This window comes from Streptomyces sp. NPDC001668, assembly GCF_042893155.1.
Classification (GTDB): Bacteria; Actinomycetota; Actinomycetes; order Streptomycetales; family Streptomycetaceae; genus Streptomyces.
Genome location: NZ_JBIAUQ010000017.1, coordinates 7,076 through 116,533, shown reverse-complemented (window position 1 = coordinate 116,533; position 109,458 = coordinate 7,076). Strand labels below are relative to the sequence as shown.

Here is a 109,458-nt window from a genome sequence, read left to right as displayed (position 1 = left end):
GAGACCCTGCAGACCAAGGTCGGCGAGTTCATCAGCAGCCTCGACGGTGACCTGAAGAAGCTCGGCACCACGATCGACGCGGACCTGAAGAAGCTCGGCGAGTCCGCCCAGGACTTCGCCCTGCGCGGTGTCGGCGTCGCCGCCGAGTACGCCGTCAAGGCCCGTGAGACCTACGAGAAGGTCGCCGAGCACGGCGAGCAGGCCGTCAAGACCTGGCGTGGCGAGGCCGCCGAGGAGATCGAGGAGCTGGCGATCGCCGTCGAGCCGAACGCCGAGCCGGGCGAGGTCAAGACGCCGGCGCCCGCGACCCCGGTCGCGAAGCCGGTCACGCCCGCCGCGGCCGCCGCCCCGGCCCCGGCGAAGAAGACGGCCCCCGCCGCCAAGAAGGCCACGCCGCGCAAGACCACCCCGGCGAAGAAGACCCCGCCCGCCAAGTAAGGCACCGCGGGACACCGCACGACTCAGGGCCGGGCACTTACCGAGTGCCCGGCCCGTTGTGCGGGTAGCGACCGTGGGGGAACGGGAACGGGTACGGTGACCGCGTGGTCGCGGAACCGCGAAACCGCGAAATGACGAGCCGAGTCGGGTGGTGGACGTTGTGCTGATGCAGGGGTTCGCAGGCTTCATGTGGCTGCTGAGCATGGCCCTGATCGTTTTCAGCGGTTTCGCGCTGTTCGACGCAGCCATCCGCCGTGAGGACGCCTACCGCGCGGCCGACAAGAAGACCAAGCCGTTCTGGCTGATCATCCTCGGGCTCGCCTTCGTGGTGAACCTGATCTTCAACATCCTGTCGTTCCTGCCGATCATCGGTCTCGTCGCGACGATCGTCTACATGGTCGACGTACGCCCGGCGATCCGCGCCCTCCCGGGCGGCGGCCGCAGCGGCCGGGGCAGGGGTTCGAGCAGCGACGGCCCGTACGGCCCGTACAACGGCGGCCGCTAGGCGACGCGCGGCTCCGCCACGATCGCGGCGGAGGTCACGCCTCCCGGTCGAGCAGCAGTACCGCCACGTCGTCCGCCAGCTCGCCGCCGTTGAGTGAGCGCACCTCGTTCACCGCGGCCCGCAGCAGCGCCTCGCCGCGCAGCCCCTCGGACAGCTGGCGACGGATCATGGACACCATCCCGTCCTGCCCCAGCCGTTCCCCGCCCTCGCCGACGCGCCCCTCGATGAGCCCGTCGGTGTAGAGCATCAGGCTCCATTCGGCACCCAGCTCCACCTGCATCCGCGGCCACCGGGCCCCCGGCAGCATGCCAAGGGCGGGTCCGTTGTTGTCGTACGGCAGCAGCCGCGGGGGCCGTCCCGGCCGGGCCACCAGCGGGGACGGATGCCCGGCGAGACACAGGCCCGCCCGCCGCCCGTCCGGCGCGATGTCCACCGTGCACAGGGTCGCGAAGATCTCGTCGTCCGAGCGTTCGTGCTCCAGCACCTCCTGCAACGTGCCGAGCAGCTCGTCCCCGCACAGCCCCGCCAGGGTCAGCGCGCGCCAGGCGATCCGCAGCTCCACGCCGAGCGCCGCCTCGTCCGGGCCGTGCCCGCAGACGTCGCCGATCATCGCGTGCACGGTCCCGTCGGGAGTCCGTACGACGTCGTAGAAGTCACCGCCGAGCAGCGCACGCGACCGGCCCGGCCGGTACCGCGCGGCGAACCGCAGCGAGGACCCCTCCAGCAGCGGTGTGGGCAGCAGCCCGCGCTCCAGACGCCGGTTCTCCTGCGCCCGCACGCGCCCCTCGGCGAGCCTGCGCTCCGCGGTGTCGGAACGTTTCCGTTCGACCGCGTACCGGATCGCCCGGCTCAGCAGCCGTCCGTCCAGCTCGTCCCGGAAGAGATAGTCCTGGGCTCCCACCCGCACCGCCTCCGCACCGCGCTCGGCGTCTCCGGACGCGGTGAGCGCGAGGACGGCGTGCCGGGGCGCGAGCTCCAGGACATGACGGAGTACGGCGAGCTCGTCGTCGTCATCGAGGCGGCCGGGCGCGGGCAGCGCGAGGTCGAGCAGGATGCAGTGCACGTCGTCGGTGAGCAGCCGCTCCGCCTCGGTGAGGTTGCGGGCGGTGCGGACGCGGATCGGCTTGCCGGCCGAGTCCAGGAGTTCGGGGACGACCGTGGACCCGCCGGGATCGTCCTCGATCACCAGCAGGCTCAGTTGGGTGGCGGCGTTGTTGTCGACCGTGGCTTCCTTGCGCGGGGCTGCTTCCTTGGAGGGTTCGTCCTGGGGTACGGCCGGCGCCTGACCACTCTCCACGGCCGGGATCGCTCGCTGCCGCGGTATGGGTACGGGCATGGTCTCGGATTCCTTCCCTCCCCCCGAGGGCATGGCGGAGCGAGGGGTCTCGATCCACCGACGGGGACCATAGCGGGTGCCGGGCCGGGAAAGGAATGGCGTGAGACACGCTGCTTGGCCGGTGGCCACTGTCATATGCCGCGTTATCCACCGCAGTTGGACAGGTGGGGGGTGCCGCGAGGATGACGAACGTCACGTTCGCGGCAGGTTTGCGGGGCCGTCAGGCGTGCCCCGCGTCACATGACCCAGGTCTCACTCCCGGCCGCCAGGTGACGCTCACGCGTCCGGCCGGACCACCCCGAGGATCGGCATCGTGCCGGCCCCCGCGATCGTCACCGTCCGCCCGGGGCGCGGGGCGTGCACGATCGCGCCGTCGCCGAGGTACATCGCCACATGGCTGGCGTCGTCGAAGTAGATGATGAGGTCGCCGGGCCGCATGTCCTTGACGTCGATGTGCTTGAGCTGCTTCCACTGCTCCTGCGAGGTGCGCGGAATGGGCTTGCCGGCGTCGGCCCAGGCCTGCGAGGTCAGCCCGGAGCAGTCGTAGGAGTCGGGGCCCTCGGCGCCCCATTCGTACGGTTTGCCGATCTGGTTCGTCGCGTACTCGACGGCGGTCTTCCCGGCCGCGCTCGCCTTGCCGTTGATCTCGTCGAGGATGCCGGAGTCCAGCCAGGCGGTCTGGGCCTGGTGGGCGGCCTGTTCCTCCAGTTCGGCGAGGCGCTTCTTCTCCTTCTCCTCCAGCCGGGATTCGAGCTTCTCGGCCGCCGCGATCTGCTGTTCGACCTTCTTCTTGGCCGCCGCCTTCGCCTTGCGGTTCGCCTCCAGCTTGGTCCACTGGGCGGAGGCGTCGTCGGCGTACTGCTTCAAGTCCTGCTGGGTCCGGGTCAGTTCGGCGATCAGCGCCTTGGTGGCACGCTGGCCCTGGAGGACGCGGCCGGTGCCGTCCAGGAACTCCTGCGGGTTGTCGCTCAGCATCAGCTGGGCCTCGTCCGGCAGGCCGTTGGTGCGGTACTGGGCGGCGGCCGCGGCGCCCGCGCGGGCCTTCAGCTCCGCCAGCCTCTCTTGGCCCTTGACGATCTTCTGGGCCAGCGCGACGATCTGCGCCGACTGCTGCTCGGCCTTCTCCTCGGCGGCGTTGTAGGCGTCGGTGGCGACGGCCGCGTCGTGGTAGAGGGTGTCGAGCTGTTTGCGTACGGCTTCGATGTCCTTGTTGGTGACGGGGGTCGGCGAGGCCGTGGGGGTGGGTGTCGGACTGGGGGCGGCGAAGGCGGCGCCGGGTGCCGCCAGCACGGCTACCGCGCCGATCACGGTCACGGCCGTGGCGATCAGACCGCGCTTGCCCGTCCCCATACCTGTGCCCCCAAAGCTGATTAACCGTCAGTAACTTACGGTGCTCGGGGGATCGTGCCACGTCAGGGCCGAAAACGACAGAGGCAGGCCTGCCCTGTGAACCCCTTCGCGACCGGCACTTCCGGTGCCTCCCCCTCTCCCCGCCTCCCGAAGACGATCTCCCCGCCTATGTGACGAACGACTCACGGAGATCGTTCCCTGGGGGTTCGCTTTGCGGGGCGGGTGGGTTGCCGGGGGCGGGGGAGTGGAAGGTCGGTGGCGGGTGCGCTCTCGCGGCGCAGCAGAGTTCAGGCGGGCCGCAAGCGCTGGGGTGTACCGGCGTTCAGGCGGGCCGCAAGCGCTGGGGTGTACCGGAGTCCAGAAGCGGCAACCGAGTTCACCCCGCAAGCGCGGCTCCACGCTTACGGCGCACCGGAGTTCACACCAGGCCGCATCCCGCGCGGCACGGGGCCGCACCGGGGTCAGGCCATCCCGCCCTGCTCCGGTGCGGGTCGTACCGGAGTCGGACCGTTTTGGGCGCTACCTCGCGTGACGCGGAGCCCGCCGGGTCAGGCCATCCTGGCCTCCACCTCGCGTGGCGCAGAGTCCCGCCGGGTCAGACCGTCCCGCCCCCACCTCACTCCACCTGGGCCGCACCGAACCCTCCCCGCTCCCACTCCACCTCACCCAGCGCAGGCTGCCCCACCGGAACCCCGCCCTCCCACCTCCCCCCTAGCCCAGACCCCCACCGGAGTCAGACCACCCCCGCCCCCACCCCCCGCGGCGCCAACGCCCCCCACCCCACCGTCACTTCCCCCTGACGCCACCGCGACGGCCCGTCCAGGACCGGCCAGTCGGTCGTGAGGGTCCGTACCGTTCGGATCCACCGCTGGCGGGCGCCGTAGGACGCGTAGGGCGCGGCCGCCGCCCACGCGCGGTCGAAGTCGCGCAAGAAGGAGTGCACCGGCTCGCCCGGGACGTTGCGGTGGATCAGTGCCTTAGGCAGTCGCTCGGCGAGGTCGGAGGGTCGTTCCAGGGAGCCAAGCCGGGTCGCGAAGGTCACCGTCCGCGGGCCCTCGGGTCCGAGCGCGACCCACACATGCCGGCGCCCGATCTCGTCGCAGGTCCCCTCGACGAGCAGTCCGCCACGGGATCCTCCCGAGGCCGGTGCCAGCCGGGCGCACAGCCGCTCCCACACGGCGGCCACCTCGGCCTCGTCGTACTGGCGCAGCACGTTGGCCGCCCGGATGAGCTGCGGCCGCTGGGGGAGCGGGATCTCGAACCCGCCGTGCCGGAAGACCAGCCCGTCCCGTTCGTACGGCTTCGCCGCCGCCACCCGCGCCGGTTCGATCTCGACGCCGACCACGCGTGTGCGTGGAGCGGTCTCACGGAGCCGGGCGAGCAGTTCGACGGCGGTCCAGGGCGCGGCCCCGTACCCGAGGTCGACGGCGACCGGATCGGCGGCGCGGCGCAGCTCGGCGCCCTGTGTGGCGGCGATCCAGCGGTCCATGCGGCGCAGCCGGTTGGGGTTGGTCGTCCCGCGCGTGACCGTGCCCACAGGGCGGGAGGCGGCGCGGGATGTCATGCCTACGAGGGTATGCGGCGCTCACGACACCGAGGGGGCATGCCCACGACCCCTCGCCCCACCCCCACCACCACCACCATCCCCCCACGCACCACACCCTCGAACGGTTGAGCGACCCCCGGTAATACCTCGGCAAAAACCGCCCCGCCCGGAATGGGAACGCCGTCCTCCGGTGTTGCCTCCCTCGGAGGGTCCCCCACACCCTCCGTCCGGCATGCCCGCTGCAAGGAGGAACGCCACGTGAGCCAGTACGTCAGCAGGCTCCAGCGTCGCTCCCAGGCCACCTCCCACCGGCTGCGCCTGCACCGCCGCCCCCGCCGCGTCGCCATGCTCTCCGTGCACACCTCACCGCTCCACCAGCCCGGCACCGGCGACGCGGGCGGCATGAACGTCTACATCGTGGAGCTCGCCCAGCGCCTCGCCGCGATCAACGTCGAGGTCGAGATCTTCACGCGGGCCACGACGGGCGGCCTCCCGCCCACCGTCGAGATGGCCCCCGGCGTCCTGGTCCGCCACATCGACGCGGGCCCCTACGAGGGCCTCAACAAGGAGGACCTGCCCGCCCAGCTGTGCGCCTTCACGCATGGTGTGATGCAGGCCTGGGCCGGTCACCGCCCCGGCCACTACGACCTGGTCCACTCGCACTACTGGCTCTCCGGCCATGTCGGCTGGCTCGCCGCCCAGCGCTGGGGCACCCCCCTCGTGCACGCCATGCACACCATGGCCAAGGTCAAGAACGCCAACCTCGCCGACGGCGACACCCCTGAGCCCGCCGCCCGCGTCATCGGCGAGACCCAGATCGTCGCCGCCGCGGACCGTCTCATCGCGAACACCGCCGAGGAGCGCGAGGAACTCGTCCACCACTACGCCGCCGACCCCGCCAAGGTCGCCGTCGTCCACCCCGGCGTGAACCTCGAGCGCTTCCGCCCGGCGGACGGCCGAGCGGCGGCCCGCGCCCGCCTCGGCCTCCCCCAGGACGCCCTGATCCCCCTCTTCGCGGGCCGCATCCAGCCCCTGAAGGCCCCGGACATCCTCCTGCGAGCCGTGGCGGTCCTGCTCGACCAGCGTCCCGACCTGCGCTCCCGCATCCTCGTCCCGGTCGTCGGGGGCCTCAGCGGCAGCGGGCTCGCCAAGCCGGAGGGTCTGCAGAAGCTCGCCTCCCGGCTCGGCATCGCGGACGTCGTACGGTTCCACCCGCCCGTCGGCCAGGAACAGCTCGCCGAGTGGTTCCGGGCCGCGTCCGTGCTGGTCATGCCCTCCTACAGCGAGTCCTTCGGCCTGGTCGCCATAGAGGCCCAGGCGGCCGGCACCCCGGTGCTCGCGGCGGCGGTCGGCGGGCTGCCGGTGGCCGTGGCCGACGAACGCACCGGGTTCCTCGTACGCGGACACGATCCGGCCGCCTACGCGCGCGTGCTGCGCGACTTCGCCGACGACCCGACGCTCACGCCCCGCATGGGCGAGGCGGCCGCACGACACGCCCAGTCCTTCGGCTGGGACACCGCGGCCGCGGCCACGGCGGACGTGTATGTGGCCGCGGCGCAGTCGTACCGGCGTCACGTACGCTCCCACCATGGCTGAGGCAGAGAAGGCAGCGGCAGAGAAGGCAGCGCAGGTCATCGAGGGCGTCCTCAAGGACGCCGAGGTCGAGTGGGAGAGCCCCGCACCCGGCAACTACGTCGTGCAGCTCCCCGGCACCCGCAAACTCAAGACGACCGTCTCACTCCTCGTCGGCCGCCACTCGCTCTCCCTGAACGCCTTCGTCATCCGCCACCCCGACGAGAACGAACCCGGCGTCCACCGCTGGCTCCTGGAGCGCAACCTCAAGCTGTACGGCGTGAGTTACGCCGTCGACCGGCTCGGTGACATCTACGTCGCCGGCAAGCTCCCCCTCGCCGCGGTCACCGCCGAGGAGGTCGACCGCCTCCTCGGCCAGGTCCTGGAGGCCGCCGACGGCAGCTTCAACACCCTGCTGGAGCTGGGTTTCGCGAGCGCGATCCGCAAGGAGTACGAGTGGCGGGTGTCCCGGGGCGAGCCGACACGCAACCTGGACGCGTTCGCGCATCTGACCCAGCGCACGGAGGACCGACAGCGCGCGCAGGACTGACTCCGGGTCGTCTCCGTTGTCCTGCGCCCAGTTGGGCGTCAGCGAGCCGGAGGGCTCCCGACGCTGGTGCGATACCGCCCCGGCGTCACCCCCACCAGCCGTTTGAAGTGCCGGGTGAGATGGGCCTGGTCGTGGAAACCGGTGAGCGCGGCGACCTCGGCGGGACCCTGCCCCGCGAGCAGCAGACGCCGGGCCCGGTCGACCCGGCGGGAGGTGAGGTACTGGTGCGGCGCGATGCCGTAGGCGGCACTGAACGCCCGTACGAGATGCGCCGGATGCGCCTGTACGACCCCCGCGGCCGCCTCCAGCGACAGCCCCTCCACGACCCGCTCGTCGAGGAGTTCGCGCAGCCGGCGGGCGAGGGCGGGGTCCCGGCGCGCGGGGCCGTCGTACAGCCGCGGCCGTAGCAGGGTCCTGAGCCGGTCGCCGATGAGCGTCAGCCTGCTCTCCGCCTCGAACTCCTCGCCGGGCCTGGTCAGCGCCGTGTGCAACTGCCCCACCCGCCGCCGCAGTACGGGATCCCGCAGATCGGGACCGTCGACGGCGGGCCCGATCAGCTCGTCGCCGAGGTGGGTGTGGTCGAGGTAGAGAACCCGCTTGCGGAAGCCGTCGGGCGTGGCGGGCGAGCCGTTGTGCGGGACGTGCGGCGGCAGCAGGGACACGGTGTCGTCCGGGGTGCCGTGCTCGTGCCGGTCGAGGTCGTACCGTACGGCCCCGTCGTCCACGATGAGCAGTGTCCACGCCTCGTGCACATGCATCGGATAGGCGTACTCGGTGAAATGGGCGTGGAAGACCTCGGTGACGCCCGGGACGGTGGGACGCCACGCGGTGACGTTCTCCCGGGTGGCCATGCAAAGAACGTACAAGACGAGGCCGTACGACGCCCGCGAGTCTCGTCCCATGAGTACTGAACCCATCCGCTTCGACACCAAGATCGCCGTCCTGCTGCGCGAGGACCTGGAGACCTGGCAGCGCCTGAACGTCACCGCGTTCCTCGTCAGCGGCCTCGGCACCCAGGCCCCCGAGGTGGTCGGGGAGCCCTACGAGGACGCCGACGGCGTGCCCTACCTGCCGATGTTCCGCCAGCCGGTGCTGGTCTTCGAGGGCACCAAGGAGATGCTGAAGACGGCCCACGCGCGCGTGCTGTCCCGTTCCCTCCCGCGCGCGCTCTTCACCAGCGACCTTTTCGCGACCGGCAACGACCGCGACAACCGCGCGGCGGTACGGGCGGTCGCGACGGGGGAGCTGGACCTGGTGGGGCTCGCGGTGTACGGGCCGCGCAACGCCGTGGACAAGGTGCTCAAGGGCGCGCGGATGCATCCCTGACATCACGGTCGGCCGGGCCGGGAGGTCAGGCCGCCGGGTCAGGCGGGGCTGACCTCGGCGGCGGACGTCTCGGACTTCCCGGTGACGGCGACCTCGGTGGCCGTCTCCCCGGACAGGTGCCGCATCAGGACCGCGTACCCCACCGCCGCCACCGTCCCGACGACCGCGCACAGCCCCCACAGCCACTCCGCCCCGAACCGGTCGATGACGAAACCGGACATCAGGGGCGCCACGAGGGCGGCGACCGACCAGGACAGCGTGTACATGCCCTGGTAGCGGCCGCGGCCGTGGGTGGGGGACAGACGGACCACGAGCCCGGTCTGGGTGGGCGCGTTGATCATCTCGCCGAGGGTCCACACGCACACGGTGAGGGCGAACAGGCCGACAGACCCGGCGAAGGCGGTGAGCCCGAAGCCGTATCCCGCGAGCAGGGACGAGACGACGAGCAGCCGCTGCGGGTCCCGGTCCTGGATGAACCGGGTCACCGGGATCTGCAGCGCGACGATCAGGACGCCGTTGAGGGCGATGGCGAGGCCGTAGTCGGCGGGCGTGAACCCGGCCTCGCCCATCGCGACGGGCAGCCCGATCGAACCCTGCTGGAAGATCACGGCGACCAGGAAGGACAGTCCGACGACGCTCATGAACCGCCCGTCGCGCAGGACGGTGCCGAGGCGGACGTCGTCGGGGGTCTTCGTGTCCTGCGGTGCGGCGGGCCGGGACTCGGGCAGCTTGAGGAAGACGACGACCGCGCAGACGGCGGTCATCGCGGCCTCGATCAGGAAGCCCGCGAGGTAGCTGTACTCGGCGATGAACCCGGCGCCCATGGCGGAGACGGCGAAGCCGAGGTTGATGGCCCAGTAGTTGAGCGAGAAGGCCCGGACCCGGTCCTCGGGCCGCACGATGTCCGCCATCATCGCCTGCACGGCCGGCCGGGAGGCGTTGGAGGCCATGCCGACCAGGAACGCGACGGCGGCGATCGCGACGGGGTGGTGCATGAACCCGAGCAGTGCGACGGAGGCCGCGGTGGCGGACTGCGCGACAAGGAGCGTGGGCCGCCGTCCGAGCCGGTCGGTCATCACCCCCGCCCCGATCGACGACACGACCCCGCCCAGCCCGTGCAGCGAGGCGACGAGACCGGCGTAGGAGGCGGAGTAGCCGCGGTCGAGGGTGAGGTACAGGGCCATGAAGGTGGCGACGAAGGCACCCAGGCGGTTGACGAGGGTGCTGGTCCACAGCCACCAGAACTCGCGGGGCAGCCCGGAGACGGTCTCGCGGGTGGCGCGTCTCAGGGTGGCGAGCGGCATGGAAGGACCCCCGTTTGTGTAAGTGGCTCGGACAGCGAGCACAACTTACGAAGGGGTGGTGACGGCGTGCCACTCAATTAACAGATCCCGTCAACCGTCCGTCTGTCGAGCGGGCACTGCCCGTACCGAAGGCGTGGATTACGCTCATACGCATGGCCGACGCACCGTACAAGCTGATCCTCCTCCGCCACGGCGAGAGCGAATGGAACGCGAAGAACCTGTTCACCGGCTGGGTGGACGTCAATCTCAACGAGAAGGGCGAGAAGGAGGCAGTCCGCGGCGGTGAGCTGCTCAAGGACGCCGGCCTGCTCCCCGACGTGGTCCACACCTCCCTCCAGAAGCGCGCGATCCGCACCGCCCAGCTCGCCCTGGAGTCCGCGGACCGCCACTGGATCCCGGTCCACCGCTCCTGGCGCCTGAACGAGCGCCACTACGGCGCCCTCCAGGGCAAGGACAAGGCCCAGACCCTCGCGGAGTTCGGCGAGGAGCAGTTCATGCTCTGGCGCCGCTCCTACGACACCCCGCCCCCGCCCCTCGAGGACGGCACGGAGTTCTCCCAGTCGGACGACCCCCGCTATGCCTCCATCCCCCCGGAGCTGCGCCCCCGCACGGAGTGCCTGAAGGACGTCGTCGTCCGCATGCTCCCGTACTGGTACGACGGCATCGTCCCGGACCTCCTGGCCGGCCGCACGGTCCTGGTCGCGGCACACGGCAACAGCCTCCGCGCCCTGGTCAAGCACCTGGACGGCATCTCCGACGCCGACATCGCGGGCCTGAACATCCCGACGGGCATCCCGCTGGCGTACGAGCTGGACGCCGACTTCAAGCCGGTGACCCCGGGCGGCAAGTACCTCGACCCGGAGGCGGCCGCGGCGGCCATCGAGGCGGTCAAGAACCAGGGCAAGAAGAAGTAACGTTTGTGATCATGCCTCCCGCCTGCGCATACGGCGTCGGCGGGAGGCAGTCTCACGCCCGCGAGAGCCGGGCAGGGGGAGAGTCTTTGCCGGTGTCGCGCCACCAGCGGCGTGACGCCAGTGCGGCCAGAGCGGCGCCGGCGGTGTTGAGCAGTACGTCGTCCACGGACGACACCCGGTCCAGGTGCAGGACGTACTGCGCCGTCTCGACCAGGACCGAGCAACCGGCCCCGAGCGCGAGAACCCGCCGTACCGATGCCAGCGCCGCGAACCGCAGCGGGGCGAGGAACCCCAGCGCCGCGAACACCAGCAGGTTGCCGACGATCTGACCCGTGTCCATCGTGAGCAGGTCCCGCAGCGGCACCAGGTTCACGACCGCCCCGTCCTCGTCGCCCGGCAGCAGGATCAACCAGACGGGCGGCACTGTCCCGTAGACGATGCCGACCTCGGCGATCGACGTACGCCACGCCCTCGCCGCCCCGGCACCGCCGAGCCTGCGCCGGCGGGCCAGAGCCCACGCCGCCAGCACCGCCGACGGCAACGTGGCCACCGTGAGGAACACCACCCCGGTGAACGTCCCGGCCCAGTCGTGCCACCCCTCGAGCCGCACCCTGCCACCTCAGCTTCCCTCCGGTTGTCATCGGGTTGTCATCGGGCAGTCTCACCGGCGGCACCTATCGGCAGCGTATCGATCTGTCGGTGCCGACCCGTTGTCAGTGCCTGCTGGCAGGATCACGGGCATGACACCACTGCTTCTCACCGACATCGAACGGGCCGTTCGCGGCAGTTGGAGCGCCGAGACGTGCACGCCTGAGTTCCGGTCGCGCTGGGCGAAGGACAATCCGGCCCGGGACCAGTGCGGGGTGACCGCCATGGTGCTCAATGACCTGTTGGGAGGCGAGCTGATCCGCGGAGAGGTCCACGTCGACGGGGAGCGGGTGGACTACCACTGGTGGAACCGGCTGGGCATGGGCATCGAGATCGACCTCACCCGCGAGCAGTTCGGGCCGGAGGAGACCGTCACCGGAGGCATCGTGATTCCTCGCCCGCCCGTGACCGAGTGGCGCAGGCTCCGTGAGGAGTACGAGCTTCTCCGCGACCGTGTCTTGGAGAAGCTCGATCGGCCACAGACGCCGACTACTGCGGCCGAGTCTCGTCAACTGGCTTGAACGTGTACGGCTGTGGCCGACGCAGCCATCATCGACGCCCCGGGCCCGCAGCGCGTGCCGTGCCGACGCCCGCGGCGGAGTTCCTCGACGGCCTCGGCGGTCTCGCCGTCCGAGGGGAGGAAGACGGTCAACTGCTGCGCGTCATCGGGTAGTTCGAGTGTTTCCCGCAGCAGCCGGAGCTCGCACCCGGCCGGATGGCTGAGCCGCAGGACTCCGCGTTGCGGCACGACGTGCCGGTTCAGGCGCCGGGTCAGGTCGGCGCCGGCAAGGCGTGCGAGTTCCGTGGTGAACCACTCGGAGTTCTCCACGGAGGGGGCGAGCCACAGGTCGAATGCCTGCTCGTCGGCGACCTCGTCCCACTCGGCGAAGAAGGTACGGGCGCGTGGGTCGGCGAAGACGTAGCGGGTGAGGTTCGGGATCTCGGGGTCGAGCAGTCCGCTGCCGTGCGTCACCAACCGGTACGCGCAGGTGTGGGCGAGGATGTCACCCAGCCGGTTGGCACGGCGATGCCTGGTTCGAGGAGACGGAGTGTCTGTCGAACGGCGTCTCGCACATGCCGGGGTGGAGGTGCGGGCCGGGTGAACGGTCCAGGCCCGGCCCCAGCCGATAGTCGCGCAGCCCCGTCAAACCGACAGCGGCACCGCGTGCACCTCGTCCGCCCGGTGTCCCGCGCGTTCGTGGATGCGCTGGACCGCCTCCGCCGACGGGGCCTCCGAGAGGCAGTAGACGAGGCCGGACTCGGGGTCCGCCCAGGCGCGCTCGAAGTGCACGCCCTCTTCCTGCTCTATCGCGAGGTCGGCCTGGTGGGCCGCCATCAGCTGGTCGGCCGTGATGCCCTGCATCCCGCGGTGTACGTCCATGAACCGAGCCATGGCCTGCACCCTTCTGCCATCCCCGAGCCCGACGGTCACCGCCCCCCTCTCATGCTCCTCCTCCCCGCCCGTCCGGTCGACCCGGGACGACGAGGGGCCCCGGGATCACCCGGGGCCCCTCAATGCCGTACGAGATCCAGAAGTTACCGCGTCAGCCGCACTGGCACGGATTGCCCGACTGGCACCCGCACCCGCAGCCCGAGCCGCACCCGCACGCGCCGATGACCGTCAGGGTCCTGATCGCGGCGGGCTGCTCGGTCGGGCGTTCCTGTGTGGGGTCGGGCTGGGGAGTGCTGGGGGATTCGGCCATGGGTCCCTCCTCGAGGCGAGAGCCAGAACGTGCCGACCGCCGGACCGACTGTCGGATCGGGCCCTGTGCCCATTGGACGCCCGCCCCGCTGGGCGCATCAACGGCGCACAGAGGCTCGCGCAAGCCCCGAACAGACCGAAGGCGCCCCCGGCAGCGGCCGGTCAGGCCCCCTCCACCCCCGTCACCGGCTGGATGTCGCTCTGGAGATCGTCCGCGTGCTCACCCGTCACCAGGTACACCACCCGCTTGGCCACCGACACCGCGTGGTCGGCGAACCGCTCGTAGTAGCGGCCGAGGAGGGTGACGTCCACCGCCGTCTCGATGCCGTGCTTCCACTTGTCGTCCAGCAGGTGCTGGAAGAGCGTGCGGTGCAGCAGGTCCATCTCGTCGTCGTCCTGCTCCAGCTGGAGCGCGAGGTCGACGTCCTTGGTGATGATGACCTCCGCCGCCTTCGCCATCAGGCGCTGGGCGAGCTGGCCCATCTCCAGGATGGTCGCGTGCAGGTCGTGGGGGATCGCCTTCTCGGGGAAGCGCAGCCGGGCCAGCTTGGCCACGTGCTGGGCCAGGTCGCCCGAGCGCTCCAGGTCGGCCGACATGCGCAGGGAGGTGACGACGATACGGAGGTCCGTCGCCACCGGCTGCTGGCGGGCCAGCAGTGCTATCGCCCGGGCCTCCAGGTCGTGCTGGAGGTCGTCCACCTTCTGGTCGGCCTCGATCACGCTCTCGGCCAGCTTGAGGTCGGAGTCGAGGATGGCCGTCGTGGCGCGTCCGATCGCCGAGCCGACCAGGCGGGCCATCTCCACCAGACCGTCGCCGATCGAATCAAGTTCCTCGTGGTACGCGTCCCGCATTGTCGGTTCCCTCTCGTACGTCATTCCTGTGGGTTCCAGGGGCCAAAACCGGCCGTGAAACCGGTGCTGCGTACCCCACGCTCCCACGTTCGGGCCTGTACGCGTCCGTTTCGGCCCTCCCAAATGAACCAATACTGGCTCCAAGGTGAACTCTGGGCGACGAGTGTTCGAGCTGGTACTCGGACGGCTGTGGCCAGGACCGATCCCATGCCTAACCTGGAGGCATGGACGTGAACGCGGCGGTCGCCGCAGCGGCAGCGATCGCCGGTGTGCTCACCGGTGTCATCGCCATGCTGGCGTTCCGCTGGAGCGAGCGGGAGCAGAAACGCCCCACCCGCACCTCCCTGCACACCGACCCGGTGCTCCCGCCGGGCGTGGACACCGTCCTCTCCGTGCTCCGCTCCTCGGCCGTCGTCCTCGACGAGGCCGACGCCGTCGTCAAGGCCAGCTCCGCCGCGTACGCCCTCGGGCTGGTCCGCGGCGGCAAGCTCTCCGTGGAGCCCATGCTCCAGATGGCCCGGGACACCAGGAGGGACGGCGAGATACGCCAGGTCGAGCTGGACCTGCCCAGGCGGGGGACCGGACGGGGGGAGGCCCTCGCGGTCTCCGCGCGGGTCGCGCCCCTCGGGTCCCGGCTGGTGCTGCTCCTCGTGGAGGACCTCACCGAGGCCCGGCGGATCGAAGCGGTACGACGCGACTTCGTCGCGAACGTCAGCCATGAGCTCAAGACCCCGGTCGGCGCGCTCTCCCTCCTCTCCGAGGCCGTCATGGACGCCTCGGAGGACCCGGAGGCCGTGGAGCGTTTCGCCGGCCGGATGCAGATCGAGGCCACCCGCCTGACCAGCCTGGTCCAGGAGCTCATCGACCTCTCCCGGGTACAGAACGACGACCCGCTGGAGGACGCCGAACCCGTCCGCGTGGACGAACTGGTCGCCGAGGCCATCGACCGCTGCCGGCACCAGGCCGGCACCAAGCAGATCACCATGGCCGCGGCCGGCGCGGCCGAGCTCAAGGTGTGGGGCAACCGCGGCCAGCTCGCCGCCGCTCTCGGCAACCTCGTCGAGAACGCCGTCAACTACTCGCCCGCCCGCACCCGCGTCGGCATAGCCGCCCGCCGGGTGTCCGTCCCGGGCGGCGACCTGATCGAGGTCGCCGTCACCGACCAGGGCATCGGCATCTCCGACAAGGACAAGGAGCGCATCTTCGAGCGCTTCTACCGCGTCGACCCGGCCCGTTCCCGCCAGACCGGCGGCACGGGCCTCGGTCTCGCGATCGTCAAGCACGTGGCCGCCTCGCACGGCGGGGAGGTCACGGTGTGGAGCTCGGAGGGACAGGGCTCCACGTTCACCCTCAGGCTGCCGGAGGCGGGCGCGGCCCGCGACCGCGCGCTCCAGCACCCCGACCTCGACGACGAGGACGGGCATTCCACCACCGAGTCGGCTTCTTACGACCCGCTTCCCGCCCCGGAGGTCCTTCCGTGACCCGAGTGCTCGTCGTCGAGGACGAGGAGTCCTTCTCCGACGCCCTGTCGTACATGCTCCGCAAGGAGGGCTTCGAGGTCGCCATCGCGGCCACCGGCCCCGACGGACTCGACGAGTTCGATCGCAACGGCGCCGACCTCGTCCTCCTCGACCTGATGCTGCCGGGCCTGCCCGGCACCGAGGTCTGCCGCCAGCTGCGCGGCCGCTCCAACGTCCCCGTCATCATGGTGACCGCCAAGGACAGCGAGATCGACAAGGTCGTAGGGCTCGAAATAGGAGCCGACGACTACGTCACCAAGCCGTTCTCCTCGCGCGAGCTGGTCGCCCGCATCCGCGCGGTCCTGCGCCGCCGCGGGGAGCCCGAGGAGGTCACCCCGGCCGCCCTCGAAGCCGGTCCCGTCCGCATGGACGTCGACCGCCACGTCGTGACGGTCTCCGGCTCCAAGGTCGACCTCCCCCTCAAGGAGTTCGACCTCCTGGAGATGCTGCTGCGCAACGCCGGCCGCGTCCTGACCCGCATGCAGCTCATCGACCGGGTCTGGGGCGCCGACTACGTGGGCGACACCAAGACCCTCGACGTCCACGTCAAGCGCCTGCGCGCCAAGATCGAGCCCGACCCGGGCGCGCCGCGGTACCTGGTGACGGTCCGCGGTCTCGGCTACAAGTTCGAGCCCTAAACCAGGACACCTCACGCACGCCGAAGGGCGGGACCTCCTCGGAGGTCCCGCCCTTCGTGTCGTACGACGGTCACGACCGTCCCGTACGGCCGCTCAGTGGCTCGCGGCCGACTCGGTGGCCGTCGCGCTCGCGGAGGCCGCGCCGGTCGGCGTGGCGGAGCCGGTCGGGGTGGCCGCGCCGGTCGGGGTCGCGGAGCCGGTCGGCTTCGGCGAGGCCGCCGGGGCCGAGGGGACCGCGGTCGGACCCCACTTGGTGAAGTAGCTGTCGGCCGGGACGACGAAGGCGCGCAGGCTCACCTCGCCGGTCGTGCTGAAGGTGAACGTGACCTTCTGGGCGTTGCCGTTCTTGACGCCCGCGCCGAGCTCGTTCACCGCGGCGGAGGCGTTGCCCTTGCCGCCGATGACGACGGAACCGTGGGCCGGGACGGTCACCTCGCCCTTGCCCTTGGCGGGCTTGATCGTGGCGCTGCCGCCACCGTCGATGCTCACGGCCTCCAGCGTCTGGGCCTTGTCGCCGCCGTTGAAGACGGTGGCGGAGATCGCGGCGGGGCCCTTGGTCTCGCCGGAGGCCTCGGTGCTCGGCTGGGTGATCACCACGACGTTCTGGAGCTTGATGTCGCCCACGCGGATCTCCGCGTTGTCGGGCTTGACCTCCAGGGTCTGGGCGTTGTTGCCGGCCGCGCACGCGGAGAGCGAGGCGATCGAGAACGCGAGGGCGGAGGCGGCGAGGGCGCCGCGTCGAAGGCTGCTGCTCACGGCGGCGGCAACTCCTTGACTTGAGCGGGGCGGCCCGTAAAGCCGCGCTAAGTGTCTGTCAGCGGGCTTAGGTTACCGAGCCGTTCCCGCCGCTCCGCACCCGACCCTCCCCAAGAGGCGTGTCATCCCGGTTCACAAGTGACTCCTGAGTCACTTGCACCTCGCGCGCCGGCGCTCGTCCGTCATTCACATAAGAGGTTTCGGCATCCGGTGGCAAAAGTTCCGTGAAGGAATGCGCGACCGCCTCCGGAATTGATCACCACGTGATCCTCCGGCCCTGTGTGATCAATTCCGGATTCGGCGCCGAAGTGACTCCGGCCACCGAACGGAGTAGCGGAAGTCGCACACTTGGAACCGGACATTTGTGGACGTTAGCCCGCTCGGAGGAGCCTCCGGATGCGTGTAACGTACGCGTTTCACCTCGCCCGGAGAGCCGCTCCGACCTGCGAATTCCTTCTTCCGCTCGGCGTCCGCAGCACGTTCCTGTTGCTGTTGTCAAGCCCCGAGATATGCCCTGACCTGCGAAAACGCCATTCAGAACCCGCAGTTTCCGTGTTACCCTGGATAGCCACGGAAGGGGTACCTGTCACATGACGTTCAAGGTTGGCGACACCGTGGTCTATCCCCATCACGGGGCCGCGCTGATCGAGGCTATCGAAACTCGCCAGATCAAAGGCGTGGACAAGACCTACTTGGTGCTGAAGGTCGCCCAGGGTGACCTGACGGTACGTGTGCCAGCGGACAATGCGGAGTTCGTCGGCGTGCGTGATGTGGTCGGTCAGGACGGGCTGGACCGGGTCTTCGAGGTGCTGCGCGCGCCGTACGCCGAGGAGCCCACTAACTGGTCCCGTCGTTACAAGGCAAACCTGGAGAAGCTCGCCTCCGGCGATGTCATCAAGGTCGCGGAAGTCGTGCGTGACCTGTGGCGTCGTGAGCGCGAGCGTGGACTCTCCGCAGGTGAGAAGCGCATGCTCGCCAAGGCTCGGCAGATCCTGGTGAGTGAGCTCGCTCTCGCGGAGAACACGAACGAGGACAAGGCCGAGGCGCTGCTCGACGAGGTTCTCGCGTCCTGAGCGTCCCTGTGCAGGCACCTTGCCCGCCCAGCTCAGCACACAACGCTCAGCACACAACTGAGTCCTGAATAGAAGTGCCGCATTGAAATGCCGCGGTGCCCGATGACGCAACAGCTGTCGCCGGGCGCTGCGGCATGTCTGTCTCCGGAATCAAATGTTCTGATGCCGGGCCTGTCACGCCCTGCCCGTCACGCCCTGGAGTGCCGCGCGCATGTCCTCGCGCGTGTTCCGCTCGGAGAAAGATCCCCCGATACTTGGCGTGCCGGGCCCGGGCAGCAGGCTCGACCGGTGTCACGGAAGGGTCCGGTCAAGGCGTCGCGCCCGGCACGCTGTCTCCGTACCCACGTTGGCCGAGCACACAAACCTGACAGGAACCGATGTCTGACGTTTCGCGCCCGTCGCCCGCCGAAGCACGTGCGGAGGCCCGCACCGCGGTGGTGATTCCCGCCGCCGGAAGGGGCGTACGCCTTGGTCCAGGCGCCCCCAAAGCGCTTCGCGCGCTGAACGGCACCCCCATGCTGATCCACGCGGTCCGCGCGATGGCCGCCTCCCGTGCCGTCTCCCTGGTCGTCGTCGTGGCCCCGCCCGACGGCGCCGGCGAGGTCAAGTCACTCCTCGACGCGCACGCGCTGCCCGAGCGGACCGACTTCCTCGTCGTCCCGGGCGGCGACTCCCGCCAGGAGTCGGTCAGGCTCGGCCTGGACGCCCTGCCCGCCGACTTCGACATCGTCCTGGTCCACGACGCGGCCCGCCCGCTCGTCCCGGTCGACACCGTCGACGCGGTCATCGAGGCCGTACGCGAGGGCGCCCCCGCCGTCGTCCCGGCGTTGCCCCTCGCGGACACCGTGAAGGAGGTCGAGCCGGCGACCGCCCCCGGCGAGCCGGAACCGGTGGTGGCCACCCCGGTCCGCGCGCGCCTGCGTGCCGTACAGACACCGCAGGGCTTCGACCGGGCGACCCTGATCCACGCCCACGAGACGGTCACCGAGGACGTCACCGACGACGCGAGCATGGTCGAGCAGCTGGGGCACACCGTCGTGGTCGTGCCCGGTCACGAGGAGGCCTTCAAGGTGACCCGCCCGCTGGACCTGGTCCTCGCCGAGGCGGTCCTGGCCCGCAGGAGGCTCAACGATGGCTTCTGAGCAGCCCGTGCCCCTGCCGCAGGTCGGCATCGGCACCGACATCCACGCCTTCGAGGAGGGCCGCGACCTGTGGTGCGCCGGCCTGAAGTGGGAGGGCGAGGGCACCGGCCTGGCCGGCCACTCCGACGCGGACGTCGTCGCGCACGCCGCCTGCAACGCCCTCTTCTCCGCGGCCGGCCTCGGCGACCTCGGCCACCACTTCGGCACCGGACGCCCCGAGTGGTCGGGCGCGTCCGGCGTCACGCTGCTGACGGAGGCGGCCCGGATCGTGCGCGAGGCGGGCTTCCGGATCGGCAACATCGCCGTACAGGTGGTGGGTCCGCGCCCGAAGATCGGAAAGCGGCGGGACGAGGCCCAGAAGATCCTGTCCGAGGCAGCCGGAGCGCCGGTGTCGGTGTCGGGGGCGACCACGGACGGACTCGGGTTTCCCGGCCGGGACGAGGGCCTGATGGCGGTGGCGACCGCGCTGGTGGTCAGGACCGCGAGCTGACTGTTATCCACAACCCGTCGAAGGCACCACACAACGCCCACTACCCTGGACCCGTGACCATTCGCCTGTACGACACCAGCGCCCGGCAGATCCGTGACTTCGCCCCGCTCACAGCGGGCTGTGTCTCGATCTACCTCTGTGGCCCGACCGTGCAGGCGACCCCCCACATCGGCCACATCCGCTCCGGCCTGAACTTCGACATCATGCGCCGCTGGTTCGAGTACCGCGGCTACGACGTCACCTTCATCCGCAACGTCACGGACATCGACGACAAGATCATCGCCAAGGCCGCCGACCAGAACCGCCCGTGGTGGTCCATCGGCTACGACAACGAACGCGCGTTCAACGACGGTTTCACCGCCCTCGGCTGCCTCCCGCCCACATACGAACCCCGTGCCACCGGCCATGTCACCGAGATGGTCGAGATGATGCGCGGCCTCATCGAGCGCGGGCACGCGTACGAGGCCGACGGCAGCGTGTACTTCGACGTGCGCTCCTACCCCGGCTACCTGTCGCTGTCCAACCAGGACATCGACGACCTGCGCCAGCCCGACGAGGGCGTCTCCGGCAAGCGCGACCCCCGTGACTTCGCCCTGTGGAAGGCCACCAAGCCCGGCGAGCCCGACTGGGAGACCCCGTGGGGCCGCGGCCGCCCCGGCTGGCACCTGGAGTGCTCGGCGATGGCCCACAAGTACCTCGGCTCCGCCTTCGACATCCACGGCGGCGGCCTGGACCTGATCTTCCCGCACCACGAGAACGAGATCGCCCAGGCCAAGGCCTTCGGCGACGACTTCGCGCGGTACTGGGTGCACAACGCCTGGGTCACCATGAGCGGCGAGAAGATGTCCAAGTCGCTCGGCAACGGCGTCCTCGTCTCCGAGATGGTCAAGCAGTGGCGCCCCATCGTGCTGCGCTACTACCTCGGCACCCCGCACTACCGCTCGATGATCGAGTACAGCGAGGACGCCCTGCGCGAGTCCGAGTCCGCGTTCGCGCGGATCGAGGGCTTCGTGCAGCGGGTCGTGGAGAAGGCCGGTCCCGTCGAGCCCTCCGCCGAGGTGCCGCCCGCCTTCGCCGAGGCCATGGACGACGACTTCAGCGTGCCGCAGGCGCTCGCCGTCGTGCACACCACCGTCCGGCAGGGCAACAGCGCGCTCGCGGCCGACGACAAGGAAGCAGCCGTCGCCCGCCTCGCCGAGGTGCGCGCCATGCTCGGCGTCCTCGGCCTCGACCCGCTCGACCCGCACTGGGCCGGCGAGTCCGACCGGGGCGAGGACCTGCACGGCGTGGTCGACAGCCTCGTACGCCTGGTCCTCGACCAGCGGGAGGCGGCCCGCGCCCGCAAGGACTGGGCCACCGCGGACGCCATCCGCGACCAGCTGGGCCAGTCCGGGCTGACCATCGAGGACGGTCCGCAGGGACCGCGCTGGACGCTGGGTCCCCGCTAGCCCCATTTCTTGATCGATTGTGCCGCCCGGCCCTCCGGGCGGCACACTGCATAGACGTACGCATGTTTCACCGACGCAGAACAGGTAGGTCATGGCAGCCAACAACCGCCGCATGTCCGGCAAGAAGGGCGCGCAGGTCGGCAGTGGCGGCCAGCGGCGCAAGGGCCTGGAGGGCAGGGGGCCGACCCCGCCCGCCGAGATGCGCAAGGGCCACAAGAAGAACCGAGTCGCCAACGCCCAGGCACGGCAGGCCGTACGGCGCCCCGCGGCGCGCGGCCGCGGCGGCAAGGGCACCTCGGAGATGGTCGTCGGACGCAACCCCGTCGTCGAGGCGCTGCGCGAGGGCGTGCCCGCCGTGACGCTCTACGTCCAGCAGTTCATCGACAACGACGAGCGGGTCCGCGAGGCGCTCCAGCTCGTCGCCGACCGCGGCGGCGTCCACCTCATGGAGGCCCCCCGCCCCGAGCTCGACCGGATGACCAACGGGCTCAACCACCAGGGCCTGGTCCTCCAGGTCCCGCCGTACGAGTACGCGCACCCCGAGGACCTCGCCAACGCCGCCTACGACGAGGGTCAGGACCCCCTGATCGTCGCCCTCGACGGCGTGACCGACCCGCGCAACCTCGGTGCCGCCGTCCGCTCCGTCTCCGCCTTCGGCGGCCACGGCGTCCTCGTGCCCGAGCGGCGCGCGGCCGGCATGACCGCCGGTGCGTGGAAGTCGTCCGCCGGCACGGCCGCCCGCACCCCCGTCGCCCGCGCCACCAACCTGACGCGCGCCCTGGAGGCGTACAAGAAGCAGGGCATCGCGGTCGTCGGCCTCGCCGCCGACGGCGAGCACGAGATCGGTGACCTGGAAGCCCTCGGCGGCCCCGTCGTCATCGTCGTCGGCAGCGAGGGCAAGGGCCTGTCCCGGCTGGTCGGCGAGACCTGCGACTACCGGGTGCGGATCCCGATGCCGGGCGGCGCCGAGTCGCTGAACGCCGGTGTGGCGGCCGGGATCGTGCTGTACGAGGCGGCTCGCCGACGGGGCTGACCGCGCCGACGGGCACGCGCCGAATGTCTGAACGGTCGTTCGGCGCGGTCCCCCACACGGGGTGTTCCTCGCCCACCGGGCAACCTTGACGGGGTCCGGACAGATCCGGCGGGTCAAAGCAGTGTCCTAATCACACGTCACTCGGTTAGATGAGTGTGGACACCAGAACACCCCGCACACCCACGGGGGGCCGCTCGTCGGGATTCGATACCGGGTTCGATGACGCTCCCGCGCTGAGCATGGTGAAGGTGCCGAGCGATCCGGCGCAGATCATCGTCAACCACGCCAGCTTCCGCGTCCAGCTGGGCGCGTCGACGCGGCGCACCGCCCAATCCCAGCGGATCGCACGGCACTTGAGCGCCGCCGAGGAGACCGCGCGCATCGCGGCCGTCGGCACCACGGCGGTCAGAACCGGCGCCGCCCCCGCCGCCGGGCGCCGCAGGCCCGTCGTGTGGAGCGGCAGGTCCGCCCCCGACGACACCGGCGCCCACCGCCTGCTCCAGGCCGTGCGGGGCGGCAGCGTCGGCCATACCGACGCGCCCGCCGCCGACGCCGGAGCCACCCAGGTCATCCCCCGCATCGACGTCGACCACGGCTACCAGGGCGACTACGACGACGAGTTGGCCCAGACCATGGAGACCCCGGTCGTCGGCGCCCAGCGCACGCCCGGCGGCGACGGCACCCGACTCCTGCCCAGCATGCGCACGGTCGGCAGCGCGGACGACGAACCCGCCTACGCGGGCCAGGAGTTCGACGACGGCTTCGACGAGGCCCGCGCCGACCGCGCCACCAGGCGACAGGGCGACGAGGCCGCACGGCACGCCTACTACCCCGGCCGCCGTATGAACCTCGGCGTCGTCCTCCTCCCGCTCCGGATCTTCCTCGGCTTCATCTCCATCTACGCCGGCATGGGCAAGCTCTGCGACCCCGTCTACTTCGACGGCGGCAAACGCGGCTCCATGGTCAAGTGGCTCAACACCCTGCACCCGTGGGACGTGGCCGAACCACTGCGCCAGTTCGCCCTCCAGCACCCCGTCGGCTCCGGCCTCGTCATCGCCTTCCTCCAGGTCATCGTGGGCGTCCTCACGATCCTGGGCTGCTGGCAGCGCGTCGCCGCGGTCGTCGGCGCCGGCCTCTCCGCCGCGCTCCTCGTCACCGTCAGCTGGAAGAGCGTCCCCGCCTACGACACCCCCGACATCATCTACCTCGCCGCCTGGTCCCCGCTGATCATCGCCGGCGCCCCCGTCTACTCCATCGACGGCCGCCTCGCGGGCAACGCCTGGCGCCGCCTCGGACCCCACTCCGACATCTGGGAACTGCGCCGCTTCGTCCTGCGCCGCGGCGCCCTCATCACGGCCATCGTCACCGGCCTCACCCTCCTGATCGGCTCGGTCCTCGGCGGAGCCGTCCGGGACGCCGACCGGGTGATCGTCCCCGGCCCCGGCGAGGCCCCACGCAACGAACTGCCCGGCTCCCCGCTCCCGCAGGACTCCGCCAAGGCCCACAAGAAGCGCCCGTCGGCGTCCACGAAGCCCAGCCAGGGCGCCACCAGCGGCCCGTCCACCCACACCTCCGCCACCCCCGGCGCCACCCGCGACACCGGCACGGGCACCGGCGGCTCACCCAGCCAGACCCAGGGCACCACGGGACAGACCTCGCCCCAGCAGTCCTCCCCGGCCGAGCAGGCCCCCAGCACCACCTCCGGCCCCACCGGCGGCACGAGCACCTCCGGCGGCTCCACAGGCGGCTCCGGCACCGGAGGCTCTTCCTCCGGTCAACCGGGCCTGGTGGGCGGCCTGTTGGGGTAGGCGGGCCGGTGGGCGACGTACTGGGCGACCCCACCGGCTGAAGGACACCGCCCGCACAACGAGAAGGTCCCGCACAGAGAATGTGCGGGACCTTCTCGGCGTACGCCTCCAGCGACGTAGGCCTCCAACGACCGAGCGCCTCCAACGGCCGGCGGCCTCCAACGACCGAGCGGCCTCCAACGACCGGCGCCCTTCAACGACCGAGCGGCCTCCAACGACCGGCGCCCTTCAGCGACCGAGCGCCGCCAGCTCCTTCGCCGCCTCCGTCAGATCCTTCGCCGTGTCGATGGCCCGCCAGTACGCCCCCTGCGGAATCGGGAACCCGGCCAGCCGCAGCTCACGCGCCAGCGTGGGAAACGTCGTCCGCTCATGATCCCCCCGCTCCGGCAGCAGCTCGGCGAACGCGGGCGAGAACACGTACACACCGGCGTTGATCTCGAACGTCGACGGCGGCGCCTCGATGAAGTCCGTGATGTGACCGAACCCGTCGGTCTGCACCGCCCCCCACGGAATCCGCGGCCGCGCCAGCGCCAGCGTCGCCACCGCGTCGCGCTCGATGTGGAAGTCCGCCATGTCGCGCAGCGAGAACCGGGTCCAGATGTCACCGTTCGTCGCGTACCACGCCCGCTCCGGGTGCGGCAGACGCGCCGCCGCGTACTTCAGACCGCCGCCCCGGCCGAGCGGCTCCGTCTCGATGACGGTCTGGACGCGCACCGGCAGGTCGGCCGTCTTCAGCCAGTCCTGGAGCACCTCGGCGAGATGCCCACAGCTGATCACCACGTCCGTCACGCCTTCCTCGGCGAGCCAGACAAGCTGATGGCCGATGATCGGAGTCCCCGTACCGGGGATCTCGACCATCGGCTTGGGCCGGTCGTCGGTGTAGGGACGCAGCCGGGAGCCCTGGCCGCCGGCCAGGATCACGGCCTGGGTCGGACGGGACGCGGCGTTCTGATCGGTCATGACCGAAACTGTACGACGCGCCCCTTCCGGACCCAGGGCGGCATCCCGTCTCGCGAGGGTCAGCTGTGTGCCGCCGCCACACCCGTCGCGAAGGAGGTGTCGCAGACGGGGCGGGCGTACGACTGCGCGCGCGTGGGGCCGTACACACGGACCGCCGCGCGGCCCAGGGCCCGCGCGATGGACACGCAGTGCCTGGCGAGCGACGGACGCTCGTTCACGGCCTCCTGGAGGTGCGTGAGGGCGATGCCCGGGTTCTTCTCCTGGAGCTCGGTCAGCAGCCGCCCGCGCAGGACGTCCTGCGGGGCCAGGGGCGCGCTGCGCGGCTTGCTGTCCGAGACCGTCGCGTCCGAGGCGGTGAGCACCGAGGAGCTCGAGGGATCCCCCGACCAGTTGACTCGGGTGACCGCGAGGGTCCCGGAGAGCACCAGGACGACGGGCAGGACAAGGGCGAGGGAGCGGCCGATACGGCGGGCGGGGCCCCGGCCGCGTCGCGTCTGTTGGTAAGTGGAGTGCTTCACGCGTGTGAGGGTAGCGTGCGGTAATGATTTGGCGACATTTAGTCACCGGTTCGGGGGATGAGATGGTGCCGTTCATTGGGTAGGGCGTTGACGCACACTGCTCGAAATGACCGGTCTGCCGGGGTATTTGTCGACAACCTCCGCGGTTTTCCGAGCGCGAGGAGGGCCCCGCAGACGCGCTGCGGGGCCCTCTTCGTCAACCTGGGTGAATTGTCGCCGTTCGTCCTCAGTCGGAGAGGCGCTCGCCCGTCGAGGTCGAGAACACGTGGGTCTCGCCCGGACGCGGCACGACGTGCAGCGTGGCGCCCTTCTCCGGGACCGCGCGGCCGCTGACACGGACGACCAGGTCCTTCAGCTCGCCGTCGACCTTGGCGGAACCGTAGACGTAACCGTCGGCGCCGAGCTCCTCGACCACGTTCACGGAGACCGCGAGACCGGCCGGGGCGTCCTCGGTGTCCTTGGAGAGGGCCGAGGCGGCGGCGCCGTTGTGCTCGACGATGTCGAAGTGCTCGGGGCGGACGCCCACGGTCACCGTGGTGTCACCCTTGTCGGAGGCGGCCTTGAGGGCCTCGCGGTTGACGGGCACCACGCTGTTGCCGAACTTCACACCGCCGTCGGTGATCGGGACCTCGACGAGGTTCATCGCCGGGGAGCCGATGAAGCCGGCGACGAACAGGTTCGCCGGGCGGTCGTACATGTTGCGCGGGGAGTCGACCTGCTGGAGCAGACCGTCCTTGAGCACGGCCACGCGGTCGCCCATCGTCATGGCCTCGACCTGGTCGTGGGTGACGTAGACGGTGGTGATGCCGAGACGGCGCTGGAGCGAGGCGATCTGCGTACGCGTCGACACACGGAGCTTGGCGTCGAGGTTCGACAGCGGCTCGTCCATGAGGAAGACCTGGGGCTCACGCACGATGGCGCGGCCCATCGCGACACGCTGGCGCTGACCACCGGAGAGGGCCTTCGGCTTGCGGTCCAGGTACTCGGTGAGGTCGAGGATCTTCGCGGCCTCCTCGACCTTCTGCCGGATCTCCGCCTTGTTGATGCCGGCGATCTTGAGCGCGAAGCCCATGTTGTCGGCGACCGTCATGTGCGGGTACAGCGCGTAGTTCTGGAACACCATGGCGATGTCCCGGTCCTTCGGCGGCAGGTGCGTCACGTCGCGGTCACCGATGCGGATGGCGCCGCCGTTGACGTCCTCGAGCCCCGCCAGCATGCGGAGCGAGGTGGACTTGCCACAGCCGGACGGGCCGACCAGGACGAGGAACTCGCCGTCCTCGATGTGGATGTCGAGACCGTCGACGGCGGGCTTCGTGGAACCCGGGTAAATACGGGTCGCCTTGTCGAACGAAACAGTGGCCATGGCTCAGAGGCCCCCTTCTACCGGCAGGAACGTGCCGGACGATCCGTTGTAGGAAGGTGGTGGTGTAGTCCACGCAGGTGGACTGGGTCAGGACGGTACCCGGCGTTCACGCGTCTGTCAGTACCTGGAGGACTGTGAACTTCGCGGAAATTTTCGACGGGGCGCCCTGGTGACCTGGGTACACTGCACGGGCGCCTCCTTAGCTCAGCTGGCCAGAGCAACGCACTTGTAATGCGTAGGTCGTCGGTTCGAATCCGACAGGGGGCTCTCTGGAAGCCCAGGTCAGATCACGCCTGACCTGGGCTTTTGTCGTGGGTGGACGGATCCGTCGCCGGTAGTTCCACGCTCACGCGCAGGCCGCCCTCGGGGCGTGGGGTGAGGGTCAGGGTGCCGTCGTGGGCCTGGGTGATCGTCTTGACGATGGCGAGGCCCAGGCCGACGCCCGCGTGGTCGGTGTGGATGCGTTCGGTGCCGCGCCGGAAGGGTTCGGCGAGGGTCGAGATCAGTTCCGGGGCGAGCTGGTCGCCGGTGTTCTCGACGGTGAGGGTGACTGTCGTGGGGTGGGCGTCGGTGGTGACGCGGACCGTGCCCCGGTCGGGGAGGTTGTGGACGATCGCGTTGTGGACGAGGTTCGTGGTCAGTTGCAGCAGGAGTGCCTGGGAGCCGGTGGTCGGGGCGATGTCGCCGTGGGTCTCGAGGGTGACGCCGTTCTTCTCCGCGAGGGGGAGGAGGGTTTCGGTGGCTTCCTCCGCCAGCAGGGACAGGTCGACGGGCTCTCGGGTGAAGGACCGCTGTTCGGTGCGGCTGACCAGGAGCAGTGCCTCGGTGAGGTCGATGGCCCGGGTGTTGACGGTGTGGAGGCGGTCGAGGACTTCGCCGGTGTCCTGGCCGGGGTCGGTGCGGGCCACGTCGATGAGGGCTTTGGAGATGGCGAGCGGGGTGCGCAGTTCGTGGGAGGCGTTGGCCGCGAATCTGCGCTGTTCGGCGACGTGGGCTTCGAGGCGGGCGAGCATCGCGTCGAAGGCGTCGGCGAGTTCGCGGAACTCGTCCTTGCGGCCGGGCAGCCGGATCCGGTGGGAGAGGGAGCCGGTGGCGGCGGTGCGGGTGGCGTCCGTGATGCGGGTGAGGGGGGCGAGCATGCGGCCGGCGAGGATCCAGCCGCCCAGGAGGCCGAACACCAGCAGGAACGCCATGACCGCGGCGGCCGTGGGGGCGAAGCCCTTCAGGAACCAGGTGCCGGGGGTGGCTTGTAGCGCCCCTGATTCGTTGTATCCGAGCTGCCCGTTGCGCAGGAAGAACACCCCCACGGCGGCGATGGCCAGGACGCTGGCGAGCATGAGGAACCCGGCGTAGCTGAGGGCGAGTTTGAGGCGGACGCTCAGGCCGGGCGCTCTATCCACGGTCCGCTCCCTCGTTCACGGTCTCGTGTCCGGTCGGCGGCTGGGTGTCGATGCGGTATCCGACTCCGGCGACGGTGGCGATGATCCAGGGTTCGCCGAGTCGTTTGCGCAGGGCGGAGACGGTGATGCGTACGGCGTTGGTGAAGGGGTCGGCGTTCTCGTCCCAGGCGCGTTCCAGGAGTTCTTCGGCGCTGACGACTCCGCCGTCGGCGGCGACGAGGACTTCCAGTACGGCGAATTGTTTCCTGGTGAGGGCGACGTAGCGGCCGTCGCGGTAGACCTCTCTGCGGAACGGGTCGAGGCGCAGGCCGGCGATCTCGCGGACGGGGGGCCGTTTGTGCGGGCGTCGGCGGTCGAGTGCTCGGAGTCTGAGGGCGAGTTCGCGGAGTTCGAAGGGTTTGGTGAGGTAGTCGTCGGCGCCGAGTTCGAAGCCGGAGGCTTTGTCGTCGAGGCGGTCGGCGGCGGTGAGCATGAGGATGGGCATGCCGCTGCCGGAGGCGATGATGCGTTTGGCGATCTCGTCGCCGTTGGGTCCGGGGACGTCGCGGTCGAGGACGGCGATGTCGTAGGTGTTGATGCCCAGCAGTTCGAGGGCGGTGTCGCCGTCGCCCGCGATGTCGGCCGCGATCGCTTCCAGGCGCAGGCCGTCGCGGATGGCCTCCGCAAGGTAGAGCTCGTCCTCGACGATCAGCACACGCATGTCTTCGATGCTACGAGCGGGCGCATATCGCGGGCGTATCGAAATCCGCATACGTGCCGGCAACACCGCGCCGCCTTCACTGGCGGTGGATGTGTGCCGACCCGACTCAGGACCCGAGGACGACTCAGTGAGCAAGACAGTGACAACGGCTCGCGTGGACACGGCGGACATGGCGGACACCGGGCAGGAGGGGCCCGTCCGCCGGATCGTCCGGGCCGGCCTGCGCCCCGGCCCCTGGAAGCGTGGCCCGGTGCTTGCCGTGCTGGGGTTGCTGCTCGGGCTGTTCATGCTGCTGCACGCGCAGATCCCGGACTACGGCGGTCTCGGCAGCCTGGTGGAGACGTTCCTGCCGTGGTTCGGGCTGTTGGTGCCGGTGTTGCTGGCGGGGGCGCTCTGGCGCCGTTCCGCGTCCGCGGTGGTCGCGCTGTTGCTGCCGGTGACGGTGTGGCTGAGCCTGTTCGGGGGGCTGCTCGGCGACAAGTCCCGGTCGGGCGGTGATCTCGTCGTGGTCGGCCACAATGTCGGCGCCGGCAACTCCGACCCGGTCGGCACGGCTCGTGACCTGGCCGCCTCCGGGGCGGACGTGCTGGGGCTGGAGGAGATCACCCCGCAGGCGGTGCCGGTGTACGAGAAGGCGCTGGCGACGGCGTATCCGTACCACGTGGTGCTGGGCACGGTCGGGCTGTGGAGCAGGTTGCCGTTGTCGGACGCCCGGGTGGTCGACACCGCGCAGGACGCCGGGCCGCTGGGGGCCGCCAAGTCGGCCGCCGACACGCTGCCCTCCAACCGGGCGCTGCGTGCCACGGTGGCCACGGACGGGGGCCCGCTGGCGGTGTATGTGGCCCACCTGGGGTCCGTGCGGGTGATGCCCGGGACCGGGTTCTGGACGGAGAGCCGGGACCGCAACGCGGAGGCGCTCGCGAAGGCCGTCGCCGCCGAGCCGAGCGGGCGGGTGGTGCTGCTCGGTGATCTGAACGGCACCACGGACGACCGCGCGTTCGCCGGTCTCACCTCGCGTCTGAGCTCGGTCCAGGACGCGGCCGGTGACGGGTTCGGGTTCACCTGGCCTGCGGGGTTCCCGGTGGCGCGGATCGACCAGATCCTGGTGCGTGGAGTGGACCCGAGGAGTTCCTGGGTGCTTCCGGCGACCGGGAGCGACCACCGTCCGGTGGCGGCCGCGATCAGCTGGTGACCGGGGGCTTTATGGGTGGGGCGCGTTCTCCGGTTCGGTGTCCGGTGGTCCCGGCAGTGGCAGTTCCCGGATCGCCGGGTCCGTGACGCCGGACAGGAGGGCCTGTGCGAAGCGGTCCGCGCGCAGGACCTGGAAGGGGCGGGAGTGGTACGGCCGTGTCGTGGGGTCGAGCGGGTCCGTGAGGGCGAGCCGGTTGTGCAGGCCGGCGACGGTCTCGTAGGCGGTGGCGAGGTGGGTCTCGCGCTGGTGAGGGTCGGTGGCCGTGAGGGCGGCTGTGAGGACCGGGGTGAGGCGGTGGCCCGCCGGGGTGCGGGTGAAGGCGGTGCCGAGCCATTTGCCGTACGGCGGGTAGCGGCGGTCCATGAGGAGGCACAGGCGCATCAGGTGGCGGGTGAGGCGGGCGGCGACGACGGCGGCGCCGAGTTCGTCTCCGACCTCGCCGCAGCGGCCGACGAAGGCCTCTTCGTGGGCGATGCGTTGCCACTGGCAGGCCAGGACGTAGCGCCACAGGTCGTGCGGGTACCAGCGCAGGGCGGCGCGGACCGGGGTGAGGGTGTGGAGGCCGTCGTGGAAGACGGCGCCGGCGGTGACTTCGGCGAGGCGTTGGGTGGGGGCGGCGAGCCAGTCGGCCGGGGTGATCCCGGAGGTCGGGTCGAAGCCGAGGGTGTCGGTGAACCATGCGGGGACGTGGGTGATCTCGACGCGGTGGTGTACGGGGCCGTCGGTGGCGCGCATGACGCGGATGTCGCGGGTCTCGCCGGTGGGGGCGAAGTAGGTGGGGTAGCCGTGGAAGGTCTTCGGGAGGCGTTCGGCGAGGGCCTGTCGGATGCGGGCGGCGTGGCGGGGGACGTCCTGGGGGTGGAGGAAGAGCTGGAGGCGTGGGCCCCATTCGTGGTCGGCGGAGCGCGGGGTGTCGTGGCCGAGGACTTCGGAGCCGGGGCCGATGCGTGCGGCGGAGTACGGGATGCCGGGTGCGGTCTCCGCGAGGAGGGGGCCGACCGCTTCGGTGTGGAAGCGGCGGGCCAGTTCGAGGCCGGGGACGAAGGCGGGGGTGGTCACGCGGTGTCGGCGGCCTTCAGGAGGGCTTCGTCGGTGAGGCGGTACACCGTCCACTCGTCCTGCGGGCGGGCGCCGAGGGCCGCGTAGAAGTCGATGGCGGGGGTGTTCCAGTTGAGGACGGACCATTCGAGGCGCTGGTAGCCGCGTGCGACGCAGATGCGGGCGAGTTCGGTGAGCAGGGCCTTGCCGTGGCCGCCGCCGCGGGCGGTGGGGCGGACGTAGAGGTCCTCCAGGTAGATGCCGTGGACGCCGCGCCAGGTGGAGAAGTTGAGGAACCAGATCGCGTAGCCGACCACGGTGCCGGTGGTGTCGGTGGCCACGTGGGCGTGGGCGGCGGGGTGGGGGCCGAAGAGGGCTTCGTGGAGCTGTTCCTCGGTGGCCTTGGCTTCCTCCAGGGCCCTTTCGTAGTCGGCGAGTTCGCGGATCAGGGTGTGGATGGCGGGGATGTCGGCGGGGGTGGCGGGGCGGATCACGGCTGTCGGCTCCGGGGGGTGCGCAGGCGGTGGGCGATGTCGAGGTGGCGGGGTTCCAGGGGGCGGCCGTCCTCGATGTCCCAGAGGGCGTTCTGGAGGAGTCGTCCGAGGGTCCAGGCACGGGCGCGTGCGCGGTCCAGGCCGAGGACGTCGGTCATGGCGTCGAAGCGCCAGAGGACCTCGTCGGCGTCGTAGCGGTTGGCGAGGGCGGGCCAGAGTTCGAATCCGGGGTCCCCGGCGAGGGGTTTGGGGTCGATGGCGAGCCAGGGGGCGCGTTCGGAGGCGAGGACGTTCTCGTCGTGCAGGTCCCAGTGCAGGAGCCGGTCGCCGGGTTCGCCGGCGACCTCGCGTACGGCGGCCGCGCAGTCGGCGACGGTACGGCGGGTCTGCGGGTCGGGGATGCGGCGGAGGGCTTCGGGGGTCCGGTCCAGCATGGTGCGCGCGATGTCGCCGAGCCGGCGTGTCCCGGCGGGTGCGGGCCCCGCGGTGAGCCGGGCGAGGAGGCCGGCGATGACGAGGACCGCGTCCCGGGTGCCGGGCAGGGTGGACAGCATGCGGGTGGAGTCGAGGCGTTCCAGGAGCATGGTGTGGGTGACCGGGTCGTGGTCGAGGAGGCGGACCGCGCCGTCGCCGTCCCACTGGCGCAGGGCGACGGGTTCGCCGGCGCTCTCCTCGTCGAGGAGCTGGAGTTTGAGGACGGCCGGGGTGCCGGTGTCGACGCTGACGACCGGCAGGACGAGCGCGGTGACGCCGTGCATGGGGGAGCCGTCCGGTCTGAGCTGCCAGCGTTCCAGGAAGTCCTCGACCAGGGCGGGCAGTCCGGCGATGAACTCCCGTCCCCTGTCGCCGTTGTAAAGCTCCTGTGTCGCCGCCAGTTCCTCCGGGATGTCGATCACGTGCCGGACCCTACCGGCGTGGGTGAATCGCCTCATGCGAATTAACCGGGGTGTCCACAGGGTGCGGGTCTACGTCCGCAGAGCCCCCGGCACCTATGTGTGGCTGGCGGTCCTGTTCGTGACGACGGTGGCGTTGCACCACATGTCGCCGGAGTTCGAGGAGGAGTTCCTGCGGCAGCGCTCGACCAACATCCATGAGCTGTCGAGCAATCCGGTGCGGGTCCTGGTCTCCAGCGCCATGTGGATCGACAGCGGGCACTGGCTGCCGTACGTCGTCCTCTACTCCGTCTTCCACGCGCCGGCGGAGCGCTGGCTGGGGACCGCGCGCTGGCTGGCGGTGTGCGCGGCGGCGCATGTGCTGGCCACGCTGATCAGCGAGGGGGCGCTGCTGTGGGGGATCCGGCACGGGATGGCGCCGGCCTCGGCGGTCAACACGCTGGACATCGGGGTGAGTTACGCGCTGGCGGGGGTGATCGCGGTGCTGGTGTACCGGATTCCGGAACCCTGGCGGTACGTCTACGGGTTCGCGGTGCTCGTGGTGTACGCGGTGCCCCTGGTGACCGGGCGGACCTTCACCGATCTCGGGCACTTCGCCTCCGTGCTGATCGGATTCGGGTGCTACCCGCTGGTGAGAGTGCGGAATCCGAAGGAGACAGCGGGTGCGTCGGCGGGTTAACGTCCCAGGCCATGAGCAGCAGTGCCGTGAACGGCGGCGTCTCCTTCTGGTACGCGGACGACGGCTTTCCCGAGGCGCGGGAGCCGCTCGGCGGTGACGCCTCGGCGGACGTGGTGATCGTCGGCGGCGGGTACACGGGGCTGTGGACGGCGTACTACCTGAAGAAGGCGGTGCCCTTCCTGCGGATCACCGTGCTGGAGCAGAAGTTCTGCGGGTACGGCGCCTCGGGGCGCAACGGCGGCTGGCTGTACAACGGCGTCGCGGGCCGCGACCGGTACGCGAAGCTGCACGGCCACGAGGCCGCCGTACGCCTGCAGAAGGCCATGAACGACACCGTCGACGAGGTCGTCCGGGTGGTCGGTGAGGAGGGCTTCGACGCCGGGCTCCACAAGGGCGGCGTTCTCGAAGTCGCGCGTACGCCCGCGCAGTTGGCGCGGCTGCGGGCCTTCCACGAGCACGAGCTGTCGTACGGCGAGAAGGACCGTGAGCTGTACGGTGCCCGGGAGACGGCGGAGCGGGTCCGGGTCGCGGACGCGGTGGGGTCGTCGTGGACGCCGCACGGGGCGCGGGTGCACCCGGTGAAGCTGGTGAAGGGGCTCGCGGCGGCCGTCGAGGCGCTGGGCGTGGTCATCCACGAGCAGACGCCGGTGACGGAGATCCGGCCCAAGCACGCGATCACGCCGTACGGCACCGTCCGCGCGCCCTATGTGCTGCGCTGCACGGAGGGCTTCACGGCCGCGCTGAAGGGCCAGAAGCGGACCTGGCTGCCGATGAACTCCTCGATGATCGCCACCGAGCCGCTGACGGACGGGCAGTGGGCGGCGATCGGCTGGGAGGGGCGCCAGACGCTGGGGGACATGGCGCACGCGTACATGTACGCGCAGCGCACCGCCGACGGGCGGATCGCGCTGGGCGGGCGCGGGGTGCCGTACCGCTTCGGCTCGCGTACCGACAACGACGGGCGGACGCAGGCGGCGACGGTCGAGGCGCTGCGGGAGATCCTGGTGGGGTTCTTCCCGATGCTGGCCGGGACGCGGATCGCGCACGCCTGGTCGGGCGTCCTCGGCGTGCCGCGCGACTGGTGCGCGTCGGTGACGCTGGACCGTTCGACGGGCCTCGGCTGGGCGGGCGGCTACGTCGGCTCGGGCGTCGCCACCGCCAACCTGGCCGCCCGCACCCTGCGGGACCTGGTCCAGCAGGACTCCGGACAGGGCGGCCGGACCGAGCTGACCGAACTGCCGTGGGTCGGCCACAAGGTGCGCAGGTGGGAGCCGGAACCGCTGCGCTGGCTGGGCGTGCAGGGCATGTACGCCACGTACCGGACCGCGGACCGGCGGGAGTTCACGAGTCACAGCGCGGACTCGTCCCGGCTCGCGCGGTGGGCGGACCGGGTGGCCGGGAGGCACTGACCTGTCCTGGGTGCGTCAGGGCTCCAGGACCACCTTTCCGGTGGTGCCGCGGGTCTCCAGCGCCCGGTGCGCGGCGGCCGCCTCGGCGAGCGGGAAGCGCTGTACGGCGGGGACGAGGCGGCCCGCGGCGGCCTCGGCGAGGGCGCGCAGTTCGAGGGTGCGGATCGGATGGGGGCCGCCGGCCTTCCGCGCCATGACGGGTCCGAGGACCTGCTCGGAGACGCCCTCGACGAGGTACGGCTGTCCGTCGTGGATGCCCTCGCCGGACCAGCCGAAGACGAGGTGCCGGCCCTGGTCGCCGAGGAGGCCGACGGACTCGCGGGCGATCTCGCCACCTACGCCGTCGAGGACGACGGTGGCGGGCCGACCGCCGAGGAAGGCGCGGACCTTGTCCGGCCACGAGGGGTCCGTGTAGTCGACGGCGAGGTCGGCGCCGTTGGCCTGCACCTGTGCCGTCTTCGCCGGGCCGCCCGCGAGGCCGACGACGGTCGCCCCGGCGTTCTTCGCGTACTGCACGAGCAGGGTGCCGATGCCTCCGGCCGCCGCCGGGATCACGGCCACGGAGGTGGGGCCGAGTTCGGCGAACTGGACGATCCCCATGGCCGTACGGCCCGTGCCGATCATGGCGACGGCCTGGGCGAAGTCGAGGTTCGCGGGGATCTCGTGGACGCGGTCGACATCGGTGACGGCGAGTTCGGCGTAGCCTCCGGGGGCGAAGCCGAGGTGGGCGACCACACGCTTGCCGAGCCAGAGCCCGGCGACGCCCTCGCCGAGGGACTCGACGACTCCGGCCACCTCACGGCCGGGGATGGTGGGCAGCGCGGTCGGCTCGGGCAGCGGGCCCTGCTGTCCCTCGCGCAGGGCGGTGTCCAGGAGGTGGACCCCGGCCGCCCGTACGGCGATACGGACCTGGCCGGGGCTCGGTACCGGGTCGTCGGTCCGCTCGTAGGTGAGGTTCTCGGCGGGGCCGAAGGCGTGCAGGCGGATGGCGTGCATGGGCGGAACCCTCCTGTGTGTCGGTGTGCGCCCACTCTCTGACCTCAAGCGTGCTTGAGGTCAAGGGCGTTCCGGCCGAGCGCCAGGGACACGGCGGTGAGGGCGCTGTTGAAGGACACCTCGGAGAGCACCCCGGGCGCCGCGACCTGGTCGCCCGCGAGATAGACGCCGTCGCCCCGGTCGATGGCGGGCCGGTCGCGCCAGCTGGTGCCGGGCAGGTCGACGGCTCCCGTACGGCCGTTCGCGACGGACTCGCGGCGCCAGGTGACGCGTTCGCGCCAGCCGTCGAAGGCGAGATCGAGCAGTTGCTCCGCGCGCGCGATGCCGTCGGCCCTGGTCTCGTGCGGGGCGATGGGGAGCTGCCCCTGGAGGAGTTGTTCGCCCGCGGGGGCCAGGGTGCGGTCCTGGGCGGTGAACCGTTCGATCCAGCCGGGGGAGTCGAGGTCGGAGACGGCGAAGGCGTCACCGCGCCGGGTGCGCAGGGCGAGGTCGAGGAGTGCCGTACGGCCGCTGGGCCAGGTCAGCGAGTCGTCGCGGAGGAGCCGGCGGGCCGCGTCGAGGGAGGTGGCGACGACGACGGGGGTGTCGGTGGGCAGGGCGTCGACGCGGGACAGGGTCTCCATCCGGACGCCCAGGTTCCAGGCGCGGGCGGCCATCCGGTCGACGACGCCGGCCCAGCCGCCGCGCGGGTAGTGCGCCTCGGGCGGCAGCTTGGTGGCACGCCGCAGCCGTTCCTGCACGAACGCGGCGGACAGGGCGCCCGGGTCGTGGTGGAAGAGGGCGACAGCGGAGTAGTGGGCGGCGGCGCGGGCACCCTCCTCGCCGGCCTGAGCGGTTGCCCACGACATGAAGTCCACGTCGACCGGCGCCTGTTGGGCGCTGCGGCGCAGCAGCTTGAGCATCGCGAAGGGCGGGGTGCGGCGCAGTGCGCCCTTGTGCCGCAGGCGCAGCCGGGCCGCCTCCAGGGGCGGGAGCGGGGCGAGCGGTCCGATGAGGTCGCGCTGCTGGAGCCAGGCCCAGTGCGGGCCGCCGTTGTAGAGGGCGTGCGGGCCGTCATTGGTCCGGTACGGCCCCTCGGCGGTCCTGGCCCGGCCCCCGAGCGTGTGATGGGCCTCGTACACGGTGACCTTGGCGCCCGCCTCGGCGGCGGTGATCGCCGCGGTGAGCCCGGCGAGGCCGCCGCCGATGACGGTGATGCGGTGCATGGCTGGGGTCTCCCTCTGTTCGGGGTCGCGTCTTCTTTTTCGTGGTCGTCCTCGCCGGTATGACTGATTGAGGGCACCGGAATGTGACATGGAGGCTGTTCGGGCAGGTCAGGGGGATTGTCAGTGGTGGGGTGCAGGATGGGGGCATGGTGAGGCGAGCGACGGGTGCGGGCAGTGCGAGCAGTGTGAAGGGGGCGCGGCGGCCCGAGGTGCGGCTGCCGCCGCTGGAGCCGCACGGGGGAGGGGAGCTGGAGCCGGACGGGGACTACGACGGGCTGGAGTTCCTGGAAGCGGACTTCGTGGGCCAGGACGGGGCGGGGGCCCGTTTCATGGACTGCGCGCTGAGAGGCTGCGCGCTGGACGAGACCCGGCTCCACCACGCCCGTTTCCTCGACTCCGTCCTCATCGGCATACGGGGCGTGGGCACCGACCTCGCGGAGTCGACCCTGCGGGACGTCGAGCTGATCGACGCCCGCCTGGGCGGAGTGCAGTTGCACGGGGCGGCGCTGGAGCGGGTCGTGATCCGGGGCGGCAAGATCGACTACCTGAATCTGCGTACGGCCGTCCTGAAGGACGTCGTCTTCGAGAGCTGCGTCCTGGTGGAACCGGACTTCGGCGGCGCCCGCCTGGAGCGTGTGGAGTTCGTGGACTGCGCCTTGAAGGGCGTGGACCTCACGGCGGCGACCCTCAAGGACGTCGACCTGCGCGGCGCCGCGTCACTGGAGATCGCCCGGGGTGTCGACCGCCTCGCGGGAGCGGTGATCAGCCCGTCCCAGCTGCTGGATCTGGCGCCGGTGCTGGCGGCGGAGGTGGGGATCCGGGTGGAGGGCTGACAGCGGGGCGAGACCGGCCGGCCGTGGCTCATCCCACTCTCGGGAAGCGGGCCTGGAGCGTCCAGATCGCCGGGTTCTCGCCCAGGTCGTCGTGCAGGTCGGTCAGGTCGGCGATCAGGTCATGCAGGAAGTCGCGGGCCTCGCGGCGCAGGTCCGCGTGGGAGAAGGTGAGCGGGGGTTCCTCCACCGGCATCCAGTCGGCCTCGATGTCCACCCACCCGAAGCGGCGCTCGAAGAGCATCCGGTCGGTGGACTCGGTGAAGTCGAGCTCCGCGTGCTGGGGGCGGGAGGCGCGGGAGCCCGCGGGGTCGCGGTCGAGGCGTTCCACGATGTCGCACAGCGCCCACGCGAAGTCGAGAACCGGCACCCATCCCCAGGCTGTGGCCAGTTCCCGGTCCTCCTTGGTGTCCGCGAGGTACACGTCTCCGCAGAACAGGTCGTGCCGCAGCGCGTGGACGTCCGCGCGGCGGTAGTCGGTCTGCGGGGGGTCCGGGAAACGGTTGGAGAGGGCGTAGCCGATGTCGAGCACGTACGAGATGGTGTCACGCGGCCTCTCGTAGGATCACCGCGTGCCCCGATCCGCGCCGTTCGTCCCCGTCGCCCTGCTCCTCGTGAGCGTCCTCACGGCGTGCGACGGCGGTGTGCACGGCACCCCGGGCGGCCCCGGCCTGCGCGACCCGTACTTCCCGAAGATGGGCAACGGCGGCTACGACGTCACCCACTACGCCCTCCGCCTCGCCTACGACCCGGACGCGAACCGGCTCTCCGGCACCGCGACCCTCACCGCCCGCGCCACCCAGGACCTGACCGCCTTCGACCTGGACCTCGACGGCCTGGACGTCAGGAAGGTCACCGTCGGCGGCAAAGCGGCCCGCTGGAACCGCGCCGGCCAGGAGCTGACCGTACGCCCGCCCGACGACCTCGACGAGGGCCGCGTCTTCCGCGTGACCGTCGCCTACTCCGGCACGCCGAGGACGATCACCGACCCGGACGGCTCGGAGGAGGGCTGGCTCCGGACCGAGGACGGCGCGGTGGCCCTCGGCGAACCGACCGGCTCGATGGCGTGGTTCCCCGGCAACCACCACCCCTCCGACAAGGCGTCCTACGACCTCAAGATCACCGTGCCCGAGGGCTTCCAGGCAGTCTCCAACGGCGAGTTGACGGCGAGCAGGACCAGCGGCGGCCGTACGACCACCACCTGGCACACCGCCGAACCCATGGCGAGCTACCTCGCCACCCTCGCGATCGGCGACTACGACATCCAGCGCTCCACCCTGCCCGGCGGCCTGCCGGTGTGCACCGCCGTCGACCCGGCCGAGGCCGCCGCCGGCCGGAAGGCGCTGGCACAGCTCCCGGCCGTCATGTCCTGGTCCGAGGACACCTTCGGCCCGTACCCCTTCTCCTCCACCGGCGCGATCGTCGACCGCCAGGGCGACGCCGGGTACGCGCTGGAGACCCAGAACCGCCCCTACTTCCCCGGCGCCCCCGACACCGTGACCCTGGTCCACGAACTCGCCCACCAGTGGTACGGCGACTCGGTCACCCTGCGGACCTGGCGGGACATGTGGCTCAACGAGGGCTTCGCGACCTACGCGGAGTGGCTGTGGGACGAGGACCACGGCGGCGACAGCGCCCAGAAGACCTTCGACGATCTGTACGCGCACGGCGAGGACGACTACGCCGAGCTCTGGTCCTTCCCGCCCGGCAAGCCGTCCAGCGCCGCGCACCTCTCCGACAGCCCCGTCTACCAGCGCGGCGCGATGGTCCTCCACAAGATCCGCCAGCGCCTCGGCGACACCGCCTTCCGCGCCCTCCTCCGCGACTGGCCCACCACCCACCGCCACGGCACCGTGGACACCGAGGACTTCACGACGTACGTCGAGGACCTCGCCCCCGACGAGGACTTCGGGCCGGTCTGGGAGGAGTGGCTGTACGGGGACGGGAAACCGGAACAGCCCTGAGGAACGCCGGTCAGTCCCGCTCGCCCAGCGGCTTGCGCAACACCGTGCAGGGGCGGGCGTGCTGGCGGTCCGGGCGGTGGTCGATGATCTCGTAGCCGAGGGCGGTCCAGAAGGTGAGGGCGCGGTCGTTGCCGTCGAGGACGGCGAGGCGTACGGCGGTACGGCCCTCGGTGCGGAAGCGGTCCTCGACGAGGGCGGTGAGACGGCGGCCGTAGCCCTGCCGGTGCACATCGGCGTCCACCATCAGCAGCCCGATCCACGGGTCCGGGTCGGCCGGGTCCGGGTGCTGGGCCAGCGTGATGGCCACCCCCACCAGCCGCCCCTCGCTGCGGGCCAGCAGCACCTCCGCGTCCGGGTGCGCGAGCTCCTCGGCCAGCGCCTCCGCCACCTGCTCCGGGCGGATGTCGTCCGCGTCCGGGAAGTCACCGCTGAGCGCGAAGAACTCGTGGTTGGCGGCGTAGAGGGCGGTGAGCTCGGTCAGGAAGGGGGCCGGGATGTCGTGGTCGGGGGTGAGGTCGAGAGGGGTGAGGAGCATGCGGGGCAGAGTAGTTGAGCGACTGTGACGGCCGGCCCCCCTGGAGAGGGCGGAACCCCAGCCGTCCTTCCGGCGCTGTCTCCCCAGCGGCATGTCACCGCTCACGTCTTCCGGCCTGTCCGATCACATGAATCCAGTCGGACGACTGCAGGTCGCCACGACCGGCCAGAGATGCCCAGGCATAGTCGCGGCGAGAACGTCGAGCGGTGTGCCGGAGACGTGCACACCCGTTACGCATCGTTCTCGAGTTCACGGTCGGAAATCCACCCGGACCGGCTCCGAGAACCCGCTGGGAGCCCACTCTCACACGAACCCCAGTGATCCCGCTGGCGGTTCAGCTGTATCACAACCGGTGATCTGTGGCGTTCTATGGCCGGTGGCCAGGCCGATTGGGGTGTGGCCACGCGAGTTCGCCGGGGGCATACCGCCGTCGGGGCGGGCCCACCCGGGTCAGTTCGGACTGGAGGTATGAGGGGAAGGGAGTCGTGAACTTGCTGAGAGAAGCTACGGCTGCTGACCCTGCTGACCCTGCTGACCGCTGCTGTGCCATAAGCGACAGACGGAGATCACCGACTCGCTGATGGACCTGTTCCTCCAGCTCGTACGACTCTGTGTGTGAGTCGGCGCCCGGCAGGCCGCGGGCGGTGTCCAGGGCCTCCTCAAGGTGCCGCATTGAACGCTGCGGCTTGTGCCGCACGAACGCGCCCCTGCGCTGGGCTGTCGAGGCGAATCCCGGCCCGTCCATACGAGTGGCGCAGCGCGGTTTGCCCCCCGTCGTTACAGATGAATCGATACGCGTTGACCAGTGAACACCAACACGCACACCCCCGCCCCCCGGCCAGCACCCTCCCGCTGGCGCCGACTGTGCCGGACCGCCGCCGTCGCCCTGGTCGTGACGCTCGCCGCCGCCCCGTACGCCAGCGCGTCACCGGCCACCTCCCGCCCCGCAATCCAGGAAGCGACAGCCGGGGCGGCGCAGCAGGCAGGCATCGAAGCTCCCTCCGTACGTGCCGGAGGGGCGGTGATCGAGGTGACCAGCACCGAGCAGTTCACCGAGCTGCTCCACTCGGAGCCGAGAGTCATCGCCATGTTCACGGCCCACTGGTGCACGCCCTGCAGGTCCATCACGCCCGAATTCGAGTACCTCTCGACGCAGCACGGGACCGTCACGTTCCTGTCCGTCGACGTCGACACCAACTACGAACTGGCCCAAGACATCGGAATTACCAGCATGCCCACCTTCATCGCTTTCCGGAACGCCGATCGTGCGGGCCAATTCATCGGGCCCCATCGGGAGTTGCTCCGCCAGATGGTGCAGGGATTGGCCGCGTCCTAAGCCCCGCACCCCTCCCCCGCGCTCGCCGGACCCGACGACCGGTCCGGTGGCTTTGTTCACGAGTGGACGCCCCCACACCTAGCTTGATCATGGCTCTGACCATCGATCAGGAGGAGTCCGCCCGTAGGGAACCGCCTTCCCACGGCCCCGCCGCTCCCCAGCGGCGGGGCCGCATGGCTTCCAGGACTGACAGAGCATGCGCCGCAGGTCGACGTTCGATTCCGCTGCGCCTTCGGTGCCTTCCAAACTGGCGAATTATGCTCAAACTCGTGAGCAAAGGCGGGGCGCGGGGAAAGATCGTCCGACGGTGAGGGGCCGGCGGTCACAGCCGGCCCCTCACTCTCGTGTCGACACGATCGCGCGGGGCTCTCAGGGGGTCGCCGTCATCGACGGCGAGGAACGGCACCTGGTGCTGCCGGACGACCTGGGACCACGAACCGACAAACTCGCCATCGCCTACCAGGCCGCACTCCACCTCGCCGCCGTCCTCATCTGGTCAGCGAGATGATCCGAAAGAAACGGCCTAGTCCTGGTAGCGCGGCAGGCCGTCCGTCGAGATCGTCCAGTCGCCGATGGTGACGTCCTCGCCGTAGACGAAGTCCTTGCGGGTGGCGTAGCGCGGGCCGTCGGGGGTGGGGTGGATGTCGGTGAGGACGGCGCCTGTGGCGGTCCGGGGGTCGAAGATCGCGTAGACGGGGACGCCCATGAGGGGGTAATCCCGCATCTTGCCCGCCCAGTCGTTGTCCGGGTTGGAGCGGGAGACGACCTCGATGGCGGCGATCAGCGTCCGAGGGTCGAAGGAGCCGTCGCCCTCCATGTCCGCCCAGGGGATCACCATGACGTCGGGGTGGCGCATGATTCCTTCGGGGGCCGCCTCCACGTCGGGTTCACCCGTGTGGGCCACGACGTCCTCCGGCATCACCCTTTCCAGGCGCTTCCGCAGGTGCAGCACAGTGAGCTCATGCTGCCTCACGGGCGACATCATGTCGTGAACGATCCCTTCCTTGGTGATCTCGAACTTGCCGGGGAGGGTGTCGTCCATGGACTGGAGAAAGTCCCTCATGGCCCGGTAGAGGTGGGAAGCGTTCTGCCGCGCGTCGTCCGGTGCGATGGTCATGGCGCTCGCTCCTCGTCTGTGCCCAGGGGCCAGGATCGTCCCGTCCATGCTAGGTGGCCTCCAGGAGATCGCCTCGGCAGTCCCGGCAGCGGCCGGGGTCGGGGGCGCGGAAGGCGCGGTCGCAGCCGTCGCAGGTCTGGAGGGGGTGTCGGACCTCCGGGGGTGGGGCCGGGGGCCGGATCGGGGGCAGGGCGGGCAGCTGGGCGGTGAGGCGGTGGGCCAGGAGGGCCGCCGGCCGGTGCAGGGGGTCCATGGGGAGGCGCGCGGTCAGGGCGTCCCGTACGGCGGTGGGGGTCACGTCCCGTTCCAGCCAGGCGGCGACTCCGGGGGCCAGGTGTTCCGCGTCCGTGGCCGACAGGAGCAGCCGGGGGTCGTGGCGGCGGAGGGTGGCCAGGAGCTCGATCGCCTGCTGGATGAGCGCGGGGGCCGGGTAGCCCGGCTGCGGTACGGCGGGCAGGAGCTTCTTGCGGGGCGGTTGCCGTTTCTTCGGCGGCCCGGGGGCCTGGTCGTCGCCGACCCGGCCGCGGTGACCTGGCCGGTTGCAGGAGACCGTGCGGGTGACGATGCGGCCACCGGAGAGGTGCTGCCGTTCGCGGCGCAGGTAGCCGTGGGTCTCCAGGTCCCGCAGGGCGGCGGCGATACGGTCCCTGCCCTCGGGGAAGCGGGTCGCGAGCGTCTTGATGTCGACGGAGGCACCGGCGGGGAGGGACTGGATGTACAGGGCCAGGCCTCTGGCCACGAGCGAGAGCTCCGGGTGCTGGGCGAGGTGGTTGCCGATGACCGTGAAGCGGGTGGTGTGCGGGGCGTTCTCGTGAACGAGGCCCCCCGCGTGGGGGTGGTTTTTGCCCGCGTTACGGGACCGGGCGCGCGAGGGCGCGCTAGGGTTTTGGGTGTCCATCGGGAAGTGCCTTCTTCCTTGGTGGGCGCCACCGGGAAGCTTCCTTCTTCCTTGGTGGTCAGGCCCTCGCATTGGGATGCCAGTCCCAGCGAGGGCCGTTGCATGTCTGCGGTTGTGTTGCGCCGACTGTAGGGCAGGCAACCGGGGCGAAATCCAGTCGAGTTGGCGATGTTCACCCGCGCGGGTGAGCTGCGCCGCGAGGCGGGAGGAAAGGTGGGGCTTGGTCTGGGTTCTTTCTCCCCAGAGTTCTTTGGGAAAGGGTGCCCGCACCACCGACGTACGGGTTTCCGGGCTTCGGTGACAGGTCGATTTCCGCCCACACCGTCTTGCGCGGACGCGGACCCGGCGCCACGCCCCAACGGTCGGCGAGCGCGTCCACCAGGAGCAGGCCCCGGCCCGACTCGGCGTCCGGTGCGGGGAGTTCGGTGTGCGGCAGACGGTCACCCCGGGTGTCGGTGACCTCGATGCGCAGGGTGCCGCCGACGACGTAGAGCGTCACGCGGAAGTCGCGTCCGGGGACCCGGCCATGCGTGGACGCGTTCACCGCCAGCTCCGCCACGATGTGCTCCGCCGGGTGCAACGGGAGTCCCCACTCGCGGAGTTGCTCCGTCGCCAGGAGTCGGGCCAGGCGGGCGCCTCGCGGTGTTGGGGAGAGCAGGACGCTGAAGTTGCGGATCACGGCGGTTTCTTGATTCACGTCACTCAGCGTGGCGGCGCTCGCATACCGTGAACAGTGATGGAGTCAATACGTACGGTGACTGTCCGGAGCCTGTCCGGTCGTGTCCGGGCTGTCGGAGAGGTGCGGGATGAGTGTGGACGGCGAGACGGTCGACCCGGACGACGAGTGGGGGGTCGCGGTCATCGCGACCGTCGGGCGGCAACTGAAGCTGCGGCGCGAGGCCGTGGGGATGCGGGCCGCGGAGTTCGGGGAGGCGGTGGGGTACGGCGAGGACCTCGTCTACAAGATCGAGGGCGGCAAGCGGATTCCCCGGCAGGAGTATCTGGACAGGGCGGACGAGGTGCTGGGGGCGGGTGGGCTCATCGCCGCGGCTTGGGAGGACGTGAAGAAGGTCCGGTATCCCAAGAAGGTGCGGGAGCTGGCCAAGTTGGAGGGGCAGGCCGTTGAGATCGGGGTGTACGAGTGCAATAGCGTCCACGGGTTGTTGCAGACACCCGAGCATGCGCGGGCCGTGATCTCCGCCGCGCAGCCGCCCTATTCGCCGGACGACGTGGAGCGCATGGTGAACGCTCGGGTCGCGCGGCAGTCGGTCTTCGAGCGCGTTCCGGCGCCGTCCATCCATTTTGTGCTGGAGGAGGCGGCCCTGCGTCGACCCATCGGAGGCACAATGGTGTGGCGACGTCAGCTCGAACACCTGCTGGAGGTGGGGCAGTTGCACAACGTCGTGCTTCAGGTGATGCCGCTGAACTCCGAGGTGCACTCCGGTCTGGACGGAAAGATCGAGATGCTCAAGTTTCCCGACGGAACGGCGGTTGGGCGTTCCGACGGTCGTGCGACCTCGGATCCGAAACAGCTGCGCATCCTGGAACTGCGGTATGGCACGATCCGCGCGCAGGCTCTCTCACCAAGAGAGTCGCTGGTCCTCATCGAACAACTGCTGGGAGCAACATGATCCGCAAGTCCGCTGCCGGGGACGTCTCCGACCTGGCGTGGTTCAAGAGCAGCTACAGCAGCGGCAACGACGGCAACTCCTGCGTCGAGATCGCGGTAGCGCCCCGCACGGTCCATGTCCGTGACTCCAAGAACGACACCGCCGGCCCCCGCCTGGCCTTCACCCCCGCCACCTGGACCGCCTTCGTGTCACAGACGTGAGCCCCCGGCCGGTACGGCCAGGGGCTCACGCTCAGCGCAGCGAATCGCAGTGATTAGACGTTGACGCCGAAGTCCTGCGCGATGCCGACCAGGCCGGACGCGTAGCCCTGGCCCACCGCGCGGAACTTCCACTCCGCGCCGTTGCGGTACAGCTCGCCGAAGACCATCGCCGTCTCCGTGGCCGCGTCCTCGGAGAGGTCGTAGCGGGCGATCTCGGCGCCGCCGGCCTGGTTCACGATGCGGATGTAGGCGTTGCGGACCTGGCCGAAGTTCTGCGAGCGGTTCTCCGCGTCGTAGATCGAGACCGGGAAGACGATCTTGTCGATGTCGGCCGGGAGGCCGGCCAGGTTGACGTTGATCGCCTCGTCGTCGCCCGCGCCCTCGCCGGTGCGGTTGTCACCGGTGTGGACGATGGTGCTGTCCGGGGTCTGCTTGTTGTTGAAGAACACGAAGTGGGCGTCGGAGTAGACCTTGCCCTGCGTGTTGACCGCGATCGCCGAGGCGTCGAGGTCGAAGTCCGTGCCGGTGGTCGTGCGGACGTCCCAGCCGAGGCCCACGGTGACGGCGGTCAGGCCCGGAGCCTCCTTGGTGAGCGAGACGTTGCCACCCTTGGACAGGCTTACAGCCATTGTTGGGAGTCCCTTCCCTCGTTAAGTAACGGGCACGAAGCTACAGCTACCTCTATGAACGCCGCGAGAGGTGTCGAAGGTTCCCCGCTTCTTTACTTTCTTTACCCAAGCCCGCACGGGGGACGAGCAGGCGATATTCGGGTGACGTGGACCGGACAGGGGCGGGAACATGGACCCCATGTCCGGTCCCTACGTCATCCGCGGCTCCGTCTCCCTGCCCGAGGCCGAGCTCATGTGGCGTTTCTCGCGCTCCTCCGGCCCCGGTGGGCAGCACGTCAACACCAGTGACTCCCAGGTGGAGCTGCGCTTCGACCTGGCCCGCACCGAGTCCCTGCCCGACGTGTGGAAGCAGCGGGCGCTCACCAAGCTGGCCGGACGGCTCGTCGACGGGGTCGTCACCGTACGGTCCTCCGAGCACCGCTCGCAGTGGCGCAACCGCGAGACCGCGGCCGTACGCCTGGCGGCGCTGCTCGCCGAGGCCACCGCGCCGCCGCCCAAGCCGCGGCGGGCGACCCGGATTCCTCGTGGGATCAATGAGCGGCGGCTGCGGGAGAAGAAGGCGCGGTCGGACACGAAGCGGGGGCGGTCGGGGCGGGACTGGGGGTAGTCGGTCGTCTGTCCGGTGCCGGCCGGTGGGGCTTCTCGCGCAGTTCCCCGCGCCCCTGAAGGGGCGCCCTCGTCGGCGTGTGTCACATCGTGCCCCGTCTCACCGTCAACTCATCGACGGCGGACGACTACGAGAGCGGTGACCCCATGCGCGACGACGAGTTCCTTGCCGAGCGGTTCGAGGCGCACCGGGGGCAGTTGCGGGCGGTGGCGCGGCGGATGCTCGGGTCGGCCGCCGAGGCCGAGGACGCCGTGCAGGAGGCCTGGGTGCGGATGAGCCGGTCGGACACCACGCACGTCGACAACCTCGGCGGCTGGCTGACGACCGTCGTCGGGCGGGTCTGTCTCGACATGCTCCGCTCCCGCAGGTCCCGTGCCGAACAGCCCCTGGAGCCCGAGGCGCCGGTCCCGGCCGCCGTCCCCGATCCCGAGCAGGACGTCCTGCTCGCCGACTCGGTCGGCAGCGCCCTCCTCGTCGTCCTCGACACCCTCACCCCCGCCGAACGGCTCGCGTTCGTCCTCCACGACCTCTTCGCCGTCCCCTACGACGGGATCGCCGACGTCATCGGCAAGTCCCCGGCGGCCACCCGCCAGCTCGCCAGCAGAGCCCGGCGCCGGGTACGGGGCGCCCGGAGCGCGGACTCCGATCACGTCACCCCCGCCCGGCGGCGCGAACTGGTCGACGCCTTCCTCGCCGCCGCGCGCGAGGGTGACTTCGAGGGGCTGCTGGACGTCCTCGACCCGGATGTCGTCGTGCGCACGGAGGCCGGGGTGACGACGGGGGCGTCGGCGGTGGCCAAGGGTGCGGCCACCTACTCGCGGCACATGGTCGGTGTCCCGGTGCCCGCTCTCGTCGAGGGCGCGACCGGTATCGCGCTGCTGCGGGACGGCCGGGTGGAGCGGACGCTCGCGTTCACGTTCGTACACGACCGGATCAGCGTGATCGACATCACCACGGACCGGGAGAGGGCGGCACGGCTGAAGATCACCCTGCTCTAGGCGAGGTCCAGGACCCCGCTCCTTCATGCCCCGGTGGCGCAGCTCCGCGGCGACGGACTCGACGGCGAAACGGCCGTAGCCCTGGCCCTGGGCGTCGGCCGCGATGTTCAGGTGCCACAGGCCGGAGCGGACCAAGCTGTGCCCCTCGGTGCGCCAGTCGATGTGGAGGAAGGCCATCAGAACGCCGCGTGCGCTCACCGTCGACGATCAGCCGGGGTCAGGCGAAGCCATCACCGCGAATTCCTGCTCTGGCCGGACGCGTATGCCGGTGGCTGTTTCGAAATTCCCGGGTGTGATGTCTTCGAGGCGGGGTGCGAATGTCATCCGGGGACCTTAGGTCGCAGCACCGGGGCGCGGCCACGGAATTCATCCCAGCTGCCGGTACCGGCCCCGGAAATAGGTCAGCGGACCGCCGTCCGCGCTCGGCACGTCGGCCGTCAGGACGCGGCCGATCACCAGGGTGTGGTCGCCGGCCTCCACGCGCTGTTCGGTTCGGCACTCCAGGGTGGCGAGCGCGCCGCCCACCAGAACGGCGCCGGTCGCGGAGCCGCGGACGTACGGGATGTCCTCGAACAGCAGCCGGTCGCTGATGCGGCCCTTCATGGCGAAGCGGCCCGCGATGTGCCGCTGGCTCTCCGAGAGGACGGAGACCGCCCACAGCGGCTGCTCGTCGAGCAGGTCGTCCATGCGGGAGCCCGTACGCAGGCTGACCAGCACCAGTGGCGGGTCCAGGGAGACCGACAGGAACGCCGTCGCCGTCATGCCGACGTCCTCGCCCCCCGGGCCCTCGGCGTCGAGCGGGGGCTCGAACGCGGTCACCAGGACCACGCCCGCGGCCAGCCGGGACATGGCGGCGCGGAACTCGTCGTTGCTCACCCCCACAGCATGCCCGTAGGCGGGTGAGGGGATCATCGGGGCGGTGGGGACGGGAGTGTTCGACACGCCGGAAACGCTAGTCGTGGCGCCGCGGGCCCCGCATCGGGCCTTCGTCCGAGGCCGGACCTAGGTCTCGTGACCGACCGCCGGGGGGTCGTGCGCCGGAGCCTTCGCAAAGACCCAAAGTTTGTGTTCATTTAGCACACAGGAAAAACGCAGAAACCCCGTTCAATTGCTCACCTTTTGCTGTGACTTGAGTCACAAGGGATGCCAATTGTTGACCCTGTGTACCGAGCGGGCAGCGCGCTGTGATTCAGTGGCTGGACAGATGACCCTTGATTCACTGCGAGGTCTCGGGGGGAGGGCAAGCAATGGAGAGCGAGTCGGAGCCGTACGTCCGCCTTGCGTCCCTGCGACAGCTGCACCAGGTCATGGCCGACATGAACACGGCCCGAAGCCTGGCCGACACACTGCAGACCGTCGCGAACGGCGTGGTCACCGCACTCGGTTACGAACTGGCGTGCGTCAATCTCGTGCGCCCCGACGGCGACCTCGTGGTCGCCGCCTTCTCCGGGAACCAGGCCGCCGAGGCGCTGATCACCGGCCGGGTGGGCTCCCGCGAGTCCTGGGAGCGCCGGCTGAGCATGGGGGAGACCTGGGGCGACCTGGTCTTCATACCGCACACCGAGGGCTGGGTCCTCGACGACGACGACGTCCCGCAGTGGTACACCGACGGGCCCGCGCCCCGCTTCGAGGACGAGTGGCACCCCTCCGACCGGCTGTTCGCGCCGATGTACACGCCGGGCGTGCAGGGCGGCGCGTCCGGCGAGCTGATCGGCGTGCTCTCCGTGGACCGCCCGCGCAACGGCCGCAGGCCGGGCGCCTGGGGCCGCGAAGCGCTCCAGATGTACGCCTTCCAGGCCGCCATCGCGATCAGCAACGCGCGTCTACGCGCGAACATGCAGCGCGCACTGGTCAGGCTCGAAAGGGAGCAGCAGGCCCTCAGGGCCAGCGAGGAAAGCTTCCGGCAGGCCTTCGAGTACGCCCCCTCCGGCATGGCCATCGCCGAGATGGGCGGCGACCAGCACGGCCGCATCCTGCGCACCAACGACGCCCTGTGCCGCCTTCTCGGCCGCCCCGCGTCCGCGATGCGCCGCTACTCCTTCTCCGACCTGGTCCACCCCGAGGACATCGGCACCCTGCTGCGCACCTCGGCGGAGGGCGGCCGCGCCGAGCTGCGCCTCGGACGCCGGGACGGCACCTACGTCTGGGTGTCCCTGCGCAACTCGGTGGTCGCCGACGCCGCCGACGGCCCGCGCTTCCTGCTCACCCACGTCGAGGACATAGAGGAGCGCAAGCGCCGCGAGCTCCAGCTCGCCCACCGCGCCTCCCACGACTCCCTCACCGGCCTGCCGAACTCCGCCGAGCTGCGCTCGCGGCTGTCCTCCCGGCTCTGCCAGCGCCCCACCCACACTGGCGCCCTGGAGCCCGTCGACGCGGCCTTCGGCCACCCCGCCTTCGACGCGGGCGGCCACGGGTTCGACTTCCGGCAGGGCGGCACCGAGGCGTACGACGCCTTCGACCACCATGTGCACACCGTCGCCCCCCAGGGGGAGCGCGACGACGGCACCAAGGGGCTCGCGGTGCTCTTCTGTGACCTCGACGGCTTCAAGTCGATCAACGACCGTTTCGGGCACAACGCGGGCGACGCGGTGCTCATCGAGGTCGCCCGGCGGCTGTCCCAGTGCGTGCGCGACGGCGACACCGTGGCGCGGCTCGGCGGCGACGAGTTCGTGATCCTCGCCGACGGGCTCGGCAAGGCCGACGCGGCCGACCTCGCGGTACGCCTGCGCAACGAGATCATCCAGCCCATCCGCGCCGAGGGACGGGCCGTGCGGGTGGGCGCCAGCTTCGGCATCGGCTGGGCGCACTGCGGCATGACCGCGGACGAAGTGTTGAAGTCAGCCGACGAGCGGATGTACGTCGAGAAACGATCTCGTCCCAAACAGCACCGACGCGCGGGCTGATTCCCAGGTCAGCGAGTTGATGCGATCCGGGTCACCTGTTTGGGCCAGCAGGAGCGGGTAGGCTCGCCATTCTGACTCCACGTATCGATCGACCCGCACCTGCTGAGGAGTACCAAGGGATGACGTCCGGCAACAACGGCGCGAGCACGCCCGAGGACGACGACCCGTTCGGCTACCTCTACGCCGACGGCCAGGCCAACGGGGCCCAGCCGCCCTCCGGCGGTGGCTACGGCTACGGCTACCCGAACTCCGTCAACCGGACCCGCTCGGTAGGCCAGCGCCAGTACGGCCAGCAGCAGGCACCCGCCGCGCCGAACGGCCCGTACGGCCAGGTCCCGCAGCAGCAGACCCAGGGCGGCTACGGCCAGCCCAGCGCCCACTACCAGGCCCCCGAGACCCTCCCGGGCGGGGCCCCCACCAGCCAGCAGCCCATGCCGGGCTACAGCGGGGGTGGCGGCCGGTCCGGTGGCCCCAACACCAAGGGTCTGCTGATCGGCGCGATCGCGGTCGTGGCCGCGGTGGTCATCGGCATCGGCATCGCGATGGCGGGCGGCGACGACAAGAAGGACGACAGCGGCAACGAGGCGGCGGCGACCCCGAGCACGTCACAGAGCTCGGAGCCGAGTCCGTCGAGCAGCGACGAGGCGAGCGCCAAGGAACTGCCGAAGATCGACGCCAAGACATTGGCTCTCGGCGGCACCGCCGCGCCGGCCTCCGACGTCAAGGGGGCCAAGGCGGACGGCGGCATCTACGTGACCGGCTTCAACCAGGTCGGATCCTCGGTCACCTGGACGGTCAACGGCATCCCCAAGAAGGGCAAGTACTCCCTGTACACGGGCTACAGCGTGCCCGGCAAGGACGCCACCGCCACCCTCACGGTCAACGGCACGGCCTCCACCACCCCGGTCGGCATGGACAACTACGCGCACGCGAAAGAAGGCGACTACGAGAAGGGCTGGACGCAGACCTACAACTACATCCAGCTCAACAAGGGCACCAACACGATCAAGGTGTCCTGTGAGCAGGGCAACCAGTGCGACGCCCTGATCGACCAGCTGTGGCTGGTGAACGGCTGGGTGGACTCGTAGCACTCACGCCGCGCTGACCTCCCCCGTGACCGTGACCCGGCCCAGCAGCTCCTCGTAGGCCGCCCGGTCGAACTCGCCCGCCGCCGGGGCCAGTACGGTCGCCGCCGACAGGGCCACCGCTCGGGTCAGGCGGTCCGGCCACGGGAGCCGGTCGATCAGCCCCGACAGCAGGCCCGCCGCCACCGAGTCGCCGGCGCCCGTGGGGTTGCCGTGCACCGGGGCCGGGGGAGCGGCGCGCCAGCGGCCCTCCGGGGTCGCGGCGAGCAGTCCCTCCTTGCCGAGGGACGCGACCACCGCCCGGGCGCCCCGGCGACGCGCGTCCTGGGTCGCCCGCAGCGGGTCGTGGGAGCCCGTCAGTTCGAACAGTTCCTCGGTGTTCGGCTTGAGGATGTCGGGCCGCGCGGCGACCCCGCGGCGCAGTGCCTCCCCGCTGGTGTCGAGGAGGACCGGGACCCCGGCCGCCTTCGCCGTGCGGATCAGGCCCGCGTACGCCCCCACCGGCACCCCCGGCGGCAGGCTGCCGCACAGGGCGACCGCCGAGACGGACGGGACGAGATCCTCGTACGCCTCCTGGAAGGCCGACCACTCCTCGGGCGCCACCGTCGGACCCGGTTCGTTGAGCTGTGTGGTGTCGCCGGACTCTTCGTCCACGACGGCGATCGTGCGCCGGGTCGGGCCGGTGACCGGGACGAGCGCGTCCACCAGGCCCGGTACGGCGCTGAGCCGGTCCTGGACGATGCGGCCGGTGGCGCCGCCGGTGAACCCGGTGACCGTCACCTCGTGGCCGAGCGCCGCCAGCACCCGGGCCACGTTCACGCCCTTGCCGCCGGGCCGTTCGACGACGTCGGTGACCCGGTGACTGGTGTGCGGCCGCAGCGACCGTACGCGATAGGTGATGTCGAGAGCGGTGTTCAGCGTGACCGTGAGGATCACCTGGGCCGACCTCCCCCGGAAGACAGAAACGTGCCCGTCCAGTCTCCCAGGATGCCGCAGGCCCCAACAGCGGGACACATCACCCCAGTTGGGGATCGACCACCCATTCACCCCGGCGCATGACGCCCTTGAGGTCGAAATGATGGTCGAGGAGGACCAGGTCGGCGTCCTTGCCCGGCTCCAGCGAGCCGATGCGGTCGGACATGCCAAGGAGCCGGGCCGGGTTGGCGGAGATCGCCGCGACCACGTCCTCGACCGGGAGCCGGTCGACGGTCACCGCCCGTTTGAAGGCGCGGTCCAGGGTCAGCGTCGAGCCGGCGATCGAGCCGCCCTCCACGAGACGGGCGACACCCTCGCTGACCTCGACCTCCAGGGGGCCGAGCATGTAGCGCCCGTCGCCGAAACCGGCCGCGTCCATGGCGTCGGTGATGAGGGCGACCCGCTGTGCGCCCGCGTGGTGGAACGCGAGTTGCAGTGCGGCCGGGTGCAGATGCGTGCCGTCGTCGATCAGCTCGACCGTGATCCGCTCGTCCTCCAGGAGGGCGGCGATCGGACCCGGGTCGCGGTGGCCGAGCGGCGGCATCGCGTTGAAGAGGTGGGTGGCCACGGTGGCGCCCGCGTCGATGGCCTCGACGGTCTGCTCGTACGTCGCGTCCGTGTGCCCGACCGCCGCGATGACACCGTGTTCGGCGAGGAGCCGTACGGAGTCGATGCCGCCGGGGAGTTCGGTGGCCAGCGTGACCATCTTCGCCCGCCCGCGCGCCGCGTCGATCAGCTTGCGGACCTCCGCGGGGTCGGGCTCGCGCAGCAGCCCCTCCGAGTGCGCGCCCTTGCGGCAGGGCGAGATGAACGGGCCCTCGAAGTGGATGCCGGCGATGTCGCCCTGCTCGGCGAGCTCGGAGAGGAGACCGGCTCGCTGGGCGAGGAAGTCCATGTCGCCGGTGACGGTGGAGGCGACGAGGGTGGTGGTGCCGTGGGCGTGGTGCGTGGCGATGCCCTTGAGCACGTCGTCGATCGTGCCCGAGGTGAAGGAGGCTCCGCCGCCGCCGTGGTTGTGGAGGTCGACGAAACCGGGGACCAGCCAGTGGTTGGTTACGTCGATGACCTGGGCGTTTTTGGGGGCGGTACCGGTGATTCGGGTGCCGTCGACGATCACTCGGCCCTGATTGATGGTCCCGGTGGGGAGGACGACCGTCGCGCCGGACAGGACGAGGGGCGACGTGCCGGTTGCGGGCTGCGGGTGCGTTGTGGCTGGTCGCGCCCGCGCGGCGGTAGCCGCACATTCGACGCTGTCCCGCGCCCCTGGGGGGGTTGCCATCAGGGCGTTACCTCCGAACTGTCGGTCTTGTCTAGGAGATCCCAGGCCAGGAGCCCGGCACCGAGGCAACCCGCCGTGTCGCCCAGGGCCGCCGGGACGATCGTCGGGAGTTTCTGGAAGGTGATCCGGTCGCGGACCGCCTCCCGCAGCGGTGTGAACAACGTTTCCCCCGCCTCGGCCAGGCCGCCACCGATGATCAGGGTGCGGGGGTCCAGGAGGGTGAGGGCGGTGACCAGGCCGCCGGCCAGGGCGTCCACCGCGTGCTGCCAGACCTCGCGGGCCTTCGGGTCCTCCGCCTCCACGGCCTTCGCGCAGTCCGCCGCGTCCGCGTCCGGGTTCCCGGTGACGGAGGCCCAGGCCTCGCTGACCGCGGCCGCGGAGGCGTACCGCTCCAGGCAGCCCCGCTGGCCGCACGGACAGGGCGTGCCGTCGGGGCGTACGACGATGTGGCCGATCTCGCCCGCGAAGCCGTGGGCGCCCGCCTCCACCTGACCGGTGATGCCGATGGCGCCCGCGATGCCGGTGCCGAGGGCGACGAAGAGGAAGCGGTCGGTGCCCCGGCCGGCTCCGATGCGGCCCTCGGCGAGGCCGCCGGTGCGGACGTCGTGGCCGAGGGCGACCGGGACGCCGCCGAGACGTTCGGCGAGCAGCGCGCGCAGCGGTACGTCCCGCCAGCCCAGGTTGGCCGCGTAGGCGGCGATGCCCCGCTCCTCGTCGACGATGCCGGGGACGGCGACACCGGCCGCGGCCGCGGGGGCGCCGAGGTGCTCGGCGCCGTACGCGCGCAGCTCGGCGGCGAAGTCGAGGATGGCGTCGACCACGGCGTCCGGTCCGCGCTCGCGGCCGGTCGCCCGGCGGGCCCGGTGCAGGAGTGCGCCGTCCGCGCCGACCAAGGCCGCCTTCATCCCGGTGCCGCCCACGTCGAGGGCGATGACATGTCTCACGGGGGACAGTGTGGCCCTTGGACCCGCAAGAGGTCTAGTCCACTCACGTGGTGTAGACCTTACTTCCGAGATATGTATGACTTTTCGAAAGTTTTCGAACGTGAGTGTGGGGCGGTTGTCGGTGCGGCGGCGTAGGACGGGAACGATCGCGGCGGTGTCCGCACTGGGTATGACGGCGGTACTGGGAGGCTGCGGGCTCGGTGGCGGGTCGGACGAGGTGACGCTGAAGCTGGTCGCCGCCGACTACGGCGACAGTTCGGCCAACAGCTCCCAGAAGTACTGGGACAAGCTCGTCAAGGAGTACGAGGCCAAGCACTCCGGCGTGCGGATCGACGTCAGCGTGTACTCGTGGACCGACGTCGACCGCAAGGTCAAGGAGCAGGTCGACGCCGGTCAGGCGCCCGACATGGCGCAGATCGGCGCGTACGCCGACTACGCGGACAAGGGGCTGCTGTACAAGGCCGACGACCTGCTCGGGATCCGGGAACAGGCCGACTTCGTCGCGCAGCTCGGCTCCGCCGGGCGGATCAACGGGATGCAGTACGGGATGCCGTTCGCCGCGTCGACCCGGCTGCTCTTCTAGAACAAGACACTCTTCGCCGACGCCGGGCTCACCCCGCCGAAGACGTGGAAGCAGCTGGCCGCGGACGCCGAGGCGCTCAAGGCGGACGGGGTGAAGTACCCGTACGCGCTGCCGCTCGGTCCCGAGGAGGCGCAGGCCGAGACCATGCAGTGGCTGCTGAGCGGGGGCGGCGGGTACGTCGACTCGACCGGGACGTACGGCATCGACTCCGACGAGAACGTGGCGACGCTGAACTGGCTCAAGGACGACCTTGTCGACAAGGGGCTGACCGGGCCGGTCGCACCGGAGAACCTGAACCGGGCCGCCGCGTTCTCGGCGTTCGCCGCGGGGGACGTCGGGATGCTCAACGGGCACCCCTCGCTGATGAAGAGCGCCGCCGCGAAGGGGGTGAAGTTCGGGATGGTGCCCATGCCCGGGACCGACGGGCAGACCCGGACGTCCATGGGCGTCGCCGACTGGATGATGGCCTTCAAGCAGAACGGGCACGCCGAGCAGGTGGGCGACTTCCTCGACTTCGTCTACAGCGAGAAGAACGTGCTCGCGTTCTCGCGCGAGTACGACCTGCTGCCGGTGACCAACTCCGCGTCCGAGGTCATGAGCCGGGCCTCCCGGGACGCCGACCTCAAGCCCTTCCTCGACGCGCTGCCCGGCGCGGAGCTGCCCCCGGTGGGCAAGACGTCCTGGGCCTCGGTCAGCGCGGCCGTGAAGAAGCGGGTCGGGTCCGCGGTGAGCCCGGACGGGAACCCTTCGGAGGTGCTGCGCGCGCTGCAGCTGACCGCGCAGAACGCGGAGTAGTCGCTGTCAGTGGCGGGCGTTACGGTTCCGGACATGGACCATGCGGAACTCGACCGCCGAGAGCGGGACATCCTCGCCCTGGAGCGCCGCGGATTCGCCGGGCCCGGCGCGAAGGAGCGAGCGATACGCGAGGAACTGGGCCTGGCCCCGGTCCGCTACTACCAACTCCTCAACGCCCTCCTGGACGACGCCCGCGCCCTCGCCCACGACCCGGTGACGGTGAACCGGCTGCGGAGGGTGCGGGAGGCGCGGCGGTCGGAGCGGTAGCGCTCGGCGGGGGCAGCGGGGCGGGGGACTGGTCCGACGGACCGGTGTCGCGGAGTTGGGTGGGGGGCAGGTCTGTCGGCTGGGGGCGGCGCGGGTGGCACGCCCGCGTGGCGGCGGTACCTCGGCCGGGGGCTCGGCCGGTCCATCGTGCCGACGCCCCCGTACCCCGTCAGGCGAGTCGTTCCGCCAGGGCTCGCAGCAGGTTCACCACGCCGGTCGGGCCGGCCACCACCAGGTCGGCCCGTTTGCGGAGCTCGGTCACCTCGTCGCTGCCGCTGCACACCAGGAGGCCGGGTGTGCCGGCGGCGCGGAGGTCGTCGACGGCGGAGAACGCGGGCAGGTCGCCCAGGTCGTCGCCGGCGAACAGAACGGACCGGGCGGAGACCTCGCGGGCGTGCTTCAGGAGGGCCACCCCCTTGTCCATGCCGGGTGGCCGCAGCTCCAGGACCAGACGGCCGGGTTCCACGATCAGGCCGTTGCGGGCGGCCAGCTCGGTGAGGGGTCCGCGGAGGGACTCGAAGGCGGACTGGGGGTCGGCGGCCCGGCGGGTGTGGACGGCCACGGCCCGGCCGCCCTTCTCCTCCAGCCACGCACCGGTCCCGGCCAGCAGCCCCGGCAGTGCGGCACGGACCGCCGCGACCCCGGGGTGCGGGGCGGGAGCCGTGACCTCGCCCGTCGCCGCGTCCCACCGCTCCGCCCCGTAGTGCCCCAGCACGGTCAGATGCTCCAGGCCCGGCACGTCGGCGAAAGCGCCGTTGCGGACCGCGACCGCCGCCGGGCGGCCGGTGATCACCGCCACGGACGCCACCTTCGGCGCGAGGGCCGCCAGCGCCGGCACCGCCTCGGGGTGGGCGAACGCCTTCTCCGGGTCCGCCACGATCGGCGCCAGCGTCCCGTCGAAGTCGAGCCCGATCACCGCGCGGTGCGGCTCCGCGAGGATCGCCCGCAGGCCCTCCTGGCCGGCGGTGGTCAGGGGAGTGGGAAGGTTCATGCTCACCTGCTCAGCGCCTTCAGCGCGTTCAGTTGCTCCAGGAACCACTGCGCCGGCGGCAGCGCCGTCGCCGCCGCGGCGAGCCGCTTGGCGCGTTCGGCGAGTTCGTGGGCCGGCAGCGTCAGGGCCTCGTGCAGGGCCGCCGCCGTCTGCTCCACGTCGTACGGGTTCACCACGATCGCGTCCTCGCCCAGCTCCTCGTACGCCCCGGCCTCCCGCGACAGCACCAGCGCGCACCCCTCGTCGGAGACCACCGGCACCTCCTTCGCGACCAGGTTCATCCCGTCCCGGATGGGGTTGACCAGCGCCACGTCGGCCAGCCGGTACGCGGCGAGGGAGCGCGCGAAGTCGTCCTTCACATGCAGCACGACCGGGGTCCAGCCAGGCGTGCCGAACGCGTCGTTGATCTCCTCCGCCACTCGCTGCACCTCGGCCGTGTAGTCCCGGTACACCGCCAGGTCCTGCCGCGACGGATACGCGAACGCCACGTGCACCACCCGCTCCCGCCACTCCGGCCGCGACTCCAGCAGCCGCCGGTAGGAGAGCAGACCCCGCACGATGTTCTTCGACAGTTCGGTGCGGTCGACCCGGACGATCGTCCTGCGGCCCTCGCCGATCTCCTCGCGCAGGGCGACGATGCGCTCCTCGACGTCGGCCTCGTGGGAGCGCGCCCGCAGGAAGTCCGCGTCCGCGCCCAGCCCGTGCACCCCGACCTCCGTCCGGCCGAGCCCGCCCGCGAACTCCGTACAGCAGGCCGTGAAGGCGTCCGCCCACCGGCGGGTGAGGAAGCCCAGCCGGTCGGCGCCGAGCATGCCCCGCAGCAGCTGGGACGCGATGTCGTCGGGGAGCATCCGGAAGTAGTCCACCGGCGCCCACGGCGTGTGCGAGAAGTGGGCGATGCGCAGGTCGGGCCGCAGTTCGCGGAGCATCCCCGGCACCAGGCACAGGTGGTAGTCCTGCACCAGGACCGCCGCCCCCTCGGCCGCCTCCTCGGCGAGCGCCTCGGCGAAGGCGCGGTTGTACGTCTCGTACGACGCCCACTGGCGCCGGAACTCCGCGTCGAAGGACGGCTCCAGCGGGGTCTGGTAGAGGAGATGGTGGACGAACCAGAGGACCGAGTTCGCGATGCCGTTGTACGCGTCCGCGTGCACGTCGGCCGGGATCGGGAGCATCCGGACGCCGTCCTCGCCGACCCCCTGCCGTACCGCCTCGCGGTCGCCGTCGGACAGCGCCGAGCACACCCACAGCGCGCCCGCCTCCGGACCGATCGCCGACAGTCCGGAGACGAGCCCGCCGCCGCCGCGCCTGGCTTGCAGCGAGCCGTTCTCCTGGACCTCGTATGAGACCGGGCCGCGGTTGGACGCGACCAGTACGTGGGCGTTGTGCGATGAAGCCATGCCTCGAAACCTAGCCCGGTGTCCAACCGCTCAAACGTTCCCGTAGCGTCTTCGGCCGCGGCCCTGGGCCGGTCTACGCCGCCCTTCGTTTCGCGTACTCCGGGATCTCCGTCATCGGCGGCCGCTCCTCCGTGTCCACGGAGTACGTACGCGGCTCGAAGCCGTCCCGGCCCCGCTCGAACTGGGTGAGGGAGGGCCGGATCATATGGCCGCGGGCCAGCCGCAGCTGGGCGGTGCGGTAGATCGCGGCGGACATCCGGCCCAGTGCCTGGCCGTCCTGGTGGCGGTGCTTGCGCACCCCGACGTCGACCTGGGCGAGCGCGTCCAGGCCCACCAGGTGCAGGGCGTCGACCAGCATCCCCAGCTCCACCCCGTAGCCGACGGGGAACGGCAGCTGTTCCAGCAGCGAGCGCCGGGCCGCGTACTCGCCGCCCAGCGGCTGCACGAAACCGGCCAGCTGCGGCCAGTGCATGTTCAGCAGCGGACGCGCCATCAGCTCGGTGACCCGGCCGCCCTGTCCGGCGGCCCCGCCCAGGGGACGGTCGTACATGCCCTTGACCAGGTCGACCCCGGGGTCGGTGAGCAGCGGTCCGACGATGCCGGAGACGAAGTCCGAGGAGAACTCCTTCAGGTCGGCGTCGATGAAGCAGACGATGTCCCCGCTGGTGACCAGCAGGGAGCGCCACAGGACCTCGCCCTTGCCGGGCACGGCGGGTATGCGCGGGATGATGTCGTCACGGTGGACGACCCGCGCACCGGCCGCCGCGGCGACCTCGGACGTGCGGTCGGTCGATCCCGAGTCGACGACGACGATCTCGTCGACGAGCGGGACCTGCTGCATGAGGTCATGACGGATCACGGCGACGATGTCACCGACCGTCTCCTCCTCGTTGAGCGCGGGCAGGACGACACTGACGGTCTGACCCGAGCTCCGCTTCGCGGCCATGATCCGATGCAGCGGGCGATCGGTCACCGACCAGGAACGGGTGGCCAGCCAGTGCTCGACTTCGTTCAGCACAGTGCGCGGCTCCTCTGCGTGAGTGATCCATCTCGCGGTTCGGACGACTCTCTCAACTGTCCTGGTCGTCGGTTACAGTCTTGAACAACGCGGATGACCATCGCATGTCCTGGGTGGCCCGCCGTTCACAACTTCATACCGCTCATCCAGAGGGGCAGAGGGATACGGCCCGATGAAGCCCCGGCAACCCTCCAGTCGGTTCTCGTAGCGATCGCTGACGATCGTCTCCGCGAGGCTCCCGATTAGGGAAGGTGCCAAATCCGTCTCACGGCGAAGTGCGTCGTGAGGAAGATGAGGAAAGGGCCTCGCCTCCATGGCTGTGCAGACTGTTGCAAGCACCACGAACTCCGTCGACCTGGGTCCCGCCGCGGCGCTGAGCTGCCGCGAGTGCGGCCACCGCGTCCCCCTCGGCCCGGTCTTCGCCTGCGAGGAGTGTTTCGGCCCGCTCGAGATCGCGTACGACTTCTCGGCCTACGACACCGAGGAGCTCCGCAAGCGGATCGAGGCGGGACCCGCGAACATCTGGCGCTACGCCCCGCTGCTGCCCGTCCCCGCGGACGTGGCGGACAAGCCCAACATCAACCCCGGCTGGACCCAGCTCGTCAAGGCCGACAACCTCGCCCGCGAGCTCGGCGTGACCGGCGGCCTGTACATCAAGGACGACTCCGGCAACCCGACGCACTCCTTCAAGGACCGGGTCGTCGCGCAGGCCCTGGAGGCCGCGCGCGCCTTCGGCTTCACCACCCTGTCCTGCTCCTCCACCGGCAACCTCGCCGGCGCCGTGGGCGCCGCCGCCGCCCGGGCCGGCTTCCGCTCCTGCGTGTTCATCCCGCACGACCTGGAGCAGGGCAAGGTCGTCATGGCCGCGATCTACGGCGGCGAGCTCGTCGGCATCGAGGGCAACTACGACGACGTGAACCGCTTCTGCTCCGAGCTGATCGGCGACCCGGCCGGCGAGGGCTGGGGCTTCGTCAACGTCAACCTGCGGCCGTACTACGCGGAGGGCTCCAAGACCCTGGCGTACGAGATCTGCGAGCAGCTGGGCTGGAAGCTTCCCGACCAGCTCGTGGTCCCGATCGCCTCCGGCTCGCAGCTCACGAAGATCGACAAGGGTCTGCAGGAGCTGATCAAGCTCGGGCTCGTCGAGGACAAGCCGTACAAGATCTTCGGCGCGCAGGCGGAGGGGTGCAGCCCGGTGTCCGTCGCCTACAAGGCGGGGCACGACGTCGTACGGCCGCAGAAGCCGAACACCATCGCCAAGTCGCTGGCGATCGGGAACCCGGCGGACGGGCCGTACGTCCTGGACATCGCGCGTCGTACCGGCGGTGCGGTGGAGGACGTCAACGACGAGCAGGTCGTGGACGCGATTCGGCTGCTCGCCCGGAGTGAGGGGATCTTCGCGGAGACCGCGGGTGGGGTGACCGTGGGTGTTACCAAGAAGCTGATCGAGAACGGTGTGCTGGACCCGACGCTCACGACCGTTGTGCTGAACACCGGGGACGGTCTGAAGACGCTTGACGCGGTGGCGGGTACGGGTCTGACGGCGACCATTCGTCCCAACCTGGATTCGTTCCGTGAGGCCGGCCTCGCGTAGTCGTTGCGTCTGCGGGCCGGTGGGGGCTGGTCGCGCAGCCCCGCGCCCCTAAAAGCCCTTACCCGACCGGAGGTCCTGAACATGAGCGTTTCCGTCCGCATCCCCACCATCCTGCGCACCTACACCGGCGGGCAGGCCGAGGTGCAGGCCGAGGGTGGGACCCTCGGCGAGGTCATCGCGGATCTGGAGAAGAACCACACGGGTATCGCGGCGCGCGTTCTCGACGACCAGGGCAAGCTGCGGCGGTTCGTGAACGTGTACGTGAACGACGACGATGTGCGGTTCGAGCAGGGGCTGGAGACGGCGACGCCCGACGGGGCCGGCGTCTCCATCATCCCGGCGGTCGCCGGCGGGTGACCGTATGACTGGTGATTACCTTCGGTAACAGTAATTACCGAGTGTTCATCTGATTGCCCTCTCCGCGAGAGAAGCGGAGGGGGCAATTCTCTATGGTTGAGCACGGTACAGTTGGGGAAGCTGCGGCTCTCTTCATGCCGCACGCATATGAGTTCTCGCTTCGCGGGCGATGAGAAGTAGCCAAAGTGTGCACGTCTTATGCGCCTTATGTGCCCTTTATGGGGCCCGACTTGCCCCGAATTCGGGCGAATTCTCGCTACATTCCGGACCCCTTCCGTCCAGAATTCTCGTCCGATTGACCTGTTGCAGACGGCAGTTGGACAGATACATTCAGCCGCGGTCGACGCGTTCCGGCGCACGCCCCCAACCATGTGGGGGGTGAGGTCTGACCCGGATCCATGAAGTGTGGGTCCGTGCAAGGGCCAGTAATAGGGGAGTTAGGCATGGCTCAGGGCACCGTCAAGTGGTTCAACGCGGAGAAGGGGTACGGCTTCATCGCGGTCGACGGTGGTGCGGATGTATTCGTCCACTACAGCGCGATTCAGATGGACGGCTACCGCACCCTTGAAGAGGGCCAGCGGGTCGAGTTCGAGATCTCGCAAGGTCAGAAGGGGCCGCAGGCGGACATGGTCCGTCTCGCGACTGGCTGAAGCACGCGCCGGGTAACAACAGCGTCGTTCTTCGTTCTTCTTCGAAGGGCTCGTACCCCATGGGGAGTCATGGGTACGGGCCCTTCGGCATGTGCATGTGCCTCCGGCGGTGGAGCGGGATGTTGTGCGGGTGCGGGTTCGTCATCTGGTGCGGGCTGGTGGGGCGGGCGTTTTGCGCAGTTCCCCGCGCCCCTGATTGCCCGACTGCAACCTCCCCGGGGGCGCGGGGAACTGCGCGCTCAGCCCCCGCCGACCGGTGGCCGCCCGACGGCCGAACCCGCCCCGGTCTTCGGCGGGCGCTTGCACTCGACCATGCCGAGTGCTAATCATTGGCGTTAGCACTCTGAAGGTGAGAGTGACAAAGATGGACCGGGTCGGTGAGGCCCGCAGACCGGGTGGGGCAAGGAACCCACGGGTCGGCGAGCCGTCCGTCGCGGGCGCGGGCGCGGTCCGAAGGAATCACCCCCAGTCCTGGAGGGACCACTTCACATGGCCAAGATCATCGCGTTCGACGAGGAGGCGCGGCGCGGCCTCGAGCGCGGCATGAACCAGCTCGCGGACGCCGTGAAGGTGACGCTCGGCCCCAAGGGCCGCAACGTCGTCCTCGAGAAGAAGTGGGGCGCCCCCACGATCACCAACGATGGTGTCTCCATCGCCAAGGAGATCGAGCTCGAGGACCCGTACGAGAAGATCGGCGCCGAGCTGGTCAAGGAAGTCGCCAAGAAGACGGACGACGTCGCCGGTGACGGTACGACCACCGCGACCGTGCTCGCCCAGGCCCTGGTCAAGGAAGGCCTGCGCAACGTAGCCGCCGGCGCCAACCCCATGGCCCTCAAGCGCGGTATCGAGAAGGCCGTCGAGGCCGTCTCCGCCGCCCTGCTCGAGCAGGCCAAGGATGTCGAGACCAAGGAGCAGATCGCCTCCACGGCCTCCATCTCCGCCGCCGACACCCAGATCGGCGAGCTCATCGCCGAGGCGATGGACAAGGTCGGCAAGGAAGGCGTCATCACCGTCGAGGAGTCCCAGACCTTCGGTCTGGAGCTGGAGCTCACCGAGGGTATGCGCTTCGACAAGGGCTACATCTCGGCGTACTTCGCCACCGACATGGAGCGTATGGAGGCGTCGCTCGACGACCCGTACATCCTGATCGCCAACTCCAAGATCGGCTCCGTCAAGGACCTGCTCCCGCTCCTGGAGAAGGTCATGCAGTCGGGCAAGCCGCTGCTGATCATCGCCGAGGACGTCGAGGGCGAGGCCCTGTCGACCCTGGTCGTCAACAAGATCCGCGGCACCTTCAAGTCGGTCGCCGTCAAGGCCCCGGGCTTCGGTGACCGCCGCAAGGCCATGCTCGGCGACATCGCCATCCTCACGGGCGGCGAGGTCATCTCCGAGGAGGTCGGCCTCAAGCTGGAGAACGCGACCCTGGACCTCCTGGGCCGCGCCCGCAAGGTCGTCATCACCAAGGACGAGACCACCATCGTCGACGGTGCCGGTTCCTCGGACCAGGTCAACGGCCGCGTCAACCAGATCCGCGCCGAGATCGAGAACAGCGACTCGGACTACGACCGCGAGAAGCTCCAGGAGCGCCTGGCGAAGCTCGCCGGTGGCGTCGCCGTCATCAAGGCCGGTGCCGCGACCGAGGTCGAGCTCAAGGAGCGCAAGCACCGCATCGAGGACGCCGTGCGCAACGCCAAGGCGGCCGTCGAGGAGGGCATCGTCGCCGGTGGTGGCGTGGCGCTCCTGCAGGCCTCCAGCGTCTTCGAGAAGCTGGACCTCTCGGGTGACGAGCAGACCGGTGCCAACGCCGTGAAGCTCGCGCTGGAGGCCCCGCTCAAGCAGATCGCCGTCAACGGTGGTCTCGAGGGTGGCGTCATCGTCGAGAAGGTGCGCAACCTGCCCGTCGGCCACGGCCTGAACGCCGCGACCGGTGAGTACGTCGACATGATCGCCGAGGGCATCATCGACCCGGCGAAGGTGACCCGCTCTGCCCTGCAGAACGCCGCCTCCATCGCCGCGCTCTTCCTCACCACCGAGGCCGTCATCGCCGACAAGCCGGAGAAGGCCGCCGCGCCCGCCGGTGGCGGTATGCCGGGCGGTGACATGGACTTCTGATCGACTCCGGGCCGCGAGGCCTGACGGATGATCATGTCCTCGCCGGGGGCGGCCCTTCCTGGGAACAGGGGGTGGCCGCCCCCGGTCTTTTCTTGCGCTATAGTTGATCACGAGCCGCCCGACGTGAACTCCCGTCGGCCGACTACGCGTTGGTGGTCCAAGGAAAGACGCCCCGCTTCCTGCGGGGAAATGCAGGTGCAAGGCCTGCCCGGCGCTCGAGCGAAGCCCGTCTCACGGTTGTGGGGCGGGCTTCTTCCATGCGTGGCCGGAGTCACAGCCCGTCCGGAAATCCTGAGGCGGGCGAGGTGGTTGGTACCAGGGGAACTATCCATGCGCATGCACATACCGAGGAGTACCCCCACGTGACTGCCCCCGCAGCCTCACCCGCCGCCTCCCGCGCCGCCGAGATCCTCTCCCGCCCGGCCCACATCAACGGCCTGACCGTGCCGAACCGCATCGCGATGGCGCCCATGACCCGCATGTTCTCCCCGGGCGGCGTCCCCGGTGAGAACGTGGCGTCGTACTACTCACGCCGCGCGGCCGCCGGAGTCGGTCTGATCGTCACCGAGGGCACCTACGTCGGCCACGAGTCGGCCGGGAACAGCGACAACGTCCCTCGGTTCCACGGCGAGGAGCAGCTGGCGGGCTGGGCGAAGGTCGCCGAGCAGGTGCACGCGGCGGGCGGCACCATCGTCCCGCAGCTGTGGCACATCGGCATGGTCCGCAACCAGGGCGAGGCGCCCTACGCCGACGCCCCCGCCGTCGGCCCCTCCGGCATCCGCCCCGGCGCCGACGAGCCCACCGGCAAGGCGATGACCCAGCGCGACCTGGACGACGTCATCGGCGCGTTCGCCGAGGCCGCGGCCGCCGCCGAGCGCATCGGCTTCGACGGCGTGGAGCTGCACGGCGCCCACGGCTACCTCCTCGACCAGTTCCTGTGGGCGGGCACCAACCGCCGCACCGACGCCTACGGCGGTGACCCGGTCGCCCGTACGAAGTTCGCGGCGGAGATCGTGGCGGCCGTACGCGAGACGGTGTCGGCCGAGTTCCCGATCATCTTCCGGTACTCGCAGTGGAAGCAGGAGGCCTACAAGGCGCGGCTCGCCGAGACCCCGGAGGAGCTGGAGGCGATCCTCGCCCCGCTCGCCGCGGCCGGTGTCGACGCCTTCCACGCCTCCACCCGCCGCTACTGGCTCCCCGAGTTCGACGGCTCCGACCTCAACCTCGCCGGCTGGACCAAGAAGCTCACCGGCCGGACCACCATCACCGTCGGCTCGGTCGGCCTCGACGGCGACTTCATCAAGGGCTTCATGGGCGAGGGCTCCCCGGTCAAGGGCATCGACGACCTGCTCGACGCCCTGGAGCGCGAGGAGTACGACATGGTCGCCGTCGGCCGGGCGCTGCTCCAGGACCCGCAGTGGGCCGCGAAGGTGCTGGCCGGCCGTTTCGACGAGCTTGCGCCGTACGACGCGTCCGCGCTGAAGTCGTTGAGCTGACGGCACAAGGGACCCCGAGCCGGTTGACCCGGGCAAAGGACGTGGGCTGGAGTGAGCGAAGCAGCCCCGACCTGTGAGGAGTTCGACCGATGACGTCAGCCGAGGGTCTCGAAGTGCGCACCGCGGCCGGTACCGTGCGCGGGCGGGCCGAGGACGGACTGGTGGTCTTCCGGGGGATCCCCTTCGCCGAACCGCCGGTCGGCGAGGCCCGGTTCCAGGCGCCGCGGCCCGTCAGAAGCTGGGAGGGGACCCGGGAGGCGTACGCCTTCGGGCCCCCGCCCCCGCAGGAGTCGGGCTTCCAGGGACGCGCGGCAGTGGTGGAGACCCCCACAGGTGACGACTGGCTGACGGTCAACGTCTGGACGCCCGCGACCGACCCGGCGGCCCGCCGGCCCGTGATGGTGTGGATCTACGGCGGTGCCTACAAGCTCGGCCACGCGGGCAGCCCCGGCTACGACGCCCAGCACCTCGCCCGCGCCGGTGACGTGGTCGTCGTGACCCTCAACTACCGTGTCGGCATCGAGGGGTTCGCCCTGCTGGAGGGGGCGCCCGCGAACCGGGGGCTGCTCGACCAGGTCGCCGCGCTGGAGTGGGTGCGGGACAACATCACGGCGTTCGGCGGGGACCCCGGGCAGGTCACGGTGTTCGGGGAGTCGGCGGGCGCCGGGTCGGTGGCCTCGCTGCTGGCGATGCCGAGCGCGCGGGGGCTGTTCCGGCGGGCCGTCGCACAGAGCGTGCCCGGCACGTACTTCTCCGCCGAACTCGCCCGGGACATGGCGGTGGAGATCGGCAAGGAGGCGGGGCTCGCGGCGGCGGCCGCCGCGCTGTCCGCCGTGGACCCGCGTGAACTCCCGGCGGCGGGCGAGCGGTTGAGCCTGCGCATGCGTGAGTACGACGACCGGTGGGGACAGGCGGCGCCCACGGTCACCCCCTTCTCGCCGGTCGTCGACGGCGAGGTGCTGCCGTGCACGCCCTGGGAGGCGCTGACGGCAGGCGCCGGACGGGATGTGGAGTTGCTCGTCGGGCACACCCGCGACGAGTACCGCCTCTTCCTCGCCCTCGGTGAGCAGCTCGGCAGGATCACCGAGGAGCAGACGGCCGCGGCGCTGCGGATGTTCGCGCCGGGGCCGGACGGGGAGCGCTCCTACCGCGAGGCCTTCCCGGACGCCACGCCGACCGGCCTGTACGAACGCGTGCAGACGGACTGGCTGTTCGCCCTGCCGTCGCTTCGGCTGGCGGAGGCGCAGGTCGCGGGCGGCGGCCGGGCCCACCTGTACGAACTGACCTGGTCCGCACCGGGGTTCGGCGGCGCGCTCGGCGCCTGTCACGGACTGGACGTCCCGCTGCTGTTCGGCACGTACGACGCCGACCTCGGGATGCTGCTGTTCGCGGGGACCGGGGTGCCGGACGAGGCGAGGGCGCTGACCTCGCTGTTCCAGTCCGCGTGGACGGGGTTCGCGCGGACCGGGGACCCGGGGTGGCCGGCGTACGACGGCGATCGCCGCCTGACCCGGGTGCTGGACGGGACGGCGGCGGCGGAGGCACGGCCGTACCCGGAGGAGCAGTCGCGGCGGCTGTGGGAGGGGTACGACTTCCCGGCGCTGCCGCTGCTGAAGTAGGCGGCGCTTCTACAGGTTGCCGAGCGGCTCGATGTCGACCCTGACCGGGGTGCCCCACACCCGCAGCACCTCGTAGTCGGTGAACTCGTGGACCAGCCGGTACGCCATCGCGGCGCGCGGGCCACGGCGCTGGGCGTGGATGTACAGCTCCGCCTCGTGCCGGTCCCGCCTCGGGGTCCCGCACAGCTGCCACTCCTGGCCGGTCCACTGCTCCGGCAGCCAGCGCTGCTGGGGCTGCGGACGGTCCTCACGGACGCCGTACCGGGACGGGGCGGGTTCGGCGGAGCGGGGGCGCGCGGAGGGGCCGTTGATCTCGGCGCGGCGGGCCGCCCTGCGCCGCGTCTCGCACAGCAGGCACAGGTCGGGGGCGTTCTCGTCGACCGGGCCGTTCGGGTGCTCGGCGCAGCGGGTGGTGGGGGCGGCGGTGGTGACGCTGTCCTCCAGCAGCTCCAGCGCACGCTTCAGATCGGCCCTGACCTCGTGCAGCTTGGCGTCCGGAGCGTCGGACGTGAGGGAGTCGCCGTGCTCCCCGAGCACACGGAGAGCACGGCCTAGAGCGGTGAGCTGGGCGTGGTTCATGCTTTCAGGGTACGAGGGGGCCGGCCACGGGATCCCCCTGAGACCGCGCGGGTCAGCCCATGCTCTTGGCGCCGTCCAGGGACTCGCGGATGATGTCGGCGTGGCCCGCGTGCTGGGCCGTCTCGGCGGCGATGTGCAGCAGCACCCTGCGGGCCGACCATCGCGCCCCGGGCTCGTTCCACGGCGCCTCGGGGAGGGGATGGGCGGCGTTCAGGTCGGGCAGGGTCGTGACGAGTCCGTCGGTCCTGCGGGCCGTTTCCTCGTAGTCGGCCAGTACGCCGGCCAGCGTCTCGCCGGGCAGCATCCGGAACTCCTCGGCCCGCTGGGCGAAGTCGGCCTCGGTCATGGCCGTGAAGTCGGGCATCGCCGAGGGGCCGTTGACGATGAAGTCCGTCCAGTGCCGCTCCACCGACGTGACGTGTTTGATCAGGCCGCCCAGACACAGCTCGCTGGCGGTGGTCCGCTGCCCGGCCTGCTCGTCGGTGAGGTCGCGGGCCGTGAAGCGCAGGAAGCGCCGGCTGTGGGCCAGCGCCTCCAGCAGGTCGGTGCGCTCGTCGGTGCGCTTGTCTGTGCTGATGGCGTGCGTGGTGTCGGTCATGGGCGCCACGCTAGGAGCCGTATAGGTCAGATCCTGACCTCTACGACCGCCTCGACGAAGGCGGACCACGCTTCCGGCCGGAGCATGAGCTTCGGGCCGTGGGGGGTTTTGGAGTCACGGACGGGGACGGCGGTGGGGTGGCCCACGGCCACTTCGAGGCAGTCGCCGCCGCTGCCGCCGCTGTAGCTCGACTTGCGCCAGGACTCAGGGGTGTTCCTCATGGGCGTAATCCTGCGCCATCGCCTCGATCAGGGCCAGGGACTTCTGAGGAGACAGGGCGGAGGCCATCAGGAGCCGATAGGTGAAGCGCTGGTGCCTGACAATGGCCGGATCGTCCTCCAGCCGCCCGGTGCCGACGCCTTCGAAGTAGACCAGCGGAGGGGCATCCTGGAACTCCATGAGCTTGGTGGAGCCCTCCATGGCCGCGTGCGCTCCCGCATCAAACGGCAGCACCTGCACGATCACCCTGCTCCGGCGCGCCAGTTCGGCGATGTGACGCAGGGCTTCCCCCATCACCGCCCGGCCGCCCGTCACTCGGCGCAGGGCTGCCTCGTCAATCACCACCCACAACATCGGCTCTGTTGGATCGTCGAGGAGCCGAGCCCGCTCCCGCCGGGCGGCCACCAGCTTCTCGATCTCTTCCTCCGGAGCTGTCGGCTGATACGCCCGGCACACCGCCCGTGCGTACGCGGGCGTCTGGAGCAACCCCGGGATCAGCAGTGGCGCGTACTGGCTGATCGCCGAGGCCCGTGCTTCTGCCTCGGCCGCCTCCGCAAAGTGCTCCGGGTACTTCGACTTCGCCGACGCCCCACAGTTCCGTAGGAAGAAGTCCTCCGTCCCGAGCACCTCGTCCAGCTGTCGCGCGACATCCGCTTGCATCCTCCGCGTACCCGCCTCCAGCTGCCCCACGAACGACCCGCTCACGAACAGCCGTTGCCCCAGCTCCTCCTGACTGAGCCCCGCCTTCTCCCGCGCGTGCCGCAGCTCCGCTCCCAGCAGTGCCCTCGGTGAGGACGACGGGTCGAGGTCCTTCGGTCCCGGCATGTGTGACTCCCCGTCCACCAGGTGAGGTTGTTGGGCTGGTCCGTATGGCCAGGTTAGGGCCGTACCGGACACGCTGTGTCGTGAATCACCAACCCAGAGTGCCGATGGAGGAAAGCGTGCGGTCCACCGAAGAAGTCCTGGAGTCCCTGCGGGAGGCCCTCACCGGCGTCGGCGTGACGCTGCCGTCCCTCGCCGTCGACCCCCTCACCGGCGCCGGTGACGAGCCGTTCCCGCTGGTCGACCTGGGGCGGTGCAACGTACGCACGGCCGAGCGGCTGGCCTCCGTGCTGCGCGGGGAGCGGCCGCCGGTCGGGGCGTACGTCGTGGACGTACGGGACGGGCGGGTGGGGGAGGTGATGGGGCACCTGGGCGGGAGGGTGCAGCTCAGGCCCCTCGGGGGCGGGCGGGAGTGGGACTGTCCGCCGGAGTCCGCCGGGCCCGCCCCGCAGGGCGAGGTGTTGCGGGCGCGGGTGCGGAAGGCCAACAGGGAGGGTCGTATGCCGTGTTGAGCCCTGTTGAAATGAACCATGCCTCTCCTGGACGCCCTCGCCCGCTTCAACGCCGCCCACCCCTGGAGCCACAACGCCCACTATCACCCGTGGATCATGCGTCAGTTGCCGGACCGCTTCGACCGTGCCCTGGACGTCGGCTGCGGTTCCGGTGACCTCGCCCGGCTGCTGGCCACGCGCGCGGCCCACGTGCACGGCATCGACAGCGACGAGCGGATCATCGCCAAGGCGAGGGAGTCGGCCGGCCCCGGGCTGCCCGTCGACTTCTCCGTCGCGGACGTGCTGTCGTACGGCGAGGGGGGCCGTTACGACGTCATCACCTGCGTCGCCGTACTCCACCACCTCCCCCTGACGGACGCGCTCACCCGCTTCCGTGACCAACTCGTCCCGGGCGGAACCCTGGTGATCGTCGGTGTCGCCCAGGAGGACACCCGCGTCCAGCAGTTGCTCGGGCTGGTCTCCGTGCCGCTCAACCTGATCTACGGCTGGGTCAAGAACCGGGGGCGGAGAGTGACCGAGAAGCCCGTCGCGATGACCGCCGTGACCCGGCACCCGGACGTCCCGTACACCGAGCTCGTCCGCGAGGCCCGCCGGGTCCTCCCCGGCGTCCGGCTGCGGCGGCGGCTCTTCTGGCGCTACACCCTTGTCTGGAAAAAAGTGCGCGGGGATGTCGATCCAGGCACGCTCTGAACGACGCAGAGGTGAGAGCGCGACACCACACGAGAGGCGAAGACCATGCCCAAGGTCCGGGTACACAACGTGACGATCTCCCTCGACGGCTTCATGGCCGGCCCGAACCAGCGGCTGGACGCCCCCTTCGGCGACGGCGTCGGCTGGGGCGACGAGCTGCACAGCTGGTTCATGTCCGCGTCCGAGGACGCGGCCGCGGGAAAGTCCGGGATCGACGTCGACCACTTCGTCCGCGGCGACCGGAACATCGGCGCCACGATCATGGGGCGGAACATGTTCGGCCCACAGCGCGGTCCGTGGGAGGACGAGTCCTGGCAGGGCTGGTGGGGCGACAACCCGCCCTACCACCACGACGTCTTCGTCCACACCCACCATCTGCGCCCGGCGCTGGAGATGGCGGGCGGCACCACCTTCCACTTCACCGACGAGGGGCCGGAGGCGGTCCTGCGCCGCGCCTTCGACGCCGCGGACGGCAAGGACGTACGGATCGGCGGCGGGGCGGCGGTCATCCGGCAGTACCTGCGCGCCGGGCTGATCGACGAAGTCCACCTGGCGATCGCGCCGCTCCTCATCGGACGCGGCGAGCGGCTGCTCGACGACCTCGGCGACGGGATCGCCGGCTACCGCGTGTCCGAGCTGGTCAGCTCACCGAACGTCACCCACGCGCTGCTCGTCCGCCGCTGAGCCGTCGGCGGCCACGACCCCGGCGACCACCATTCGGCCTGCCCGAAATGCGAAGATCACGTGAATTTGATGAAGATGCGTCCATGACCATCCGCACACGCAGGTTCACGCCGCCGTCCGAGCCCATACCCACTGGGCTCGGCGGCAGGATCCGGTTCCGTTCGCTGCGCGCCGCCGGCGTCGCCCTGGCCGCCGTCACCGCCGTACTGAGCACCACGGCCCTCACCCCGTCCACCCCCGCGCAAGCGGATGCGGCACAGGAACAGGCGCAGTCCCGCCCCACCGCCGTATGGCCCACCGCCAAGCGCACCGAGAAGGTCGCGAAGACCAAGCCGGTCAGCGGCACCAAGAACTTCGACTTCACCCGCTTCGTCGGCACCGGCGCCCTCGGCGGCGGTGGTCAGGGCGAGGGCCAGGACCCGATCCTGGAGCTGGCCGACGGGACCACGGTCTCCAACGTGATCATCGGGTCCCCGGCCGCCGACGGCATCCACTGCCGGGGCACCTGCACGCTGAAGAACGTGTGGTGGGAGGACGTCGGCGAGGACGCGGCCACCTTCAAGGGCACCCGCGCCAACCAGACCATGACGATCGACGGGGGCGGCGCCCGCAAGGCGGCGGACAAGGTGTTCCAGCACAACGGGCCCGGCACGTTCGTCATCCGCAACTTCGAGGTGTCCGGCTTCGGCAAGCTCTACCGCTCCTGCGGTGTCTGCCGGACGCAGTACACGCGCCATGTCGTGGTCGACAACGTCACCGTGCGGGCTCCCGGTGTCGACGTCGTCGGCATCAACGCCACGCCCTACGGGGACACCGCACGGCTGTCACGGATCACCGTCCTCGGTGACTCCGCCCGCAAGATCGTGATCTGTCAGAAGTTCCGCGGCACGACCTCCGGTGAGCCGGCGAAGACCGGGTCCGGGCCGGACGGCAGGAACTGCGTCTACCGGTCCACGGACGTCACCTACAGGTAAGGAACCGCACCATGAACCAGCGCCGGATACTCCTGGCCGCCGCCCTCGCGACGGCGCCCCTGCTGCTCGTCCCCCAGGCCGCGACGGCCGCCCCCGCCCTGGCCGCGGACAGCTGCACGGCGTTCAGCACCGTCAGCATCGCGCCGTACTACCTCAACAACAACGTCTGGGGCGCCAAGAACGCCTCCGGCAAGCAGTGCACCTGGCTCAACTCCTACCGCAACGGCAAGGCCAACTGGGAGACGTCCTTCGACTGGAAGGGCGACAAGACCAGCGTGAAGGCCTACGGGAGTGTCGTACTGGGCTGGCACTGGGGCTGGAAGGAGAAGAACACCAAGCTGCCGATCCGCTTGAACAGCGGGCGCAAGGTGAACAGTTCCTGGAGCTTCACCATCACCCAGAACACCCCCACGGTGATGAACGTCGCCTACGACGTGTGGTTCCACACCAAGTCCAACCCGGACTGGCAGGACCAGCCGCACGACGAGATGATGGTCTGGCTCAACCGCCAGAACGGCGCCGGCCCCCTGGGCACCAAGCGCGAGACGGTCACCGCCGCCGGCACCAAGTGGGACCTCTACGTCGGCAAGATCGTCAACAAGGACAGCAGCGGCAAGGTCACCAGCAGCTGGAACGTCTACTCGTTCGTCCGCACCGCCAACACCAACAGCGCCACGACCGACCTGACGGGCCTGGCCAACACCCTCGTCCAGAAGCGGCTGCTGGCGAACACCTCGTACCTGACGAGCGTCGAGGCGGGCACCGAGGTCTTCACCGGCAAGGGCAAGCTGAGCACCAGCGCGTACTCGGTGAGCGTGAGCTAGCCCGGACGGTCATCGTCCCCCGGCCGCCAGCGCGGCCCGCAGACGGCCGCCCGTCTCCTCCAGGAGGCGGGCGGCCGTCGGGCCGTCCACGTCCGCCAGGATCGTCAGGATCGCGTTCTTGACCTCGCCGTCCGTGGCGGCCAGCGCGCGCTCGACCTCCTCCTCACCGGCTCCGGTGGCGAGCGCGACGATCCGGCGGGAGCGGGCGCGCAGCTTGTCGTTGGAGGCGCGGACGTCGACCATCAGGTTCCCGTAGGTCTTGCCGAGCCGGATCATCGTGATCGTCGACAGCATGTTGAGGACGAGTTTCTGGGCCGTGCCCGCCTTGAGACGGGTCGAGCCGGTGAGCAGTTCGGGACCGACGACCACCTCGATGCCGTGATCGGCCGCGGCCGCCAGCGCACTGCCCGCGTTGCAGGACAGGCCGACCGTCAACGCCCCCTGCGCGCGGGCGTGTTCCACCGCGCCCACGGCATAAGGGGTACGGCCGGACGCGGACACCCCGACCACCGTGTCCAGCGCGGTCACCGCGAGCCCGTCCAGGTCGGCCCGGGCCAGCTCCGCCGAGTCCTCGGCCCCCTCGACGGACGTGACCAGCGCTTCCGGGCCACCCGCGATCAGGCCCACGACCCGCGCCGGGTCCGTGTTGAAGGTCGGCGGGCACTCGGAGGCGTCCAGCACGCCGAGGCGTCCCGCGGTGCCGGCACCGGCGTAGATCAGCCGGCCGCCCCGGGCCATCCGCTCGGCGATCGCGTCGATGGCGGCGGAGATCTGCGGCAGCTGCCGGGACACGGCCGCGGGTACCGAGGCGTCCTCGCCGTTCATCAGCCGGGCGATGTCGAGCGTGGGCAACTGATCGACGTCGGCGAGCTCGGGCCGGAACGCCTCGGTCGTCAGCGATTCCAACTGGGCTTGCAGGTCACGGGGGTTGGAGGTGGAAGTCATGGCGGAGCGGCTCTTTCTTCGTAGCTTTCGCAGCTGACGTCTTGTGGTGTCTACCGTCGGTGCCGATGCGCCAGCGCCTCGTACGACGCGGCCAGCGCGGGCGCCGCCGTCTCGTACGTCCGCTGCGCCACGCCCACGAACAGGCAGTCCACGACCAGCAGTTGGCTGGTCCGGGACGACATCGCGGCGGGCCGCAGCTCGCTCTCCCGGGCCGTGGACGTCGTCAGCACATGGTCGGCGTACTGGGCGACCGCCCCGCCCGGCCGCCCGGTGATGGCGACGGTCGTGGCCCCGTGCTCGAAGGCGACCCGCAGCGGTTCGATCACGTCCCCGGTGGACCCGGAGTGGGTGATCGCGATCGCGACATCCCCCGCCCGCAGCTGCACCGCGTTCGTCACGGCGAGGTGGGGATCACTGTGCGCCTGCGCTATCAGCCCTATCCGCAGCAGCTTCTGGGTGAGGTCCTGCGCGACCAGACCGGACGCCCCCACCCCGTACACGTCGATCCGCCGCGCCGAGGCCGTCGCGGCGACCGCCGCGCCCAGCTGCACGGTGTCCAGGCCGGCCGCCGTGTCCGCGAGGGTCTGCTGCTCGTCGTAGGCGAGCTTGGCGACCACGTCGGCGATCGGATCGTCCACCGCTATGTCCGTGGTGATCGCCGGGGCCCGCCCGGACTGCTGTTGCGCGGCCAGGCCGGCGAGGGCGAGCCGCAGGTCGCGGTACCCGGGATACCCCAGCAGCCGGGCCGTGCGCACGACGGTCGCCTCGCTCGTCCCGGTCAGCTCCGCGAGGCCCGTGACGGTGAGCGCCGCGCAGCCCGCGGGGTCCTTCGCCACGGCCTCGGCGACCCGCTGCATGGAGCGGGTCATGGACGGACCCAGCGTGCGCACCTTCGAGGCGAGAGCGCTGCCGAAAATTTCCTTCACTTCCTGGGGCACGCATGAAAGATATTTTCGGCTCGGTTCGTGGTCAAGAGCCCGCACAATGGCTGCATGGAGTCCATCGGTCCACTTGAGCAGTCCCTGCACACGGCACGCGCGCTCGTGCTCGCCGACCTGGCCGCGGGCGAGGTCGCCGCCGCGGACGTGGTGTCGATGGTCGAGGACTCCGTCGTGCAGCGGCGCTGGTGGGTGGAGCAGTGGCCCGAGGGCGCGGAGTTCGTGGCGGGACTGGTCGCCCAGGACGTCCAGGACGCGCTCCTGGAGACGTACGGCCGCTGGCCCCTGTGCCCGGTGTGCGGCTCCGGCGACCCGCACGCCCTGGAGGTCGAGCCGGAACTCGGCCCCGACCCGCACTGGGTGTGCCACAAGGCCGGTGTGAAGGTCGCGGCGGTCGGCTCGCTGGGGACCGCGACGGGCGGGACCCCCTCCTCGTGACGGTCTACATCGACCCGCCCGACTGGCCGGGACACGGCCGTATGTGGTCCCACCTGATCAGCGACGTCTCCTTCGACGAACTGCACGCGTTCGCCGAGCAGGCGGGCGTGCCCTCCCGCGCCTTCGAGCGCGACCACTACGACATCCCGTCGCACCGGTACGCGGACGTGGTCGCGGCGGGCGCGGTGCAGGTCAGCAGCCGCGAGGTGGTGCGGCTGCTCACGGCGGCGGGACTGCGGCGCCCCAAAGGCCGCTAACCGGCCCGGCCGGGCAGCACGTACAGCCGTAGCGCCGTCTCCGTCTCGCCGTACGCCTGCTCCTCCTCCACGGTCGCGCGGGCGAAACCGGCGCGGGCGACCACGCGTTGGGAGGCCGCGTTGTCGTGCTCGATGGTGGCGCAGAGACTGCGGACGTCGTCGCGGGCCAGGGCCCAGTCGCTGAGGGCGCGCAGGGCCTCCGTGGCGTAGCCGTGGCCGCGGGCGCTCGGGGCGAGGTCGTAGCCGACCTCCACGCGGCCGTCCTCGTCGGGGGCGCCGTGGAAGCCCATGCCGCCGATCGCGCGGCCGTCCTCCCGCCGGACCAGCGCGAAGAGGCCGAACTCCGGGCGGTGGACGCCCGCCTCGTACGCCTTGATGGTCATGCCGGCGGCCTCGCGGGTGCCGTCGAAGGGGCCGTCCTCGACCCACTCGAAGTCGCCGTCGCCGCCCGCGGCCAGTTCGGCGGCGGACGCGGGTGTGACGCCCTGGAGGGTGAGGCGCTCGGTCGGCAGGACGAGGTTGTTGCTCCAGCGCCACTCGGTGCGCGGCGCACGGCCCGGCAGGTCGCCGCGGCCGGTGGCCCACAGCAGGGTGTGCCAGGGGTCGGGGCCGGGCTGGGCCTCGGGGAAGATCCGGGTCAGGACGTACTCGGGAAGGCGGGCGGGGGGCTCGTACGTCAGGCCCAGGCCCCCGGCGATGTCGTACGTGTGCAGCAGCACCTCGGCGACGCCCATCGCGGCGAAGCCGACGCGGTTCGCGCTGCGGAAGGGGTACGGGTGGAAGGCGCGGACCTCGCGCGGGGTGCTGCGGAGCGTCGCCGCGAACAGCGTGGCGGCCGTCTCGATCACCTGGAGGGCGCCCTCGGCGTCCGTGCCGTCGTCCAGGAAGATCTCGAAGGGGACGTACGTCTCCTGGGCCCGGCCCGCCAACTGCCCCGCGTACGCGATGAGATCGCCCGCGATGTGCTCGGCCGTCTTCAGGCAGCTCCACTCCACCCGGCCGGCCGGCACCCCGGCCCAGTCCCGGTCCACCGCCGTCCGCAGCACCGCCACCGCGTCCGCGACGGCCTCCGTCACCCGTTCCGCGCCCTGGTCCGCGCCCATGTCTGCCATGCGGGCAGGCTATGGCGCCGGGGCCTCAGAGCGACAGCATTTCCAGCTCCGAGGCGAGGTTGTAGCGGGCCGTGGCCTCCCACTCCCGCTCCCCGTACGGCGTCCTGAACAGCCGCGGCAACTCCAGCAGTTGCCGCAGCACCGCGGACCGGCCCGCCCGGAAGGCGTCGCTGGGGACGAAGCCGTACTCCTCGCGGACGGCGGCCGTGTAGGCGGCGTACGCGGAGGGCGGGGCGGCGAGGATCGCGAGATCGGCGTCGCACAGGACCTGGCCGTTGCGGTCGTCGTCGGCGGGGGCGTGGGTGACGGTGAGGCGGACCAGCCGGGCGACCTCGGCCGTCGCGGCGGCCGGGACTCCGGCTTCGGAGAGGGCGCGTTCGGCCAGACGGGCGGAGCGCTCCTCGTTCTCGGAGCGGTCCGGGAGGTAGACGGCGTCATGGAACCAGGCCGCGAGGCGGACCAGGTCGGGGTCCTGGGCGTACTCCTCCAGTACGTCGATGTGGTCGAGGACCGCCGTCAGGTGTTCGACCGTGTGGTAGTGGCGCTGCGCCTCCTGCCAGCGGTCGAGGAGGTTGCCGGCGTACGGCGCCGGGTCGGGGCCGTCGCCTGCCCGGGCGCTCTCCAGGGCACGGACGAAACGGTCGCGGAGGTCGTCGAGATCGGCCATGGCCTCATTGTCCCGCGCCGCACCCTCATCGGGCTGGGGGTGGGGGTCCCCCCACGCCTTTGAGGCAGTGGGGGAGGGTGCACGCGGGGACGTAGGGGCGGAGGCGGAGGAGCTGAACATCTTCGGCTGAGACGCACTGGTGAGAGGGAACCCGTAGCGGCGTATTCTTGAATTGGACTAGACCTGTAGCCGCCCGAGACCGTCGACGAATGGGGTCCCATGAGCAAGCGTGCAGTCCTGGAGGTGATCGCCCTCGACGCCGAGGACGCCGTCGCCGCCCAGGCCGGAGGCGCGGACCGGCTGGAACTGGTGACCGACATGGCGGCGGACGGTCTGACGCCGGCGGTCGCCACGGTCACCGCGATCCGGGCCGCCGTGGACATCCCGGTGCGGGTGATGCTGCGGCTGTCGGACGGGTTCGGGGCCGGGGACGTCTCGCGGGTGGTTCAGGTCGCCCGGGAGACGCGGTCCGCCGGGGCCGAGGAGTTCGTCCTCGGTTTCCTGGACGCTTCCGGCGAGGTGGACCTGGCCGCCGTGGAGCGGGTCGTGGAGGTGCTGGACGGGTGCCCCTGGACGTTCCACCGGGCGATCGACCACGCCGCGGACCGGGACGCGCTGCGGAAGCAACTCGATGGCCTGCCGGGACTGGACACCTACCTCACGGCGGGTTCGGCGGTCGGCGTGGACGAGGGGCTGCCTGTACTGCTCCGTGAGGCGGCACGGCACGGGGAGCCCGGGTACGAGCAGCAGCTCCTGGTGGGCGGAGGACTGCGGCTCGACCATGTGCCGGGCCTGCGCGCGGCGAGGATCGACGCCTTCCACATCGGCGGGGCGGCGAGGCCGGACGGGTGGGAATCGCCGGTGTCGGCGGAGGCCGTACGGGAATGGCGGCGGGTGGTCGACGAGGGGCGCGGTTAGCCCTTCAGCGGGTGCAGGCACAGGATCGTGTCGCCGTGCTCGCTGTACTCCAGGTCTGCGAGGTAGTCCCCGGAGGGACACGTGGCGTCAACGGGCGCGTTGACGCGGAACTGCGCGTCGGAGGACCCGCAGTCCACGGTCTCGAGATCCTCGTCGGTCCAGGTGCCGTCGTTGCGGACGCATGAGCCGACCGTCAGTTTCTCCTGGCCCCCCAGCCCGCCGGGCCCGGCCACCAGCCCGATGACCAGCAGTGCCGTGAACGCGAACACCGCCGCACCGAGCAGTCCCATCGGGATCAGCGCCAGGATCCCGGCGGGGCGCTTGAACACCGGCTTGCCCGGATCCAGCGGCGGCCGGAACCCCGGGGCGACCGGCTCGGGGATGCGCTTGATGCCGGACAGCGCGCTGAGGTTGGCCAGCAGGGTGAACGGCGTGATCAGCACCGACAGCGGTCCCCACCAGCCCAGCACCATCGTGTCCGCCTGCATGTCCCGGAAGCTCGCCAGCGCACAGGTGCGGCAGAACACACCCTCCCGCCGCAGGAACCGCATGATCACCACCATCCCCTGGTGACCCCGGACCGTCACCGGGGCGGCGGGCGCCGCTCCGCAGATCTGGCAGGCCGCCGGCGGCGGGTACGGTCCCGAAGCCGGCGTCTGCTGATACGGCCAGGGATTCGGCGGGTAGGGCGCGGAGTTCGGAGCGTAGGGCCCCGAAGTCGGCTGGTACGCGGGACGGGAGGGCGGCGGCGTGCTCAACGGGAGCCTTTCCGGGGGGACATGGCGGACCGGAGCAGCACCCTACTCGGCGAGCGCCGCGGGCAGTGCCGCGGTGTGCGTCACGATCAGCCCCGACACCGCCCGGGTCAGCGCCACGTACAGCCGCCGCAGCCCGGTCCGCTCGTCCGGTTCGCCGTCCACCACCGCCCGGGGCTCGTCCAGGACGACGTAGTCGTACTCCAGACCCTTGGCGAGGGACGCCGGGACCAGGGTCAGCCGGGTCTCGTCCGTGGTCTCCTCGCCGGGGGCGAGATACGGGATCCCCGCCGCCGTCAGCGCCTCGGCCAGCTCCGGCACCCGGGCGTCCGCCGCGATCAGCCCGGTCGAGCCCTCGTTGCGCAGCAACTCCTCGCACGCGGCGACCACTTCGGCCCTGCCGCCGATCTCCCGGACGTCGAAGAAGCCCGGGTTCTCACGGACCGACGCGACCGGGGTCAGGCCCGGCGCGATGTGCGGCAGGAGCCGGGAGGCGTACGTGATCACGTCCGTCGGCACGCGGAAACCGGCCGTCAGCTCCTCGATCACACCGTCGGACTTGCCCAGGTGGGCCAGCGCCTCGTCCCAACTGCGCGTCGCCCACGGCGTGGTGCCCTGCGCGAGGTCGCCGAGGACGGTCGCCGAACCGGTCGAACAGCGGCGGCCGACCGCGCGGTACTGCATCGGGGACAGGTCCTGCGCCTCGTCGAGCACCACATGGCCGAGCGAGTGCGTACGCTCCACGAGGTCGGTCGCCTCGTCGATCAACACCGCGTCCGCGGACGACCACTTGGCCGACTTCACCGACCGCACCGGCTTCGCCCACAGGATCGTCTTCCGCTCGTCCTCGTCGAGGACACCCTCCGCGTGCACGGCGAGGAAGTCCGCGTCCGTCAGCAGCCGCAGGACGAGTTTCGCGGGGTCGACGGGCGGCCAGATCTGCTTGACCGCCGCCTTCACCGCGGGATTGCGGGCCACCGCGTCCTGCACCCGGTCGTCCGGTGCCTCCCCGGACCGCTCCATCTGCACCAGCACCGCGTGCGCGATGCGCTGCGGGAGGGCCTCGCGGGCGGCGCCGTAGCGGATGCCCCGGTCCAGCAGCTCCCGCACGATCTCCTCGATCTCGTACGCCGGGACCCGCCACCTGCGCGATCCGCGCACGACCATCACCGGCTCGGTGGGCATCGTCACGTGGGAGTAGATCGCCCGCCTCAGCACCTCCGCCATCCTCGCGTCGCCCTTGAGGACGGCGGCGGGTGCCTCGTCGGTGCCGCGGACCTCGACGCTCTTGGTGACGAGGTCGTCGACGGTCGCCTGCTGGACGCTCAGCTCACCCAGCGCGGGCAGCACCTGCTCGATGTAGTGCAGGAAGGAGCGGTTCGGTCCGATGACGAGTGTGCCGGTGCGGGCGAGCCGCTCACGGTGGGCGTACAGGAGATAGGCCACCCGGTGCAGGCCGACGGCGGTCTTCCCGGTGCCGGGACCTCCCTGCACACAGACCGTGCCGCCGAGACCGGACCGTACGATCTCGTCCTGCTCGGGCTGGATGGTGGCCACGATGTCGCGCATCGGGCCGACGCGCGGGCGCTCGATCTCCTGCTGGAGCAGCTTGCTGGTCGTCGCGGCCTCGGCGGGGTCGGAGAGGTGCTCGTCCTCGTAGGCCGTGATGTCCCCGCGGGTGTACCCGAAGCGGCGGCGCAGCCCGACGTCCATCGGGTCCTTCTTCGACGCCCGGTAGAACGGCTGCGAGACCGGCGCACGCCAGTCGATCACCATCGGGTCGCCGTCGTGGTCGTGGACGTGCCGGCGCCCGATGTAGAAGCGCTCTCCCTGCGCGCCCTCGGCCCGGTCGGCGCCGGGGGAGTGCAGGTAGTCGAGGCGGCCGAAGAACAGGGGGGTGTCGCTGAGGTCGGCCAGCGCCTTGATGCGCTCGTCGATCTGGCGGGCCAGGACCTCGGCGTTGACCCAGTTCGCGGTGACGTCCTTGATGTCCAGCGACTCCACGTCCTCGCGCATGGCACGCAGGGCGGCGCGGGAGCGGGCCAGGTGGGAGCGTTCGCGGGCCAGGGGGTCTTCGTCGACGGGCGCGGGCAGGGCAGACAAGGGGGTGCCTCCGAAGGTGCTGCGGGGTGGGCGGCTGCCGGGTGGGCGGCAGCGAGATGCCGACCGGTTTCCGTCCGGGCGGCGGCACTCCGGGAGGGAGGCGGGCAAGAGCGGAGATAGTAGAGGAAGCACCGGGCGCGCCGCCAACCGTTTTTCGTCCCCCGGTCTTCCGTCCCCCGGTTTTCCGTCCCCCGGATTCCGTCCCCTAGGGGCTCGCCCCTCCCTCTGCCAGGGGAGGCTCCACCCGCGGCTTGTACCCAGGTAGTACAAGAAGTGGCTACCTGGGACCGATGCCCTCCTTATGCCTCGAAAGCCACTATGGAGGCATGAGCGCAGCGACCTTCACCCCAGCACCCGGTCGCCCGTCCGGGGCGACCCCCCTTTCCGGTACCCACAGCACCCACCGCCTGGGCAACGCCCTCCGGGCGATCCGCGTCTTCGCCGGCGCCGCCTTCGACGTCGTCATACTCGGCGAGTACGGCGAGGAGGCCGGCGTCCGCCGCCGCTGAGTACGGCACGCGGTTCGGGATGAGTACCCGAGCCGATGTCCGGCCGCCCCCGGCGGCGGTTCACTCGGCGTATGACGACAGCGACCGCACCGGCCGTTCCCGACCGCGACCAGGACCGCCACGCCTGGGTGGCCCCGCTCGTCGCGACGGTTCTGCTGGTTCTCCTCGGCCCGCCCGCCCTCCTGTTCGGCGGCCTGTCCGCGATGGCCACCGACTCCTGCGGCCCCGACGACTGCCCGCGGGCGCTGATGACCTCCCTGACCGTGATCTACGGGATCCTGGAGTTCGGGGTCCTGGTCACCCTGCCCGCCTTCGTCGCCTCCTGGGCCCTGCCCTGGCAGCGCCGCTGGTCCGCCCTGCGCGCGTGGCTGGCGGTCCTCGCGGTGCTGCCGCCGGCGACGGTCCTTCTGCTGGTCCTCACGCTGCCGATGCCGTAGCCCCCGGCGCTCAGGCCCCGTCCGCCAGCAGTTCGTCCGCGTCCACGATCCGGTAGGCGTAGCCCTGCTCCGCCAGGAACCGCTGGCGGTGCGCCGCGAAGTCCTGGTCGATCGTGTCCCTGGCCACCACCGAGTAGAAGTGCGCCTGGTGCCCGTCGGCCTTCGGGCGCAGTACCCGCCCCAGCCGCTGAGCCTCCTCCTGGCGCGACCCGAACGTCCCCGAGACCTGGATGGCGACGGTCGCCTCCGGCAGGTCGATGGAGAAGTTCGCGACCTTCGACACCACCAGCACGCTGATCTCGCCCTCCCGGAAGGCGTCGAAGAGCTTCTCGCGCTGGGCGTTGGAGGTCTCGCCCTTGATGACCGGCGCGTTCAGATGCTCGCCGAGCTCGTCGAGCTGGTCGATGTACTGGCCGATCACCAGGATCTGCTGGCCCGCGAAGCGCTTGACGAGGGCCTCCGTGACCTTCCGCTTCGTCGCGGTCGTGGCACAGAAGCGGTACTTCTCCTCCTGCTCGGCGGTGGCGTAGGCGAGCCGCTCGGAGTCGGTGAGGTTGACCCGCACCTCGACACAGTCGGCCGGCGCGATGTAGCCCTGCGCCTCGATCTCCTTCCACGGCGCGTCGAACCGCTTGGGCCCGATGAGGGAGAAGACGTCCGACTCCCGCCCGTCCTCCCGCACCAGGGTCGCGGTCAGCCCGAGCCGGCGCCGGGCCTGGAGGTCGGCGGTGAACTTGAAGACCGGCGCGGGCAGCAGGTGCACCTCGTCGTAGACGATCAGCCCCCAGTCCCGGGAGTCGAAGAGCTCCAGGTGCGGGTAGACACCCTTACGGCGGGTGGTGAGCACCTGGTAGGTGGCGATGGTGACGGGCCTGATCTCCTTGCGCGTCCCGCTGTACTCGCCGATCTCCTCCTCCGTCAGCGAGGTGCGCTTCACCAGCTCGTGCTTCCACTGCCGGGCCGAGACGGTGTTGGTGACGAGGATGAGCGTGGTCGACTTGGCCTGCGCCATGGACCCGGCGCCGACCAGGGTCTTGCCCGCGCCGCAGGGGAGCACCACGACCCCGCTGCCGCCGTGCCAGAAGTTCTCCACGGCCTGCTTCTGGTAGGGCCGAAGCGCCCACCCGTCCTCGGCGAGCTCGATCGGGTGCGCCTCGCCGTCGACGTACCCGGCCAGGTCCTCGGCGGGCCAGCCCAGCTTCAGCAGCGTCTGCTTGATCTGCCCGCGCTCGGAGGGGTGCACGACCACGGTGTCCGGGTCCAGCCGCGCCCCGACCAGCGGGATGATCCGCTTCGAGCGCAGGATCTCCTCGAGGACCGGCCGGTCGGTGGTGGTGAGCACGAGCCCGTGCGCGGGGTGCTTGCTGAGTGTGAGCCGCCCGTACCGGTCCATCGTCTCGGCGACGTCGACGAGCAGGGCGTGCGGCACCGGGTACCGGCTGTACTGCACCAGCGCGTCGACCACCTGCTCGGCGTCGTGCCCGGCGGCCCGCGCGTTCCACAGCCCGAGCGGTGTCACCCGGTAGGTGTGGATGTGCTCCGGCGCCCGCTCCAGCTCGGCGAACGGCGCGATGGCCCGACGGCACTCGTCGGCCTGCTCGTGGTCGACCTCGAGCAGCAGGGTCTTGTCGGACTGGACGATGAGAGGACCGTTCACGTACATGCATCCTTCCGCACGGGCCAAACGTCCAGTGTGCCTCAACCAGGGACGATCAAGGGAGGGCCGAGGAGGCCGGGAAGGGCCGCCGGGGTCTTCCGGTGCGCGGGTGGCGGGCGGTGGGCCATCACGGGCTCGCCCTCGGACGGCTCCAGGGCACCAGGACAGCCCTACTCCTCCGCCAGTTCCGCCACTCCCGTCACCCGGTGCAGCGGGTACGTGCGGACCTCGTCCGCCGTGTGGTCGTAGGCCGTGACGAAGCCGCCCTCGACGCGGATGGGCGCGATGACGCGCTGGCTGGCGGCGCCCTCGGCGTTGACGTAGCCGATCCACAGGGCTTCGCCGGTGAGGACGGCGGCCTGCATGGTGGCGAGGGTCTCGGCGGAGCTGGTGCGGGGCAGCTCGCCGGTGGCGGGCGGGGGCTGGTCGCTCTGTTTGCGGGGGGTCGTGGAGGCCAGGTCACCGGCGCGGATCGCCCGGATCGCGGCGGACAGGAGGGTCGGGTCCGGGATCGGGGGGCCGTCCGGGACGGGCTCCGGGGCCGAGCGCGGCGGGGTGCGGTGGGCGTGCGCGCGGGTGATCAGGACGTCGCCGTCCGCGGACTCGGCGGCCGGGGCGAAACCCATCGCGCGCAGGCCGTCCAGCAGGGATGCCGGGTCGGCCTGCGCGGCCAGCACCGTCGGGGCCAGCCGGCGCAGCCGCAGCCCCGCGGCACGCTTGTCGGCGAGGATCTCGTTCAGCAGGGCGTCGTCGTCGCAGCGGACGTACGCGGAGGCCGCGCCCACCCGGAGGTGGCCGTGTCTGCGCGCCACGTCGTCGATCAGATACGTCAGCGGCTGCGGCACCGGCGTACGTGCGTGCGCGGCGAGGAAGGCGTGCAGGTCGGAGGCGGACTGACCGGCGTCCAGGGCACGGCGTACCGATGCCGGGGTGAAGCGGTAGACCGTCGCCCCGCCCTTCGACTCCACGTCGGCCAGCACGTCCAGCACCTCGGCCAGCGACCGCTGCAACGGGCCCGGGGCCACCGCCGTCAGGTCGGCCTGGAGCAGGACGTGGTCCAGCGGCTCGGGCAGCAGCGGCGCCAGCAGCCGGGCGGCCGCGGCGGACGCGGTGGCCTGCTCGGCCGGGGAGAGGGGCTCGGCGACGGCGGGCCGGTGGTGCACGGGAAGCTTGTCGCCGGGACCCTGCGGCACCTTTTCCGCCGTCTTCGGCGCCGCCTTGTCCACCGTCTTGGGCGCGGCCGCGCCCAGCAGCGCCCGCCCGTGCCCCGACAGCGCCCCCCGCCCCGTCACGCCCAGCAGCTCCGCCTCCGCCAAGGTCCACTCGGCGAGCCGCGACCGCAGATCGTCCTCGCGCTGCGGCCCCCGCAGCGGCCGCTCCCAGCGCAGCCGGGCCAGCACCGACTCCCTCGACGGCGCCGCCCCCTCCGGCAGCCCCGCCAGCAGCGTCAGCACCCGGTGCCGTACCTCCGGCGCCGCGCTGCGGTCGAGTCCGGGGCCCAGCGTCGACAGGGTGCGCTCCTTCGCGTCCCGGCCGCCCACCAGCCCTGACACCCGCGTCGCCGTCAGCCACGCCTCCGCCAGGCGGGCCCAGCGCTGTGCCGGGGGCTGCTCCAGCCACTCGTCGTGGGCCGGGGTCGCCGCGTACCGCTCGTCGGCCTCGCCGTCGGAGGCCAGCAGGCCCGCCGCGTACGCCAGCTCGACCCAGAACGCGGCCACCGGCTCGGCCACGTCCAGGGCGACGGCCGTGCGCTTGAGGTCACGGACGCTCAGGCCGCCCGCCCGCAGCACCGCGGGCCCGCCCTCGTCCCAGTCCTTCAGCAGCTCCTCGACGGTCGCGAGCGCGGTGTACGCCTGCCCGGCCGCCGTCGCGTCCACAACCTGTGGACGGTGGGTCGCCGCGGGCTCCACGGCCGGCGGCAGCGGCTCCACCTCCCGGTGCGCCCGGCCGCCGCGCAGGTGCAGGGCCGCCTCCCGCGGCAGTACGACCGTCCCGGGCGCCGTCGGCACCAGCAGCCCCACATCCAGCAGACGGCGCAGGTGCACCGCGGGGTCGGCGGTGACCTGGCCGTACGGCGGACCCCACACCAGCCGCGAGAGCACCTCCCGCGACTCCTCCGGGAGCCCGGCGAGCAGCGCCGACATCCGCTCGCGGTCGGTGAACAGGGCCGTCAGCGCCGCCACCGCCGACACGGCGTCGTGGGTGGAGCCGATTCCCGCCGCCTGGACGATCTCCTGGATGCGGCCCGGCGACATGCCCGCCGTGGCCTCCTGCACGGTCGGCCCGAGCCCCGTCGGCGACGGATGCTGCGGCGAGGGCGCGAGCAGTTCACGGGCCGTGCGGACCAGCCGCAGCCGGTCGTCGTCGCCCCACACCAGGGCCTGCTCCCGCAGGGTGGCGAGGGCGTGCGGGAGCGCCGCCGAGACCGCCGGGTCACCGCCGTCACCGGTCAGCAGGGCCCGCAGTTCCTCGTACGGCGCCGGGTCCGCCGCCACCGCCAGCGCCTCCGCCGTCTGGAGCGCGAAACGGTCCAGGCGCTCCAGCGCCCGCACCACCGACGCCCGCGTCCCGGCCCGGGTCGCGAGCTGGGTGAGGTCGGTGGGCACGGGCGTGATGAGGTCGGGGCGGGCACGCAGAAGCGCGGCCAGGGAGACGTCGTCCCTGGCCCGGAGCGCTTCCGCGAGGGAGCGCGGCGGTACGGCCGGGTTGCTCATCCGACCAACGGTAGCGGGTGGTGGGGCGGGGCAGGGGTGACGTACCCCGCGCTCCCGCAACCGTCCCGCAGGCCGCCAGGGCCCCTCCGGTCGGCGGCTGCCTGCGCTAACGTCGTCCCACGGGGTATCCAACGCACCCGCCCCGGAGGGGACTTCGTGGGTATCGAGAGCGATCAGGTCGTCTACGAGTATCTGAGCCGCGTCGGCGATGTCGCGCAGCAGCGGCAGTTGCCGTCGTCCACCCGTATGCGGCTCGTCTCGGAACTGCGCAACGAGATCGACCGGCGGCGCGCCAAGGTCACCGTGGACTCGCCGGCCGCCGTCCGCCGGATCATCGCCAAGCTGGGCAGTCCCGACGAGGTGGTCACCGCCGCCGGGGGCACGGCGGGCAGTGCCCCGCAGGCGCCGGTCGTCGCCATGCCCGTACAGCGGGACCGGGAGACGGAGGAGACCGAGCGGCCCAAGGGGCTGCGCAAGGTCGTCCCCCGGCAGCGCCCCGACACCCCGCCGCGGCCCGCACCCGCCGAACGGGACACCTCCCACGGGCCGCACCTGGCCGGCCTTGACGAACTCGGCGACACCGCGGCGCAGCCCGACTGGTGGCGGGTGGACAGCAGCCCCTTCGGCGTCGGCGACAGCGTGCCGGGCTTCGTGGGCGGGGTGGAGATCCCGGAGCTGCTGAAGCCGCCGCCGCCCAAGGAGGAGAGAAAACCCGAGCCCGCGCCCGCCGTGCAGCAGGCGGCGCAGACGGCGCAGGCTCCGGTGGCCAAGGCCCGCACGGCCTGGTGGAAGCCCAGGAAGGTCACCAAGGTCGTCGAGCCGGTCGTCGAGGCCGCCCCGGCCCGTCGGCGCCCCTTCTCCGGCCCCGGGAGCTGGAGCAACCCCCTCCTCCTGCTCGCCGCAGCCCTTCTGGTCGCCGGCGCCGTGCTCGGCAACCTGCTCGTCCTCGTCGTCGGCTGGCTCATCGCGTGGGCCTCGCGCCGGCTGAGCGACGCCGAGACCAGATGGGCCGTCGTGATCCTGCCGGGCCTGTCGCTCACCGCGGGGCTCGTCTGGCTGTGGGGGCGCAACGAGGGCCGCTGGGGCGAGCCCATCGCCCAGGGCCACATGAACGACGCGGTCGCCGAGACCTGGCCGTGGGTGGTGCGGGGCGCGGCCGTGGCGTCGGCGCTGTTCCTCGTGTGGCGCTCGCAGCGGCGGCGGTAGGGCCCGGGAACAGGTCACCGGAACAGGTCACCGGAAATCGTTGTCCGACGGCCGTACCCCTTGGGCACAATGGCTCATATGGCCTCTACAAGCACGTCCGCTCCGACCGTCGGCTTCGATCTCGACATGACGCTCATCGACTCCCGCCCCGGCATCCACGCCTGCTGGGTGGAGCTGGCCGAGCGGACGGGGACGTACGTCGACGCCGACCTGGTGGTGACGCGGCTCGGGCCACCCCTGGAGGAGGAGATGGCGTACTGGTTCCCGGCGGACCGGATCCCGGCCATGTCCGACCTCTACCGCGAGCTCTACCCGTCGTACGCCGTCAGCGGCAGCCTGGCGATGCCCGGCGCCCGCGAGGCCGTCCGCGCCGTTCAGGCGGCCGGCGGGCGGGCGATCGTGGTGACGGCCAAGTGGGAGCCCAACGCCAAGCTGCACATGAGGCACCTCGGCATGGAGCCCGACGCGGTGATCGGCAACCTGTGGGCCGAGAGCAAGGGCGAGGCCCTGCGCGAGCACGGCGCGAGCGTGTACGTCGGGGACCACGTCGGCGATGTGCGCGGGGCGCGGATCGCCGAGGCGCTCTCGGTCGCGGTGCCCACCGGCCCGTGCAGCGCCGAGGAACTGGCCGAGGCCGGAGCCGATGTCGTCCTCGGTGATCTCACCGAGTTCCCGGGGTGGTTTTCGGACTACCGGCCGGACGCCGTTCCGGCCCGCGCCTGACGCCTTCCCGCCGCGACGGATTGCAGGACCCCGGCGCCGGCCACCACGAAGCCGACGGCCATGAGCATGCTCAATCCGAACATGTATGTAGGAAATGGCTTCGTTCCGAGCAGGAACGGGGCCACGGTGACCAGAGTGGCCACCGCACCGATGAAGAACACGATGGCTCCGGCACGGATCAGTCGGTCACCGGGAGCGGCGGAATTCGTTTGGGTTTTGTCACGCACCGGACCAGGGTAGTTCCCTGCGCGAAGGAACAACCGGGCGACGTCTTGTCACCGGCCTGAAGACCATTAGCCTTGGTACCGGCGGGTCCCGACGACCCGCCCGAGTGCTATCAAGAGCCGTTTCAGAAGCAGTTTTCCGACGAGTACGAGGACGAGGACAGACGTGCCTACCGGCAAGGTCAAGTGGTTCAACAGTGAGAAGGGCTTCGGCTTTCTCTCCCGTGACGACGGCGGCGACGTCTTCGTCCATTCCTCGGTCCTCCCCGCCGGAGTCGAGACGCTGAAGCCCGGACAGAAGGTGGAGTTCGGAGTGGTCGCCGGTCAGCGCGGTGACCAGGCTCTTTCGGTGACCGTCCTCGACCCGACCCCCTCGGTGGCGGCGGCGACGCGCAAGAAGCCGGACGAACTGGCCTCCATCGTCCAGGATTTGACGACCCTCCTGGAGAACATCACGCCGATGCTGGAGCGCGGCCGCTACCCCGACAAGGTCGCGGGCAAGAAGATCGCCGGTCTGCTGCGAGCGGTCGCCGACCAACTCGACGTGTAGTGAGCGAGATACGGGCCGAGGCGCCGTCGCCCCGGCTGCTGGAGCAGATCCGGCGGCAGCGGCGCCACACCCTGGAACTGCTGACCGTGTGCGCCGCGGGCCTGGTCCCCTGGACGGTCCTGCTGGCCTTCACGCTGCCGAGCGGCTACACGGTCCGCCAGTGGCGCACCACCTGGGTCGGCTTCGACGTCCTGCTCCTCCTCGCGATGGCCGCCACGGCCCTGCTCGGCTGGCGCCGCCACCGGGGGGTCGTGGTGGCGGCGGTGACGACGGGTGCCCTGCTGGTCTGTGACGCGTGGTTCGACGTCTCGCTGGCGCTGGGCACCCCGGACGTCTGGTGGTCGGCCGCATTGGCGGTGTGCGTGGAACTCCCGCTGGCGGGCTTCCTGATCCACCGGGTCCTGGGAATGTTGAAACTGGCCCAATGGCCGATGCCCGCAAAGGAACGCGTCAGATAAACGACAACGCGTCGGGCCGCAAAGCGGGTACAAGACCTTCCGCGGCCGCCCGGGTCAACAGCCCCCGAATCGCCGCATATCCGTCCTCGCCGAGGTCCGCGGTGAACTCGTTGACGTACAGACCGATGTGCTGATCGGCGACCGCGGGATCCATCTCCTGCGCATGGGCCATGACATAAGGCCGGGAAACCTCGGGCTCTTCCCAGGCGGCCCGCACGGACGTACGGATGGACTCGGCCAGCAGTGACAGCCGCTCCGCGCCCAGTGACCGCTTCGCGATGATCGCGCCCAGCGGAATCGGCAGCCCGGTCGTCGACTCCCAGTGCTCGCCCATGTCCGCGAGCTTGTGCAATCCGTAGTTCTGGTAGGTGAACCGCGCCTCGTGAATGACGAGCCCCGCGTCCACGCGGCCGTCCCGCACGGCCGGCATGATCTCGTGGAACGGCAGCACGACGATCTTCCCGACCCCGCCGTCGAGCACGTCCGCAGCCCACAGCCGGAACAGCAGATACGCCGTCGACCTCTCCGACGGCACGGCGACGGTACGCCCCGCGAGGTCCACCCCGGCCTCCCGCGTCAGCACCAGCGGCCCGCACCCCCGCCCCAGCGCGCCCCCGCACGGCAGCAGCGCGTACTCGTCGAGGACGTACGGCAGCACGGCGTACGACACCTTCAGGACGTCGAACTCACCGCGCTCGGCCATCCCGTTGGTGACGTCGATGTCGGCGAAGGTCACGTCCAGCGCGGGCGCCCCCGGCACCCGGCCATGGGCCAGCGCGTCGAAGACGAACGTGTCGTTCGGGCAGGGGGAGTACGCGATCTGCAGCGGCTCAGTCGTCATGGTGGGTCCAACTCTCCAGTACGGGCGTCAGCTTCCCGAAGCCCTCCGTCAGGGCCGCGAGCGCGTCGCCGATGCGCCAGGCGGCCCGGTCGCGCGGACCGACCGGGTTGGAGACGGCGCGGACCTCCAGCACGGGCAGCCCGTGCGCCCCGGCCGCCTCGGCGACCCCGAAGCCCTCCATGGCCTCGGCGAGGGCGGTGGGGTGGCGTTCCCGCAGGGCGGCCGCGCGGGCGGCCGTACCGGTCACCGTGGAGACGGTGAGCACGGCTCCGGCCCGTGCCCCGGTCGCGGCCGCGGCGGCCCGTACGAGGTCTTCGGGAGGCCGGTGGGTGACGGTCCCGAACCCCAGCTCGGTCACCGGCACGAACCCGTCGGCGGTCTCCGCCCCGAGGTCGGCCGCGGTGATCTCGTCGGCGACGACGAGCGACCCGACCGGCGCGTGCGGCAGGAACCCGCCGGCGATCCCGGCGGAGACGACGAGGCCGTAGGGAGCGCCTTGCAGGGCCGCCGTGGTGAGGGCGGTCGCGGTGGCGGCGGCGGCGAGCGCGGGGCCCACCCCGGCCGCGAGGACGGTCAGGCGGTCGCCCGTGAACGCGCGGGCCACCGCGTCCCGTTCGACCGGGACGGCGGTGGCCACGAGGATGCGCATCGGATTCGGCGGATCAGTAGTCGGAGTTCTCCAGCTTGAAGTTCCACACGCCCTTGTACGCCTTGCTCTCGCCGGAGGACGCCTTGTCCTGCTCGACGATGCTGATGTACAGCGTCTTCTGCGGGGCCTGGCCCTGCTGCTGGGCGAAGAGGTCGACGCCGTCGAAGGCGTAGTAGGTCTTCTTGTAGGCGTACGTCATCTGCTGGCCGTTGATCCACAGCGCCCAGCCGGTGTCGGCGACCTCGGGGTCGACGCCGACGCGCAGGGTCTCGCTCTGCTTGACCTTGATCGTCTTGACGTCGGACTTCTCCAGGGCGCACTTGGCGGCCTTCGCCTTGCCGAGGTCGTTGCCGTCGTCGTAGCAGACGGCCTCGGAGCTCACCGAGGTCGAACCGACCGTGACGGTGACGCGCGGCGTCGGCTTGTCGCAGGCCGACAGGACGAGCAGTCCGGCGGAAACGAGGCCGGCGGCGGCGACGGCGCGGCGGCGTCGCACATCGGATTGCAGCGTGGTCATGGCGGAAGGCTATCGGGCGTGCCTCACGGTCCCTTTATGCGGGGTACGGCGTGCCGTGTGCCGGGAGCCCGGTTAGGCCACTCGCGCCTTGGACGCGCTGCCGTGCCGGGCCGAACCGAGCAGCCCTCTCGCGGTGGCCAGCCAGCCCGCGGCCACCACCGCGGCGGCCACCGAGAGGCCGAGGTAGCCGTTGAGCGGCATCACGATGCCGACCACACCGCCGAACACCGAGGACACCTGGAGCAGGGTCTCCGAGCGGGCGAAGGCCGAGGTGCGGACCAGTTCGGGCACGTCCCGCTGGATCAGCGCGTCCAGGGACAGCTTGGACAGGGCCTGCGCGAACCCGGTGACGGCCGCAAGACACGCCACCAGGAACGCTCCGAAGAAGATCGCCGCGACGATCGCCGCGCCCAGCGCGAAGGCGACCATCGTCACGATGATGATCTCCGGCGCCTTCGACCGGAGCCAGGCCCCGACGGCCGTACCCAGCGCGTTGCCCACGCCCGCCGACACGACCACCAGGCCGAGCGAGACCGCCGCGCTCTTGCCGGTCAGCGGGTGCTCGCGCAGCAGGAAGGCGAGGAAGAAGGTGAGGAAGCCGGAGAGCCAGCGCAGGGCGGCGTTCGCGCCGAGGGCGTGGGTGACGGCCGTGCCGACCGTGCGCAGCCCCGGCCGCTTGACCTCCTTGCGGTGCGGTCCGTGCAGGTGCGCCTCGTCGGCGGCGAGCAGCGCCACGTCCTCGCCCTTGGCCGAGTCGACCTTCGGCGGCAGCGAGAAGGACAGGAACGTGCCGGCGATGAAGATCACGAAGGCGCCGTAGAGCGGCCAGCGCGGTCCGATGGCCTGGAGCCCCGCGCCGATGGGAGCCGCGATGCCGGTCGCGAGGAGGCCGCCGAGGGTGACGCGGGAGTTCGCCTTGACGAGGGAGAAGCGGGGCGGGAGCAGACGGGGCACGACCGCGCTTCTGACCACGCCGTACGCCTTGGAGGCCACCAGTACGCCGAGGGCCGCCGGATACAGCTCCAGGCTGCCCGTGGCGACCGCCCCGGCGATGATCAGCGCGAGCATCGCCCGGGCGAGCATCGCGCCCGCCATCGCGGCCCGGCGGCCGTGCGGGAGGCGGTCCAGGAGCGGGCCGATCACAGGGGCCAGGATCGTGAAGGGCGCCATGGTGATGGCGAGGTACAGGGCGACGCGCCCGCGGGCCTCGTCGGTCGGCACGGAGAAGAACACCGTCGAGGCGAGGGCGACGGTGATCATCACGTCCCCCGCGCCGTTGACGGCGTGCAGTTCGATCAGTTTGCCGAGCCCGGACTCGCCCGCGCCGTGGGCGTGGGTCGCCTTGCGGATGCCGCGGGCCGTACCGGTGAACGGGAAGTGCAGGGCACGGCCGACGGCGCGCACGGGCCCTGTCATCTGGGTCATCCGGCCCGTACCGCCACCGATCCCGGTGGCTCCCTGGGGTGTCCTCGTGGCTGCCACCCCGTCATAGTGCCCCGAGAAAGCTGTGAGTAGTGCGGTTACCGCGCGTATGAACGCATATCAAGCCCCTCCGGGGGGCCGGTGGAGGGCCACTGGGGCAACGAACCCTCACGTCGGTGTAGGCCGAGCGGCGACGAACAGGTAGCGTGCGTAGCGCGCCGTGGCGAACGTTCTCGGCCGCGCGCCTCTCTGACATCCCGCAGAATGGATGGGAGCAGGTGCGCCCGAGCGCGATCGGGCGCGGACGTCGACGCGGTCCTCCGGTCCGCTCCGTCCGCATCCGTCGCCTTCAGGCCGGCGCACCCGAGTGACGGCGTAGGAGAGAAGCGATACCTGTGAGCGCAGCGACAACGCGAAGCCGCACCCCCGACCGCCTGTGCGCCGAGGCCGTCGACCTCGCCCGCACGGCCGCCGAGGAGGCCGCCGCGCCCGGTGTGGTGGGTGAGCACGCCGGCCTGGTCTCCGAGGGCGATCGTGTCGTCACGCACTTCTTCGAGTGCAAGGAACTCGGCTACCGGGGCTGGCGCTGGGCCGTCACGGTGGCGCGCGCCTCCCGGGCGAAGCTGGTGACGCTGGACGAGGTCGTCCTGCTCCCCGGCCCGGACGCGCTGCTGGCACCGGAGTGGGTGCCGTGGAGCGAACGCCTGCGCCCCGGCGACATGGGCCCCGGCGACCTCCTCCCCACCGACGCCGAGGACCTGCGCCTGGAGCCCGGCTACACCGGCGAGGACGAGCCGCTGCCGAGCGCGCCGGTCTCCGAGGAGATGGCCGAGCTGGTCGAGGCCGAGGACGCGGAGCTCACCGGGGGCACCCCCTCGAACCTCCCGGTGGCCCCGACCCGCGGCTCGATCGCCGCGGTCGCCGAGGAACTGGGCATGCGCCGGGCCCGGGTCCTGTCCCGCTACGGCCTCCATGTCGCCGCCGACCGCTGGGAGGAGTCCTTCGGCGCGAAGACGCCGATGGCCCAGGCGGCCCCGGCGCCCTGCGTCAGCTGCGGCTTCCTGGTCCCCCTGGGCGGCTCGCTGGGCCAGGCCTTCGGCCTGTGCGCCAACGAGTTCGCCCCGGCGGACGGCCGCGTGGTCTCCCTGTCCTACGGCTGCGGAGGCCACTCGGAGGCGGCGGTCATGCCGAAGCCCCCGCAGCCGGCCCCGCCGGTGATCGACGAGACCCGGGTGGACCCGTTCCCGCTGCGCCCCGCCCGGGACTCCGGCTCGGTGCCGGAGACCGCGGACGAGGCGTCGGCGGAACTGGGCCACTCGTAGGGCCTTCGGCTCACGGGCGCTGGAACACCCGGTCCACGACGCCGTCGGCGACGATGTACTGCGACTGGTCGTAGGCGTAGGCCGTGCCGTTCTCCGCGGCCCGCTCACGCAGCCCCAGGTACCGGTACGTCTTCGCGTCGAAGAGCAGCAGCCGCCCGCCGTCCTTCGCGGAGGTGCCCGGCGGGCCGACGACGTACCGGACGCCGATGGCGGTGTGGCCGTTGAACTCGGTCCGGCCCGGCAGCACCTTGACACCGGGGGCGGCGGCGAGCGCCTCGAACGCCGCGGAGCGCAGCCCCTTGGGCAGGACGGAGTGGCGGAGCAGTCCGGAAAGGAAGATCTGGACCATCGGCCACTCGTCGGCCCTCGTCGGCCTGCCGTAGTCCGGCTTGCCGCCCATGTCGCGCAGGGTGGCCGTCAGTTTCCCCGGATCGGTGGGCAGTTCCTTCAGCTCGGACCACTTGGACGGCGGCCAGGTGCTCTGACCCGGCTGGAACACCGGCACCCACTGCTTGTGGCCCAGCTCGCTGACGTAGCCCTTCTTGGAGCCGTCCACCGAGCTCCAGCTCTCGTCGACCCACTTCTTCACGGGGCCGCCCGAGACCGGCCTGCGCTCGATGACCTCCTTGGTGTAGATGAACTGGTCGTCGCGCGGGGCGAGCGGCTTCTCGGTGCGCAGTGCCTCGGCCGCCGCCCCCCGCAGCACGGTGGTCGCGCTGACGGTCTGCGTGCGAGGGGCGTTCCCCCCGGTGTCCTGGGCCACCACCACGGTCGCGGTGACCGCGGCCGCGGCGGCTCCGGCCACGGCGATCCGCAGCAGCGGACGGCGGCCCACCACGACGGGCGCGGCCGCGGGGACCCGCATCGCCTGGTACAGGCGGGCACGGGCACGGGCGCGGGCCGTGTCCGAGAGAGGGGGCGCGTCCGCGTCCCACTCCCTCAGGAGCTCGATCTCATTCATCGTCGGATTCCTCTCGAAGAGCGGTCGGATCGGATCCGCCCAATGCCTCACGAAGTTTTCTGCGGGCCCTGTGCAGCCGCGACCGGACCGTCCCCACCGGCACACCGAGGGCGGCCGCGACCTCCTCGTAGCCCAGGCCGGCCCAGGCGACCAGCAGCAGCACGTCCCGGTGCCGGGCGGGCAACCGGGCGAGGGCGGCGGCCAGTTCGCCGCCCACCGCCTGTGCGCTGACCCGTGCGGCCACCCGGTCCGCGACCGCCTCCTCGGCCTGTCCGGCGGGGGCGGCCGAGGGGAGCCGGCCGAGAGTCCTCAGCCGCCGGGCCTCGGCACGCCGGTGGCGGCCGACGAGGTTGGTCGCGATGCCGAACAGCCAGGGGCGGGCGTCGGCCGCCTCCGTGCGGTACCGGAAGCGCTGCTGGAACGCGGTGGTGAAGGTCTCCGCCATGACGTCCTCGGCGGTCTCCGCACCGAGCCGGCGCGCCGCGTAGCGGTGCACCGAGTCGGCGTGGCGGTCGAAGAGCACGGCGAACGCCTCGGGCTCTTCCCACGACCGTTCGATCACCGCGGCGTCGCTGTCCTGCCCCACTGTGACGCCCGGTTCGACGGTCATCGGGGCTCCTTTCGTCGCTGTCACGTCGCTGTCACGCTCTGAAGCTCGGGCTTTCACCCGTACTTCGCCGCTCGCGGCAATCCGGTTCCCCTCCCCGGCGCACGAGTGAGCCCCGCCGTCGGGGGACCGCGGGGCTCATGGTGGGGGGAGCGGGCCCTTACGGACCCGGGTCGACGGCGATGAAGACGGACACCCGCTTCGGTGTGCCGCTGGTGGTGACGGGGTCGGTCAGTGACTCGGTGATGTCACGCAGGACCTCCTGAGCGATCCGGAAGTCCTCGTCCGCCCCGTCGGCGGGCGACACGGCGTCTGGCCAGACGATGACGACGTGCGGGGACTCCAGGGTGCGCAGTCCCTCCCACAAGGAATCCGAGAGGGCGTCCCAGCTCCTGGTGCCCGCCAACGGCGGGTCCAGGGGCAGGGTCTCGCGGACGGCGTGGAAGAAGGTCTCCCGGTCGACCCGGCCGTCCGTCGCGAGGACGAACATCGGCAGGTGCTGCCGCCCGGCCTCGGCCAGCACGGCGGACACCTCGGCCGGGGACAGGATCGTCAGGCCTTCACTGAATTCCAAGTCGCTCACCGAATCCGTACGAATGGCGGGTCACCCGCGTCTCCATGGTGTGTCCAGGTGTAGTACGTCTCGCCGGTCGTTGAGGACGCTTTCCCCCGCCGCCGGGAGCTTCCCGGACAGCCACGCGACCTTGCAGGTGGCGTTGTGGACGAGGACGGGCGTCCGCCCGGCGAACACGTAGAAGGTGTGCAGGTCGTCGACCGTCAGGTTGTGGGTCCGGGCGGTCCCGCCGAAGGAGCGGTTGGCCCGGACCGTCTTCGCCGTTGCGAACCCTCCCCGAGTTACGGTCCTCCCTCCTCGCGGTACCTTCGTCGTCACGCCGATGAGGAGAGTCAACGTGAGCAAGTTCGTGCGGCCCGCCGCCGAGGGTGCCGACCCGTTCGGGACCGCCCGGCTCAGGCGAGGGGTGCTGGACGCCTGGGCCACCAGCCCCGCCCGGTTCCGGGAGGACGCCAACGCCGAGGAGGACCTCGTCCTCGGCGGGTACCGGGACCGGCTCGTCGTCGAGCTCGCGCAGAACGCCGCCGACGCGGCCGCCAGGGCGGGCGTGCCCGGCCGGCTCCGCCTCACCCTTCGCGAGGGTGTCCTGTTCGCCGCCAACACCGGTGCCCCGCTGGACGCGGCCGGTGTCGAGTCCCTCTCCACGCTGCGCGCCTCCGCCAAGCGCGACAACGGCGACGGCTCGGTCGGCCGCTTCGGTGTCGGCTTCGCCGCCGTCCTCGCGGTCACCGACGAGCCCGCCGTGGTCGGCCGGCACGGCGGGGTGCGCTGGTCGCTCGCCGAGGCCCGCGACCACGCGGCCGACACCGCCCGCCACAGCCCGGGGCTCGGCGACGAGATCCGCCGCCGCGACGGCCATGTCCCGCTGCTGCGGCTCCCGTTCGCGGCCGAGGGCACCGCGCCGGAGCCCTACGACACCGTCGTCATCCTCCCGCTGCGCGACACCGCAGCCGCCGACCTCGCCGAGCGCCTCCTGGACGCCGTCGACGACGCCCTCCTGCTCGCCCTGCCCGGGCTCGAGGAGGTCGTGATCGAGACGGCCGACACGACCCGCACCATCAGCCGCCGCACCGAGGACGACCTCACCGTCGTGGAGGACTCGCGGGACGGTACGACCCGCTGGCGTACGGCCTCCGCGCACGGTCCGCTCACCCCCGAACTGCTCGCCGGCCGGCCCGTCGAGGAGCGGCTGCGGCCGCACTGGTCGCTCACCTGGGCCGTGCCCGCCGACCCCGACGGCACCCCGGCCCACCCCCGCACCAGCCCCGTCGTGCACGCCCCGACCCCCAGCGACGAACCGCTCGGCGTGCCCGCACTGCTCATCGCGTCCTTCCCGCTGGACACCACCCGCCGGCACGCGGCCCCCGGGCCCCTCACCGACTTCCTCGTGCAGCGCGCGGCGGACGTGTACGCCGAACTCCTGGCCGGCTGGCGGCCGGTGAGCGAGGGGGTCATCGCGCTGGTGCCCGGCCCGCTCGGCAAGGGCGAACTGGACGGGGCGCTGCGGCAGGCGATCCTGGACCGCCTCCCGCGCACCGCGTTTCTCCCGCCCGCCCTCCCAGCGTTTCTCCCGCCCGCCCTCCCAGCCTTCCCACCGCCCGCCCTCGAACCCGGTGACGACTCGGAGCTGCCCGAGGCCCTGCGCCCCCGCGAGGCCGAGGTCGTCGAGGGCGCCGGCGCCGACACCGTGCGGGTGCTCGCCGAGGTGCTGCCGACTCTGCTGCCCGCCGGTCTCGAACGGCGCGTGGAGCTGCGGACGTTGGGCGTCGCCCGGGTCCCGCTGACCGACGCGATCGACCGGCTGGCGGGCCTGGAGAAGGAACCCGAGTGGTGGCAGCGGCTCTACGACAGCCTCGCGGGCGTCGACCCCGACCGGCTCTCCGGCCTGCCCGTCCCGCTCGCCGACGGGCGTACGACGATCGGGCCCCGGCAGGTGCTGCTGCCCACCTCGGACGGCCCCCTGATCGACCCCGAACTCCTCGCCCGGCTCGGCCTCAAGGTCGCCCACCCGGACGCCGCCCACCCGCTCCTGGAGAAGCTGGGCGCGCTGCCCGGGACCCCGCGCGCGGTGCTCACCACACCCCAGGTGCGGGCCGCCGTGGCCGCCTCCCTGGACGACGACGGCGGTGCGAGCTGGGAGGAGGACACCCCGGACGCGGAGGAGCTGGCCGACACCGTCCTCGCGCTCGTCCGGGACGCGGACCTGGAGCCCGGTGAGGAGCCGTGGCTGGGGGCGCTCGCCCTGCCCGACGAGGAGGGCGAACTGGTCCCCGCGGGTGAACTCGTCCTGCCCGGCAGCCCGTTCGCCGAGGTCATGCGGGAGGACGAACTCGCCTTCGTGGACGCCGAGCTGGCGGAGAAGTGGGGCGAGCAGCCGCTGGCCGCCTGCGGGGTACTCGCCAACTTCGCCCTGGTCCGCGCCACCGACGTGGTCCTGGACCCGGACGAACTGGAGCCCCGCGAGGGCGACTTCGCCGAGCCGGACGACGCCGGGCTGCTGGACGCCGTGGACGTGTGGTGCGAGGACATCCTCGACCGCTTCCCGGACACCCCGGTGCCGCCGGTCGCCACCGAACTGGTCGCGGTCCGCGATCTCGACCTGGTCGACGAGGACAAGTGGCCCCAGGCCCTCGCCCTGCTCGCCCAGCCCCCGCTGCGGGACGCCCTCACCCAGCAGGTCCGCATCCTGCTGCCGGACGGCACCCATGAGGTCGTACGGCCGTACACCGCCTGGTGGCTGCGCGGGAACCCGGTGCTCGACGGCCGCCGCCCCGCCGGTCTGCTGGCGGCGGGCGGGGACCCGCTCCTGCGCGGCCTGTACGACGAGGCCGACGCGACCGGGTTCGACGACGAGCAGGTGCTGCGGGCGCTGGGGGTGCGGACCTCGGTGGCCGCGCTGCTGGCGGAGCCGGGGGGTGCGGCCGAGCTCCTCGACCGGCTGGCCGACCCCGACCGGCCGGTGTCCTCCGGCCAACTGCACGCCCTCTACGGAGCGTTGGCCGACCTGGACCCCGAACAGGTCACCCTGCCCGACGAGCTGCGGGCGGTGACCGACGGCCGGGTCGAGGTCGTGGACGCGGCCGACGCGGTGGTCGTCGACTCACCCGACCTGCTTCCCTTCACGGAGGGCGTCCCCCTTCTCCCCGTGCGGCCGTCCAGGGCGGCGGAGTTGGCCGAACTCTTCCAGGTCCGCCGCCTGAGCGAGTCCGTGACGGGTTCGGTGGACTCCGAGGGCACGGAACACGACGTCCCGGAGTCCGTACGGATCCTGCTGGGTCCGGGCACCCCGTCCTCGTACGTCGAGCACGAGGAACTGGTCGTCGACGGCGTGGAGATCGACTGGCGCCTGACGAACGACGGCGTCCTGCATGCGGCCACCCTGGAGGGCGTGGCAGCGGGCCTCGCCTGGGCGGCCCGTCAGTGGCCCCGCCGCTTCGAGGTGGCGGCCCTCCTGGAGGACCCGACCCGCACGGAGGAACTGGCGAGGGACCGCTGGTTCGACTGAGCGGCTCAGCCGGAGCTGGGGTCCAGGACGTACGCGTACCTCTCCAGACCGAGCGTGATCCCGGTCAGCCGCCGGACACGCTCGGGAGGACGTCCAGCCCCACCGCGGTGACATCGACGGACGAGTCGGGGAACTCGCCGTCCTTCGGGTAGCGGGAGAGGGCGAGTCTCACGCGGTGGGGCCCTTCTCCGGTTCCAGGAAGTAGTCGTAGTTCGCCAGGTCGAGCGCGACGCCGGTCAACTGATGGACGCGCTCGGCGTGTTCCCGGGTCAGGGGGGTGGACATTGGCCAGCTGCTCCAGCGGGGTCGCCAGGAGTTCCGCCCAGGCCTGCCCGCCCACCGCGGTGACATCGACGGACGAGTCGAGGAACTCGCCGTCCTTCGGGTAGCGGGAGAGGGCGTAGAAGATGCTCACACAGAACTCTTACCAATCGTGCAACCTTTCGCCCCACTCGTTTATCTGATCAGTCGAGTCACACAGACTCACTGATCTCACGTGGGGAACACATGCGTATTCGTGCCACCGTGGCCGCCGTCTCCGGTGCCCTGGCCCTCTCCGCCCTCGCCGTGCCGGCCTCGCAGGCCGCCGACGGAGGTTTCGACAAGACCACCGCCGCCGAGCGCTTCGGTGTCTCGCGTGCGGCGATGAGCACCGCCGCCGCGGCCGACGAGGAGCTGCCGGTCGTCTCCAAGGTGACGGTCAACGGTGCCAAGGACATCGTCGTCGGAACGACGGCCGCCAAGAAGTTCACCGTGTCCCTGACCGCCAGCCACTCCGCCGGCATCCAGGACGCCTACATCGACCTGTGGCACGGCAAGGACGTCGAGCACATCGACGGCCTGCTCACGCCGAACGAGGAAGTCGCCTCCTGCACCGCGGTCAACGCCACGACCTCGACCTGCAAGCTCACCGTCACGGCCGTCCCGGGCAGCGACCTGTACATGAACTCGCTGGCCGGCACCTGGCACGTCACGGCCGCGGTCCTCGCCAACGACGAGGTCGGCAGCGTCTACTGGAACGACTTCTACGGCACCCACAAGGTGCAGCGCCTCTCCAAGCTCACGGTCAACGCCTCCCCCGAGCCGGTGAAGAAGGGCAAGACCATCACCGTCACGGGCAAGCTGACGCGGGCCAACTGGGAGACCCGGACGTACGCCGGTTACTCGACCCAGCCGGTGAAGCTGCAGTTCCGGAAGAAGAATTCCAACACCTACACCACCGTCAAGACCATCAAGACCAACACCAAGGGGGACCTGAAGACCACGGTCAAGGCCACGGTCGACGGATTCTTCCGCTGGAGCTTCGCGGGCACCTCCACCACCCCGGCGGTCAACGCCGCGGGTGACTTCATCGACGTCAAGTAAGTCGTGCCGAGGTAAAGCGTTGCGCATGTGCGGGGAAAATCATGTCCCACCCGTACAACCAGTCCCCTGCGTCACGGATCTAGGGAGTGAGTCAGCAGACTCCGAGATCCTTCTCTCCTCATGGGGAACGCACATGCGCATACGCGCCCTCGTCCTCGCCGCCTCCGGCGCCGTGGCACTCTCCGCCCTCGCCGTGCCGTCCGCCTCGGCCGCCACGGCCGGGCCGGCCGTCACCTTCTCCCAGCTGAAGGTGAACAGCGGCAAGAACATCGTGGTCGGGACGACCACGACGGTCACGGTCTCGGCGACGTACACCGTGACGAAGCCCGCGAACCTGAACGCGAGTTCCTTCCAGACCGGGCCCGTCCTCTACCGCGGCACCACGCTCGGACTGAACTCCGACGACCTGCTCGGCGGGGACGAGCCCGGCACCTGCACGGCGTCCTCCTCGACCGTCCTGAAGTGCACGGCGAAGATCCAGTTCCGCCCCAAGGGCTCCGACGAGGACGGCGACCTGCTCAGCAGTGAGGCCGGCACCTGGAAGCTGGGCGCCCTCGCGGTCAACGACGCCGGCGGCATGACCTGGCAGGGCAACCAGGGCACCACCCACCTCCAGCGCAAGGCCACCCTCACCACCGACGCCTCCCCGGAGCCGGTGAAGAAGGGCAGGACCATCACGGTCACGGGCAAGCTCGCCCGCGCGAACTGGGACACCAACAAGTACGCCGGCTACGCGACCCAGCCGGTGAAGCTCCAGTTCAAGAAGAAGGGCGCGACCACCTGGAGCACCCTGAAGACCATCAAGTCCAGCTCCACGGGCGCCCTGAAGACCACGGTGACGGCCTCCACCGACGGCTACTTCCGCTACGTCTTCGCGGGCACGACGACGACCTCGCCGGTCAACTCGTCGGCCGACTACATCGACGTCCAGTAGAACGCGCCTCTCGAGGGCTCCGTCCCGGCTGAAGCCCAGCGCTAAGCGGAACCGCGGCGGTCGACCCACCTCCACAGGAGTTCCAGGGCGGCCGCCGCCACCACCGAGATGCCGACCGCGGTCCACGGCATCGCCATCCCCACCAGCTTCAGCGCGAAGAAGTCCTGGAGCCAGGGCACGGCCAGGACCAGGACGAACCCGAGCCCCATCGCCGCGACGAGCGCGAGCCGCCACCAGGTGTACGGGCGGGCGATGATCGCCAGCACCCACATCGAGATCAGGAACAGGGTCAGCGTGGCCGCGCTGGTCTCCGCGTCCAACGCGCCGGACCCCGTGTAGTAGTGACGGGCGATCAGATACGTCACGAAGGTCGCGACCGCCGCCACCACCCCGCCCGGAATCGAGTACCGCATCACCCGCCGCACGAAATGCGGCCTCGCACGTTCCTTGTTGGGCGCGAGGGCCAGGAAGAAGGCCGGGACGCCGATCGTCAGCGTCGACAGCAGGGTCAGGTGCCGTGGCAGGAAGGGGTACTCGACCTGCCAGCACACCACGAGGACCGCCAGCAGCACCGAGTACACGGTCTTCACCAGGAACAGCGTCGCGACCCGGGTGATGTTGCCGATGACCCGGCGGCCCTCCGCGACCACGGACGGCAGCGTCGCGAAGCTGTTGTCGAGCAGCACGATCTGGGCGACCGCCCGGGTGGCCTCCGACCCGGAGCCCATCGCCACCCCGATGTCGGCGTCCTTGAGGGCGAGCACGTCGTTGACCCCGTCGCCGGTCATCGCGACCGTGTGCCCGCGTGACTGGAGCGCCCCCACCATGTCCCGCTTCTGCTGCGGGGTGACCCGCCCGAACACCGTGCCCTCGTCGAGCGTCTTCGCCATCGTGTCCGGCTCGGCGGGCAGTTCACGCGCGTCGACCACGCTGCCGTTCAGCCCCAGCTTGGCCGCCACCGCCCCGACCGACACCGCGTTGTCGCCGGAGATGACCTTGGCGCGCACGTCCTGGTCGGCGAAGTACCGCAGGGTGTCGGCGGCGTCGGGCCGCAGCCGCTGTTCCAGTACGACGAGGGCGGTGGGCCGCGCTCCCCGGGCGACCTCGGGATCGTCGAGGTCACGGGAGGCGCGGGCCAGCAGCAGCACCCTGAGGCCCTGCTCGTTGAGCCGCCCCGTCTCGGCGAGGGCGGGGTCGGCGGGGGGCAGGAGCACGTCCGGTGCCCCCAGCAGCCACGTACCGGACTCGCCGTCGCCCTCGCTGAAGGTGGCGCCGCTGTACTTGCGGGCCGAGGAAAAGGGGAGCGCCTCGGTGCAGCGCCACTCCTCGACGTCCGGGTAGGCGTCGATGATCGCCTGGAGCGAGGCGTTGGGCCGCGGGTCCGACTCGCCGAGCGCGCCCAGGACCTTGCGGACGTACGACTCGTCGGCGCCCCTGAGCGGCCTGAGCTCGGTGACGTCCATGCCGCCCTCGGTGAGGGTGCCGGTCTTGTCGAGGCAGACGGTGTCGACGCGGGCGAGGCCCTCGATGGCGGGGAGTTCCTGGACGAGGGCCTGTTTCCGGCCAAGCCGGATGACACCGATGGCGAAGGCGACCGAGGTCAGCAGGACGAGGCCCTCCGGGACCATGGGCACGATTCCGCCGACCGTCCGGGCGACGGAGTCCTTGAGGTCGTTGTCCTTCACGAACAGCTGACTGATGACCAGGCCGATCGCGGTCGGGACCATCATCCACGTCACGTACTTGAGGATCGTGGAGATGCCGGAGCGCAGCTCGGAGTGGACCAGGGTGAAGCGGGAGGCCTCCTCGGCGAGCTGGGCGGCGTAGGCCTCGCGGCCGACCTTGGTCGCCCGGAAGGCGCCGCCGCCGGCGACCACGAAGCTGCCGGACATCACCTGGTCGCCGGGCCGCTTCACCACCGGGTCGGCCTCGCCGGTCAGCAGGGACTCGTCGATCTCCAGGCCGTCGGCCTCGACGACCACCCCGTCCACCACGGCCTTGTCGCCGGGCCCGATCTCGAGGAGGTCGTCGAGGACGATCTCCGAGGTGCCGACGTGGACCGCGGTCCCGTCCCGCCGTACGGTCGGCCGGGCCTCGCCGATCACCGCGAGCGAGTCGAGGGTCTTCTTGGCCCGCCACTCCTGGATGATGCCGATCCCGGTGTTGGCGAGGATGACGTACCCGAACAGGCTGTCCTGGAACGGCGCGACGAACAGCATGACCAGCCAGAGCACACCGATGACGGCGTTGAACCGGGTGAAGACGTTCGCCCGGACGATCTCCGCGAGGCTCCGGCTGCTGCGCACCGGCACGTCGTTGACCTGGCCCCGCCCCACCCGCTCGGCGACCTCGGCGGCGGTCAGCCCGGTCACTGCCGGGGACAGGCCCGTCGTGCGGTCGAGTTCGGCGCCCGCGTCGGTGTGCGTCATGCATTCGACGGTACGTGCGGTTTTGCGGCTTCACCCGCCGAGTGACCGGAAGTTCCGACCTGGGGAGGAGACGGGAACGGGCGAGTGATGCCGTGGTACTAGGGGTTGCTCGTCACTCGGCAGCAGACTCGGCCGCCGCCTTCTTGAGGGCCGCGTCCCGCTTCCGCACGTACCAGGTGCCGTACAGCCCGAGCACGCCCCCGGCCAGACAGGTCCACAGCCACCAGGTGTGTCCGTGGTCGTCGAACCAGCCGTAGAAGGGGAGCTGCACGAGGAAGAGGACGAACCAGAGGATCGTGCCACCGGTGACGGTGGCCACCACGGGCCCTTCCAGGGGCTCGGGCGCCTCGTGCTTCACGGGTCCCGAAAAAAATCCGGCCATGGGGACAGCTTACGAGGCGATCACATCTACGCGCGGAGATGGCGATCGTCCGAGTTATACGTTCATACTGAAACGGTTTACATCTGTCCACTTCTGCTCGTAGGAACATCCAATGCCGACCGCCCTCGACCGCTACTTCAAGATCTCCGAGAGGGGCAGCAGCCTGCCCCGTGAGATCCGGGGCGGGTTCGCCACGTTCTTCGCGATGGCCTACATCATCGTGCTGAACCCGATCATCCTCGGCAGCGCCAAGGACATGTACGGCCATCACCTGGACAACGGCCAGCTGGTCACCGCGACCGCCGTGACCGCGGCCTTCACCACCCTCCTCATGGGCGTGGTCGGCAACGTCCCGATCGCCCTCGCGGCCGGCCTCGGCGTGAACTCCGTCGTCGCCCTCCAGCTCGCGCCCCGGATGTCCTGGCCGGACGCGATGGGCATGGTCGTCCTGGCGGGCTTCATCGTGATGCTGCTGGTCGCCACCGGTCTGCGCGAGCGCGTGATGAACGCGGTGCCCTTCGGTCTGCGCAAGGCGATCTCCATCGGTATCGGCCTGTTCATCATGCTGATCGGGCTCGTGGACTCCGGCTTCGTCTCCCGCATCCCGGACGTCGCCCAGACCACCGTCCCGCTCCAGCTCGGGGGCGACGGCCACCTCAACGGCTGGCCCGTCCTGGTCTTCATCCTGGGCGCCCTGCTCACCCTCGCGCTGATCGTCCGCAAGGTCTCCGGCGCGATCCTGATCTCGATCGTCACGATGACCGTCGTAGCGATGATCATCGAGGCCGTCGCCAATGTCCCGTCCTGGGGGCTCACGGCCCCGAAGTGGCCCGGCAACCCGGTCGCCACCCCCGACTTCGGCCTGCTCGGCAAGGTCAGCCTCTTCGGCGGCTTCTCCCACGTGGGCGTGCTGACCGGCATCCTCTTCGTCTTCACGGTCCTGCTGTCGTGCTTCTTCGACGCGATGGGCACGATCATGGGCGTCTCCGACGAGGCCAAGCTCACCGACGCCCAGGGCCAGATGCCCGGCATCAACAAGGTCCTCTTCGTCGACGGCCTCGCGGTCGCGGCGGGCGGTGCGAGCTCGTCGTCGGCGACGACGGCCTTCGTGGAGTCGACGGCGGGAGTCGGCGAGGGCGCCCGTACCGGCTTCGCGAACCTGGTCACCGGCGGGCTCTTCACCGTGGCCCTCTTCCTGACGCCCGTCGCCACGATGGTCCCGTCCCAGGCCGCGACCCCCGCGCTGCTCGCGGTGGGCTTCATGATCCTGGCCAACTCGGTCCGCGACATCGACTGGGTCGACTACACGATCGCGATCCCGGCCTTCATCACCATGGTGATGATGCCGTTCACCTACTCGATCACCAACGGCATCGGCATGGGCTTCATCACCTTCGTGGTGCTGCGCCTGGCGGCCGGACGGGGCCGGGAGATCCCGGCCGCGATGTACGTCGTCTCCGCCGTCTTCACCTTCTACTACCTGATGCCGGCGCTGGGCCTCACGTGACCCCGTAGAACTTCTCGGTCTCGTCGACGGCGCTCTGGAACCGCTCGTCGAAGTCGTCCCGGATGAGCGTTCGGATCACATAGTCCTGGACGCTCATTCCCCTTTTGGCCGCATGGTCGCGGAGCCGCTCGAGCAGCTCCCCGTCTATCCGCAGGCTGAGCACGCTGGTCCCCATGAACACGAGGGTCGCCGCCGCCGGGGAGCGGCGTTCACGTTCCGCTGCCGACTCACTCGTATGGGTGAAGATCGGGTTTCAGTGGCCGGAGTCACGGGAATCCCCGCGCACGCCAGCTTGTTTAGCCAGAGTAATGAGTTACGCTAAAGAGATGCCGGACCTCACCCATGGCGACGACGCTGCCGCCGTGAACTCCCTGCGATCAGCCGTGATGCGACTGTCCCGCCGACTCAAGCACCAGCGGGTCGACGAGTCGCTCAGCCCCACCGAGATGTCGGTCCTGGGCACCCTCTCCCGCTGCGGCCAGGCCACCCCGGGCGAGCTCGCCCGCAAGGAGCACGTCCAGCCGCCGTCGATGACCCGCATCGTGGCGCTGCTGGAGGCCAAGGGACTCGTCCGGCTGGAGCCGCACCCCGAGGACCGGCGCCAGAAGGTCGTCACCCAGACCGAGCAGGCCGAGGCCATGCTCGCGGAGGCCCGCGTCAAGCGGAACGCCTTCCTGGCCACCCTGGTCGACGGCCTCGACGAGGACGAGTGGGCGAAACTGCGCGAAGCCGCCCCCGTGCTGGAGAAACTCGCACACCTGTAAGCCGCAAAGAGGAGGCGAACGCACTTTGAGTACGGGACCCGGAACACCTTCCGTCCCCGCACCGACCGCCCACTACCCCCGCAAGTCCTCGATGTTCAGCTCGCTGAGGGTCAGGAACTACCGCCTGTTCTTCGCCGGGCAGGTCGTCTCCAACATCGGCACCTGGATGCAGCGCATCGCCCAGGACTGGCTGGTGCTCAGCCTCACCGGCTCCGCCACCGCCGTCGGTGTCACGACGGCCCTGCAGTTCCTGCCGATGCTGCTCTTCGGCCTCTACGGCGGTGTCCTCGTCGACCGGCTGTCCAAGCGCCGCGCGCTGCTGTTCACCCAGTCCGCGATGGGCGCCACCGGTATCGCGCTCGCCGTCCTCACCCTGAGCGGCCACGTCCAGGTCTGGCACGTCTACCTCGCCGCCTTCGCCGTGGGCCTCGCGACGGTCGTCGACAACCCGGCCCGCCAGTCCTTCGTCTCCGAGATGGTCGGCCCCGACCAGCTCCAGAACGCGGTCAGCCTGAACTCCGCGAACTTCCAGTCCGCCCGCCTGATCGGCCCCGCCGTCGCGGGCGTGATGATCACCGGTGTGGGCACCGGCTGGGCGTTCCTCGCCAACGGGCTGTCCTTCGTCGCCCCGCTCGTCGGCCTGCTGATGATGCGGGCGCGTGAGCTGCACGTCGTCGAGCGCGCCCCACGCGGCAAGGGGCAGCTGCGGGAGGGTCTTCAGTACGTGGCCGGGCGGCCCGAACTGATCTGGACCATCGTCCTGGTCGGGTTCGTGTCCACCTTCGGCTTCAACTTCCCCGTCTACCTCTCGGCCTTCGCCGACGACGTCTTCCACGCCGGCGCGGGCTCCTACAGCCTCTTCAACACGGTGATGGCGGTCGGCTCCCTGGCCGGCGCCCTGCTCGCCGCCCGGCGCGGCACCGCAAGGCTCCGGGTGCTCGTCGTGGGCGCGGTGGCCTTCGGCACGCTGGAGATCGTGGCCGCACTCGCCCCCTCGCTGTGGCTGTTCGCCCTGCTCATGGCCCCGATCGGGATGTTCGGCATGACGGTCAACGTCACCGCGAACACCAGCGTCCAGATGGGCACCGACCCGGCCATGCGGGGCCGCGTGATGGCCCTGTACATGATGGTGTTCATGGGTGGCTCCCCGATCGGCGCCCCGATCGCCGGCTGGATCACCGACGCCTACGGCGTCCGCGCCGGCCTCGCGGCGGGCGGCGCGATCGCCGCGCTGGCCGCCGTGACCATCGGCCTGGTCCTGGCCCGTGTCGGCAACCTGCGGTTGTCGGTCGGCTGGAACGGTGGTCATCCGCAGGTGCGGTTCGTGCCGCGCGAGGCGCGGGAGGAGTTGGCCGCGGCGGCTTGAGCGTGGCGGGCCGGGGTCGTGCGGGCTTGGCCAGGATCTGGTGCGGTGGTGGCCGGGTGGGGGCGGTCGGCCTGGTTCTGGCCCGTGTCGGTGATCTGCGGTTGTCGGTCGGCTGGAACGGTGGTCATCCGCAGGTGCGGTTCGTGCCGCGCGAGGCGCGGGAGGAGTTGGCCGCGGCGGCTTGAGCGTGTC

113 protein-coding genes, 1 tRNA gene, 2 pseudogenes and 1 riboswitch (1 of these 117 running past the window's edge) are annotated in these 109,458 nt (G+C 71.1%); of the genes and pseudogenes, 58 read left to right on the top strand and 58 right to left on the bottom strand.

Annotated features, from left to right (window positions below; translation table 11 throughout):
- Positions 1-438: the 3' portion of a hypothetical protein gene (locus ACFYZ8_RS37375; protein WP_359039665.1), read on the top strand. 237 nt of this gene lie to the left of the window's left edge; only the last 438 of its 675 coding nucleotides appear in the window; its start codon lies beyond the left edge, outside the window; it ends in the stop codon at positions 436-438.
- A gap of 166 nt (positions 439-604) precedes the next feature.
- Complete coding sequence (locus tag ACFYZ8_RS37370) at positions 605-943, top strand: DUF2516 family protein (RefSeq protein WP_082319565.1); 339 nt, start codon at positions 605-607, stop codon at positions 941-943.
- Between the two features lie 34 nt (positions 944-977).
- On the opposite strand, the gene ACFYZ8_RS37365 is transcribed toward ACFYZ8_RS37370, so the two are convergent.
- The 3 genes from ACFYZ8_RS37365 to ACFYZ8_RS37355 all read right to left on the bottom strand — a co-directional run bounded on the left by ACFYZ8_RS37365 (position 978) and on the right by ACFYZ8_RS37355 (position 5,193).
- Complete coding sequence (locus ACFYZ8_RS37365; protein ID WP_388540053.1) at positions 978-2,279, bottom strand: PP2C family protein-serine/threonine phosphatase; 1,302 nt, start codon at positions 2,277-2,279, stop codon at positions 978-980.
- Between the two features lie 276 nt (positions 2,280-2,555).
- Entirely contained in the window at positions 2,556-3,629 is a 1,074-nt protein-coding gene (locus tag ACFYZ8_RS37360; protein WP_388540056.1) for an NlpC/P60 family protein, read from the bottom strand.
- 733 nt (positions 3,630-4,362) lie between these two features.
- Positions 4,363-5,193 carry a class I SAM-dependent methyltransferase gene (locus tag ACFYZ8_RS37355; protein ID WP_359039672.1) on the bottom strand — a complete coding sequence of 277 codons (831 nt, stop codon included), beginning with the start codon at positions 5,191-5,193 and terminating at the stop codon, positions 4,363-4,365.
- A gap of 240 nt (positions 5,194-5,433) precedes the next feature.
- On the opposite strand from ACFYZ8_RS37355, the gene mshA reads away from it, so the two are divergent.
- On the top strand, positions 5,434-6,771 hold the full coding sequence (gene mshA / locus ACFYZ8_RS37350) for a D-inositol-3-phosphate glycosyltransferase (protein WP_359039674.1): 1,338 nt from the start codon (positions 5,434-5,436) through the stop codon (positions 6,769-6,771).
- A complete protein-coding gene (locus tag ACFYZ8_RS37345; protein ID WP_388540059.1) occupies positions 6,764-7,297 on the top strand; it encodes a YbjN domain-containing protein in 534 nt (177 codons plus the stop codon). The genes mshA and ACFYZ8_RS37345 overlap by 8 nt, the downstream gene beginning before the upstream one ends.
- A 38-nt stretch (positions 7,298-7,335) precedes the next feature.
- Here the strand turns inward: ACFYZ8_RS37345 and ACFYZ8_RS37340 are convergent, their stop codons facing one another.
- On the bottom strand, positions 7,336-8,148 hold the full coding sequence (locus ACFYZ8_RS37340; RefSeq protein WP_388540062.1) for an AraC family transcriptional regulator: 813 nt from the start codon (positions 8,146-8,148) through the stop codon (positions 7,336-7,338).
- Between the two features lie 49 nt (positions 8,149-8,197).
- Between ACFYZ8_RS37340 and ACFYZ8_RS37335 the strand changes: the two genes are divergently transcribed.
- Positions 8,198-8,623 (top strand): DUF2000 family protein, encoded by a 426-nt coding sequence (locus ACFYZ8_RS37335; RefSeq protein WP_388540064.1) that lies wholly within the window; start codon positions 8,198-8,200, stop codon positions 8,621-8,623.
- A 38-nt stretch (positions 8,624-8,661) separates the two neighbouring features.
- Here the strand turns inward: ACFYZ8_RS37335 and ACFYZ8_RS37330 are convergent, their stop codons facing one another.
- Positions 8,662-9,927 carry an MDR family MFS transporter gene (locus ACFYZ8_RS37330; protein ID WP_388540067.1) on the bottom strand — a complete coding sequence of 422 codons (1,266 nt, stop codon included), beginning with the start codon at positions 9,925-9,927 and terminating at the stop codon, positions 8,662-8,664.
- Between the two features lie 152 nt (positions 9,928-10,079).
- Here ACFYZ8_RS37330 and ACFYZ8_RS37325 point away from each other — a divergent pair, with 152 nt between their 5' ends.
- The gene (locus tag ACFYZ8_RS37325) at positions 10,080-10,841 is read left to right on the top strand and encodes a phosphoglyceromutase (protein WP_388540070.1); all 762 of its coding nucleotides are present in this window, start codon (positions 10,080-10,082) and stop codon (positions 10,839-10,841) included.
- Between the two features lie 52 nt (positions 10,842-10,893).
- Here ACFYZ8_RS37325 and ACFYZ8_RS37320 read toward each other — a convergent pair whose 3' ends face one another.
- On the bottom strand, positions 10,894-11,451 hold the full coding sequence (locus ACFYZ8_RS37320; protein WP_388540073.1) for a VanZ family protein: 558 nt from the start codon (positions 11,449-11,451) through the stop codon (positions 10,894-10,896).
- 130 nt (positions 11,452-11,581) lie between these two features.
- On the opposite strand from ACFYZ8_RS37320, the gene ACFYZ8_RS37315 reads away from it, so the two are divergent.
- Positions 11,582-12,010, top strand: a complete 429-nt coding sequence (locus tag ACFYZ8_RS37315; protein ID WP_388540077.1) for a hypothetical protein — start codon at positions 11,582-11,584, stop codon at positions 12,008-12,010.
- Here ACFYZ8_RS37315 and ACFYZ8_RS37310 read toward each other — a convergent pair.
- The 3 genes from ACFYZ8_RS37310 to phoU form a co-directional block, all read right to left on the bottom strand.
- The gene (locus tag ACFYZ8_RS37310) at positions 11,998-12,462 is read right to left on the bottom strand and encodes a hypothetical protein (RefSeq protein ID WP_388540080.1); all 465 of its coding nucleotides are present in this window, start codon (positions 12,460-12,462) and stop codon (positions 11,998-12,000) included. The two genes, ACFYZ8_RS37315 and ACFYZ8_RS37310, sit on opposite strands and share 13 nt — an antisense overlap.
- 171 nt (positions 12,463-12,633) lie before the next feature.
- Complete coding sequence (locus ACFYZ8_RS37305; RefSeq protein ID WP_359039690.1) at positions 12,634-12,882, bottom strand: SCO4226 family nickel-binding protein; 249 nt, start codon at positions 12,880-12,882, stop codon at positions 12,634-12,636.
- A 471-nt stretch (positions 12,883-13,353) separates the two neighbouring features.
- Positions 13,354-14,043: a phosphate signaling complex protein PhoU gene (gene phoU / locus ACFYZ8_RS37300; protein WP_359039693.1), complete on the bottom strand. Its 690-nt coding sequence runs from the start codon at positions 14,041-14,043 to the stop codon at positions 13,354-13,356.
- 224 nt (positions 14,044-14,267) lie between these two features.
- On the opposite strand from phoU, the gene ACFYZ8_RS37295 reads away from it, so the two are divergent.
- The gene (locus tag ACFYZ8_RS37295; protein ID WP_359039695.1) at positions 14,268-15,524 is read left to right on the top strand and encodes an ATP-binding protein; all 1,257 of its coding nucleotides are present in this window, start codon (positions 14,268-14,270) and stop codon (positions 15,522-15,524) included.
- The gene (locus ACFYZ8_RS37290; RefSeq protein ID WP_359039697.1) at positions 15,521-16,201 is read left to right on the top strand and encodes a response regulator transcription factor; all 681 of its coding nucleotides are present in this window, start codon (positions 15,521-15,523) and stop codon (positions 16,199-16,201) included. The genes ACFYZ8_RS37295 and ACFYZ8_RS37290 overlap by 4 nt, the downstream gene beginning before the upstream one ends.
- Before the next feature lie 93 nt (positions 16,202-16,294).
- Here ACFYZ8_RS37290 and ACFYZ8_RS37285 read toward each other — a convergent pair whose 3' ends face one another.
- The gene (locus ACFYZ8_RS37285; protein WP_388540085.1) at positions 16,295-16,957 is read right to left on the bottom strand and encodes a DUF461 domain-containing protein; all 663 of its coding nucleotides are present in this window, start codon (positions 16,955-16,957) and stop codon (positions 16,295-16,297) included.
- Positions 16,958-17,547: 590 nt separating this feature from the next.
- Between ACFYZ8_RS37285 and ACFYZ8_RS37280 the strand changes: the two genes are divergently transcribed.
- The 6 genes from ACFYZ8_RS37280 (at position 17,548) to ACFYZ8_RS37255 (ending at position 23,951) form a co-directional block, all read left to right on the top strand.
- Positions 17,548-18,030 carry a CarD family transcriptional regulator gene (locus ACFYZ8_RS37280; protein WP_003953493.1) on the top strand — a complete coding sequence of 161 codons (483 nt, stop codon included), beginning with the start codon at positions 17,548-17,550 and terminating at the stop codon, positions 18,028-18,030.
- A 377-nt stretch (positions 18,031-18,407) separates the two neighbouring features.
- Positions 18,408-19,172, top strand: coding sequence for a 2-C-methyl-D-erythritol 4-phosphate cytidylyltransferase (gene ispD / locus ACFYZ8_RS37275; RefSeq protein ID WP_388540088.1), 765 nt, complete (start codon positions 18,408-18,410; stop codon positions 19,170-19,172).
- Positions 19,162-19,662, top strand: coding sequence for a 2-C-methyl-D-erythritol 2,4-cyclodiphosphate synthase (gene ispF / locus ACFYZ8_RS37270; RefSeq protein WP_359039703.1), 501 nt, complete (start codon positions 19,162-19,164; stop codon positions 19,660-19,662). Before ispD ends, ispF begins: the two co-directional genes overlap by 11 nt.
- A 53-nt stretch (positions 19,663-19,715) precedes the next feature.
- Positions 19,716-21,110 (top strand): cysteine--tRNA ligase, encoded by a 1,395-nt coding sequence (gene cysS / locus ACFYZ8_RS37265; protein ID WP_388540091.1) that lies wholly within the window; start codon positions 19,716-19,718, stop codon positions 21,108-21,110.
- Positions 21,111-21,201: 91 nt separating this feature from the next.
- Positions 21,202-22,143 (top strand): 23S rRNA (guanosine(2251)-2'-O)-methyltransferase RlmB, encoded by a 942-nt coding sequence (rlmB, locus tag ACFYZ8_RS37260; RefSeq protein ID WP_359039707.1) that lies wholly within the window; start codon positions 21,202-21,204, stop codon positions 22,141-22,143.
- A 149-nt stretch (positions 22,144-22,292) separates the two neighbouring features.
- The gene (locus tag ACFYZ8_RS37255; RefSeq protein ID WP_388540094.1) at positions 22,293-23,951 is read left to right on the top strand and encodes a DoxX family protein; all 1,659 of its coding nucleotides are present in this window, start codon (positions 22,293-22,295) and stop codon (positions 23,949-23,951) included.
- Between the two features lie 228 nt (positions 23,952-24,179).
- On the opposite strand, the gene ACFYZ8_RS37250 is transcribed toward ACFYZ8_RS37255, so the two are convergent.
- The 3 genes from ACFYZ8_RS37250 to ACFYZ8_RS37240 all read right to left on the bottom strand — a co-directional run bounded on the left by ACFYZ8_RS37250 (position 24,180) and on the right by ACFYZ8_RS37240 (position 26,792).
- Positions 24,180-24,911 carry a nucleotidyltransferase family protein gene (locus ACFYZ8_RS37250; RefSeq protein WP_359039711.1) on the bottom strand — a complete coding sequence of 244 codons (732 nt, stop codon included), beginning with the start codon at positions 24,909-24,911 and terminating at the stop codon, positions 24,180-24,182.
- 59 nt (positions 24,912-24,970) lie between these two features.
- Complete coding sequence (locus tag ACFYZ8_RS37245) at positions 24,971-25,429, bottom strand: hypothetical protein (RefSeq protein ID WP_359039713.1); 459 nt, start codon at positions 25,427-25,429, stop codon at positions 24,971-24,973.
- A gap of 226 nt (positions 25,430-25,655) precedes the next feature.
- Positions 25,656-26,792 carry an ABC transporter ATP-binding protein gene (locus ACFYZ8_RS37240; RefSeq protein WP_007382936.1) on the bottom strand — a complete coding sequence of 379 codons (1,137 nt, stop codon included), beginning with the start codon at positions 26,790-26,792 and terminating at the stop codon, positions 25,656-25,658.
- Between the two features lie 193 nt (positions 26,793-26,985).
- Between ACFYZ8_RS37240 and ACFYZ8_RS37235 the strand changes: the two genes are divergently transcribed.
- Positions 26,986-27,059, top strand: a tRNA-Thr gene (locus ACFYZ8_RS37235).
- A 20-nt stretch (positions 27,060-27,079) separates the two neighbouring features.
- Here ACFYZ8_RS37235 and ACFYZ8_RS37230 read toward each other — a convergent pair.
- Both ACFYZ8_RS37230 and ACFYZ8_RS37225 read right to left on the bottom strand, forming a co-directional pair.
- A complete protein-coding gene (locus tag ACFYZ8_RS37230) occupies positions 27,080-28,192 on the bottom strand; it encodes a sensor histidine kinase (protein WP_388540099.1) in 1,113 nt (370 codons plus the stop codon).
- On the bottom strand, positions 28,185-28,892 hold the full coding sequence (locus ACFYZ8_RS37225) for a response regulator transcription factor (RefSeq protein ID WP_359039717.1): 708 nt from the start codon (positions 28,890-28,892) through the stop codon (positions 28,185-28,187). The genes ACFYZ8_RS37230 and ACFYZ8_RS37225 overlap by 8 nt, the downstream gene beginning before the upstream one ends.
- A 169-nt stretch (positions 28,893-29,061) precedes the next feature.
- Here ACFYZ8_RS37225 and ACFYZ8_RS37220 point away from each other — a divergent pair, with 169 nt between their 5' ends.
- Positions 29,062-30,084: an endonuclease/exonuclease/phosphatase family protein gene (locus tag ACFYZ8_RS37220; RefSeq protein WP_388540236.1), complete on the top strand. Its 1,023-nt coding sequence runs from the start codon at positions 29,062-29,064 to the stop codon at positions 30,082-30,084.
- A gap of 9 nt (positions 30,085-30,093) precedes the next feature.
- Here the strand turns inward: ACFYZ8_RS37220 and ACFYZ8_RS37215 are convergent, their stop codons facing one another.
- From ACFYZ8_RS37215 to ACFYZ8_RS37205, 3 genes are read right to left on the bottom strand one after another with little or no spacing between them, the layout of a single operon-like run.
- Positions 30,094-31,143: a DUF4037 domain-containing protein gene (locus ACFYZ8_RS37215; RefSeq protein ID WP_388540102.1), complete on the bottom strand. Its 1,050-nt coding sequence runs from the start codon at positions 31,141-31,143 to the stop codon at positions 30,094-30,096.
- Positions 31,140-31,616, bottom strand: coding sequence for a GNAT family N-acetyltransferase (locus tag ACFYZ8_RS37210; RefSeq protein ID WP_388540104.1), 477 nt, complete (start codon positions 31,614-31,616; stop codon positions 31,140-31,142). Before ACFYZ8_RS37210 ends, ACFYZ8_RS37215 begins: the two co-directional genes overlap by 4 nt.
- Positions 31,613-32,548 (bottom strand): aminoglycoside phosphotransferase family protein, encoded by a 936-nt coding sequence (locus tag ACFYZ8_RS37205; protein ID WP_388540106.1) that lies wholly within the window; start codon positions 32,546-32,548, stop codon positions 31,613-31,615. Before ACFYZ8_RS37205 ends, ACFYZ8_RS37210 begins: the two co-directional genes overlap by 4 nt.
- Here ACFYZ8_RS37205 and ACFYZ8_RS37200 point away from each other — a divergent pair.
- Positions 32,547-33,188, top strand: a complete 642-nt coding sequence (locus ACFYZ8_RS37200) for a rhomboid-like protein (RefSeq protein WP_388540109.1) — start codon at positions 32,547-32,549, stop codon at positions 33,186-33,188. The genes ACFYZ8_RS37205 and ACFYZ8_RS37200 overlap by 2 nt on opposite strands.
- Positions 33,189-33,199: 11 nt before the next feature.
- A complete protein-coding gene (locus tag ACFYZ8_RS37195; RefSeq protein WP_388540112.1) occupies positions 33,200-34,597 on the top strand; it encodes an NAD(P)/FAD-dependent oxidoreductase in 1,398 nt (465 codons plus the stop codon).
- Positions 34,598-34,612: 15 nt separating this feature from the next.
- On the opposite strand, the gene ACFYZ8_RS37190 is transcribed toward ACFYZ8_RS37195, so the two are convergent.
- On the bottom strand, positions 34,613-35,593 hold the full coding sequence (locus ACFYZ8_RS37190) for a zinc-binding dehydrogenase (protein ID WP_388540114.1): 981 nt from the start codon (positions 35,591-35,593) through the stop codon (positions 34,613-34,615).
- A 44-nt stretch (positions 35,594-35,637) separates the two neighbouring features.
- On the bottom strand, positions 35,638-36,798 hold the full coding sequence (locus ACFYZ8_RS37185; protein ID WP_388540117.1) for an NAD(P)-binding protein: 1,161 nt from the start codon (positions 36,796-36,798) through the stop codon (positions 35,638-35,640).
- Between the two features lie 146 nt (positions 36,799-36,944).
- Between ACFYZ8_RS37185 and ACFYZ8_RS37180 the strand changes: the two genes are divergently transcribed.
- On the top strand, positions 36,945-37,631 hold the full coding sequence (locus ACFYZ8_RS37180; protein ID WP_388540120.1) for a pentapeptide repeat-containing protein: 687 nt from the start codon (positions 36,945-36,947) through the stop codon (positions 37,629-37,631).
- A 28-nt stretch (positions 37,632-37,659) separates the two neighbouring features.
- On the opposite strand, the gene ACFYZ8_RS37175 is transcribed toward ACFYZ8_RS37180, so the two are convergent.
- Positions 37,660-38,160 carry a hypothetical protein gene (locus ACFYZ8_RS37175; protein WP_388540123.1) on the bottom strand — a complete coding sequence of 167 codons (501 nt, stop codon included), beginning with the start codon at positions 38,158-38,160 and terminating at the stop codon, positions 37,660-37,662.
- Between the two features lie 40 nt (positions 38,161-38,200).
- Between ACFYZ8_RS37175 and ACFYZ8_RS37170 the strand changes: the two genes are divergently transcribed.
- Complete coding sequence (locus ACFYZ8_RS37170) at positions 38,201-39,592, top strand: M1 family metallopeptidase (protein ID WP_388540125.1); 1,392 nt, start codon at positions 38,201-38,203, stop codon at positions 39,590-39,592.
- A 10-nt stretch (positions 39,593-39,602) separates the two neighbouring features.
- Here the strand turns inward: ACFYZ8_RS37170 and ACFYZ8_RS37165 are convergent, their stop codons facing one another.
- On the bottom strand, positions 39,603-40,127 hold the full coding sequence (locus ACFYZ8_RS37165; protein ID WP_359037803.1) for a GNAT family N-acetyltransferase: 525 nt from the start codon (positions 40,125-40,127) through the stop codon (positions 39,603-39,605).
- 805 nt (positions 40,128-40,932) lie between these two features.
- Between ACFYZ8_RS37165 and ACFYZ8_RS37160 the strand changes: the two genes are divergently transcribed.
- Positions 40,933-41,463, top strand: coding sequence for a thioredoxin family protein (locus ACFYZ8_RS37160; RefSeq protein ID WP_388540128.1), 531 nt, complete (start codon positions 40,933-40,935; stop codon positions 41,461-41,463).
- A 523-nt stretch (positions 41,464-41,986) separates the two neighbouring features.
- Here the strand turns inward: ACFYZ8_RS37160 and ACFYZ8_RS37155 are convergent.
- The 3 genes from ACFYZ8_RS37155 to ACFYZ8_RS37145 all read right to left on the bottom strand — a co-directional run bounded on the left by ACFYZ8_RS37155 (position 41,987) and on the right by ACFYZ8_RS37145 (position 44,175).
- Positions 41,987-42,580: a Uma2 family endonuclease gene (locus ACFYZ8_RS37155; protein WP_359037807.1), complete on the bottom strand. Its 594-nt coding sequence runs from the start codon at positions 42,578-42,580 to the stop codon at positions 41,987-41,989.
- Positions 42,581-42,629: 49 nt separating this feature from the next.
- Positions 42,630-43,478, bottom strand: coding sequence for a helix-turn-helix domain-containing protein (locus tag ACFYZ8_RS37150; protein WP_388540132.1), 849 nt, complete (start codon positions 43,476-43,478; stop codon positions 42,630-42,632).
- A 172-nt stretch (positions 43,479-43,650) separates the two neighbouring features.
- The gene (locus tag ACFYZ8_RS37145; protein ID WP_388540135.1) at positions 43,651-44,175 is read right to left on the bottom strand and encodes an ATP-binding protein; all 525 of its coding nucleotides are present in this window, start codon (positions 44,173-44,175) and stop codon (positions 43,651-43,653) included.
- Between the two features lie 109 nt (positions 44,176-44,284).
- On the opposite strand from ACFYZ8_RS37145, the gene ACFYZ8_RS37140 reads away from it, so the two are divergent.
- Positions 44,285-45,109, top strand: a complete 825-nt coding sequence (locus tag ACFYZ8_RS37140; RefSeq protein WP_388540138.1) for a helix-turn-helix domain-containing protein — start codon at positions 44,285-44,287, stop codon at positions 45,107-45,109.
- On the top strand, positions 45,106-45,309 hold the full coding sequence (locus ACFYZ8_RS37135; protein WP_388540141.1) for a DUF397 domain-containing protein: 204 nt from the start codon (positions 45,106-45,108) through the stop codon (positions 45,307-45,309). Before ACFYZ8_RS37140 ends, ACFYZ8_RS37135 begins: the two co-directional genes overlap by 4 nt.
- Positions 45,310-45,362: 53 nt before the next feature.
- Here the strand turns inward: ACFYZ8_RS37135 and ACFYZ8_RS37130 are convergent, their stop codons facing one another.
- Complete coding sequence (locus ACFYZ8_RS37130; protein ID WP_037709701.1) at positions 45,363-45,938, bottom strand: TerD family protein; 576 nt, start codon at positions 45,936-45,938, stop codon at positions 45,363-45,365.
- A gap of 169 nt (positions 45,939-46,107) precedes the next feature.
- Here ACFYZ8_RS37130 and arfB point away from each other — a divergent pair, with 169 nt between their 5' ends.
- Together arfB and ACFYZ8_RS37120 are read left to right on the top strand one after the other, a co-directional pair.
- Complete coding sequence (gene arfB / locus ACFYZ8_RS37125) at positions 46,108-46,545, top strand: alternative ribosome rescue aminoacyl-tRNA hydrolase ArfB (protein WP_388540144.1); 438 nt, start codon at positions 46,108-46,110, stop codon at positions 46,543-46,545.
- A gap of 146 nt (positions 46,546-46,691) precedes the next feature.
- Complete coding sequence (locus tag ACFYZ8_RS37120; protein ID WP_388540239.1) at positions 46,692-47,543, top strand: sigma-70 family RNA polymerase sigma factor; 852 nt, start codon at positions 46,692-46,694, stop codon at positions 47,541-47,543.
- Between the two features lie 18 nt (positions 47,544-47,561).
- Here ACFYZ8_RS37120 and ACFYZ8_RS37115 read toward each other — a convergent pair.
- Positions 47,562-47,867 (bottom strand): annotated as a pseudogene (locus ACFYZ8_RS37115) (GNAT family N-acetyltransferase); the annotation flags it as partial.
- A 42-nt stretch (positions 47,868-47,909) separates the two neighbouring features.
- The gene (locus ACFYZ8_RS37110; RefSeq protein WP_388540242.1) at positions 47,910-48,455 is read right to left on the bottom strand and encodes a flavin reductase family protein; all 546 of its coding nucleotides are present in this window, start codon (positions 48,453-48,455) and stop codon (positions 47,910-47,912) included.
- A 335-nt stretch (positions 48,456-48,790) separates the two neighbouring features.
- Between ACFYZ8_RS37110 and cdgB the strand changes: the two genes are divergently transcribed.
- Both cdgB and ACFYZ8_RS37100 read left to right on the top strand, forming a co-directional pair.
- A complete protein-coding gene (gene cdgB, locus ACFYZ8_RS37105; RefSeq protein ID WP_359037823.1) occupies positions 48,791-50,446 on the top strand; it encodes a diguanylate cyclase CdgB in 1,656 nt (551 codons plus the stop codon).
- Positions 50,447-50,565: 119 nt separating this feature from the next.
- Positions 50,566-51,534: a CBM35 domain-containing protein gene (locus ACFYZ8_RS37100; protein WP_359037825.1), complete on the top strand. Its 969-nt coding sequence runs from the start codon at positions 50,566-50,568 to the stop codon at positions 51,532-51,534.
- A gap of 3 nt (positions 51,535-51,537) precedes the next feature.
- Here the strand turns inward: ACFYZ8_RS37100 and ACFYZ8_RS37095 are convergent, their stop codons facing one another.
- The 3 genes from ACFYZ8_RS37095 to ACFYZ8_RS37085 all read right to left on the bottom strand — a co-directional run bounded on the left by ACFYZ8_RS37095 (position 51,538) and on the right by ACFYZ8_RS37085 (position 54,729).
- Positions 51,538-52,467 (bottom strand): 1-phosphofructokinase family hexose kinase, encoded by a 930-nt coding sequence (locus ACFYZ8_RS37095; RefSeq protein WP_388540147.1) that lies wholly within the window; start codon positions 52,465-52,467, stop codon positions 51,538-51,540.
- A gap of 79 nt (positions 52,468-52,546) precedes the next feature.
- A complete protein-coding gene (gene nagA, locus ACFYZ8_RS37090; RefSeq protein ID WP_388540150.1) occupies positions 52,547-53,785 on the bottom strand; it encodes an N-acetylglucosamine-6-phosphate deacetylase in 1,239 nt (412 codons plus the stop codon).
- The gene (locus ACFYZ8_RS37085; RefSeq protein ID WP_388540152.1) at positions 53,785-54,729 is read right to left on the bottom strand and encodes an ROK family protein; all 945 of its coding nucleotides are present in this window, start codon (positions 54,727-54,729) and stop codon (positions 53,785-53,787) included. Before ACFYZ8_RS37085 ends, nagA begins: the two co-directional genes overlap by 1 nt.
- Positions 54,730-54,898: 169 nt before the next feature.
- Between ACFYZ8_RS37085 and ACFYZ8_RS37080 the strand changes: the two are divergent.
- Positions 54,899-56,107 (top strand): annotated as a pseudogene (locus ACFYZ8_RS37080) (ABC transporter substrate-binding protein).
- Between the two features lie 33 nt (positions 56,108-56,140).
- Positions 56,141-56,374: a DUF3263 domain-containing protein gene (locus ACFYZ8_RS37075; protein WP_359037834.1), complete on the top strand. Its 234-nt coding sequence runs from the start codon at positions 56,141-56,143 to the stop codon at positions 56,372-56,374.
- A gap of 169 nt (positions 56,375-56,543) precedes the next feature.
- Here the strand turns inward: ACFYZ8_RS37075 and otsB are convergent, their stop codons facing one another.
- From otsB to ACFYZ8_RS37060, 3 genes are all read right to left on the bottom strand, one after another.
- Entirely contained in the window at positions 56,544-57,365 is an 822-nt protein-coding gene (gene otsB / locus ACFYZ8_RS37070) for a trehalose-phosphatase (RefSeq protein ID WP_359037837.1), read from the bottom strand.
- 2 nt (positions 57,366-57,367) lie between these two features.
- Positions 57,368-58,762 carry a trehalose-6-phosphate synthase gene (locus ACFYZ8_RS37065; protein WP_388540154.1) on the bottom strand — a complete coding sequence of 465 codons (1,395 nt, stop codon included), beginning with the start codon at positions 58,760-58,762 and terminating at the stop codon, positions 57,368-57,370.
- Positions 58,763-58,835: 73 nt separating this feature from the next.
- Positions 58,836-59,780, bottom strand: a complete 945-nt coding sequence (locus tag ACFYZ8_RS37060) for a glucosyl-3-phosphoglycerate synthase (RefSeq protein ID WP_359037841.1) — start codon at positions 59,778-59,780, stop codon at positions 58,836-58,838.
- Between the two features lie 139 nt (positions 59,781-59,919).
- A riboswitch (SAM riboswitch) is annotated at positions 59,920-60,078 on the top strand.
- A gap of 15 nt (positions 60,079-60,093) precedes the next feature.
- Between ACFYZ8_RS37060 and thrC the strand changes: the two genes are divergently transcribed.
- From thrC to ACFYZ8_RS37030, 6 genes are all read left to right on the top strand, one after another.
- Entirely contained in the window at positions 60,094-61,374 is a 1,281-nt protein-coding gene (gene thrC, locus ACFYZ8_RS37055; protein WP_388540157.1) for a threonine synthase, read from the top strand.
- A gap of 81 nt (positions 61,375-61,455) precedes the next feature.
- The gene (locus tag ACFYZ8_RS37050; RefSeq protein ID WP_359037845.1) at positions 61,456-61,731 is read left to right on the top strand and encodes a MoaD/ThiS family protein; all 276 of its coding nucleotides are present in this window, start codon (positions 61,456-61,458) and stop codon (positions 61,729-61,731) included.
- A gap of 443 nt (positions 61,732-62,174) precedes the next feature.
- Positions 62,175-62,381 (top strand): cold-shock protein, encoded by a 207-nt coding sequence (locus ACFYZ8_RS37045; protein ID WP_007382895.1) that lies wholly within the window; start codon positions 62,175-62,177, stop codon positions 62,379-62,381.
- A gap of 489 nt (positions 62,382-62,870) precedes the next feature.
- A complete protein-coding gene (gene groL, locus ACFYZ8_RS37040) occupies positions 62,871-64,493 on the top strand; it encodes a chaperonin GroEL (protein ID WP_355744181.1) in 1,623 nt (540 codons plus the stop codon).
- Between the two features lie 362 nt (positions 64,494-64,855).
- Positions 64,856-65,989 (top strand): NADH:flavin oxidoreductase, encoded by a 1,134-nt coding sequence (locus ACFYZ8_RS37035; RefSeq protein WP_388540161.1) that lies wholly within the window; start codon positions 64,856-64,858, stop codon positions 65,987-65,989.
- 89 nt (positions 65,990-66,078) lie between these two features.
- Positions 66,079-67,608 (top strand): carboxylesterase/lipase family protein, encoded by a 1,530-nt coding sequence (locus ACFYZ8_RS37030; protein WP_388540163.1) that lies wholly within the window; start codon positions 66,079-66,081, stop codon positions 67,606-67,608.
- A 9-nt stretch (positions 67,609-67,617) separates the two neighbouring features.
- Here ACFYZ8_RS37030 and ACFYZ8_RS37025 read toward each other — a convergent pair whose 3' ends face one another.
- From ACFYZ8_RS37025 to ACFYZ8_RS37010, 4 genes are read right to left on the bottom strand one after another with little or no spacing between them, the layout of a single operon-like run.
- Positions 67,618-68,187 carry a hypothetical protein gene (locus ACFYZ8_RS37025; protein WP_388540165.1) on the bottom strand — a complete coding sequence of 190 codons (570 nt, stop codon included), beginning with the start codon at positions 68,185-68,187 and terminating at the stop codon, positions 67,618-67,620.
- A 52-nt stretch (positions 68,188-68,239) separates the two neighbouring features.
- Positions 68,240-68,785 carry a DinB family protein gene (locus tag ACFYZ8_RS37020; protein WP_388540168.1) on the bottom strand — a complete coding sequence of 182 codons (546 nt, stop codon included), beginning with the start codon at positions 68,783-68,785 and terminating at the stop codon, positions 68,240-68,242.
- A gap of 26 nt (positions 68,786-68,811) precedes the next feature.
- Complete coding sequence (locus ACFYZ8_RS37015; RefSeq protein ID WP_359037857.1) at positions 68,812-69,006, bottom strand: DUF397 domain-containing protein; 195 nt, start codon at positions 69,004-69,006, stop codon at positions 68,812-68,814.
- Positions 68,990-69,829: a Scr1 family TA system antitoxin-like transcriptional regulator gene (locus tag ACFYZ8_RS37010; RefSeq protein WP_388540171.1), complete on the bottom strand. Its 840-nt coding sequence runs from the start codon at positions 69,827-69,829 to the stop codon at positions 68,990-68,992. The genes ACFYZ8_RS37015 and ACFYZ8_RS37010 overlap by 17 nt, the downstream gene beginning before the upstream one ends.
- A 116-nt stretch (positions 69,830-69,945) precedes the next feature.
- On the opposite strand from ACFYZ8_RS37010, the gene ACFYZ8_RS37005 reads away from it, so the two are divergent.
- From ACFYZ8_RS37005 to ACFYZ8_RS36985, 5 genes are all read left to right on the top strand, one after another.
- The gene (locus ACFYZ8_RS37005; RefSeq protein WP_359037861.1) at positions 69,946-70,338 is read left to right on the top strand and encodes a hypothetical protein; all 393 of its coding nucleotides are present in this window, start codon (positions 69,946-69,948) and stop codon (positions 70,336-70,338) included.
- An 18-nt stretch (positions 70,339-70,356) separates the two neighbouring features.
- A complete protein-coding gene (locus tag ACFYZ8_RS37000; protein WP_388540174.1) occupies positions 70,357-71,028 on the top strand; it encodes a class I SAM-dependent methyltransferase in 672 nt (223 codons plus the stop codon).
- Positions 71,029-71,073: 45 nt separating this feature from the next.
- Positions 71,074-71,712, top strand: a complete 639-nt coding sequence (locus ACFYZ8_RS36995; protein WP_388540176.1) for a dihydrofolate reductase family protein — start codon at positions 71,074-71,076, stop codon at positions 71,710-71,712.
- Between the two features lie 83 nt (positions 71,713-71,795).
- Positions 71,796-72,686, top strand: a complete 891-nt coding sequence (locus ACFYZ8_RS36990) for a pectate lyase (protein ID WP_359037867.1) — start codon at positions 71,796-71,798, stop codon at positions 72,684-72,686.
- Positions 72,687-72,697: 11 nt separating this feature from the next.
- Positions 72,698-73,510 carry an endo-1,4-beta-glucanase gene (locus tag ACFYZ8_RS36985; protein WP_388540179.1) on the top strand — a complete coding sequence of 271 codons (813 nt, stop codon included), beginning with the start codon at positions 72,698-72,700 and terminating at the stop codon, positions 73,508-73,510.
- 9 nt (positions 73,511-73,519) lie between these two features.
- Here the strand turns inward: ACFYZ8_RS36985 and murQ are convergent, their stop codons facing one another.
- Together murQ and ACFYZ8_RS36975 are read right to left on the bottom strand one after the other, a co-directional pair.
- On the bottom strand, positions 73,520-74,455 hold the full coding sequence (gene murQ, locus ACFYZ8_RS36980; protein WP_359037871.1) for an N-acetylmuramic acid 6-phosphate etherase: 936 nt from the start codon (positions 74,453-74,455) through the stop codon (positions 73,520-73,522).
- A gap of 50 nt (positions 74,456-74,505) precedes the next feature.
- Complete coding sequence (locus ACFYZ8_RS36975) at positions 74,506-75,393, bottom strand: MurR/RpiR family transcriptional regulator (RefSeq protein ID WP_388540182.1); 888 nt, start codon at positions 75,391-75,393, stop codon at positions 74,506-74,508.
- A 54-nt stretch (positions 75,394-75,447) separates the two neighbouring features.
- On the opposite strand from ACFYZ8_RS36975, the gene ACFYZ8_RS36970 reads away from it, so the two are divergent.
- Positions 75,448-75,831, top strand: coding sequence for a hypothetical protein (locus tag ACFYZ8_RS36970; RefSeq protein WP_359037873.1), 384 nt, complete (start codon positions 75,448-75,450; stop codon positions 75,829-75,831).
- Positions 75,828-76,088, top strand: a complete 261-nt coding sequence (locus ACFYZ8_RS36965) for a DUF4031 domain-containing protein (RefSeq protein ID WP_359037875.1) — start codon at positions 75,828-75,830, stop codon at positions 76,086-76,088. The genes ACFYZ8_RS36970 and ACFYZ8_RS36965 overlap by 4 nt, the downstream gene beginning before the upstream one ends.
- Here ACFYZ8_RS36965 and ACFYZ8_RS36960 read toward each other — a convergent pair.
- Both ACFYZ8_RS36960 and ACFYZ8_RS36955 read right to left on the bottom strand, forming a co-directional pair.
- Positions 76,085-77,191 carry a GNAT family N-acetyltransferase gene (locus ACFYZ8_RS36960; protein ID WP_359037960.1) on the bottom strand — a complete coding sequence of 369 codons (1,107 nt, stop codon included), beginning with the start codon at positions 77,189-77,191 and terminating at the stop codon, positions 76,085-76,087. The two genes, ACFYZ8_RS36965 and ACFYZ8_RS36960, sit on opposite strands and share 4 nt — an antisense overlap.
- A gap of 34 nt (positions 77,192-77,225) precedes the next feature.
- On the bottom strand, positions 77,226-77,867 hold the full coding sequence (locus tag ACFYZ8_RS36955; RefSeq protein ID WP_388540185.1) for a hypothetical protein: 642 nt from the start codon (positions 77,865-77,867) through the stop codon (positions 77,226-77,228).
- 219 nt (positions 77,868-78,086) lie between these two features.
- On the opposite strand from ACFYZ8_RS36955, the gene ACFYZ8_RS36950 reads away from it, so the two are divergent.
- The gene (locus tag ACFYZ8_RS36950; RefSeq protein ID WP_388540187.1) at positions 78,087-78,785 is read left to right on the top strand and encodes a copper homeostasis protein CutC; all 699 of its coding nucleotides are present in this window, start codon (positions 78,087-78,089) and stop codon (positions 78,783-78,785) included.
- Here the strand turns inward: ACFYZ8_RS36950 and ACFYZ8_RS36945 are convergent.
- Both ACFYZ8_RS36945 and ACFYZ8_RS36940 read right to left on the bottom strand, forming a co-directional pair.
- Positions 78,782-79,336, bottom strand: a complete 555-nt coding sequence (locus ACFYZ8_RS36945; protein ID WP_359037882.1) for a hypothetical protein — start codon at positions 79,334-79,336, stop codon at positions 78,782-78,784. The two genes, ACFYZ8_RS36950 and ACFYZ8_RS36945, sit on opposite strands and share 4 nt — an antisense overlap.
- Before the next feature lie 249 nt (positions 79,337-79,585).
- Positions 79,586-81,556, bottom strand: a complete 1,971-nt coding sequence (locus ACFYZ8_RS36940; RefSeq protein WP_359037962.1) for a UvrD-helicase domain-containing protein — start codon at positions 81,554-81,556, stop codon at positions 79,586-79,588.
- Between the two features lie 413 nt (positions 81,557-81,969).
- On the opposite strand from ACFYZ8_RS36940, the gene ACFYZ8_RS36935 reads away from it, so the two are divergent.
- Together ACFYZ8_RS36935 and ACFYZ8_RS36930 are read left to right on the top strand one after the other, a co-directional pair.
- Positions 81,970-82,152 carry a hypothetical protein gene (locus ACFYZ8_RS36935; protein WP_352388792.1) on the top strand — a complete coding sequence of 61 codons (183 nt, stop codon included), beginning with the start codon at positions 81,970-81,972 and terminating at the stop codon, positions 82,150-82,152.
- 71 nt (positions 82,153-82,223) lie between these two features.
- Positions 82,224-82,589 (top strand): hypothetical protein, encoded by a 366-nt coding sequence (locus ACFYZ8_RS36930; protein ID WP_359037886.1) that lies wholly within the window; start codon positions 82,224-82,226, stop codon positions 82,587-82,589.
- Positions 82,590-82,599: 10 nt separating this feature from the next.
- On the opposite strand, the gene ACFYZ8_RS36925 is transcribed toward ACFYZ8_RS36930, so the two are convergent.
- Both ACFYZ8_RS36925 and ACFYZ8_RS36920 read right to left on the bottom strand, forming a co-directional pair.
- Entirely contained in the window at positions 82,600-84,246 is a 1,647-nt protein-coding gene (locus ACFYZ8_RS36925; RefSeq protein WP_359037888.1) for a DNA repair helicase XPB, read from the bottom strand.
- Between the two features lie 170 nt (positions 84,247-84,416).
- On the bottom strand, positions 84,417-86,960 hold the full coding sequence (locus tag ACFYZ8_RS36920) for a helicase-associated domain-containing protein (RefSeq protein WP_388540189.1): 2,544 nt from the start codon (positions 86,958-86,960) through the stop codon (positions 84,417-84,419).
- Positions 86,961-87,116: 156 nt separating this feature from the next.
- Between ACFYZ8_RS36920 and ACFYZ8_RS36915 the strand changes: the two genes are divergently transcribed.
- Both ACFYZ8_RS36915 and ACFYZ8_RS36910 read left to right on the top strand, forming a co-directional pair.
- Positions 87,117-88,166: a hypothetical protein gene (locus ACFYZ8_RS36915; protein WP_359037892.1), complete on the top strand. Its 1,050-nt coding sequence runs from the start codon at positions 87,117-87,119 to the stop codon at positions 88,164-88,166.
- A gap of 78 nt (positions 88,167-88,244) precedes the next feature.
- Entirely contained in the window at positions 88,245-88,889 is a 645-nt protein-coding gene (locus tag ACFYZ8_RS36910) for an HAD family hydrolase (RefSeq protein WP_388540191.1), read from the top strand.
- Here the strand turns inward: ACFYZ8_RS36910 and ACFYZ8_RS36905 are convergent.
- Entirely contained in the window at positions 88,856-89,116 is a 261-nt protein-coding gene (locus ACFYZ8_RS36905) for a hypothetical protein (protein WP_359037896.1), read from the bottom strand. The genes ACFYZ8_RS36910 and ACFYZ8_RS36905 overlap by 34 nt on opposite strands.
- A gap of 163 nt (positions 89,117-89,279) precedes the next feature.
- Here ACFYZ8_RS36905 and ACFYZ8_RS36900 point away from each other — a divergent pair, with 163 nt between their 5' ends.
- Together ACFYZ8_RS36900 and ACFYZ8_RS36895 are read left to right on the top strand one after the other, a co-directional pair.
- On the top strand, positions 89,280-89,663 hold the full coding sequence (locus ACFYZ8_RS36900; RefSeq protein ID WP_356597539.1) for a cold-shock protein: 384 nt from the start codon (positions 89,280-89,282) through the stop codon (positions 89,661-89,663).
- Complete coding sequence (locus ACFYZ8_RS36895) at positions 89,663-90,121, top strand: hypothetical protein (protein ID WP_388540193.1); 459 nt, start codon at positions 89,663-89,665, stop codon at positions 90,119-90,121. The genes ACFYZ8_RS36900 and ACFYZ8_RS36895 overlap by 1 nt, the downstream gene beginning before the upstream one ends.
- Here ACFYZ8_RS36895 and ACFYZ8_RS36890 read toward each other — a convergent pair.
- From ACFYZ8_RS36890 to ACFYZ8_RS36875, 4 genes are all read right to left on the bottom strand, one after another.
- On the bottom strand, positions 90,114-90,962 hold the full coding sequence (locus ACFYZ8_RS36890) for a 1,4-dihydroxy-6-naphthoate synthase (RefSeq protein WP_388540195.1): 849 nt from the start codon (positions 90,960-90,962) through the stop codon (positions 90,114-90,116). The two genes, ACFYZ8_RS36895 and ACFYZ8_RS36890, sit on opposite strands and share 8 nt — an antisense overlap.
- Positions 90,952-91,611 (bottom strand): futalosine hydrolase, encoded by a 660-nt coding sequence (locus ACFYZ8_RS36885; RefSeq protein ID WP_388540197.1) that lies wholly within the window; start codon positions 91,609-91,611, stop codon positions 90,952-90,954. Before ACFYZ8_RS36885 ends, ACFYZ8_RS36890 begins: the two co-directional genes overlap by 11 nt.
- A 13-nt stretch (positions 91,612-91,624) precedes the next feature.
- On the bottom strand, positions 91,625-92,128 hold the full coding sequence (locus tag ACFYZ8_RS36880; RefSeq protein ID WP_359037905.1) for a hypothetical protein: 504 nt from the start codon (positions 92,126-92,128) through the stop codon (positions 91,625-91,627).
- Positions 92,129-92,200: 72 nt separating this feature from the next.
- The gene (locus ACFYZ8_RS36875; RefSeq protein ID WP_359037907.1) at positions 92,201-93,610 is read right to left on the bottom strand and encodes an MFS transporter; all 1,410 of its coding nucleotides are present in this window, start codon (positions 93,608-93,610) and stop codon (positions 92,201-92,203) included.
- Positions 93,611-93,945: 335 nt separating this feature from the next.
- Here ACFYZ8_RS36875 and ACFYZ8_RS36870 point away from each other — a divergent pair, with 335 nt between their 5' ends.
- Positions 93,946-94,872 (top strand): DUF3027 domain-containing protein, encoded by a 927-nt coding sequence (locus tag ACFYZ8_RS36870; RefSeq protein WP_388540198.1) that lies wholly within the window; start codon positions 93,946-93,948, stop codon positions 94,870-94,872.
- Between the two features lie 10 nt (positions 94,873-94,882).
- Here the strand turns inward: ACFYZ8_RS36870 and ACFYZ8_RS36865 are convergent, their stop codons facing one another.
- The 4 genes from ACFYZ8_RS36865 to ACFYZ8_RS36850 form a co-directional block, all read right to left on the bottom strand.
- The gene (locus ACFYZ8_RS36865) at positions 94,883-95,833 is read right to left on the bottom strand and encodes a CU044_5270 family protein (protein WP_388540200.1); all 951 of its coding nucleotides are present in this window, start codon (positions 95,831-95,833) and stop codon (positions 94,883-94,885) included.
- Positions 95,826-96,443, bottom strand: a complete 618-nt coding sequence (locus tag ACFYZ8_RS36860) for an RNA polymerase sigma factor (RefSeq protein WP_359037913.1) — start codon at positions 96,441-96,443, stop codon at positions 95,826-95,828. Before ACFYZ8_RS36860 ends, ACFYZ8_RS36865 begins: the two co-directional genes overlap by 8 nt.
- Positions 96,444-96,600: 157 nt before the next feature.
- Positions 96,601-97,014 (bottom strand): barstar family protein, encoded by a 414-nt coding sequence (locus ACFYZ8_RS36855; protein ID WP_388540202.1) that lies wholly within the window; start codon positions 97,012-97,014, stop codon positions 96,601-96,603.
- Between the two features lie 30 nt (positions 97,015-97,044).
- Positions 97,045-97,332 (bottom strand): hypothetical protein, encoded by a 288-nt coding sequence (locus ACFYZ8_RS36850; RefSeq protein ID WP_388540203.1) that lies wholly within the window; start codon positions 97,330-97,332, stop codon positions 97,045-97,047.
- A gap of 19 nt (positions 97,333-97,351) precedes the next feature.
- Between ACFYZ8_RS36850 and ACFYZ8_RS36845 the strand changes: the two genes are divergently transcribed.
- The 3 genes from ACFYZ8_RS36845 to ACFYZ8_RS36835 all read left to right on the top strand — a co-directional run bounded on the left by ACFYZ8_RS36845 (position 97,352) and on the right by ACFYZ8_RS36835 (position 102,818).
- Positions 97,352-100,519, top strand: coding sequence for a sacsin N-terminal ATP-binding-like domain-containing protein (locus ACFYZ8_RS36845; protein ID WP_388540206.1), 3,168 nt, complete (start codon positions 97,352-97,354; stop codon positions 100,517-100,519).
- 507 nt (positions 100,520-101,026) lie between these two features.
- The gene (locus ACFYZ8_RS36840) at positions 101,027-101,884 is read left to right on the top strand and encodes a DUF5707 domain-containing protein (protein ID WP_388540209.1); all 858 of its coding nucleotides are present in this window, start codon (positions 101,027-101,029) and stop codon (positions 101,882-101,884) included.
- A 133-nt stretch (positions 101,885-102,017) separates the two neighbouring features.
- A complete protein-coding gene (locus ACFYZ8_RS36835) occupies positions 102,018-102,818 on the top strand; it encodes a hypothetical protein (protein ID WP_388540212.1) in 801 nt (266 codons plus the stop codon).
- Between the two features lie 41 nt (positions 102,819-102,859).
- On the opposite strand, the gene ACFYZ8_RS36830 is transcribed toward ACFYZ8_RS36835, so the two are convergent.
- Both ACFYZ8_RS36830 and ACFYZ8_RS36825 read right to left on the bottom strand, forming a co-directional pair.
- A complete protein-coding gene (locus ACFYZ8_RS36830; protein WP_388540215.1) occupies positions 102,860-105,247 on the bottom strand; it encodes a cation-translocating P-type ATPase in 2,388 nt (795 codons plus the stop codon).
- 112 nt (positions 105,248-105,359) lie between these two features.
- Positions 105,360-105,629, bottom strand: coding sequence for a DUF2530 domain-containing protein (locus tag ACFYZ8_RS36825; RefSeq protein ID WP_359037925.1), 270 nt, complete (start codon positions 105,627-105,629; stop codon positions 105,360-105,362).
- Positions 105,630-105,741: 112 nt separating this feature from the next.
- Here ACFYZ8_RS36825 and ACFYZ8_RS36820 point away from each other — a divergent pair, with 112 nt between their 5' ends.
- Positions 105,742-107,136, top strand: coding sequence for an NCS2 family permease (locus tag ACFYZ8_RS36820; protein WP_388540217.1), 1,395 nt, complete (start codon positions 105,742-105,744; stop codon positions 107,134-107,136).
- Here ACFYZ8_RS36820 and ACFYZ8_RS36815 read toward each other — a convergent pair.
- Positions 107,129-107,317 (bottom strand): hypothetical protein, encoded by a 189-nt coding sequence (locus ACFYZ8_RS36815; protein WP_007382848.1) that lies wholly within the window; start codon positions 107,315-107,317, stop codon positions 107,129-107,131. The two genes, ACFYZ8_RS36820 and ACFYZ8_RS36815, sit on opposite strands and share 8 nt — an antisense overlap.
- 145 nt (positions 107,318-107,462) lie before the next feature.
- On the opposite strand from ACFYZ8_RS36815, the gene ACFYZ8_RS36810 reads away from it, so the two are divergent.
- From ACFYZ8_RS36810 to ACFYZ8_RS36800, 3 genes are all read left to right on the top strand, one after another.
- Positions 107,463-107,900, top strand: coding sequence for a MarR family transcriptional regulator (locus ACFYZ8_RS36810; protein ID WP_359037930.1), 438 nt, complete (start codon positions 107,463-107,465; stop codon positions 107,898-107,900).
- 91 nt (positions 107,901-107,991) lie between these two features.
- Positions 107,992-109,266, top strand: a complete 1,275-nt coding sequence (locus ACFYZ8_RS36805; protein WP_388540245.1) for an MFS transporter — start codon at positions 107,992-107,994, stop codon at positions 109,264-109,266.
- 26 nt (positions 109,267-109,292) lie between these two features.
- Positions 109,293-109,451: a hypothetical protein gene (locus ACFYZ8_RS36800; protein ID WP_388540247.1), complete on the top strand. Its 159-nt coding sequence runs from the start codon at positions 109,293-109,295 to the stop codon at positions 109,449-109,451.
- The last annotated feature ends 7 nt before the right edge of the window (positions 109,452-109,458 follow it).

Coding starts and splice junctions, on each gene's coding strand:
- ACFYZ8_RS37370 (WP_082319565.1), top strand. CDS start 605: ATGCAGGGGTTCGCAGGCTTCATGTGGCTGCTGAGCATGGCCCTGATC.
- ACFYZ8_RS37365 (WP_388540053.1), bottom strand. CDS start 2,279: ATGCCCGTACCCATACCGCGGCAGCGAGCGATCCCGGCCGTGGAGAGT.
- ACFYZ8_RS37360 (WP_388540056.1), bottom strand. CDS start 3,629: ATGGGGACGGGCAAGCGCGGTCTGATCGCCACGGCCGTGACCGTGATC.
- ACFYZ8_RS37355 (WP_359039672.1), bottom strand. CDS start 5,193: ATGACATCCCGCGCCGCCTCCCGCCCTGTGGGCACGGTCACGCGCGGG.
- ACFYZ8_RS37345 (WP_388540059.1), top strand. CDS start 6,764: ATGGCTGAGGCAGAGAAGGCAGCGGCAGAGAAGGCAGCGCAGGTCATC.
- ACFYZ8_RS37340 (WP_388540062.1), bottom strand. CDS start 8,148: ATGGCCACCCGGGAGAACGTCACCGCGTGGCGTCCCACCGTCCCGGGC.
- ACFYZ8_RS37335 (WP_388540064.1), top strand. CDS start 8,198: ATGAGTACTGAACCCATCCGCTTCGACACCAAGATCGCCGTCCTGCTG.
- ACFYZ8_RS37330 (WP_388540067.1), bottom strand. CDS start 9,927: ATGCCGCTCGCCACCCTGAGACGCGCCACCCGCGAGACCGTCTCCGGG.
- ACFYZ8_RS37325 (WP_388540070.1), top strand. CDS start 10,080: ATGGCCGACGCACCGTACAAGCTGATCCTCCTCCGCCACGGCGAGAGC.
- ACFYZ8_RS37315 (WP_388540077.1), top strand. CDS start 11,582: ATGACACCACTGCTTCTCACCGACATCGAACGGGCCGTTCGCGGCAGT.
- ACFYZ8_RS37305 (WP_359039690.1), bottom strand. CDS start 12,882: ATGGCTCGGTTCATGGACGTACACCGCGGGATGCAGGGCATCACGGCC.
- phoU (WP_359039693.1), bottom strand. CDS start 14,043: ATGCGGGACGCGTACCACGAGGAACTTGATTCGATCGGCGACGGTCTG.
- ACFYZ8_RS37295 (WP_359039695.1), top strand. CDS start 14,268: ATGGACGTGAACGCGGCGGTCGCCGCAGCGGCAGCGATCGCCGGTGTG.
- ACFYZ8_RS37280 (WP_003953493.1), top strand. CDS start 17,548: ATGACGTTCAAGGTTGGCGACACCGTGGTCTATCCCCATCACGGGGCC.
- ispD (WP_388540088.1), top strand. CDS start 18,408: ATGTCTGACGTTTCGCGCCCGTCGCCCGCCGAAGCACGTGCGGAGGCC.
- ispF (WP_359039703.1), top strand. CDS start 19,162: ATGGCTTCTGAGCAGCCCGTGCCCCTGCCGCAGGTCGGCATCGGCACC.
- rlmB (WP_359039707.1), top strand. CDS start 21,202: ATGGCAGCCAACAACCGCCGCATGTCCGGCAAGAAGGGCGCGCAGGTC.
- ACFYZ8_RS37255 (WP_388540094.1), top strand. CDS start 22,293: ATGAGTGTGGACACCAGAACACCCCGCACACCCACGGGGGGCCGCTCG.
- ACFYZ8_RS37250 (WP_359039711.1), bottom strand. CDS start 24,911: ATGACCGATCAGAACGCCGCGTCCCGTCCGACCCAGGCCGTGATCCTG.
- ACFYZ8_RS37240 (WP_007382936.1), bottom strand. CDS start 26,792: ATGGCCACTGTTTCGTTCGACAAGGCGACCCGTATTTACCCGGGTTCC.
- ACFYZ8_RS37225 (WP_359039717.1), bottom strand. CDS start 28,892: ATGCGTGTGCTGATCGTCGAGGACGAGCTCTACCTTGCGGAGGCCATC.
- ACFYZ8_RS37220 (WP_388540236.1), top strand. CDS start 29,062: ATGGCGGACACCGGGCAGGAGGGGCCCGTCCGCCGGATCGTCCGGGCC.
- ACFYZ8_RS37200 (WP_388540109.1), top strand. CDS start 32,547: ATGCGAATTAACCGGGGTGTCCACAGGGTGCGGGTCTACGTCCGCAGA.
- ACFYZ8_RS37205 (WP_388540106.1), bottom strand. CDS start 32,548: ATGAGGCGATTCACCCACGCCGGTAGGGTCCGGCACGTGATCGACATC.
- ACFYZ8_RS37195 (WP_388540112.1), top strand. CDS start 33,200: ATGAGCAGCAGTGCCGTGAACGGCGGCGTCTCCTTCTGGTACGCGGAC.
- ACFYZ8_RS37190 (WP_388540114.1), bottom strand. CDS start 35,593: ATGCACGCCATCCGCCTGCACGCCTTCGGCCCCGCCGAGAACCTCACC.
- ACFYZ8_RS37185 (WP_388540117.1), bottom strand. CDS start 36,798: ATGCACCGCATCACCGTCATCGGCGGCGGCCTCGCCGGGCTCACCGCG.
- ACFYZ8_RS37180 (WP_388540120.1), top strand. CDS start 36,945: ATGGTGAGGCGAGCGACGGGTGCGGGCAGTGCGAGCAGTGTGAAGGGG.
- ACFYZ8_RS37165 (WP_359037803.1), bottom strand. CDS start 40,127: ATGCTCCTCACCCCTCTCGACCTCACCCCCGACCACGACATCCCGGCC.
- ACFYZ8_RS37155 (WP_359037807.1), bottom strand. CDS start 42,580: ATGACCATCGCACCGGACGACGCGCGGCAGAACGCTTCCCACCTCTAC.
- ACFYZ8_RS37150 (WP_388540132.1), bottom strand. CDS start 43,478: ATGGACACCCAAAACCCTAGCGCGCCCTCGCGCGCCCGGTCCCGTAAC.
- ACFYZ8_RS37140 (WP_388540138.1), top strand. CDS start 44,285: ATGAGTGTGGACGGCGAGACGGTCGACCCGGACGACGAGTGGGGGGTC.
- ACFYZ8_RS37135 (WP_388540141.1), top strand. CDS start 45,106: ATGATCCGCAAGTCCGCTGCCGGGGACGTCTCCGACCTGGCGTGGTTC.
- ACFYZ8_RS37130 (WP_037709701.1), bottom strand. CDS start 45,938: ATGGCTGTAAGCCTGTCCAAGGGTGGCAACGTCTCGCTCACCAAGGAG.
- arfB (WP_388540144.1), top strand. CDS start 46,108: ATGGACCCCATGTCCGGTCCCTACGTCATCCGCGGCTCCGTCTCCCTG.
- ACFYZ8_RS37120 (WP_388540239.1), top strand. CDS start 46,692: ATGCGCGACGACGAGTTCCTTGCCGAGCGGTTCGAGGCGCACCGGGGG.
- ACFYZ8_RS37110 (WP_388540242.1), bottom strand. CDS start 48,455: ATGATCCCCTCACCCGCCTACGGGCATGCTGTGGGGGTGAGCAACGAC.
- cdgB (WP_359037823.1), top strand. CDS start 48,791: ATGGAGAGCGAGTCGGAGCCGTACGTCCGCCTTGCGTCCCTGCGACAG.
- ACFYZ8_RS37100 (WP_359037825.1), top strand. CDS start 50,566: ATGACGTCCGGCAACAACGGCGCGAGCACGCCCGAGGACGACGACCCG.
- nagA (WP_388540150.1), bottom strand. CDS start 53,785: ATGGCAACCCCCCCAGGGGCGCGGGACAGCGTCGAATGTGCGGCTACC.
- ACFYZ8_RS37075 (WP_359037834.1), top strand. CDS start 56,141: ATGGACCATGCGGAACTCGACCGCCGAGAGCGGGACATCCTCGCCCTG.
- otsB (WP_359037837.1), bottom strand. CDS start 57,365: ATGAACCTTCCCACTCCCCTGACCACCGCCGGCCAGGAGGGCCTGCGG.
- ACFYZ8_RS37065 (WP_388540154.1), bottom strand. CDS start 58,762: ATGGCTTCATCGCACAACGCCCACGTACTGGTCGCGTCCAACCGCGGC.
- thrC (WP_388540157.1), top strand. CDS start 60,094: ATGGCTGTGCAGACTGTTGCAAGCACCACGAACTCCGTCGACCTGGGT.
- ACFYZ8_RS37050 (WP_359037845.1), top strand. CDS start 61,456: ATGAGCGTTTCCGTCCGCATCCCCACCATCCTGCGCACCTACACCGGC.
- ACFYZ8_RS37045 (WP_007382895.1), top strand. CDS start 62,175: ATGGCTCAGGGCACCGTCAAGTGGTTCAACGCGGAGAAGGGGTACGGC.
- groL (WP_355744181.1), top strand. CDS start 62,871: ATGGCCAAGATCATCGCGTTCGACGAGGAGGCGCGGCGCGGCCTCGAG.
- ACFYZ8_RS37030 (WP_388540163.1), top strand. CDS start 66,079: ATGACGTCAGCCGAGGGTCTCGAAGTGCGCACCGCGGCCGGTACCGTG.
- ACFYZ8_RS37025 (WP_388540165.1), bottom strand. CDS start 68,187: ATGAACCACGCCCAGCTCACCGCTCTAGGCCGTGCTCTCCGTGTGCTC.
- ACFYZ8_RS37020 (WP_388540168.1), bottom strand. CDS start 68,785: ATGACCGACACCACGCACGCCATCAGCACAGACAAGCGCACCGACGAG.
- ACFYZ8_RS37015 (WP_359037857.1), bottom strand. CDS start 69,006: ATGAGGAACACCCCTGAGTCCTGGCGCAAGTCGAGCTACAGCGGCGGC.
- ACFYZ8_RS37010 (WP_388540171.1), bottom strand. CDS start 69,829: ATGCCGGGACCGAAGGACCTCGACCCGTCGTCCTCACCGAGGGCACTG.
- ACFYZ8_RS37000 (WP_388540174.1), top strand. CDS start 70,357: ATGCCTCTCCTGGACGCCCTCGCCCGCTTCAACGCCGCCCACCCCTGG.
- ACFYZ8_RS36995 (WP_388540176.1), top strand. CDS start 71,074: ATGCCCAAGGTCCGGGTACACAACGTGACGATCTCCCTCGACGGCTTC.
- ACFYZ8_RS36990 (WP_359037867.1), top strand. CDS start 71,796: ATGACCATCCGCACACGCAGGTTCACGCCGCCGTCCGAGCCCATACCC.
- ACFYZ8_RS36985 (WP_388540179.1), top strand. CDS start 72,698: ATGAACCAGCGCCGGATACTCCTGGCCGCCGCCCTCGCGACGGCGCCC.
- murQ (WP_359037871.1), bottom strand. CDS start 74,455: ATGACTTCCACCTCCAACCCCCGTGACCTGCAAGCCCAGTTGGAATCG.
- ACFYZ8_RS36970 (WP_359037873.1), top strand. CDS start 75,448: ATGGAGTCCATCGGTCCACTTGAGCAGTCCCTGCACACGGCACGCGCG.
- ACFYZ8_RS36960 (WP_359037960.1), bottom strand. CDS start 77,191: ATGGGCGCGGACCAGGGCGCGGAACGGGTGACGGAGGCCGTCGCGGAC.
- ACFYZ8_RS36955 (WP_388540185.1), bottom strand. CDS start 77,867: ATGGCCGATCTCGACGACCTCCGCGACCGTTTCGTCCGTGCCCTGGAG.
- ACFYZ8_RS36950 (WP_388540187.1), top strand. CDS start 78,087: ATGAGCAAGCGTGCAGTCCTGGAGGTGATCGCCCTCGACGCCGAGGAC.
- ACFYZ8_RS36945 (WP_359037882.1), bottom strand. CDS start 79,336: ATGCGGTTCCTGCGGCGGGAGGGTGTGTTCTGCCGCACCTGTGCGCTG.
- ACFYZ8_RS36940 (WP_359037962.1), bottom strand. CDS start 81,556: ATGCGCGAGGACGTGGAGTCGCTGGACATCAAGGACGTCACCGCGAAC.
- ACFYZ8_RS36935 (WP_352388792.1), top strand. CDS start 81,970: ATGAGCGCAGCGACCTTCACCCCAGCACCCGGTCGCCCGTCCGGGGCG.
- ACFYZ8_RS36930 (WP_359037886.1), top strand. CDS start 82,224: ATGACGACAGCGACCGCACCGGCCGTTCCCGACCGCGACCAGGACCGC.
- ACFYZ8_RS36920 (WP_388540189.1), bottom strand. CDS start 86,960: ATGAGCAACCCGGCCGTACCGCCGCGCTCCCTCGCGGAAGCGCTCCGG.
- ACFYZ8_RS36910 (WP_388540191.1), top strand. CDS start 88,245: ATGGCCTCTACAAGCACGTCCGCTCCGACCGTCGGCTTCGATCTCGAC.
- ACFYZ8_RS36890 (WP_388540195.1), bottom strand. CDS start 90,962: ATGACGACTGAGCCGCTGCAGATCGCGTACTCCCCCTGCCCGAACGAC.
- ACFYZ8_RS36885 (WP_388540197.1), bottom strand. CDS start 91,611: ATGCGCATCCTCGTGGCCACCGCCGTCCCGGTCGAACGGGACGCGGTG.
- ACFYZ8_RS36880 (WP_359037905.1), bottom strand. CDS start 92,128: ATGACCACGCTGCAATCCGATGTGCGACGCCGCCGCGCCGTCGCCGCC.
- ACFYZ8_RS36865 (WP_388540200.1), bottom strand. CDS start 95,833: ATGAATGAGATCGAGCTCCTGAGGGAGTGGGACGCGGACGCGCCCCCT.
- ACFYZ8_RS36860 (WP_359037913.1), bottom strand. CDS start 96,443: ATGACCGTCGAACCGGGCGTCACAGTGGGGCAGGACAGCGACGCCGCG.
- ACFYZ8_RS36840 (WP_388540209.1), top strand. CDS start 101,027: ATGCGTATTCGTGCCACCGTGGCCGCCGTCTCCGGTGCCCTGGCCCTC.
- ACFYZ8_RS36835 (WP_388540212.1), top strand. CDS start 102,018: ATGCGCATACGCGCCCTCGTCCTCGCCGCCTCCGGCGCCGTGGCACTC.
- ACFYZ8_RS36830 (WP_388540215.1), bottom strand. CDS start 105,247: ATGACGCACACCGACGCGGGCGCCGAACTCGACCGCACGACGGGCCTG.
- ACFYZ8_RS36825 (WP_359037925.1), bottom strand. CDS start 105,629: ATGGCCGGATTTTTTTCGGGACCCGTGAAGCACGAGGCGCCCGAGCCC.
- ACFYZ8_RS36820 (WP_388540217.1), top strand. CDS start 105,742: ATGCCGACCGCCCTCGACCGCTACTTCAAGATCTCCGAGAGGGGCAGC.
- ACFYZ8_RS36810 (WP_359037930.1), top strand. CDS start 107,463: ATGCCGGACCTCACCCATGGCGACGACGCTGCCGCCGTGAACTCCCTG.
- ACFYZ8_RS36805 (WP_388540245.1), top strand. CDS start 107,992: ATGTTCAGCTCGCTGAGGGTCAGGAACTACCGCCTGTTCTTCGCCGGG.